Annotated in this window: 109 protein-coding genes, 1 tRNA gene, 1 pseudogene and 1 riboswitch; of the genes and pseudogenes, 43 read left to right on the top strand and 68 right to left on the bottom strand. The window is 66.1% G+C overall.

The annotated features are described in order from the left end of the window. Positions 1 to 288: 288 nt before the first annotated feature. The 6 genes from NOM55_RS13585 to NOM55_RS13560 form a co-directional block, all read right to left on the bottom strand. Complete coding sequence (locus tag NOM55_RS13585; RefSeq protein WP_255909037.1) at positions 289 to 903, bottom strand: hypothetical protein; 615 nt, start codon at positions 901 to 903, stop codon at positions 289 to 291. Between the two features lie 53 nt (positions 904 to 956). Next, complete coding sequence (locus NOM55_RS13580; RefSeq protein ID WP_120812923.1) at positions 957 to 1154, bottom strand: DUF1059 domain-containing protein; 198 nt, start codon at positions 1152 to 1154, stop codon at positions 957 to 959. A gap of 223 nt (positions 1155 to 1377) precedes the next feature. Beyond that, positions 1378 to 2604 carry an MFS transporter gene (locus NOM55_RS13575; RefSeq protein WP_255909034.1) on the bottom strand — a complete coding sequence of 409 codons (1227 nt, stop codon included), beginning with the start codon at positions 2602 to 2604 and terminating at the stop codon, positions 1378 to 1380. A 63-nt stretch (positions 2605 to 2667) separates the two neighbouring features. Next, entirely contained in the window at positions 2668 to 2898 is a 231-nt protein-coding gene (locus NOM55_RS13570; RefSeq protein ID WP_255909032.1) for a hypothetical protein, read from the bottom strand. Positions 2899 to 2912: 14 nt separating this feature from the next. Beyond that, on the bottom strand, positions 2913 to 6779 hold the full coding sequence (locus tag NOM55_RS13565; protein ID WP_255909030.1) for an amino acid adenylation domain-containing protein: 3867 nt from the start codon (positions 6777 to 6779) through the stop codon (positions 2913 to 2915). Positions 6780 to 6828: 49 nt separating this feature from the next. Continuing rightward, the gene (locus NOM55_RS13560; protein WP_255909028.1) at positions 6829 to 7587 is read right to left on the bottom strand and encodes a hypothetical protein; all 759 of its coding nucleotides are present in this window, start codon (positions 7585 to 7587) and stop codon (positions 6829 to 6831) included. A 172-nt stretch (positions 7588 to 7759) separates the two neighbouring features. On the opposite strand from NOM55_RS13560, the gene NOM55_RS13555 reads away from it, so the two are divergent. Continuing rightward, on the top strand, positions 7760 to 8635 hold the full coding sequence (locus NOM55_RS13555; RefSeq protein WP_255909026.1) for an NAD(P)-dependent oxidoreductase: 876 nt from the start codon (positions 7760 to 7762) through the stop codon (positions 8633 to 8635). A gap of 11 nt (positions 8636 to 8646) precedes the next feature. Here the strand turns inward: NOM55_RS13555 and NOM55_RS13550 are convergent, their stop codons facing one another. After that, a complete protein-coding gene (locus NOM55_RS13550) occupies positions 8647 to 9429 on the bottom strand; it encodes a 4'-phosphopantetheinyl transferase (protein WP_162199010.1) in 783 nt (260 codons plus the stop codon). Between the two features lie 103 nt (positions 9430 to 9532). On the opposite strand from NOM55_RS13550, the gene NOM55_RS13545 reads away from it, so the two are divergent. The 4 genes from NOM55_RS13545 (at position 9533) to NOM55_RS13530 (ending at position 12353) form a co-directional block, all read left to right on the top strand. Next, on the top strand, positions 9533 to 10114 hold the full coding sequence (locus NOM55_RS13545; protein ID WP_047967615.1) for a TetR/AcrR family transcriptional regulator: 582 nt from the start codon (positions 9533 to 9535) through the stop codon (positions 10112 to 10114). Between the two features lie 148 nt (positions 10115 to 10262). Beyond that, positions 10263 to 11063: an MOSC domain-containing protein gene (locus NOM55_RS13540; protein ID WP_255909024.1), complete on the top strand. Its 801-nt coding sequence runs from the start codon at positions 10263 to 10265 to the stop codon at positions 11061 to 11063. Beyond that, positions 11044 to 11814 (top strand): transporter substrate-binding domain-containing protein, encoded by a 771-nt coding sequence (locus NOM55_RS13535; protein WP_255909022.1) that lies wholly within the window; start codon positions 11044 to 11046, stop codon positions 11812 to 11814. Before NOM55_RS13540 ends, NOM55_RS13535 begins: the two co-directional genes overlap by 20 nt. Further along, a complete protein-coding gene (locus tag NOM55_RS13530) occupies positions 11811 to 12353 on the top strand; it encodes a hypothetical protein (RefSeq protein WP_255909019.1) in 543 nt (180 codons plus the stop codon). Before NOM55_RS13535 ends, NOM55_RS13530 begins: the two co-directional genes overlap by 4 nt. Before the next feature lie 165 nt (positions 12354 to 12518). Here NOM55_RS13530 and NOM55_RS13525 read toward each other — a convergent pair whose 3' ends face one another. Beyond that, a complete protein-coding gene (locus NOM55_RS13525; RefSeq protein WP_255909017.1) occupies positions 12519 to 13619 on the bottom strand; it encodes an NAD(P)/FAD-dependent oxidoreductase in 1101 nt (366 codons plus the stop codon). 202 nt (positions 13620 to 13821) lie between these two features. On the opposite strand from NOM55_RS13525, the gene NOM55_RS13520 reads away from it, so the two are divergent. Then, on the top strand, positions 13822 to 14562 hold the full coding sequence (locus NOM55_RS13520) for a sporulation protein (protein ID WP_255909016.1): 741 nt from the start codon (positions 13822 to 13824) through the stop codon (positions 14560 to 14562). A gap of 76 nt (positions 14563 to 14638) precedes the next feature. On the opposite strand, the gene NOM55_RS13515 is transcribed toward NOM55_RS13520, so the two are convergent. Both NOM55_RS13515 and NOM55_RS13510 read right to left on the bottom strand, forming a co-directional pair. Beyond that, positions 14639 to 14956, bottom strand: coding sequence for a hypothetical protein (locus NOM55_RS13515; protein ID WP_047967609.1), 318 nt, complete (start codon positions 14954 to 14956; stop codon positions 14639 to 14641). Positions 14957 to 15025: 69 nt separating this feature from the next. Next, positions 15026 to 16450 carry a PLP-dependent aminotransferase family protein gene (locus NOM55_RS13510; protein ID WP_255909014.1) on the bottom strand — a complete coding sequence of 475 codons (1425 nt, stop codon included), beginning with the start codon at positions 16448 to 16450 and terminating at the stop codon, positions 15026 to 15028. 474 nt (positions 16451 to 16924) lie between these two features. On the opposite strand from NOM55_RS13510, the gene NOM55_RS13505 reads away from it, so the two are divergent. Beyond that, a complete protein-coding gene (locus tag NOM55_RS13505; RefSeq protein WP_255909013.1) occupies positions 16925 to 18106 on the top strand; it encodes a benzoate/H(+) symporter BenE family transporter in 1182 nt (393 codons plus the stop codon). Between the two features lie 209 nt (positions 18107 to 18315). Here NOM55_RS13505 and NOM55_RS13500 read toward each other — a convergent pair whose 3' ends face one another. Next, entirely contained in the window at positions 18316 to 19464 is a 1149-nt protein-coding gene (locus tag NOM55_RS13500; RefSeq protein ID WP_047967606.1) for an HD-GYP domain-containing protein, read from the bottom strand. Between the two features lie 144 nt (positions 19465 to 19608). Here NOM55_RS13500 and NOM55_RS13495 point away from each other — a divergent pair, with 144 nt between their 5' ends. Continuing rightward, positions 19609 to 20208: a purine phosphorylase gene (locus NOM55_RS13495; RefSeq protein ID WP_255909012.1), complete on the top strand. Its 600-nt coding sequence runs from the start codon at positions 19609 to 19611 to the stop codon at positions 20206 to 20208. Positions 20209 to 20345: 137 nt separating this feature from the next. Here NOM55_RS13495 and NOM55_RS13490 read toward each other — a convergent pair whose 3' ends face one another. Continuing rightward, the gene (locus tag NOM55_RS13490; RefSeq protein ID WP_047967604.1) at positions 20346 to 20741 is read right to left on the bottom strand and encodes a hypothetical protein; all 396 of its coding nucleotides are present in this window, start codon (positions 20739 to 20741) and stop codon (positions 20346 to 20348) included. A 278-nt stretch (positions 20742 to 21019) separates the two neighbouring features. On the opposite strand from NOM55_RS13490, the gene NOM55_RS13485 reads away from it, so the two are divergent. After that, on the top strand, positions 21020 to 21622 hold the full coding sequence (locus NOM55_RS13485) for a CBS domain-containing protein (protein WP_120812827.1): 603 nt from the start codon (positions 21020 to 21022) through the stop codon (positions 21620 to 21622). A 332-nt stretch (positions 21623 to 21954) separates the two neighbouring features. Here the strand turns inward: NOM55_RS13485 and NOM55_RS13480 are convergent, their stop codons facing one another. Beyond that, positions 21955 to 22419, bottom strand: a complete 465-nt coding sequence (locus NOM55_RS13480; RefSeq protein ID WP_255909011.1) for an Lrp/AsnC family transcriptional regulator — start codon at positions 22417 to 22419, stop codon at positions 21955 to 21957. Positions 22420 to 22556: 137 nt separating this feature from the next. Here NOM55_RS13480 and NOM55_RS13475 point away from each other — a divergent pair, with 137 nt between their 5' ends. Further along, positions 22557 to 23462 carry a DMT family transporter gene (locus NOM55_RS13475; protein WP_255909010.1) on the top strand — a complete coding sequence of 302 codons (906 nt, stop codon included), beginning with the start codon at positions 22557 to 22559 and terminating at the stop codon, positions 23460 to 23462. An 80-nt stretch (positions 23463 to 23542) separates the two neighbouring features. On the opposite strand, the gene NOM55_RS13470 is transcribed toward NOM55_RS13475, so the two are convergent. From NOM55_RS13470 to adh, 5 genes and pseudogenes are all read right to left on the bottom strand, one after another. Continuing rightward, positions 23543 to 24196 carry an META and DUF4377 domain-containing protein gene (locus NOM55_RS13470; protein WP_255909008.1) on the bottom strand — a complete coding sequence of 218 codons (654 nt, stop codon included), beginning with the start codon at positions 24194 to 24196 and terminating at the stop codon, positions 23543 to 23545. A 209-nt stretch (positions 24197 to 24405) separates the two neighbouring features. After that, entirely contained in the window at positions 24406 to 24993 is a 588-nt protein-coding gene (locus NOM55_RS17455) for a methyl-accepting chemotaxis protein (protein ID WP_370687878.1), read from the bottom strand. 228 nt (positions 24994 to 25221) lie between these two features. Then, positions 25222 to 26394: pseudogene (locus NOM55_RS17450) on the bottom strand (FIST signal transduction protein); the annotation flags it as partial. 211 nt (positions 26395 to 26605) lie between these two features. Beyond that, entirely contained in the window at positions 26606 to 27757 is a 1152-nt protein-coding gene (yiaY, locus tag NOM55_RS13455) for an L-threonine dehydrogenase (protein ID WP_255909007.1), read from the bottom strand. Between the two features lie 180 nt (positions 27758 to 27937). Then, the gene (adh, locus tag NOM55_RS13450; RefSeq protein WP_255909005.1) at positions 27938 to 29452 is read right to left on the bottom strand and encodes an aldehyde dehydrogenase; all 1515 of its coding nucleotides are present in this window, start codon (positions 29450 to 29452) and stop codon (positions 27938 to 27940) included. Between the two features lie 272 nt (positions 29453 to 29724). Between adh and NOM55_RS13445 the strand changes: the two genes are divergently transcribed. From NOM55_RS13445 to NOM55_RS13395, 11 genes are all read left to right on the top strand, one after another. Next, positions 29725 to 31581 (top strand): sigma-54-dependent Fis family transcriptional regulator, encoded by a 1857-nt coding sequence (locus NOM55_RS13445; RefSeq protein ID WP_255909003.1) that lies wholly within the window; start codon positions 29725 to 29727, stop codon positions 31579 to 31581. 299 nt (positions 31582 to 31880) lie between these two features. Next, the gene (locus tag NOM55_RS13440) at positions 31881 to 32249 is read left to right on the top strand and encodes a VOC family protein (protein WP_255909002.1); all 369 of its coding nucleotides are present in this window, start codon (positions 31881 to 31883) and stop codon (positions 32247 to 32249) included. Beyond that, positions 32246 to 32728, top strand: coding sequence for an EVE domain-containing protein (locus NOM55_RS13435; protein WP_255909001.1), 483 nt, complete (start codon positions 32246 to 32248; stop codon positions 32726 to 32728). Before NOM55_RS13440 ends, NOM55_RS13435 begins: the two co-directional genes overlap by 4 nt. Continuing rightward, positions 32706 to 33038, top strand: coding sequence for an antibiotic biosynthesis monooxygenase (locus NOM55_RS13430; protein ID WP_255909000.1), 333 nt, complete (start codon positions 32706 to 32708; stop codon positions 33036 to 33038). The genes NOM55_RS13435 and NOM55_RS13430 overlap by 23 nt, the downstream gene beginning before the upstream one ends. Positions 33039 to 33104: 66 nt before the next feature. Continuing rightward, positions 33105 to 33347, top strand: a complete 243-nt coding sequence (locus NOM55_RS13425) for a recombinase RecA (protein WP_255908999.1) — start codon at positions 33105 to 33107, stop codon at positions 33345 to 33347. A gap of 1 nt (position 33348) precedes the next feature. Continuing rightward, the gene (locus NOM55_RS13420; RefSeq protein ID WP_120812793.1) at positions 33349 to 34083 is read left to right on the top strand and encodes a YafY family protein; all 735 of its coding nucleotides are present in this window, start codon (positions 33349 to 33351) and stop codon (positions 34081 to 34083) included. Further along, positions 34068 to 34475 (top strand): VOC family protein, encoded by a 408-nt coding sequence (locus NOM55_RS13415; protein WP_255908998.1) that lies wholly within the window; start codon positions 34068 to 34070, stop codon positions 34473 to 34475. Before NOM55_RS13420 ends, NOM55_RS13415 begins: the two co-directional genes overlap by 16 nt. A gap of 59 nt (positions 34476 to 34534) precedes the next feature. Further along, positions 34535 to 35011: an SRPBCC family protein gene (locus NOM55_RS13410; RefSeq protein WP_047968221.1), complete on the top strand. Its 477-nt coding sequence runs from the start codon at positions 34535 to 34537 to the stop codon at positions 35009 to 35011. A gap of 235 nt (positions 35012 to 35246) precedes the next feature. Continuing rightward, positions 35247 to 36038 (top strand): DinB family protein, encoded by a 792-nt coding sequence (locus tag NOM55_RS13405; RefSeq protein ID WP_255908996.1) that lies wholly within the window; start codon positions 35247 to 35249, stop codon positions 36036 to 36038. A gap of 500 nt (positions 36039 to 36538) precedes the next feature. After that, positions 36539 to 36943 (top strand): helix-turn-helix domain-containing protein, encoded by a 405-nt coding sequence (locus NOM55_RS13400; RefSeq protein ID WP_255908994.1) that lies wholly within the window; start codon positions 36539 to 36541, stop codon positions 36941 to 36943. Between the two features lie 321 nt (positions 36944 to 37264). Then, the gene (locus NOM55_RS13395; protein WP_255908992.1) at positions 37265 to 38587 is read left to right on the top strand and encodes an MFS transporter; all 1323 of its coding nucleotides are present in this window, start codon (positions 37265 to 37267) and stop codon (positions 38585 to 38587) included. 77 nt (positions 38588 to 38664) lie between these two features. Here NOM55_RS13395 and NOM55_RS13390 read toward each other — a convergent pair whose 3' ends face one another. Next, positions 38665 to 39006: an FKBP-type peptidyl-prolyl cis-trans isomerase gene (locus tag NOM55_RS13390; protein WP_120812915.1), complete on the bottom strand. Its 342-nt coding sequence runs from the start codon at positions 39004 to 39006 to the stop codon at positions 38665 to 38667. 62 nt (positions 39007 to 39068) lie between these two features. Beyond that, positions 39069 to 40277 (bottom strand): formate-dependent phosphoribosylglycinamide formyltransferase, encoded by a 1209-nt coding sequence (purT, locus tag NOM55_RS13385; RefSeq protein ID WP_370687877.1) that lies wholly within the window; start codon positions 40275 to 40277, stop codon positions 39069 to 39071. Between the two features lie 212 nt (positions 40278 to 40489). Here purT and NOM55_RS13380 point away from each other — a divergent pair, with 212 nt between their 5' ends. Continuing rightward, entirely contained in the window at positions 40490 to 41158 is a 669-nt protein-coding gene (locus tag NOM55_RS13380; RefSeq protein ID WP_170152184.1) for a flagellar basal body L-ring protein FlgH, read from the top strand. Between the two features lie 177 nt (positions 41159 to 41335). Here NOM55_RS13380 and NOM55_RS13375 read toward each other — a convergent pair whose 3' ends face one another. Continuing rightward, on the bottom strand, positions 41336 to 41875 hold the full coding sequence (locus NOM55_RS13375) for a hypothetical protein (RefSeq protein WP_053068205.1): 540 nt from the start codon (positions 41873 to 41875) through the stop codon (positions 41336 to 41338). Between the two features lie 221 nt (positions 41876 to 42096). On the opposite strand from NOM55_RS13375, the gene NOM55_RS13370 reads away from it, so the two are divergent. Next, the gene (locus tag NOM55_RS13370) at positions 42097 to 42819 is read left to right on the top strand and encodes a response regulator (protein ID WP_255908988.1); all 723 of its coding nucleotides are present in this window, start codon (positions 42097 to 42099) and stop codon (positions 42817 to 42819) included. Positions 42820 to 42978: 159 nt separating this feature from the next. On the opposite strand, the gene NOM55_RS13365 is transcribed toward NOM55_RS13370, so the two are convergent. The 3 genes from NOM55_RS13365 to NOM55_RS13355 all read right to left on the bottom strand — a co-directional run bounded on the left by NOM55_RS13365 (position 42979) and on the right by NOM55_RS13355 (position 44887). Further along, positions 42979 to 43692 (bottom strand): uracil-DNA glycosylase, encoded by a 714-nt coding sequence (locus NOM55_RS13365; protein ID WP_255908986.1) that lies wholly within the window; start codon positions 43690 to 43692, stop codon positions 42979 to 42981. A 209-nt stretch (positions 43693 to 43901) separates the two neighbouring features. Further along, the gene (locus tag NOM55_RS13360) at positions 43902 to 44228 is read right to left on the bottom strand and encodes a rhodanese-like domain-containing protein (protein WP_047968229.1); all 327 of its coding nucleotides are present in this window, start codon (positions 44226 to 44228) and stop codon (positions 43902 to 43904) included. After that, complete coding sequence (locus NOM55_RS13355) at positions 44228 to 44887, bottom strand: protein-L-isoaspartate O-methyltransferase (RefSeq protein WP_255908984.1); 660 nt, start codon at positions 44885 to 44887, stop codon at positions 44228 to 44230. Before NOM55_RS13355 ends, NOM55_RS13360 begins: the two co-directional genes overlap by 1 nt. 128 nt (positions 44888 to 45015) lie before the next feature. Continuing rightward, a riboswitch (TPP riboswitch) is annotated at positions 45016 to 45150 on the top strand. 147 nt (positions 45151 to 45297) lie between these two features. Between NOM55_RS13355 and thiC the strand changes: the two genes are divergently transcribed. Both thiC and NOM55_RS13345 read left to right on the top strand, forming a co-directional pair. After that, complete coding sequence (gene thiC, locus NOM55_RS13350) at positions 45298 to 47178, top strand: phosphomethylpyrimidine synthase ThiC (RefSeq protein ID WP_255909072.1); 1881 nt, start codon at positions 45298 to 45300, stop codon at positions 47176 to 47178. Between the two features lie 175 nt (positions 47179 to 47353). Continuing rightward, positions 47354 to 48373, top strand: a complete 1020-nt coding sequence (locus NOM55_RS13345; protein WP_170152183.1) for a tetratricopeptide repeat protein — start codon at positions 47354 to 47356, stop codon at positions 48371 to 48373. A 90-nt stretch (positions 48374 to 48463) separates the two neighbouring features. On the opposite strand, the gene NOM55_RS13340 is transcribed toward NOM55_RS13345, so the two are convergent. Beyond that, the gene (locus NOM55_RS13340) at positions 48464 to 48838 is read right to left on the bottom strand and encodes a hypothetical protein (protein ID WP_120812757.1); all 375 of its coding nucleotides are present in this window, start codon (positions 48836 to 48838) and stop codon (positions 48464 to 48466) included. Positions 48839 to 49326: 488 nt separating this feature from the next. Between NOM55_RS13340 and NOM55_RS13335 the strand changes: the two genes are divergently transcribed. Then, positions 49327 to 51234, top strand: coding sequence for a tetratricopeptide repeat protein (locus NOM55_RS13335; RefSeq protein WP_255908981.1), 1908 nt, complete (start codon positions 49327 to 49329; stop codon positions 51232 to 51234). 76 nt (positions 51235 to 51310) lie between these two features. Here the strand turns inward: NOM55_RS13335 and NOM55_RS13330 are convergent, their stop codons facing one another. From NOM55_RS13330 to NOM55_RS13315, 4 genes are all read right to left on the bottom strand, one after another. After that, on the bottom strand, positions 51311 to 51958 hold the full coding sequence (locus NOM55_RS13330; RefSeq protein ID WP_211329273.1) for a hypothetical protein: 648 nt from the start codon (positions 51956 to 51958) through the stop codon (positions 51311 to 51313). Between the two features lie 140 nt (positions 51959 to 52098). Next, entirely contained in the window at positions 52099 to 52566 is a 468-nt protein-coding gene (gene pyrI, locus NOM55_RS13325) for an aspartate carbamoyltransferase regulatory subunit (RefSeq protein WP_047968234.1), read from the bottom strand. A gap of 11 nt (positions 52567 to 52577) precedes the next feature. Beyond that, the gene (gene pyrB / locus NOM55_RS13320) at positions 52578 to 53498 is read right to left on the bottom strand and encodes an aspartate carbamoyltransferase (RefSeq protein WP_047968249.1); all 921 of its coding nucleotides are present in this window, start codon (positions 53496 to 53498) and stop codon (positions 52578 to 52580) included. A gap of 301 nt (positions 53499 to 53799) precedes the next feature. After that, positions 53800 to 55878: a methyl-accepting chemotaxis protein gene (locus NOM55_RS13315; RefSeq protein ID WP_255908978.1), complete on the bottom strand. Its 2079-nt coding sequence runs from the start codon at positions 55876 to 55878 to the stop codon at positions 53800 to 53802. A gap of 358 nt (positions 55879 to 56236) precedes the next feature. On the opposite strand from NOM55_RS13315, the gene NOM55_RS13310 reads away from it, so the two are divergent. After that, a complete protein-coding gene (locus NOM55_RS13310; RefSeq protein ID WP_120812746.1) occupies positions 56237 to 57451 on the top strand; it encodes an HD-GYP domain-containing protein in 1215 nt (404 codons plus the stop codon). Positions 57452 to 57647: 196 nt separating this feature from the next. Here NOM55_RS13310 and NOM55_RS13305 read toward each other — a convergent pair whose 3' ends face one another. The 6 genes from NOM55_RS13305 to NOM55_RS13280 form a co-directional block, all read right to left on the bottom strand. Continuing rightward, positions 57648 to 58580: a GGDEF domain-containing protein gene (locus NOM55_RS13305; protein ID WP_255908977.1), complete on the bottom strand. Its 933-nt coding sequence runs from the start codon at positions 58578 to 58580 to the stop codon at positions 57648 to 57650. Positions 58581 to 58741: 161 nt separating this feature from the next. Next, on the bottom strand, positions 58742 to 59086 hold the full coding sequence (locus NOM55_RS13300; RefSeq protein WP_047968237.1) for a nucleotide pyrophosphohydrolase: 345 nt from the start codon (positions 59084 to 59086) through the stop codon (positions 58742 to 58744). Positions 59087 to 59151: 65 nt separating this feature from the next. Beyond that, positions 59152 to 59484, bottom strand: a complete 333-nt coding sequence (locus NOM55_RS13295; RefSeq protein ID WP_120812741.1) for a VF530 family DNA-binding protein — start codon at positions 59482 to 59484, stop codon at positions 59152 to 59154. After that, positions 59481 to 59879 (bottom strand): YkgJ family cysteine cluster protein, encoded by a 399-nt coding sequence (locus tag NOM55_RS13290; RefSeq protein ID WP_047968239.1) that lies wholly within the window; start codon positions 59877 to 59879, stop codon positions 59481 to 59483. Before NOM55_RS13290 ends, NOM55_RS13295 begins: the two co-directional genes overlap by 4 nt. Before the next feature lie 151 nt (positions 59880 to 60030). Further along, positions 60031 to 60492, bottom strand: coding sequence for a DMT family transporter (locus tag NOM55_RS13285; RefSeq protein WP_255908976.1), 462 nt, complete (start codon positions 60490 to 60492; stop codon positions 60031 to 60033). 76 nt (positions 60493 to 60568) lie between these two features. Next, positions 60569 to 60748 (bottom strand): hypothetical protein, encoded by a 180-nt coding sequence (locus NOM55_RS13280; protein WP_255908975.1) that lies wholly within the window; start codon positions 60746 to 60748, stop codon positions 60569 to 60571. Positions 60749 to 61070: 322 nt separating this feature from the next. On the opposite strand from NOM55_RS13280, the gene NOM55_RS13275 reads away from it, so the two are divergent. Further along, the gene (locus NOM55_RS13275; RefSeq protein WP_255908974.1) at positions 61071 to 61709 is read left to right on the top strand and encodes a YitT family protein; all 639 of its coding nucleotides are present in this window, start codon (positions 61071 to 61073) and stop codon (positions 61707 to 61709) included. Between the two features lie 247 nt (positions 61710 to 61956). On the opposite strand, the gene NOM55_RS13270 is transcribed toward NOM55_RS13275, so the two are convergent. From NOM55_RS13270 to NOM55_RS13235, 8 genes are all read right to left on the bottom strand, one after another. Then, positions 61957 to 62364: a hypothetical protein gene (locus tag NOM55_RS13270; RefSeq protein ID WP_255908972.1), complete on the bottom strand. Its 408-nt coding sequence runs from the start codon at positions 62362 to 62364 to the stop codon at positions 61957 to 61959. An 86-nt stretch (positions 62365 to 62450) separates the two neighbouring features. Beyond that, positions 62451 to 62927 (bottom strand): DUF3806 domain-containing protein, encoded by a 477-nt coding sequence (locus NOM55_RS13265; protein WP_255908971.1) that lies wholly within the window; start codon positions 62925 to 62927, stop codon positions 62451 to 62453. A 35-nt stretch (positions 62928 to 62962) separates the two neighbouring features. Continuing rightward, entirely contained in the window at positions 62963 to 63385 is a 423-nt protein-coding gene (locus NOM55_RS13260) for a hypothetical protein (protein WP_255908970.1), read from the bottom strand. Positions 63386 to 63522: 137 nt separating this feature from the next. After that, the gene (locus NOM55_RS13255) at positions 63523 to 65511 is read right to left on the bottom strand and encodes a U32 family peptidase (protein WP_255908969.1); all 1989 of its coding nucleotides are present in this window, start codon (positions 65509 to 65511) and stop codon (positions 63523 to 63525) included. 167 nt (positions 65512 to 65678) lie between these two features. Further along, positions 65679 to 65993 carry a hypothetical protein gene (locus NOM55_RS13250; protein WP_120812724.1) on the bottom strand — a complete coding sequence of 105 codons (315 nt, stop codon included), beginning with the start codon at positions 65991 to 65993 and terminating at the stop codon, positions 65679 to 65681. A gap of 146 nt (positions 65994 to 66139) precedes the next feature. Further along, complete coding sequence (locus NOM55_RS13245) at positions 66140 to 66376, bottom strand: DUF2789 domain-containing protein (RefSeq protein WP_047967496.1); 237 nt, start codon at positions 66374 to 66376, stop codon at positions 66140 to 66142. Between the two features lie 701 nt (positions 66377 to 67077). Continuing rightward, positions 67078 to 68046, bottom strand: a complete 969-nt coding sequence (locus NOM55_RS13240) for an NAD-dependent epimerase (protein WP_255908967.1) — start codon at positions 68044 to 68046, stop codon at positions 67078 to 67080. Between the two features lie 2 nt (positions 68047 to 68048). Continuing rightward, positions 68049 to 68810: a glycosyltransferase family 2 protein gene (locus NOM55_RS13235; protein ID WP_255908965.1), complete on the bottom strand. Its 762-nt coding sequence runs from the start codon at positions 68808 to 68810 to the stop codon at positions 68049 to 68051. A 494-nt stretch (positions 68811 to 69304) separates the two neighbouring features. Here NOM55_RS13235 and waaC point away from each other — a divergent pair, with 494 nt between their 5' ends. The 3 genes from waaC to NOM55_RS13220 are packed head-to-tail and all read left to right on the top strand — an operon-like array spanning position 69305 to position 72071. Then, entirely contained in the window at positions 69305 to 70261 is a 957-nt protein-coding gene (gene waaC / locus NOM55_RS13230) for a lipopolysaccharide heptosyltransferase I (RefSeq protein WP_255908963.1), read from the top strand. Next, complete coding sequence (waaA, locus tag NOM55_RS13225) at positions 70258 to 71511, top strand: lipid IV(A) 3-deoxy-D-manno-octulosonic acid transferase (RefSeq protein ID WP_255908961.1); 1254 nt, start codon at positions 70258 to 70260, stop codon at positions 71509 to 71511. Before waaC ends, waaA begins: the two co-directional genes overlap by 4 nt. Positions 71512 to 71525: 14 nt before the next feature. After that, positions 71526 to 72071 (top strand): GNAT family N-acetyltransferase, encoded by a 546-nt coding sequence (locus tag NOM55_RS13220; protein WP_047967456.1) that lies wholly within the window; start codon positions 71526 to 71528, stop codon positions 72069 to 72071. 241 nt (positions 72072 to 72312) lie between these two features. On the opposite strand, the gene NOM55_RS13215 is transcribed toward NOM55_RS13220, so the two are convergent. The 3 genes from NOM55_RS13215 to NOM55_RS13205 are packed head-to-tail and all read right to left on the bottom strand — an operon-like array spanning position 72313 to position 75143. Continuing rightward, the gene (locus tag NOM55_RS13215) at positions 72313 to 73686 is read right to left on the bottom strand and encodes an NAD(P)(+) transhydrogenase (Re/Si-specific) subunit beta (RefSeq protein WP_255908959.1); all 1374 of its coding nucleotides are present in this window, start codon (positions 73684 to 73686) and stop codon (positions 72313 to 72315) included. 10 nt (positions 73687 to 73696) lie between these two features. Then, complete coding sequence (locus NOM55_RS13210; protein ID WP_047967458.1) at positions 73697 to 73993, bottom strand: proton-translocating transhydrogenase family protein; 297 nt, start codon at positions 73991 to 73993, stop codon at positions 73697 to 73699. Then, positions 73986 to 75143, bottom strand: coding sequence for a Re/Si-specific NAD(P)(+) transhydrogenase subunit alpha (locus NOM55_RS13205; RefSeq protein ID WP_255908958.1), 1158 nt, complete (start codon positions 75141 to 75143; stop codon positions 73986 to 73988). The genes NOM55_RS13210 and NOM55_RS13205 overlap by 8 nt, the downstream gene beginning before the upstream one ends. Before the next feature lie 614 nt (positions 75144 to 75757). Here NOM55_RS13205 and ugpQ point away from each other — a divergent pair. Beyond that, positions 75758 to 76495, top strand: coding sequence for a glycerophosphodiester phosphodiesterase (gene ugpQ / locus NOM55_RS13200; protein WP_255908956.1), 738 nt, complete (start codon positions 75758 to 75760; stop codon positions 76493 to 76495). Here the strand turns inward: ugpQ and NOM55_RS13195 are convergent. After that, the gene (locus NOM55_RS13195; RefSeq protein WP_255908955.1) at positions 76429 to 77247 is read right to left on the bottom strand and encodes an ABC transporter substrate-binding protein; all 819 of its coding nucleotides are present in this window, start codon (positions 77245 to 77247) and stop codon (positions 76429 to 76431) included. The genes ugpQ and NOM55_RS13195 overlap by 67 nt on opposite strands. Positions 77248 to 77445: 198 nt before the next feature. Beyond that, positions 77446 to 78249 (bottom strand): phytanoyl-CoA dioxygenase family protein, encoded by an 804-nt coding sequence (locus tag NOM55_RS13190; protein ID WP_255908954.1) that lies wholly within the window; start codon positions 78247 to 78249, stop codon positions 77446 to 77448. Positions 78250 to 78357: 108 nt separating this feature from the next. Between NOM55_RS13190 and NOM55_RS13185 the strand changes: the two genes are divergently transcribed. Beyond that, a complete protein-coding gene (locus tag NOM55_RS13185) occupies positions 78358 to 79245 on the top strand; it encodes a LysR family transcriptional regulator (RefSeq protein ID WP_255908952.1) in 888 nt (295 codons plus the stop codon). A gap of 87 nt (positions 79246 to 79332) precedes the next feature. On the opposite strand, the gene NOM55_RS13180 is transcribed toward NOM55_RS13185, so the two are convergent. The 6 genes from NOM55_RS13180 to rpmH form a co-directional block, all read right to left on the bottom strand. Then, positions 79333 to 79590, bottom strand: coding sequence for a hypothetical protein (locus NOM55_RS13180; protein WP_047967463.1), 258 nt, complete (start codon positions 79588 to 79590; stop codon positions 79333 to 79335). Positions 79591 to 79828: 238 nt separating this feature from the next. Beyond that, complete coding sequence (gene mnmE / locus NOM55_RS13175; RefSeq protein WP_255908951.1) at positions 79829 to 81181, bottom strand: tRNA uridine-5-carboxymethylaminomethyl(34) synthesis GTPase MnmE; 1353 nt, start codon at positions 81179 to 81181, stop codon at positions 79829 to 79831. Between the two features lie 154 nt (positions 81182 to 81335). Then, positions 81336 to 82994 (bottom strand): membrane protein insertase YidC, encoded by a 1659-nt coding sequence (yidC, locus tag NOM55_RS13170; protein WP_255908950.1) that lies wholly within the window; start codon positions 82992 to 82994, stop codon positions 81336 to 81338. A 17-nt stretch (positions 82995 to 83011) separates the two neighbouring features. Continuing rightward, complete coding sequence (gene yidD, locus NOM55_RS13165) at positions 83012 to 83221, bottom strand: membrane protein insertion efficiency factor YidD (protein WP_082133746.1); 210 nt, start codon at positions 83219 to 83221, stop codon at positions 83012 to 83014. Then, the gene (gene rnpA, locus NOM55_RS13160) at positions 83197 to 83559 is read right to left on the bottom strand and encodes a ribonuclease P protein component (protein ID WP_047967466.1); all 363 of its coding nucleotides are present in this window, start codon (positions 83557 to 83559) and stop codon (positions 83197 to 83199) included. Before rnpA ends, yidD begins: the two co-directional genes overlap by 25 nt. Before the next feature lie 3 nt (positions 83560 to 83562). Further along, positions 83563 to 83697, bottom strand: a complete 135-nt coding sequence (gene rpmH, locus NOM55_RS13155) for a 50S ribosomal protein L34 (RefSeq protein ID WP_008955801.1) — start codon at positions 83695 to 83697, stop codon at positions 83563 to 83565. 400 nt (positions 83698 to 84097) lie between these two features. Here rpmH and dnaA point away from each other — a divergent pair, with 400 nt between their 5' ends. From dnaA to gyrB, 3 genes are all read left to right on the top strand, one after another. Next, positions 84098 to 85543 (top strand): chromosomal replication initiator protein DnaA, encoded by a 1446-nt coding sequence (gene dnaA / locus NOM55_RS13150; RefSeq protein ID WP_047967467.1) that lies wholly within the window; start codon positions 84098 to 84100, stop codon positions 85541 to 85543. Positions 85544 to 85584: 41 nt separating this feature from the next. Then, complete coding sequence (dnaN, locus tag NOM55_RS13145; RefSeq protein WP_047967468.1) at positions 85585 to 86691, top strand: DNA polymerase III subunit beta; 1107 nt, start codon at positions 85585 to 85587, stop codon at positions 86689 to 86691. 157 nt (positions 86692 to 86848) lie between these two features. Next, positions 86849 to 89239: a DNA topoisomerase (ATP-hydrolyzing) subunit B gene (gyrB, locus tag NOM55_RS13140; RefSeq protein WP_255908949.1), complete on the top strand. Its 2391-nt coding sequence runs from the start codon at positions 86849 to 86851 to the stop codon at positions 89237 to 89239. Positions 89240 to 89321: 82 nt separating this feature from the next. Here gyrB and NOM55_RS13135 read toward each other — a convergent pair whose 3' ends face one another. Continuing rightward, entirely contained in the window at positions 89322 to 90095 is a 774-nt protein-coding gene (locus tag NOM55_RS13135) for an HNH endonuclease (protein WP_255908948.1), read from the bottom strand. A gap of 104 nt (positions 90096 to 90199) precedes the next feature. Continuing rightward, complete coding sequence (locus NOM55_RS13130; protein ID WP_255908947.1) at positions 90200 to 90808, bottom strand: LysE family translocator; 609 nt, start codon at positions 90806 to 90808, stop codon at positions 90200 to 90202. 163 nt (positions 90809 to 90971) lie between these two features. Here NOM55_RS13130 and NOM55_RS13125 point away from each other — a divergent pair, with 163 nt between their 5' ends. Beyond that, complete coding sequence (locus tag NOM55_RS13125) at positions 90972 to 91439, top strand: Lrp/AsnC family transcriptional regulator (protein WP_255908946.1); 468 nt, start codon at positions 90972 to 90974, stop codon at positions 91437 to 91439. Between the two features lie 270 nt (positions 91440 to 91709). Beyond that, positions 91710 to 93377 carry an ABC-F family ATP-binding cassette domain-containing protein gene (locus NOM55_RS13120; RefSeq protein WP_047967481.1) on the top strand — a complete coding sequence of 556 codons (1668 nt, stop codon included), beginning with the start codon at positions 91710 to 91712 and terminating at the stop codon, positions 93375 to 93377. A 71-nt stretch (positions 93378 to 93448) separates the two neighbouring features. Here NOM55_RS13120 and bluB read toward each other — a convergent pair whose 3' ends face one another. From bluB to NOM55_RS13090, 6 genes are all read right to left on the bottom strand, one after another. Then, positions 93449 to 94108, bottom strand: a complete 660-nt coding sequence (bluB, locus tag NOM55_RS13115; protein WP_255908945.1) for a 5,6-dimethylbenzimidazole synthase — start codon at positions 94106 to 94108, stop codon at positions 93449 to 93451. Between the two features lie 58 nt (positions 94109 to 94166). After that, positions 94167 to 94709: a hypothetical protein gene (locus NOM55_RS13110; RefSeq protein ID WP_255908944.1), complete on the bottom strand. Its 543-nt coding sequence runs from the start codon at positions 94707 to 94709 to the stop codon at positions 94167 to 94169. 76 nt (positions 94710 to 94785) lie between these two features. Continuing rightward, entirely contained in the window at positions 94786 to 94989 is a 204-nt protein-coding gene (locus NOM55_RS13105; protein ID WP_120812618.1) for a SlyX family protein, read from the bottom strand. A gap of 87 nt (positions 94990 to 95076) precedes the next feature. Beyond that, positions 95077 to 95152 (bottom strand) — tRNA-Thr (locus NOM55_RS13100). A 63-nt stretch (positions 95153 to 95215) separates the two neighbouring features. Continuing rightward, the gene (locus NOM55_RS13095) at positions 95216 to 96529 is read right to left on the bottom strand and encodes a Na+/H+ antiporter family protein (RefSeq protein ID WP_255908943.1); all 1314 of its coding nucleotides are present in this window, start codon (positions 96527 to 96529) and stop codon (positions 95216 to 95218) included. A 153-nt stretch (positions 96530 to 96682) separates the two neighbouring features. Continuing rightward, positions 96683 to 97384 carry a helix-turn-helix transcriptional regulator gene (locus tag NOM55_RS13090; protein WP_255908942.1) on the bottom strand — a complete coding sequence of 234 codons (702 nt, stop codon included), beginning with the start codon at positions 97382 to 97384 and terminating at the stop codon, positions 96683 to 96685. A 78-nt stretch (positions 97385 to 97462) separates the two neighbouring features. Here NOM55_RS13090 and NOM55_RS13085 point away from each other — a divergent pair, with 78 nt between their 5' ends. Together NOM55_RS13085 and NOM55_RS13080 are read left to right on the top strand one after the other, a co-directional pair. Beyond that, positions 97463 to 98614: a cytochrome P450 gene (locus NOM55_RS13085; protein ID WP_255908941.1), complete on the top strand. Its 1152-nt coding sequence runs from the start codon at positions 97463 to 97465 to the stop codon at positions 98612 to 98614. Further along, the gene (locus tag NOM55_RS13080; protein ID WP_255908940.1) at positions 98611 to 98955 is read left to right on the top strand and encodes an antibiotic biosynthesis monooxygenase; all 345 of its coding nucleotides are present in this window, start codon (positions 98611 to 98613) and stop codon (positions 98953 to 98955) included. The genes NOM55_RS13085 and NOM55_RS13080 overlap by 4 nt, the downstream gene beginning before the upstream one ends. 202 nt (positions 98956 to 99157) lie before the next feature. On the opposite strand, the gene NOM55_RS13075 is transcribed toward NOM55_RS13080, so the two are convergent. Together NOM55_RS13075 and NOM55_RS13070 are read right to left on the bottom strand one after the other, a co-directional pair. Then, on the bottom strand, positions 99158 to 99553 hold the full coding sequence (locus tag NOM55_RS13075) for a thioesterase family protein (RefSeq protein WP_255908939.1): 396 nt from the start codon (positions 99551 to 99553) through the stop codon (positions 99158 to 99160). Between the two features lie 176 nt (positions 99554 to 99729). Continuing rightward, the gene (locus tag NOM55_RS13070) at positions 99730 to 100533 is read right to left on the bottom strand and encodes a class I SAM-dependent methyltransferase (RefSeq protein ID WP_255908938.1); all 804 of its coding nucleotides are present in this window, start codon (positions 100531 to 100533) and stop codon (positions 99730 to 99732) included. A 93-nt stretch (positions 100534 to 100626) separates the two neighbouring features. Here NOM55_RS13070 and NOM55_RS13065 point away from each other — a divergent pair, with 93 nt between their 5' ends. Then, positions 100627 to 102852, top strand: a complete 2226-nt coding sequence (locus NOM55_RS13065; protein ID WP_255908937.1) for a DNA internalization-related competence protein ComEC/Rec2 — start codon at positions 100627 to 100629, stop codon at positions 102850 to 102852. A 291-nt stretch (positions 102853 to 103143) separates the two neighbouring features. Here NOM55_RS13065 and NOM55_RS13060 read toward each other — a convergent pair whose 3' ends face one another. Genes NOM55_RS13060 through NOM55_RS13045 form a run of 4 tightly spaced genes read right to left on the bottom strand, consistent with a single transcriptional unit; the run spans position 103144 to position 107910 of the window. Beyond that, entirely contained in the window at positions 103144 to 104031 is an 888-nt protein-coding gene (locus NOM55_RS13060) for a response regulator (protein ID WP_255908936.1), read from the bottom strand. Continuing rightward, positions 104031 to 106601 carry an ATP-binding protein gene (locus NOM55_RS13055; protein WP_255908935.1) on the bottom strand — a complete coding sequence of 857 codons (2571 nt, stop codon included), beginning with the start codon at positions 106599 to 106601 and terminating at the stop codon, positions 104031 to 104033. Before NOM55_RS13055 ends, NOM55_RS13060 begins: the two co-directional genes overlap by 1 nt. A 17-nt stretch (positions 106602 to 106618) precedes the next feature. Next, positions 106619 to 107386: a ParA family protein gene (locus NOM55_RS13050; RefSeq protein ID WP_120812593.1), complete on the bottom strand. Its 768-nt coding sequence runs from the start codon at positions 107384 to 107386 to the stop codon at positions 106619 to 106621. Positions 107387 to 107427: 41 nt separating this feature from the next. Beyond that, complete coding sequence (locus tag NOM55_RS13045; RefSeq protein ID WP_047967493.1) at positions 107428 to 107910, bottom strand: surface-adhesin E family protein; 483 nt, start codon at positions 107908 to 107910, stop codon at positions 107428 to 107430. Between the two features lie 122 nt (positions 107911 to 108032). Here NOM55_RS13045 and recQ point away from each other — a divergent pair, with 122 nt between their 5' ends. Continuing rightward, positions 108033 to 109829 carry a DNA helicase RecQ gene (gene recQ / locus NOM55_RS13040; protein ID WP_255908934.1) on the top strand — a complete coding sequence of 599 codons (1797 nt, stop codon included), beginning with the start codon at positions 108033 to 108035 and terminating at the stop codon, positions 109827 to 109829. 55 nt (positions 109830 to 109884) lie between these two features. After that, complete coding sequence (gene argJ / locus NOM55_RS13035; RefSeq protein WP_255908933.1) at positions 109885 to 111102, top strand: bifunctional glutamate N-acetyltransferase/amino-acid acetyltransferase ArgJ; 1218 nt, start codon at positions 109885 to 109887, stop codon at positions 111100 to 111102. Positions 111103 to 111575 lie beyond the last annotated feature (473 nt).

The following is a 111575-nucleotide window of genomic DNA, read 5'->3' as shown; positions in this document are numbered from 1 at the left end:
TATCTGGCGACTCCGCTGCGCGGATGTTTTATCTGCCGCTTTCCGCGCGGCGGCGGCTCCCTTTCTTTTGCTTCGCCAAAAAGAAAGGAAGCAAAGAAAAGGCGACCCGAAGGCGCCGGAATCCCCGCAAAAACAGCCACCGCCCCGGCGCCGCCCATACGCTGCGCTCAAAAGGGGGCGGCTTGTTTCCGGGCTGGCGACCGTTTTTACGGCCGGCCCCAACAGGAGCGGGGCGCGCCGGTTCGGTGCTGGCTGGCGATTGAAATGGCTTGCGGCCAACCTTGGTTTTCATTCCTTGTCGCGAGTTTCGCAGCCAAAGCCGCTTTTGCCTTTGTCCGTGTCTTCCCGTGTGCTTCCGTGGCACAAATCAGCCCGTAGGTTGGGTTGAGCGCAGCGAAGCCCAACGTTCACCGAGGATGAATGACAAAGGTTGGCCGCAAGCCACCACGGATTTGCGGCCAACCTTGTTTCTACTTGGGGTATCCGCTGCGCGGAGGTTTTTATCTGCCGCTTTCCGCGCGGTAGCGGCTCCCTTTCTTTTGCTTCGCCAAAAAGAAAGGAAGCAAAGAAAAGGCGACCCGAAGGCGCCGGAATTCCCGCAAAAACGGTCACCTGCCCGGCGCCGCCCATACGCTGCGCGGACAGAGGGCGGCTTGTTTCCGGGCCGGCGGCCGTTTTTACGGCCGGCACCAACGGGAGCGGGGCGCCTCGGCTCGGTGCTGGCTGACGGGTCTGTCGAGGTAAATCGGGTTTTACGTAGCCCGGATAAGCCGCAGGCGCATCCGGGGAGTCAGCCCACCCGGAGGCCCAACGTTCACTGCGGATGAACACAAAGGTTGGCCGCAAGCCATCGCCGGCTTGCGGCCAACCTTTTTGGGCCACCGAACAACCGTCGTCAGACATGACAACGGCTCCCGCGGGAGCCGTTGCTTGTGGTTTGCCGTGCCGGCGGGGTGTCAGTGCGCGGCGGGCTCGTCCTTGAACATCTGGCGCAATTGCTCGCGCATTTCCGGTGTGTCCGGATAGCCGTGTACCGTGACCGCATGCTGTACGGCGGCGGCGAGCAGTTCGTCTTCACTGTCGGCGGCAATCGAGACGGTGCATTGTGGTGGGCTGCCGCTGTGTTCGCGGCAGTCGATGAGTTTCCTGGCCATGATGGCTCCTTCGCCCCTCGGGACGTGTCCGCCAGCCACTGGCGACACCCCGGCTGCAGAGATGAATTTCTTCTTGTTGGTAACTGAGTTATAGCAGTTGCCCCTGCCCGCGCAGTTTGCCCGCGGCAAGCGGCCAACCTTGGGCGTCCGGGCAAAAACAACGCCAGCGTCGGAACGCTGGCGTTGTCGTTTGCGGCACTGGTCGTCAGGCGGCCGTGCGGGATCAGGCCGGTTTCAGCTCGCCCGCCTGCAGCTCGGCCAGGTCCTGCTGGAATTGCTGGTAGCTGGCCGGCGAGAAGCGTACCGCCAGCACCAGCATGCCCAGGCTGGCGATGCTCATCAGCAGCCAGATGTAGGACAGGTCGTTGAACACGTCGCGCAGGCTGCCGGCGGTCAGCGGCACCAGGCTGGCGATGATGAAGCCGCCGCCCTGGACGAAGGCGGTGAAGTTGCCGGCCAGCGTCGGATCTTTCAGGTGATCCATGGCCACGATGATGGACAGCGGGAACAGGATGCCGATGCCGACGCCCAGCAGCGACACGGCAAAGTAGGGCGCCAGCAGCGGCGCCACGATCAGCAGCAGGAAGCCGGCCGCGACCAGCAGCAGCGAGGTCAGCAGCAGGCCGCGGCGGTCGGGGAAGCGGCCGATGGCGAACGACAGCCACAGCGCGGTCAGCGCCTCGACCACGGTCAGCACCGACAGCAGCAGGCCGGCGGTCGCCTTGCCCAGGCCCAGGCCGATGTAGAACGGCGAGATCCACGCCATCGCCAGCATGAAGGCGCCGGTGCCGATGCCGAAGAACAGCAGCAGCGACCAGCAACGGCCGATGCGCCAGAACGGCACGCTGCGCGCCGCGGCCTGCACGTTGCTGCGGCCTTCGTGCTGACTGCCAAGCGAGGCCAGCAGCCAGAACACGGTTGCCAGCGCCGCCGGCAGCGACCAGCTGGCCAGGGTGGACAGCCAGCCCAGCTGGTCTTCCAGCCACGAGGCGGTGCCGGAGCCGATGGCGGCGCCGGCGACAATGCCGGTGGAGTAGAGCGCGATCACGCTGCTGGTGCGGGCGCCGAAGTTGCGCTTGATGAAGCCCGGCAGCAGCGCCTGGATCACGGCAATGCCCAGTCCCACCAGCGCGGCGCTGAGGAACAGGCCGTTGCGGTCGTCCGCCCACAGCCGCATCAGGCAGGCGACGGCGATGAGGGCACTGCCGGCGGTGATGCCGCCGCGCTCGCCCAGCGCCTGGCGGATGCGCGCGGCGTAGATGGCGCCCAGCCCCATCATCAGCACCGGGATGGTGGTCAGCAGGCTGATGCCGACCGATCTGACGCCGGCGTCGTGGCTGATGGACTGGATCAGCGGGCCGATGGCGGCGATAGCCGGCCGCAGGTTAAGCGACAGCAGCAGGATGGCCAGCAGCAGCAGGACGCCTGCCGGCTTGGTGTGTTGAGTCATGACAATTCCTGTTTGAACGGTGGGTGAGGCGCCCGGCGGCACGGGGCTGCCGGGCAGGGTGAATCAATAGCGGTAGTCCGGGCGGCGCAGCAGCTCGGCCATGCGCGGCACGATCAGCGGCTGGTAGACCTGCTGCGGCCACTGCGCCGGCGCGACCGGCTGCAGATCGATCGACACCGCCCCGGCGGGGCATGACAGCTCCTGCTGCAGTAGCTGCACCAGCGATTGCTGAACGCGCTCCAGCGCGGCGGCGGAGAGTTCGGCCTGGAAATAATGGATGACGACATGAGGCATGGGTACGCTCCCGTTCAAGCCAGTACGGCGGCTTGCATCGCGGCAATGCCTTCCGCTTTCAGCACCGCGTAGTGGCCGACGTCCAGGTCGTGCCAGCGGATGCGCAGCCCGGCCTGCTCGCCGTCGGCGATGAAGGACGGTCCGTCGCCGCGGGCCCGCCACACCGAGATCGGGCAACGCAAGGGCTTGTCGGCCAGTGCGATCTGGTAGTCCGGTGAGTAGGTCACGGCCACGACATTGGCAATGGCGTCGATCAGGGTGCGGTCGATCGCGGGGAATTTCTCCGCCGCAAAGCGGATGAAGGTCGCACGGCTGTCGACGCGCAGCAGGCAGTCTGCGTTCAGGGCCGGGTCGATGTCGTGGGCGAACACCGACAGCAGAATGGTCAGGAACGCCGGGTTGGCAAACAGCTCGCGCTCGTCGCGGCTGACCGGTTCGGCATGGGACAGCCGGGGCGAGCCCGGCGCCAGCAACACCAGCTGGCTGACGGTTTCACCTTGCTGTTCCAGCTGGTAGGCCACCTCGTACGCGACCCGGGCGCCAAAGGAGTAGCCCCACAGCGCATAGGGCCCCTGCGGCTGCAGGCTGCGCAGCAGCTGCACATCCTCGCGCGCCATCGCCTCGATACTGTCGAAGGCGGTTTCGCCGGCATTGATGCCGTGAGCCTGGATGCCATAGAAACGGCGCTCACCGGCCACGGCTTCGCCCAGCAGGCGCAGGTTCATCGGGTAGCCGCCCAGTCCCGGCCAGCAGAATGTCGCGAGGGAGCCATCGTGGCCGGCCAGCGCAATGGCGCGGCTGGCGGTTTGCATGTCACCGCCACTGACCGCCTGGGCCAGTTTCTCGATGGTCGGCGCGCTGAAGAGCAGCTGGATCGGCACCTTGGCCGCAAACTGGCGGTTGATGGCACGGGCAATGGCCACCGCCTGGATGGAGTTGCCGCCCAGGGCGAAGAAGTCGTCCATCACCGAGACCTCTTCCAGCTGCAGGATGTGGCACCAGATCTGGCTGATCGCCTGCTCTGTCGCGGTACGGGCGGCGACATGCGGCTGCTCCTGATCCGCCAGCTGGAAATCGGCACACTGTTTCAGCGCCTGCACATCCACCTTGCCCGAGGTGGTATGCGGCATCTGGTTGATGATGGCAATGCGTCCGGGAACCATGTAGTCCGGCAGGCTGTTGAGCAGGTCGGCACGAATCAGCTCGGCCGGACCTTTCATGTGCACCGCGTCTTCATCCATGCCCTGATGACTGAGCTGCGCCGCACTGACCTTGCCGAACAGGCAGAAGTAGCTTGGGCCGGACTCTCGGCCGGCATCGCCGACAATGTCGTTCAGGCGCAGGGCGGTGGCGAGGTTGTTGCCGCTCTTGGAGCTGTAGCCGGACGACATGGTACCCACGCCGAGGCGGTTCATCTGTACCCGCTGCAGGCTGCGCCCCAGGTCGAGGTATTGCCGCCACGGCTCCTGGCTCTGGCTGACGAAGGAGAGGCCGCCACTGGCGCGCTGGTAGACCTGCTGGTTGATGGCGATGACGTGGCGCTGCTCGATCAGGTGGCCGGAGACCTTGTCCAGCCGACCCTGACGGTACAGGTAGTTACCCTCGGCCAGATCGTGGATCCGGCCTTGCTGGGCCTGGACGTAGATGTCGACGGCCAGGTCATCAATACGTTCGGCCAGCGCGACGATATCGTAACTGCCGAGGTAGTCGTGCTCCTCCGGGCAATCCAGCTGGGCCAGCACCTCCGGCGTATGCCGGCCCTGACCCAGGCCGTAGCCGTAGCCCGGCAGCACATGATCCAGCATGCCCAGGATGTGGCCGCTTTCCATTTCCAGCACTTCCAGGATGTTGTTCTTGTAGACCTCGCGCACGGCGGGGATCTTGCCGACAAAGTGCAGCCGCAGGCGGGGTTCGGTAGCACTGCTGGCGGCCAGCAGGTACAGGCGATGCTGCAGCGGGTGGTAGTAGTAGTACCCGGCGGGCAGGCCGGCGACCTGGTTCAGCTCGATATACACCTGGGTGGCGTACAGCGCGCCGGGGGAGGCGTAGCCGAATTTCGGCAATAGCCGCTCTTCGCTGCTGAACTGCCCCAGATAGCGCAGCATTTCACCCAGCCTGCTCGCGTCCAGATCCGCCAGCCGGGCTGATGGCGCCGCTTCCGGCTGCGCCGCCAGCAGCTGCAGGATGTCGGTTGCGGCCACCGGGCCACCGTTGAAGAAACGGTACGTCTTGCGGGCGAACACGCGTTCGCGCTGGGCGGCGGTTTCCTGCTGCCCCGGCAGCGCGATCTGCTGTCTGCCTGCCAGGCTGGCCTCGCTGCGGAAGCCGCGCCCGGACAGCTGGGCCTTGATCTGGTGGCGGCTGGCCTTGGTCTGGTGATGCGATTCGGCCGCGCCCTGATCCATCAGCTTGGCCTCGTTCGGGTTCAGCTCCACCGCACCGATCAGCTGGGCATGACCGCTACGGGCGTTTTCCTTGATGAAGACGGCGGCCGATTTCACCCAGTCATGGTTCTCGATGGCGAGGCGGATTTCGTCCAGCTCGATACGGTAGCCACGGAACTTGACCTGATTGTCGGTGCGGCCGACAAAGTGCAGCACGCCGTCCGGATCGACCCGGACCAGGTCGCCGGTGCGGTACATCCTGACCTGCGGGGACGCCGCATCCAGCGGCAGCGAAAGGAATTTCTCCGCGGTCTGCTCGGCGCGGAACAGGTAGCCATTTGCCAGCTGGGCGCCGCCGATGAACAGCTCGCCGGTCTGTCCCGCGGCCACCGGTGCCAGCTGCGGATCCAGCACCTGGTAATGCAACCCGGCCACCGGCAGGCCGATCGGCGCGATCTCCCATTCCTGGCTCAGGCTGCGCTGGTCGATGCGATAGTGCGTGGCATTGATGGTGCATTCGGTCGGCCCGTACAGGTTGACCAGCCTGCAGTCCGGCAGGATTTGCAGCAGCTTGCTGGCCAGCTTGCGCGACAGCCCTTCGCCACCGCTGAACAGGCTGTGCAGGGTGTCGCAATCGGCAAAGGCGGGCAGCTCGCTCAAGGCTTGCAGCAGGGTCGGTACGCCTTGCAGCGTGGTAATGCCGTGTTGCTGGACCTGGCGGATCAGCGCTTCCGGGTCACGGTAGACGCCCGGCAGCCCCATGACCACGCGGGCACCGCAGCACATGCCCAGCAACTCCCACTGCGCGGCGTCGAAGCTGACCGGCGTTTTCTGCAGGATGCGGTGGCCCGGCAACAGATAGCCCTCGTGCGTGAGCCAGGCCAGTTGATTGGCAATGGCCTGCTGCGAGATGGCCACGCCTTTGGGCTTGCCGGTGGTGCCGGAGGTGTAGATCACGTACGCCAGGTCCTCGCCATCCTGCTCGAGCAGCTCGGTCAGCACCTGGTCGACCTCGGTAATGCTTGCCGGGGCGACATCGTCGATATTGAGCAGGCTGACGCCCGGCAACAGCACGCCAGCCAGGCGCTCGCGGCTGCGATTGTTGGTGAGCACCAGCTTGACCCTGGCATCGCTCACCATATAGCTCAGGCGGTCTTGCGGGTAGTCGGTCGCCAGCGGCAGATACGCCGCCCCGGCAAACAGGATGCCCCACGTTGCCAGCGCCAGGTCGGCCGAGGCATCGATAAACAGGCCAAGGCAGTCGTTATAGCTCACCCCTTTGGCGCGCAGCGCCGCCGCAATGCCGACCGCGTGCAGCAGGGTGGTCTCGTAGCTGTATTCGGTTTCCTGATCGGCAATGGCAATTTCGTTTTTCCGGCTGTGTACCTGGGCCAGCAGCATGGCGGGCAGGGTACGCAGATACGGACTGGTGTGGGTGTACGATGACTGGATATGTTGCTGCAGGAAGGCCTGCAAGGTATTCATCTGGGCTGACATATTGCTCTCTGTATGGATGTGGGTCGCTTAGTGCTGCCGACAGTTGCCGTTAGCAACAGCTGAACAAACGGCCAAAGCCATCGAACTGGTCATCGATGCCGCTCATGCGAAGCGCATGCCAGTACAACACCGTGTTGTTGGCGATCACGGGCTTGCCGGTCCACTGCTCGGCGGTATGGGCAAAGCTGGCCATCGGCACGTTGGTGCCCACCTGCACGATCGCCTCGACCCCCGGCGCATTGGCGTTGTCCACCGCATTGCGCAGATCCTGCAGGCTGACCTCGGCGATTCGGGATGGGCTTTGCCCGCCAAGATTGGCCAGCGCCACCACCTCGTAGCCCTTGTCGACAAAGAACTGCGCGACCGCCTCGTTGCCAATGGCGGTGTAGGGGGAAATCAGGCCGATGCGGCGCACACCGCCCAGCCGGGCCAGGGCTTCTTCAATGGCGTCAGCACTGCAGGTGATGCCGACCCCGCCGGCGGTGTCCTGCAACTGCGCCAGCATCTGCGCGTGCGCTTCTACGCCGCGCCAGTAGGCATCGGGAGACACCGCCACGATGATGCGGTCGAGCTGGCAGTCCTGCAGGCTCTTGATCGCCGGCTCCGTGGCACGGCGCATCGCCTGGATCACGCTGTTGAAGCCGGGCTCGGCCACCAGCGACTGGTCCACTATCACCATCCGGCCCACATGGTTGGTCACCCCGTACGGCCGCATGTCGTCCATTTCCGGCTGGGCGGAAGTATTGGTCGACGGAATGACCACGCCGACGCGCAAACGGTGACCGAGAATTTTGTTGGCATTACTCATTTTTGATCTGTTTTGTCCTTGGCAAGCGATGGAAATCGCGGACCACCCGGAAAAAAAATGTCATATGGGTTGACCGCAGCCGAGCGGCATCTTACATTAACTGGAACGATCATTCCAAATTTAATTACCCATTTTGAATTTTCCGGAATGCCCGGTCACCAAGGACAACACAATGAACACGACCACCCCCACCATTGCCGTATTGGGCAGCGGCCTGATTGGCGCACCGGTCGCACGCAACCTGGCCAGCAAGGGCTTCAAGGTAAAGGTCTGGAACCGTACGGCAGCCAAGGCGCAGGCGCTGGTGCAGGACAATTTGCAGGCTTGCGCCAGCGTGGCCGAAGCCGTCCGTGATGCCGACTGCATCGTGACGGTGCTGAAAGACGGCGACAGCGTGGCCTCCGCCATGGCCGCCGGCAGCGGGCACTTCCGGCCCGGGGCCAAATGGCTGCAGCTCAGCACGGTGGGGATAGACGCCGCCGCCAGCCTGGCACAGCTGGCCAGCCAGCAGCAGCTGGTGTATTTCGATACGCCGGTACAGGGCACGCGCCAGCCGGCAGAGCAGGGCCAGCTGATCATTCTGGCCTCCGGCCCCCAGGCCGGACGGGAGGAGGTACAAACCGTCTTCGACGCCATTGGCAAGCGTACCCTGTGGGTGGCAGACGAGGCCGGTCAGGCCAGCCGCCTGAAACTGGCCCTGAACAACTGGGCCTTCACCCTGACCCACGGGCTGGCAGAAAGCCTGGCGCTGGCCAAGGGACTAGGGGTCGACCCGGCGTTGGTGGTCGATGTCGTCAGCAACGGGCCGATGGACTGCGCCTACTTCCAGCTCAAGAGCGCGGCCATGCTGGCAGGCAACTACACGCCAAGTTTCAGCGTGGCCAATGCGGTAAAAGACAGCAGGCTGATCCTCGATGCGGCCCAGCAGGCCGGCCTGTACGCCGAAGTAGCCGGCGCGGGGCTGCACCGCTTCGAGCGCGCCCTTGCCGCCGGGCATGGCGACAAGGACATGGCGGCCAGCTTTCTGGCACCCGACCTGCCAGCCTGAGCGGCAGCGTGCTAGGGAATGCCGCGCAGGTCGGCCAGGGTGTAGACACTGTCGGCATCAAAGGTGAACTGCACGGCAAACGGCTGGATACGTCGGTGCCACTCGCTGCCGGGAACCGGCGCCAGCCACAGCTGGCCGGCATCCCGCGCCAACTGGCAGACTTCGAACTCGGTAAAGTCAACGATGCGGCCAAAACGATGCGACAAGGCTTTGTAACCGGCCTCTTTCGCCGAGAAGATCAGCGTCGCCATCGTGCCCGCCGCCCGGCTTGGCAGGCAGGCGCGATCCGCCGCGGTGCAACAAGCCGACACGATGTCGTCCAGCCGTTCTCCGGCCGCCAGCGGCTCGCAATCCACGCCCAGCCCGTCCGGCTGCGGACTCCATGCCGCGACCGCCGCCGCCAGGGTGGGGCTATGGGTAATGGATCCGGTAACACCAGCGGGCCACAGGGGCCGACCGCTCGCATCGCGCCCCAGCACCGCCGCCGTCAGCGGCAACGCGGCCAGCACCTGCTCGGCACACAAGCGCCCGGCCAGAAAAGACAACTGCCGGGAGCGCACGCAACGCGCGGGAATGGCCGGGTGCAGGCTGGCGGGCACGATATCGCCCAGCAGCGCATCCAGCGCCGGCAAGGACAAGGCCGCGACCGAGCCGCCCGCCACCGGCAGCGGCCACGGGCGCCAGAGCGCGGCGACACTGGCGCCAGCACCGTCCGGCGGAGACAGCACGTGCCGCAGCGCCGACAGCAAGCCTGCCGGTACAACAGCGCCTGACATGATGTGATAGCCTTTCACGCTTGCAAATGCGGCCCATAGTAACAGAGCCCCAGCCGGCCACAGCGGCTCGTCCCCGACCGGCGGGCCAGCGCCCGTACCACCCTTTCCTTCACCACCGACCATGCATACTGCCCACTTCCACCCCGATGACGCCGCCGACGCGGCGATGCACGTTTTCTGGCAAAAAGGCTATGCCGCCACCTCGATCCAGGATCTGGTGGACGGCACCGGCCTGTCGCGCAGCAGCCTGTACAACACCTTCGAAAGCAAGCACGGGCTGTTCCAGCACGCCTTGCGCCGTTATCACTGCCAGACTGCGGCCAACGTTGCGCTGCTGGCAGAAGATGGCCCCGCCGTCGCCCGCGTGCGGGCGCTGCTGCAGCAAATCGCCGACGACGAGCTGGCCGGCGCCGCCTGTTGCGGCTGTCTGGTGGCCAATACCGCGCTGGAGCTGGGCGGGCGCGACGGCACGGTGAACGGCCTGCTGCAGGAACACTTCGCCACGCTGGAGACCGCCCTCACCGCGCTGATGCAAAGAGGGCAGCAACAGGGCGAGATCGCGGCCGGCAAGTCGCCGGTCGCCCTGGCGCGTTTCATGGTCGCCACCATCCAGGGCCTGCGCGTGCTGGGCCGGGGTTACGAGGGCGAGGCGCAGGCGCAGCGGCTGCAGGACGTGATCGAGGTCGCGCTGGGCAGCCTGTGAGCCGCGCCGGCCGGCCGCCGCAGCGCAGCGGCACCCGCCATTGCTGCGCCATCACCACTCCCATACCACCCATTTCATGCGCCCGGCATTGTGATGGCGCGGCACAGCGGCTAAGCTTGCCGTTTCGATTCTGCGTCCGGAGCCGGCCATGGCCCTCACCCAACTGTTCGTCCATCCGCTGAAATCCTGCCGCGGCAATGCGCTGCAGCGCGCCGAGGTCACGCCGCAGGGGCTGCGCGACGACCGCGTGTGGCTGGCCAGCCGTGCCGACGGCCAGTTCATCAGCGCGCGCAGCCATCCGCGGCTGGTGCAGGTCGGCGTCACGCAGCAGGCCGACGGCCAGTGGTGCTTCACCGCGCCGGGGATGCCGCCGCTGCTGACCAGCCCGGCCGACTACCGGCAGCGGGTGCCGGCCACGGTGTGGAAGTCCGCGTTCAGCGCGCTGCACGGCGACGCGGCGGCCGACGCCTGGCTCAGCCACTACCTGGGCGAGCCGCTGCGGCTGCTGTGGCTGGGCGAGTCCACCCGCGTGCAGAAGACCACCGCCGACAGGCTGTCCTTCGCCGACGGCTATCCCTACCTGCTGCTGAGCGAAGCGTCGCTGCTTGACCTCAACAGCCGGCTGGCGCAGCCGGTGACCATGCGCCACTTCCGCCCCAACCTGGTGGTGGACGACACCTTCGCGTTTGAAGAAGACGAGTGGCGCCGCTTTCGCATCGGTGCCGTCGAGTTCGAGGTGGTCAGCCGCTGCACCCGCTGCGTGCTGACCACCGTCGATCCCGACAGCGCGCAGCCCGATCCGCAGCGGCAGCCGCTGGCGACGCTGCTGGGCTACCGCCGGCTGGCGGAGGGGGTGTGCTTCGGCGTCAATGTGATCGCGCGCAACAGCGGCACGCTGCAGCTGGGCGACGCGGTGGAGGTGCTGGACAGTGCGCTGGCCTTCGATTAAGGCCGGTGTGCTGTGGCTCGGCCTGCTGCTGGGCAGCGGCAGTGCCGGCGCCGTGCACACGGTACGCGTCGGCTTTCCGGAGGCCATCCCGCCGTGGGTGCAGCCAGGCGGTCGCACCGGCATCGCCATCGAGCTGTTGCGCAGCGTGCTGCAGGCCGAGGGGCTGCACCTGCACCCCGTGCAGCAACCCTACGCGCGGCGGCTGCAGGCCTACCGCCGCGGCCAGCTGGACGCGCTGTACGACATCGGCCCGCAACAGCAGCAGCACGAGCAGCTCAACGGCAGCATCAGCCAGCCGCTGCACAGCTTCGACAACGTCGCGGTCGCGCTCGGCCGCCGCCAGCTGGAAATCGAGCAGCTGGGCGATCTGGCACGCTGGCGGGTGATGGCGTGGGATGGTGCCGGCAATGCGCTGCCGGCCGGCTACGACCGCTTGCTGGCGCTGGCCGACGGCAATTATCTGGAAGCCGGCAACCAGGGCCACCAGCTGGTCAACCTGCTGGCCGGCCGCGTCGACGTCATCCTCAGCGACCGGCTGATCTTCGAGTGGCAGCGCCGCCAGCTGTTCCCGGCGAGCCTGGAGCACACCCCGTCGCTGCGCATCTACCCGCTGCTGCCGCCGAAGGAGGCCGGGCTGCTGTTCCGCGACAGCGGCCTGCGCGCACGGGTGGACGCCCGCATCCGCGCGCTGAAAGCCAGCCCGCAGTACCAGGCGATCTTCGCCCGCTACGGCAGCGAAGCGCAGCCATGAGCGTAGCGGCCACCCTACTGCCCGATTACCAGTTCCGCGAACGTCACCAGCGGCAATGCCGCGCGACGCCGGCCGCGCTGATTGCCGCCGTGCCGCGGGTGCAGCCGCAATCGCTGCCGCTGGTACGCGGCCTGCTGCAAGTGCGCGAGCTGCCGGCCCGCCTGTTGCGCGATCCGGCGCGACAGGGACGGCCGCTGTTCGGCCTGCACGAATTCACCCTGCTGCACCGTGACGAGCACTCGCTGGCGCTGGGGCTGGCCGGCCGCTTCTGGCGGCGCGACTTCGGCCTGGCCAGCATTGCCGACGCCGACGGCTTTCGTACCTTTGCCGAGCCGGGCGTGCCCCGGCTGCTGCTGACCTTCCAGGCGCAGGCCAATGCCGATGGCAGCCTGCTGTGCACCGAAACCCGCGTCCACTGCCCGGACCGCGCCAGCCGCCTGCGCTTCTGGCCGTACTGGCTGGCGATCCGCCTGGCCAGCGGCCTGATCCGGCGACAGATGCTGGCCGCCATCGAACAGGCTACCTGCAAGCCGGACTGATTGGCCACGGGCGACGTCTCCCGCCGCATCACGCGGCACCATGCGCGGCGCGCCACACAGCTTGCGGCCAACGTTGGCCGCAGCCGGCATGACAAACGCCACCTTGCGGCAAGGTGGCGTTTGGTTGGCGGCGATCAATCATCACCGGCGCGCGAGGCCGGCTGATCACCAGTACTGGCGGCAGCGGCGCAGCACCTCGTCGGCCAGCGACAGGCAGGCGGTGAGACCCGGCGATTCGATGCCGAACAGGTTGATCAGGCCGCGGATGCCGTGGCCCTCCTGGCCCTGGATCAGGAAATCGCCCTCCGGCTTGTCCTCGTTGATCACCTTGGGGCGAATGCCGCTGTAGGCCGGCGACAGCGCGCCCTGCGGCAGCTGCGGCCACCAGCGGCGGATGCTGTGGTAGAAGCCATCGACGCGCTCGGGATCGACGCGGTAGTCGATGTGGTTGATCCACTCCACGTCCGGGCCGAAGCGCGCCTGGCCGGCCAGATCCAGCGTCAGGTGGGTGCCGAGGCCACCCGGCTCCGGCAGCGGATAGATCAGGTGCGAGAACGGGTGCCGCCCCGACAGCGTGAAGTACACGCCGCGCGCGTAACGCACACGCGGGATGGTTTCATGTGGAACACCGCGCATCTTCGCTGCCAGCACGTGGGCGGTGAGGCCGGCGGCATTGACCACGGTACCGGCCAGCAGCTCGGTGCCGTCGACGAACAGCAGCATGCCGTCCTTGGTCTCCTGCCCGCCGGTGACGCGCGACTGCAGCGCCAGCACCGCACCGGCGGCCTCGGCGTCTGCCAGCAGCGACAGCATCAGCGCGTGGCTGTCGACGATGCCGGTGCTGGGCGAATATAGCGCCGCGTGCGCCTGCAGCGCCGGCTCGACCTCGGCCAGCACGCGGCGGTCCATCCAGGTCAGGTCGGTCACGCCGTTGACCAGCGCCTTTTCCTGCAGCGCCACCAGCCGCGGCATCTCGCTGTCGTCCACCGCCACGATCAGCTTGCCGGTCTGGCGATGGCCGATGTCGCGCTCGCGACAGTACTGGTACAGCAGCCGCTTGCCGCGCAGGCAGTGCAGCGCCTTCAGGCTGCCGGCCGGGTAGTGCATGCCGGCGTGGATCACCTCGCTGTTGCGGCTGGAGGTGTGCTGGCCGAAGGCGGACTCCGCCTCCAGCACGATCACCTCGCGGCCTTCCTGCGCCAGCGCGCGGGCAATCGCCAGGCCCACCACCCCGGCACCGATCACTACGCAATCGACTTTTTCCATCGCTGTCTCCGTTGTCGTGGCGCTGTTTTACCCTGATGCCGCGCGGGGGTAAAGCCGGGTTGACGCCGGCGGCCACGCCGCTGCCGCGGGCGGGGAATTTCCGCTAGTATGCCGCCATGCTGATGCCGGCAACCCGCCGGCGGAACCTGGCGGCGGCGGCATGGTCTGCCACGCTGCCTCTCTTTCATTTCACGGATCAACCATGTTCAAGAAACTGCTAGCTTCCATCGGCGTCGGCGGCGCCAAAATCGATACCCGCCTCGACAACCCGCGGCTGCGTCCCGGCGAGGTGCTGTCCGGCCACGTGCTGGTACAGGGCGGCAACGCCGACCAGGACATCGAGAAAATCGAACTGGTGCTGATGACCGAGGCGGAACAGGAAGCCGGCGACCACGAGGCGCGCGGCGCCATCGCGCTGGGCGTGATCCGCGTCGCCGAGCGCTTCATCATCCGCGCCGGCGAAACGCGCCAGCTGCCGTTCCAGCTGCAGCTGCCGGCAGAAACGCCGGTCAACGCGCTGCCGCACTACGGCCGCCCGCTGCCGGTGTGGATCCACACCGACCTCGCCATCGCCGCCGCCGTCGACGCCAACGACCGCGACCTGCTGGAGATCCACCCCACGGCCCAGATCGGCACCCTGCTGGCTGCCTTCGAGCAGCTGGGCTGGCCGCTGTACAGCACCGACGTCGAGGTCGGCACCGCCCGCGTCGGCAACGTGATGAGCACGCTGGGCTGCTACCAGGAATTCGAACTCAAGCCGCGCGGCGGCAATTTCCGCATCCAGGAGATCGAGCTCACCTTCATCCCTTACGGCCACGACACCCACGTGCTGGTCGAGGTCGACTCGCGCTTCGGCGGCGATGGCTACCTGGTGCTGGTGATGGGCGCCGATTTCGCCAGCCGCGACTGGGTCGCCGAGCTGCGCCAGCGCCTGGCGCTGTAAACGGCCGCCGCCACAACGACAAAAAGCCGCGTCGGTCCGACGCGGCTTTTTTTGCGGCCAACCCTGGCGCCACGGCTTACGGTTTCAGCGCCGAGGCCGCCTCTTTCACCGCGTCGACCTGCTGCCTGGCCTCGTCCAGCTGTTGCCCCAGCTCCGGATCCAGCACTGCCGCGGCCTTGCCCACCCGCGTGGCGACGCCCAGCGCCGCGCTGGCGTCCTGCGCCAGCTGGCCGGCCTGCTGCCGCAACGCGCCCAGTGGCGCACTGCTGTCTGCCACCACCTGATGCACGCCGCCGATGGCGGCGGAGGCGTCCTGCTGCAATTTCGCGGTTTGCTGCTCGCTGCACGCTGCCAGCCCCAGGCTGGCCAGTAACACGACGATGACTGCACGCATGCTGTTGATTCTCCAGTTAAAAGATGCCCGCGATAGAGCGGGCAAAACCGGGCAAGTTCCGCAGTGCGCTCAGTTTCCCAGCGCCAGCTGCCCCAGCCGCGCGATTGCTGCCGCCAGCGCCGGGGTGAAAGGTTGGCCGCAATTGATGCGCAGGCAGTGGCCGAAGCGCGGCGCCGCCGAGAACGCCACGCCGGGCGCAAAGCTGATGCCCTCCGCCAGCGCGCGCTGCAGCAGGCGCGTGCCGTCCACCGTCTCCGGACACTCCACCCACAGCACCACGCCGCCCTGCGGCCGCCGCACACGGGTGCCGCGCGGAAAGTGCCGCAGCACCGCGTCGGCGGTGGCCGTCATCTGCGCCGCCAGCTGCAGGCGCAGGCGCTGGCTGATGCGCGCGTAGTCGCCGCTGTCGAGCACGTCGGCCAGCACCACCTGCAACAGCGGCGACGACACCAGCGTGCTGCTGGCGCACAGCCTGGCGAGCGCGCCGTGGTGGCGGCCGGCCGCCAGCCAGCCGAGGCGGAACGATGGCGCGAAGCTCTTGGTGAACGACGCGCAGTAGATCACGTCGCCGTCGCGGTCCCACGCCTTCAGCGGCGTCGGCCGCCCGTTGCCGTAGTGCAGGTCGCCGAACACGTCGTCCTCGATGATGGTGACGCCGTGCTTGCGCGCCAGCGCCAGCAGCCGCTTCTTGTGCTCGTCCGGCATCAGCGCGCCGGTCGGGTTCTGGAAGTTGGGCACGCATACCAGGCATTTCACCGCCGGGCCGTGGTGCAGCGCGAATTCCAGCGCCTCCAGCGACAGGCCGGCCTCCGGCGTGCACGGGATTTCCAGCGCCTTCAGCCCCAGCCCCTCCAGCGTCTGCAACAGGCCGAAATAGACCGGTGTTTCCACCGCCACCGTGTCGCCGGGGCGGGTCAGGTGGCGCAGCGCCAGGCTGATGCCCTCGGTAATACCATGAGTGAGCAGGATGCTGCCCTCGTCCAGCACCAGGCCGCGCTCGTGGCCGAGGCGTACCAGCGCCGCCAGCAGCCGGCGCTGTTCGCCGGCCGGCAAATGGGCGCCGATCAGCTCCGGCTGCCGCGTCAGCGTCAGTTGCAGGCGCCGCGCCAGCTCGGCGGCCGGATACAGGCTGGCGTCGGCCTCGGCCATGTGCAGCTGGGTGTGGATGCGCTCGTCGCCCAGCTGCAGCAGGGTGGACATGCGGCTGCTGACATCGACCAGCGCCGCCGCGCTGGGCAGCGGCGCGGCACTACCGGGCAATGACGGCGCCGCCGGCAGCGCGGCAAAGTAGCCGGCGCGCGGCCGCGCCAGCACCCGCTGCTGCTGCTCCAGATAGCGGTAGGCGGCCAGCGCGGTGAGGGTGTTGACGCCGAATTCGGCGGCCAGCGCGCGCACCGCCGGCAGGCGGCTGCCGGGCGGGAATTCGCCGCTGTCCAGCCTGGCGGTCAGGGTATTGGCGATGTGGCGGTAAACGGGGAGGGCGCTCGGGTTCATTCCACTGTTATATAGAACAGCGGCGCGCGGCGCCAGCCTGTTGTAGCCGGCTGTGGCAGGTTGGCCGCAAGCAGGCGCCGTACAGTGGCGACACCACGGCAGTCCGGTCGCCACGCTACCCGCGCCGGCAGCGTCCACCGACGCCGGATGCCGCCCACCGCGCAACCCGTGCGCGGCCGGCGGCGGCCTCTGACCTAGGGTCTGTTGACGTTTCGTTTGCGGTCGCGCCGGAGCGGGTTTTTCGCCCCGGCAAGGCGTCGAGCGCGACGCGTAGTCGGCTACGCGAGCGCTCGGCAACGCCGCCGGGGCGGAAAAATCGCCCGGCCCTGCGGGTTTGGGCCAGAACCGGCCTGGCCCGGCGTTGCAGCCCGCTGGCGCAGAACAACTGCGCGGCGCGTGCTGCGCCTTGTTCCAGGCCGGTTTTGACCCAAACGCGACCCACAAACGAAACGTCAACAGACCCTGAGGACTACCATGTTCAAACACCTACCCCCATCGACCCTGATCACCGGTGTGCTGACCATCGCCGTCGGCTACACCGGCCCCTTTCTCATCATCGTGCACGCCGCGCAGCAGGCCGGCCTGACCCCGGCGCAGCTGGCCTCGTGGCTGTGGGCGGTGTCGCTCGGCTCCGGCGTCGCCGGGCTGTGGCTGTCATGGCGCTGGAAGATGCCGGTGATTACCGCGTGGTCGACGCCCGGCGCCGCGGTGCTGCTGGCGTCCCTGCCCGGCGTGCCGTACGCGGAGGCCATCGGCGGCTTCGTGCTGGCCGGCCTCGCGGTATGGCTGGTCGGCGTCAGCGGCGCCTTTGACGCGCTGATGAAACGCTTTCCGCCGGCGCTGGCCGCCGCGCTCTTGGCCGGCATCCTGTTCCGCTTCGTGGTGGAACTGGTGCCGGCGGCGCGCGATCATGCCGCGCTGGTGCTGCCGATGGCGCTGGCCTTCTTCGCCGGCCGCCGGCTGTGGCCGCGCTACGCGCTGATGGCGGCGCTGCTGCTGGGCTGCGCGCTGCTGGCGCTGCAGGGCGGTTTTGTCGCCACGCCAACCTTGACCGCCACCGCCAGCGGCCCGCTGTGGACCACGCCGCAGTTCAGCGTCGCCGGCCTGAGCAATATCGCGCTGCCGCTGGCGCTGGTGGCGCTGACCGGCCAGTTCCTGCCCGGCATGGCGGTGCTGAAAAACGACGGCTACGACCTGCCGGCACGGGTGCCGGTCAGCCTGCTGGGCGGCGTGTCGCTGCTCTTGGCGCCGTTCGGCGGCCACGGCGTGGTGCTGGCGGCGATTACCGCGGCGATGTGCACCGGCCCCGAATGCCATCCCGATCCGCAGCAACGCTGGAAAGCCGGCGTGGTGGCGGCGCTGAGCTACCTGCTGGTGGCGGCGGTGGGCGGCTCGCTGGTGGCGCTGCTGCTGGTGCTGCCCAAGGCGCTGGTGATGGCGGCGGCGGCGCTGGCGCTGTTCGGCACCCTGGCGTCGTCACTGACCGCGGCGCTGGGCAATGACAGCCAGCGCGAGGCGGCCTTGCTGACCTTCGTGGTGGCCGCCTCCGGCGTCAGCATCGCCGGCATCGGCGCGCCGCTGTGGGCGCTGCTGGCCGGCGTCGCCGCCAGTGCGGTGTTGCGCTGGCAGCCACGGCTGGTGGCGCGCGGCGCCTGAGCGGGCGGGAGCGGGGTGTTAGCCGGAAGGCAAGGAACCAGGCTTGCGGCCAACCTTGCTACCCGGCACGGGTTCACGAGCCAAAGTCAGCGCAGGCGACATGAGCCGAAGAAGCGCCGTTGCGGTGGCGATCAACACGCCAGCTGTGGCCATGTCCAACGCCGGATCACCCCATCAGCGACCGGGCGCCGCCGCGCGTGAAGCGGTGCTCAGCGCCGCTGCCACAGCCGGATCAGATAGGCCGGCTTGACGCCGGTGCTGCCGCGACCGACCGCCTTGTTGATGCGGAATGGCAGCTGGCGGGTATCGCGCAGCAGCGGCTCGGCGTAGGGCGGGCCGTCGCGACGGCGCAGCGCCGCCACCCGCGGCGTGTTGGCGCTGTCGCCGCGGTAGGTGACCACCGCGATCTCGCCGCTGGCCAGCTCGACAAAGCTGCCCGGCGGATACACGCCCAGTTCCTTCACCAGCGCCGCCAGCTGCGCCGGATCGTGGCCGCCGGCCGGATCGCGGAACAGCGTCGCCAGCGCCTGCGACGGCAACAGCCGCCCGCTTTCCACCTGCTCTCCCAGCTGGTCCAGCAGCGCCAGCAGGCGTGCCAGCGGCGGCACCTCGTCGCCGCGCAGCGCCTGCGGGTAGCCGCTGCCGTCCGGCTTTTCGTGGTGGCACTGCACCAGGCTGTGCCACAGCTCATCGTCGATGCCGGCCTCGCGCAGGATGGCGGAGCCGATCACCGGATGGGCGAGCAGTGCCGCGCTCTGCGCCTCGCTCAGCGGCTCGTCCTGCTGCCGCAGCTTGCCCAGCAGCCCAACGATGGCGATGTTCATCGTCAGCGCCGCACCACAGGCGCTGTGCAGCGTCGCCGCGTCCAGCCCCAGGCGGCGGCCGAGCACCGCCAGCGTGGTCGCCACCCGCAGCCCGTGTGCGGCAGCGGGCAGGCGGCTGTCCAGCAGCAGGCTGGCCGCCAGCATGCCGTCCGGCAGGCGCTGGCTCAGTTCCAGCAGGCTGGCGAGCACCTCGCGCAGCGCGCTGCCCAGGCCGCGCACCGCCAGGCCGTGACTGAGCAGGCCCTCGACACGGTGCAGCAGGAATTCGAACTCCACCAGCGGATTGCACGGCTGCGCCAGGCTGTCCTGCTGCCGCCGCGCCGCGCGTTCCTGCTGCTCGCGTTCCAGCCGCGCCGCCACCGCCTCGCTGTCGCCGTGACCGGCGGCGAGCAGGCGCTCGCGCTGCTCCGGGGTCAGCACGTAGTGGCCCTTCTTCAGCAGCAGGATGCCGCTCTCGTGGTAGACATCGACCGGCAGGGGCTGGCCGAGGCGGACGAAAGAGGACGGCAGTCGGGTCTTGGCGGAATCGGCCATGGCAAGGGCACCGGCGACGGGATTATTCAGTAATGGCTCAAATTCCTGAAAAGAACACCACTAAATGCAGGCCGCCGCCGCCCGGCCGCACCGGCCGCTGTGGCATAGTGGCGGCTGTCCCTTTTCACTAGCCCGCGAGCCGCCATGAGCATCTGCATCCTGTTTCCCACCGCCACCGAGGCGCGCCAGTTCCAGCACCCAGGGGTGCACACCGTGGTCAGCGGCGTCGGACTGACCGCCACCGCCTACGCCACGCTGAAGGTGATCCACGAGCAGCGGCCGTCGCTGCTGATCCTGGCCGGCATCGCCGGCATGTATCCGCAGGCCGGGCTGGCCATCGGCGAGGTGGTGCTGGTGAGCTCGGAGGTGGAGGGCGATCTCGGCTTTTTCACGCCGCAGGGCTTCACCCATCTGGCGCAGCTGCCGCTGGAGATGGCGTTTGAGCGCCGCCATACGCTGCACTGCCCGCACCTGCCGGCGGCCAGCCCCCTGCGCCGCGCGCGCAGCCTGTCGCTGAACGCGGCGCTGGCGCCGTTCGTGGACAGCAGCGAGGTGGAAATCGAGAACATGGAGGGCGCCGCCTTCTTCCATGTCTGCCAGCAGGAAGGGGTGCCGTTTATCGAGCTGCGCGCCATCTCCAACGTGGTGCAGCCGGGGCACGACGACTGGGACATGGACGGCGCGGTAACGGCGCTGCACGCGGCGCTGACCCAGCTGCTGGCGCAATTGCCGGCGGTGGGCTAACGCCGCTCACGCCGCGTCTTGCCGCCGTCGCCGGGGGTGTCCGGCTGCCGCACACGAAGCCGCACGCAACAACGGCCCGCCGCAGGGTGATCCCTGCCCGGGCCGTTTGACAAGCTGCTGCGCCGGCTAAGCCGTGGTCACAGGAACTGCAGCAGCGCGCCGTCGCGGTTGAACGCGAGGTAACGCGCCACGTCGCCGCCGGTCTGGATGGTCTGCACCATACGCTTCAGCGGGCCGTCGGCGTCGGCGCTGCTGCTGCTGTCGATGGCGGCAACGAACACCAGCTGCCAGCGCGCGTCCAGCGCGTCGGCGTCCTGCGCCAGCTGCGCGAAATCGCCCAGCTCGGCCGGGGTCTTGTCGACACACAGGATGGGCTGCAGGATGCCGCCTTCGCCGGCGGCGAAGCGTTCTGCTTCCTGCGCCGTGTGGTCGTCGTGCAGGCGGCGCTGGCAAAAGGCGAACAGCAGGCGTTGCGGGGTCGGCTGGGCGCGGGCGGCGGCCAGCAGGCTGGCGAAATCGGTAATGGCGGTCATGGCGGGCGGTCCTGATACACGGGGCGGGACTGCCAGTGTACGGGCGGCGGCAACTGTTGCCGATACGCCAAAAGACGGAGCCGGCTAGCTCCTGTGGTTGACGAAAATCAGCTGCCGGCCACGAAAAACGCGCCAGGCACCGGCAAAGCGTGCTTAGATAAAGACACCGGGGTGCCAATGGGGAAGCGTGATGGTGTTGCCCCCGGTATTGCGCACCGCCGTCGGGAGCTCGTGCCCGGCGCGCGGCAAAACCAGAAAACAGACGAGGAGCGCCCGCCATGGACACCCAGTACCAAGCCCTGACCACCCTTTCCCTGCCGCAGACCACCGACCTGATCCACGTCGACCAGCGCCCGCAGCGCACGCTGTCGCTGAAAAGCCCGGCGCTGGACGTGATGACCGACCTGAAGGTGATCGACCCGGTCAGCATCTGCGAGGACGCGCTGCTGCACGACGCCCACGAACGCATGGTCAGCCACGGCATCCGCCTGCTGTTCGTCACCGACCGCGAGGGCGCGCTGACCGGCCTGCTCACCGCCTCCGACGTGCTCGGCGAGCGGCCGATGAAATGCATCCAGGAACGCGGCAAGCGCCACGATGAACTGCTGGTGTCCGACGTGATGACCCCGCGCCGCGAGCTGGAGGCACTGGACATGGCCGAGGTGGCGAACGCCAGCATCGGCCAGCTGGTCGCCACCATGAAGCACACCGGCCGCCAGCACGCGCTGGTGGTGGAGCTGAACGGCAGCAGCAAGCACCTGGAAGTGTGCGGCCTGTTCTCCACCTCGCACATCGCGCGCCGGCTCGGCATCTCGCTGAACTTCATCCGCGTGCCGCAGGCGTTCTCCGAGATCGAACACGCGCTGCTGCACGAAGACTGAGCCGCGGCGCCTTAAGCTAAGCCGGGCAATATTGCGGCCAACCTTTGCCAAGGTTGGCCGCATTCTTTACGGGATCGCGTCCAGCGCCGCGAATAAAACCTCGCAGCGCAGCTGAGGCTAGGCGCGCCGACGCAGACCGTACCCGTCGTAAGGCAAGGCGGTGCAATGCAGGATCAGGGGTTTTACGTGTTCACGATCTCGCGCACTCACGCGAGACAAGGCGAAAACGGCTGAGGAAGCGGCGTTTATCCAGAGATAAACCAGCATGCCGAAGCGGTTTTCAACGTCGTATCGCCCCGTGAGATCAGTTGCAGCCGATCGTGAACAGGTGCTCAGTCCGGATCGGCCGGCACCGCGGTGCGGTACTTGCAGGTGTTGATCACCACCAGCGACTCGAACTCGCGCACGTGCGGGTTGTTCATCAGGTGGGCGCGGGCGAAGCGCTCGTAGTCGCCCATGTCGCGCACCAGCACCATCAGCACGAAATCCGGGCGCCCGGTGACGTTGTAGCACTCCATCACCTCCGGCGCCGCGTCCATCGCCGCCTTGAACGCGTCCACCAGCGGCGCCTGCGCGCGCTGCAGCATCACGTTCACCACCAGCCGCAGCGTGCGGCCGAACAGCGCCGGATCGACCAGCGCCACCTCGCGCTGGATGATGCCCTCGCTGCGCAGCCGCTTCAGGCGGCGGGTGACCGCGGTCGGCGACAGGTTGACCGCCTCGGCCAGCGCGTCGTGGGTCTGGCGCGCGTCTTCCTGCAGCAGCGCCAGCAGTTTGCGATCGTAAGCATCCAGCATGTCAGGAATCCTGCGTCAACAGCCATTCAAAAGCAGCCTCGCTGCACTGTCACGCATGATAACGCAGCAAGCGGCAGCGGCGGGCTTTCTACACTGTGAGCATCGCATCGGGCAAACGCCCGCCACCGGAGCCTCACATGAGCACCCTCAATCCCGCCCGCCGCCTCGCGGCCAACCTTGCCGCGCTGTCCGCCAGCCGCTGGCTGCCCTACGCGCTGTTTGCCGGGCTGGTAACGATGTGGGCGTACAACTACGTGGTGATGAAGGTGACGCTGCAGGCGGCGACGCCGATCACCCACCTGATCATCCGCACCACCATCGGCAGCCTGACGCTGTTCGGCGTGCTGCTGGCGCGCGGCCACGGCCTGCGGCCGCAACGGCTGAAGCAGACACTGCAGGTCGGGCTGACCACCACCTTCGCCTACGGCCTGACGGTGACGCTGGCGCTGGTGGCCGGCGCCGCCGGGCGCACCTCGGTACTGGTGTTCACCATGCCGTTCTGGGTGGCGCTGCTGTCGCGCTGGCTGCTGGCCGAGCCGTTCACCGCCAACGCGCGCCGGGCGCTCGTCGCCGGCTTTGCCGGGCTGATGCTGATCGTGGCGCCGTGGCAGCTGCACGGCGTGCTGCCGATGCTGCTGGCGGTGCTGGCCGGCTTCCTGTGGGCGCTGGGCTCGGTGCTGACCAAGAAGACCGCGCAGCAGGGCCAGCTCGACAGCCTGAACTTCTCCGGCTGGCAGGCGCTGATCGGCCTCGCGCCGCTGCCGCTGCTGCTGCCGTTCGCCGATTTCGCCGCCATCCACTGGTCGCCGGCCTTCGTGCTGGGCATGGTGTACTCGGGCGTGTTCTCCAGCGCGGTCGGCTGGCTGGCGTGGCTGTGGTTGCTGCGCCGCCTGCCGGCATCCACGCTCAGCTTCAACGCGCTGGTGATCCCGGTGCTGGCGGTGGCGATGGCCGCCACCAGCCTGGGCGAATGGCCGGGCAGCGGCGAGCTGCTGGGCATGCTGCTGATCGGGATGGGCATCGTGCTGATCGCGCGGCGCTGAGTTTTCTCCAACACAAAAGCAATGCGGCCAACCTTGTGCAAGGTTGGCCGCAGTCTTTTTTATGGGTTGCGCCGCGCGCTTTACGGCGCGACCCGCTGCTGTTCCAGTTTCTGTTCCAGCACCTGGTCCAGCACCCAGCGCACGGATGGCGCGTCGGCGGGCGGCCTGGCGACCTTCACTTCCTTGATGCGCAGGCGGTAGGCGATGCCCGGCTCGGGCTTGAAGCCCTCGATCTCGCCGTAGTGCAGCTGCCACGGCGCGTCCTTGCTGTCTCGCACCTGCAGGCACTGCATCGGCGCCACGCCGCTGCAGGGCTTGCGTTCGGCGGCGACGTAGACCAGCCGCGTCGGCGCCGCCGACAGATCCTCCTGCTGCCGCAATTCCAGCTGCTTGCCCGGCCCGGCCAGCAACAGGTGGCCGTCCTGCTGCCGCACCGTCGGCCGGCTATTGAGCAGCAGGCTGAGGTCACGGTCGCGCGCCATCGACACCGCGTCGCAGGCCATCATGGTGCTGGCCAGCTGGTCGACGATCAGCACGCCGTTCTCGACGCGGGCGGTGCCGAACAGGCGGTTGCAGCCGCCGGACACCGACAGGCGGCCGTTTTTCAGTTCCAGTTCGATCGGCGGCTCGTTGTCGCCGGCCGACTTCCAGCGGCCGTCGGGTTGCGGCGTGGTGGCGGCGCAGGCGGCCAGCAGCGCGGCGGAGATGAGGGCGGAATAGCGGGACAGGCTCATGCGGACTCCTTGGGGCAGGGCGCCGGCAACAACACGGCGCAGGGCGGCAGGGGAACACGCGCCCTGCCAGGATGGCCGCAAGGCTAAGGGCCGAGGGATGCCAGCGTCAATCGGCCTCTGGTTAAGCTTTGTGAAGCCGGTCACACACCGTCACACAAGCGCCTGCGGCCAACCTGTCAGGGTTGGCCGCAAGCGCAGTACGGGCAGGCTTACTGCTGTTCCAGCTTCAGGATCGCGTCCAGCTCCTTGTCCACGGCGCGCATCTTTTCGTACAGCGCCTCGGTCTGGCCCAGCATCTCGTCCACGCGCAGCTTGCTGTGCTGCGAGGTGGCGGCCAGCTGCTGCAGGGTACCGACCACCTTGCCCATCTCGCCGGCAAAGGCGCTGACCTGGCTGCCCATGTCGCGCACGTCGCCGCCGACATCGCGCACCCCGTTCATCACGTTGTCCACCGCACCGCCGGTGGCGTTCAGGTTCGACTGCGTGGTGTTGGCCAGCTTGCGCACCTCGTCGGCGACCACGGCAAAGCCGCGCCCGGCCTCACCGGCGCGCGCCGCCTCGATGGCGGCGTTCAGCGCCAGCAGATTGGTCTGTTCGGCGATCTTCTTGATCATCTGCATCACCTCGCCGATCTGCTGCGCATCCTTTTCCAGATGGCCGATGCGTTCGGTGACCGTACCGGCGGTCTGCGCGCCGCGATTGATCTCGCTGCCGAAGCGGTGGATGTCGTTCTCGATCACGCCCAGATGCGACACCAGCTCGGTGGTGGCATCGCGGAACAGCGGCAGGCTGTCCATCAGCTGCGCGGCAAAACTCTTGTAGCCGTTCAGCTCGGCGATGACGCGGCTCTTCATCTGCCCGGTCATCTGCGCGCGCGCCAGCTCGCGGCGGTAGAAGTAGTTCTTGAAGTTGGCGTAGTGCACCGGGAAGCGGTCGACGAAATCGTCGCTGAACGCCGCCGTCGCCGGGTAGAAGAAGATCGCGGTCAGCGTCTGGTTGATGTTGACGCCGAGCAGCTCGCCGAAGGTGGAAAAACCGGCGGCGGGGATGTCGCCGTAGACGTTGGCACGCGCCAGCGCGCCGGCGTTGTTCAGCCGCCGCAGGATGCAGTCGTTGAGGATAGCGCCGACCGCGGCCGGCTTGCCGGCGCTAAAGGCGGCAAAGTCGCGGCGGGTGTGCTCGGCGAGATCGGTGCTGCGCAGCAGGTGCAGCCGCTCGCCGAAGGCGAGGTCGCAGGCGAACTGCAGATAGCCGCCGGTCTCGTTCACCGCCAGCACCGAGCGCACGAACAGCTCACCATTGATCTTGATGCCGAAGCTGTGGCTTTGCAGCTTGGCCGCCAGCTGCTGGCGCGGACAGCGGAAGTGCGCGGCCAGCGCGTCGAGCACGTTGCGGATCTCGCCGCTGTGTTCATCGATCACCGAGTGCACGCGGCGCAGCTCGGTGCTGGCCTCGGCGATGGTGAAGTGGCTGCCGCTGTCCTCGAAGTTCTGGCTCTTGAACACGCCGTAGCGGTAGGCCGGCGCCAGCTTGATGAAGGCGAACACCGCGTGGCCGTCGCGCACTTGCTGGCCGTCGTACAGCCGCGTCATCGAGAAATCCAGCGGCCCGCCGGCGGAGCCGCCGACGAACAGGTAAGGCAGCTTGCCGGATTCGTACAGCGCTTCCAGCAGGTAGCTCTCGCTGTTGGACAGGCCGTCGACCAGGGTCAGCACGAAGCCCTCGTCGTGGCGCATCGCGAACGGCAGCCGGATGCGGCCAACGTGCTCCTGCAGCCGCGCGATGCGCGCGGCGTGACTCAGCACCGGGCTGCCGGCCTTGATGTCGTCGCAGGCCAGCGCCACCGCCTCGATGTGCACCCCCGCCAGCAGCGCCTCGTCGAACAGCTGGAACACCATGCTCTGCCACTGGCCGTCGGCCGGCAGATACAGCGCGTCGCCGGCCTGGCGGCTGCACAGCTCGCCGGCGGTGGTGGTCAGCAGCATCTTCGCCTGCGGGAAATGGCGCGCGATGCAGCGGCCGATCTGTTCCAGGTTGGCGGACGGGTTGACGTAGCCCAGCACCAGCCGCACCCGCGGACTGGCGCTGGCGGCCAGCGCCGCTTCATAGCTGTGGCTGTCGCTGCGCAAGACCTGCAGCGGCGGGATGGCGCTGGCGGCAGCGGGCGCACGGGTGGCTCGGTTACGGAAAAACGACATGCGGACTCCAGCGGTTGGGGGCGGGCAGACCACCGGAAGGTGGCGCCGGCGGCCGGCGGGCAGGGTGCCGCGCCAGCCATGACATCAAAATGATAGGCCCAAAAAAACCCGTCTGTGTTGCGACACATCAGACGGGCAAGGACAAGGCAGCAGCACTGCGGCGACAGCGGGAGGGAGACCTTCCGCCGCAGTACCGTGCCAGGAGGACGGCTTACAGCGCCTGGCGGAAGATGGCCTCGATCTCGGCCTGGCTGGCCGGGCGCGGGTTGGTCAGGCCGCAGGCGTCCTTCAGCGCGTTGGCGGCCAGCAGCGGAATGTCGGCTTCCTGCACCCCCAGCTCGCTGAGCCGGGCCGGGATGTCGATGTCGGCGGCGAGGCGGCGGATCGCCGCCAGGCAGCATTCGGCGGCGGCGGCGGCATCCAGCGCCGCCACGTCCTCGCCCATCGCGGCGGCGACATCGGCCAGCCGGCCGGCGGCGACGCTGGCGTTGAAGGCCTCGACGTGCGGCAGCAGCAGCGCGTTGCACACCCCGTGCGGCAGGTCGTAGAAGCCGCCGAGCTGGTGCGCCATCGCGTGCACGTAGCCGAGCGACGCGTTGTTGAAGGCCATGCCGGCGAGGAACTGGGCGTAGGCCATCTGTTCGCGCGCGTGCAGGTCCTGGCCGTTGCGCACCGCGGTGCGCAGGTTGGCCGCAATCAGCCGCACCGCCTGCAGCGCACAGGCGTCGGTGATCGGGGTGGCGGCGGTGGACACGTAGGCCTCGATGGCGTGGGTCAGCGCGTCCATGCCGGTGGCGGCGGTCAGCGCCGCCGGCTTGGCCAGCATCAGCGAGGCGTCGTTCACCGACAGGATGGGCGTCACGTTGCGGTCGACGATGGCCATTTTGATGTGGCGGGTCTGGTCGGTGATGATGCAGAAGCGCGTCATCTCGCTGGCGGTGCCGGCGGTGGTGTTGATGGCGATCAGCGGCAGCTGCGGCTTGGCCGACTTGTCGACGCCCTCGTAGTCGCCGATGTGGCCGCCGTTGGTGGCCACCAGCGCGATGCCCTTGGCGCAGTCGTGCGGCGAACCGCCGCCGAGCGAGATCACGCAGTCGCAGCGTTTCTCGCGCAGCAGTGCGAGGCCGGCCTCGACGTTGGCCACCGTCGGGTTCGGCTGCGCGCCGCTGAAGATGGTGGCCTCGATGTCCTGCGCCTGCAGCAGCGCGGCGACCTTGGCGGCGACGCCGGCACGCGCCAGCCCGGCGTCGGTGACGATCAGCGCGTGGCGGAAGCCGTAGCCGCGGATCGCCTGCAGCGCGTCATTGAGGCAGCCGTCGCCGATCAGGTTGACCGGCGGAATGAAGAAAGTGGTCGTTGTCATGGTAAGTAATCCCTATGTCTGGCTTTGCCCGCCGCCATGCTGCGGCCCGGCGATGGTTCATCTGCGACTGCTGGCAGGGGGTGCGTGCTGCGCCAGCGTTCGGGTATTGCGGTACGGCGCGGCGGCAGGCGGCCCGCCGCGCCGGTGATGCTGGCCGGCCAGCGCCGGCCGCGCTCAGCCTCAGAAGAAGCCGAGCTTGTCCTCGCTGTAGCTGACCAGCAGGTTCTTGGTCTGCTGGTAGTGGTCGAGCATCATCTTGTGCGTCTCGCGACCGATACCGGACTGCTTGTAGCCGCCGAACGCCGCGTGCGCCGGGTAGGCGTGATAGCAGTTGGTCCACACGCGGCCGGCCTCGATGCCGCGGCCCATGTGGAAGGCGGTGTTCATGTCGCGGGTCCACACCCCGGCGCCGAGGCCGAACAGGGTGTCATTGGCGATGTGCAGCGCCTCCTCGGTGTCCTTGAACTTGGTCACCGACAGCACCGGCCCGAAGATTTCCTCCTGGAAGATGCGCATCTTGTTGTGGCCCTGGAACACCGTCGGCTGGATGTAGTAGCCATCTTCCAGATCGCCGCCGAGGTGGGCGCGCTGGCCGCCGGCCAGTACCGCGGCACCTTCTTCCTTGCCGATGGCGAGGTAGCTCTGGATCTTGTCCATCTGCTCCTGCGACGACTGCGCGCCGATCATGGTGGACGGATCCAGCGGGTTGCCCTGCTTGATCTCGGCCACGCGCTTCAGCGCGCGTTCCATGAAGCGGTCGTAGATCGACTCGTGTACCAGCGAGCGGCTCGGGCAGGTGCACACCTCGCCCTGGTTGAGCGCGAACATCACGAAGCCCTCAATCGCCTTGTCGAAGAAGGCGTCGTCCTTGGCGGCAACGTCGGCAAAGAAGATGTTCGGCGACTTGCCGCCCAGTTCCAGCGTCACCGGAATCAGGTTCTGGCTGGCGTAGTTCATGATCAGGCGGCCGACCGGGGTGGAGCCGGTGAAGGCGATCTTGGCGATGCGCTTGCTGGTGGCCAGCGCCTTGCCGGCCTCGGTGCCGAAGCCGTTGACGATGTTGAGCACGCCCGGTGGCAGCAAATCACCCACCAGCTCGGCAAAAATCAGGATGGACAGCGGCGTCTGTTCCGCCGGTTTCAGCACCACGCAGTTGCCGGCGGCCAGTGCCGGCGCCAGTTTCCACGCCGCCATCAGGATCGGGAAGTTCCACGGGATGATCTGGCCGACCACGCCCAGCGGCTCGTGGAAGTGGTAGGCGACGGTGGTGGCGTCGATCTCGCCGAGGCTGCCTTCCTGCGCGCGGATGCAGCCGGCAAAGTAGCGGAAGTGGTCGATGGCCAGCGGGATGTCGGCGGCCAGCGTCTCGCGGATCGGCTTGCCGTTGTCGAAGGTCTCGACGGTGGCCAGGGTGTGCAGGTGCTGCTCCATGCGGTCGGCGATGCGCAGCAGGATCAGCGAGCGCTGGGTCACGCTGGTCTTGCCCCAGGCGGCCTTGGCGGCGTGGGCGGCGTCCAGCGCCAGCTCGATGTCGGCCTCGTCGGAGCGGGCGATCTCGCACAGCGCCTTGCCGGTGACCGGGGTCAGGTTTTCGAAGTAGCGGCCATTGACCGGCGGCAACCAGCGGCCACCGATGAAGTTGTCGTAGCGGGATTTCAGGTTCAGGCCGTACTGGGCCGGGGTAATGGTGCTCATCGTCTCTCTCCTGTTGTCTTGGCTCACCTCAAGCGGGTGTGGCTGCAACAGTGCACGGCGCGTGCCAGCGCTTTCTGATGCTGCACCGCAGCGTGCGGCCAACCTTGCAACGGCGGCCACCGCCGCGTGCCGATGCTGCAGCGCGCCAGCGTTGCTGTTTTTTTAGCGCTTGTTCGCCACGTCCGGGCGCGCATAATCGGCGGAGCGAGCCGAGCGCCGCTGTCGCAGCCTGACACACCTGTCGCGACACACTGACACAAGCCGGAGCCACCATGTCGTCCTTGCCGCTAGCCGAAATCCGCCGCCGCTTTTTCGAGGGCGAAACCCTGCCCGACAACAGCGTGCCCAGCCCGATCCTGCACTCGTGGCGGCGCTGCCTCGGCCTCGGCCTGTCCGCGGCGCGGCTGCGGCTGCCGGACAAGCTGGACACCGCCAGCCTCGGCAGCCGACAGCAGGAAAACGCCGACTGGCTGCAGCTGGCGCGCCCGGCGATCGACGCGCTGTTCGACAGCGTGGTCGACGACGGCCACGTGGTGATCGTCGCCGACCGCCACGGCGTGATCCTCGACCAGATGGGGCACCCGGCCTTTCTCGACCGTGCCGAGCGGGTGGCGCTGCTGCCGGGCATGGACTGGCGCGAGGACGTGCGCGGCACCAACGCCATCGGTACCGCGCTGGTGCTCGGTGGCCCGGTGCGGGTACGCGGCAGCGAGCACTACCTGGAGCGCAACCGCCAGCTGTCGTGCACCGCCGGCGCCATCGTCAGCCCGCAGGGCGAGCTGCTGGGGGTGGTCGACGTCTCCGGCCTGCCGCGCAAGCTGGGCGACGCGCAGCAGCAGCAGGTGCAGGCGGCGGTGCGCCACATCGAGCAGCGTCTGTTCGACGAGCAGGCAGGCGCACTGTTCGAGCTGCGCTTCGCGCCCGACGCCGCCACGCTGACCACGCCGCGCTGCGGGCGGTTGGGCTTCGACGACGACGGCGTGCTGCGTGCGGCCAACCGTGCCGCGCTGGCGACGCTGGGGCTGGACTGGCCGGCGCTGGGCCACAGCCGCTTTGCCGCGCTGGCCGGGCAGAGCCTGGAACACTGGCTCAGCCGCCACGGCATCGGCGCGGCCTCCTTGCGTCACGGCGGCCAGCTGTATTCGGCGCGGCTGCTGCCGCCCACACCACGGCAGGCGGCACCCGCAGCGGTGCCGGCCGATCACGCCGCCGCGCGTGCCGGCCGGGCGGCGGACAGCAAGGTTGGCCGCAACGACGCCGGTGCGCTGCCGGACGGCCTGCTGCAACGCGGGCAACGGCTGCTGGAGGCCGACATCCCGGTGCTGGTGCTGGGTGAAACCGGCGTCGGCAAGGAGCGCTTCGTGCAGGCGCTGCACGCCGCCAGCAGCCGCGCCGGCGCGCCGCTGGTGGCGGTCAACTGCGCGGCGATTCCGGAAGGGCTGATCGAGGCCGAGCTGTTCGGCTATGAAGAAGGCGCCTTTACCGGCGCGCGCAAGCAGGGTGCCAAGGGGCGCCTGCGCGAGGCCGACGGCGGCATCCTGTTCCTCGACGAGATCGGCGACATGCCGGCCAGCCTGCAGGCGCGGCTGCTGCGCGTGCTGCAGGAGCGGCTGGTGGTGCCGCTGGGCGGCGGCATCGGCCAGAAGGTGGACGTGCGCATCGTCGCCGCCACCCACCGCAACCTGGAGCACGAAGTCGCCGCCGGCCGCTTCCGCGCCGACCTCTACTACCGCCTCGGCCACTATCCGCTGCGGCTGCCGCCGCTGCGCGAGCGCGGCGACGTGGCACAGATTGCGGCCAACCTGCTGGCGCAGCACGGTGGCGCGCGGCGCGGGGTGACGCTGTCGGCGGCGCTGGCCGACTTCATCCGCCGCTACCCGTGGCCGGGCAACCTGCGCCAGCTCGACAACCTGCTGAAGACGCTGCTGGCGCTGGTCGACGACGGCACCGAGCTGGGGCTGACCCACCTGCCGGACACCCTGCGCGAACACCATCCGGCGGCGGTGGGCAGCGCCAGCGGCGGGCAGCTGGCGCAACTGCTGCAACAGCACGGCGGCAACGCCAGCGCCGCCGCCCGCGCGCTGGGCATCAGCCGCAGCACCTTCTACCGCCGCCTGCGCCAGGGCTGAGGCGCACCGACACTCACGCACCAGCGGGTACGGTGCAGGTGCCGCCAGCAAGCTGGCGGTGCAGCCGGCCTGCCGTTGCCGATCCCGCCGCCATGCTCACGGCTTGGCCATGGCGCCAGCAGCCGCGGCGGGGCCGGCCGCCGCGACGGACACGAGAGCCACGCTCACTCTCGCCGCCGCCACCGCCGGCGAAAATTATTTCGCCATGACAAAAGACTACTGACAGCAGGCTGTCAGCAGCCGGTCGCGATACTGGGCAACGGCAAACCCTGCCGCCAACCTGCTACCGGAGCCACACCATGTCCACCTTTGTTCACTGGTTTGAAATTCCCGCCACCGACTTCGAGCGCGCGGTCGCCTTCTACCGCCAGACGTTCCACGTGGAACTGCACGTCGAGCCATTCATGGGCGAGCAGATTGCCGTCTTCCGCACTGCCGGCGGCGAGCACCCCGGCTGCATCATGGCCAGCCCGCGCTTGCAGCCGGGCAGTGCCGGCAGCCGCGTCTATCTGGACGGCGGGCCGGACCTGGACGCGTTGCTGGCGCGCATCGCTGCCGCCGGCGGCGTGATCCTGCAGCCGCGCCTGACGCTGCCGGACGGCAACGGCGACATCGCGCTGTTCCAGGACAGCGAGGGCAACCACATCGGCCTGCACCACGCGCCATGAGCCGGCGCTACTGGATCGGCGTCGCCTGCCACGAACACGTTGCCCGCGGTGTGGCCGGCGGCTTTGCCCAGCTGTGCCACGGCAAGGCGGCACCGCTGGCGCGCATGGCGGCCGGCGACGGCCTGGTGTACTACTCGCCGGTCGAGGTCTTAGGCGGCAAAACACCGTGCCAGGCCTTCACCGCCATCGGCAGCGTCGGCGCCGGCGCGCCGTACCGCGTCAGCATGGACGCGTACTTCCGGCCGTGGCGCCGCGATGTCGCCTTTGTCGCCGCACAAGCGGCGCCGATCCGGCCTTTGCTCACGCAGCTGGCCTTCATCACCGACCCGGCACGCTGGGGCTATCCGCTGCGTTTCGGCCAGCTGCAGATCAGCGCCGCCGATTTTTACCTGATTGCCGCGGCGATGCAGGCCGCGCTGCCGGCCACGTTGCCACCAGCGCCGGCCTATCCCCTTTTTGACGAAAGCCCCGCACCATGACGACCACACTCCCCCCATCGGCGGACTCGAATTCGCCAGTTTCCGGCTGCGCCCCGGCGTCAGCGAAGCGACGCTGCGCCAGGCAGCACAGGCGGTGGAACAGCACTTGCTGCGCCACCAGCCCGGCTTTGTCAGCCACACGCTGTGGCGCGGCGACGACGACAGCTATGTCGACCTGGTGCTGGCCGACAGCCGCGAACGCGCCGTCGCGCTGTGCGAGCTGTGGCCGGACGATCCGCACGGCGCGCACTTCCTGTCGCTGCTCGCCCCCGGCAGCGCGCTGCTGGCGTTTTACCAGCGTGTGGCCTGACAAAACATCCCGCCGCCATGGCTCGCGGTTTATCCTTGTCATCCATTCAGCATTGAAGGAGTGCCCATGACCTTTCCCGAGCACGAACGACAGGCCATGCGCGCCCTGCACGGCGTCGGCGACAGCGTGATCGCGCGGCTGGAACAGCTGGGCTACCAGTCGCTGGCGCAGCTGCGCGACAGCGACGAGGCCGAACTGTGCCGCCAGATCGCCCTCATGCTGCGCAGCAGTTGCTGGGGCAATAGCCCGCAGGCGCGCGCCGCCATCCGTGCCGTGATCCGGCTGGCCCGGCAACAGGACGGCGGCTGACATGCGCCGTGCCGACCGCCTGATGCAGATCCTGCTGCTGCTGCGCGGCCGCCGCCGCACCACCGCACAACAGCTGGCGCAGTGGCTGGAGGTGTCACCGCGCACGGTGTACCGCGACATGGCCGACCTGATGGCCAGCGGCGCGCCGGTGAACGGCGAGGCCGGCGAGGGCTACTGGCTGGAAGCCGGCTTCACTCCGCCGCCGCTGAGCTTTTCCGCGGCCGAGCTGTCGGCACTGGAAGTCGGCGCCCGCATGCTGGCGGCGTGGGCGGATCATGCCACCGCCGACGCGGCCGCCAGCGCGCTGGCCAAGATCCACGCCGTGCTCGGCTCCGCCGGGCTGGCGCCGGCGCCGCTGTTTGCCGCGCGCCATCACGGCTATCCGCGCGAACGGCTGGGCGGCATCACCGCCGCCATCCACACACGGCGCTGCCTCGCCATCGACTACCGCGACGAGGCCGGCCAGGCCAGCTGTCGCACACTGGCGCCGCTGGGGCTGTTCTTCTGGGGCGACCGCTGGACGCTGGCGGCGTGGTGCCTGCTGCGCCACGACTATCGCCATTTTCGTGTTGACCGGATGCAGGCTATACAACAAAACGACACGCCGTGGCCGGACAACATTTCACTGGATGCCTTCCTGCACCACGCCGACGTCGGCGAGCCGGCGCGGCGGCACCTGCAACAACAAATGAGCCAACCCTGGCACCGGGAGTACCACGCATGGAAGCAAGACTGAGCTTTGTCACCCTGGGCGTCGCCGATCTGGCGCGCGCCACCGCCTTCTACCGCGACGTGCTGCAGCTGCCGCAGATCGCGATGCCGGAGGGCGCCGGGGTCGCCTTCTTCGAACTCGGCCATACCTGGCTGTCGCTGTATCCGCGCGCGGCACTGGCCGCCGACGCCGGCGTGGCGGACAGCCCGGCGGCGGCGTTTCCCGGCTTTACGCTGGCGCACAATGTGCGCAGCGCGGCCGAGGTGGACACGCTGCTGGCCGAAGTCGCCGCCCGCGGCGGCCGCATCGTCAAGCCGGCACAGGACGCGTTCTGGGGCGGGCGCAGCGGCTACTTCGCCGACGCCGACGGTTTCCTGTGGGAAGTGGCGTGGAACCCGGATTTCCCGCACGTCTGAACCCGCGCCTGCGGCCAACCCTGGCCGCCGCCGGCGCCTAGCCAAAGCAAGGAGCAACCATGACCCTGCCACCCTTCGACGAACACCTGGACCTGGAACTGGGCCGCGACATCGCGCTGCCGCCGGCGCTGCTGTGGCGGGTGTGGACCACGCCGGCGCTGCTGCAGCAGTGGTGGGCGCCGGCACCGCTGACCACCCCCGAGTGCGAAATGGAACTGCAGCCGGGCGGCGTGTTCCGCACCGTGATGCAGGCGCCGGACGGCGCCCGCTACCCGACCAGCGGCTGCTTCCTCGACATCGTGCCGCAGCGGCGGCTGGTGTTCAGCGACGCGCTGCAGCCGGGCTTCCGCCCCGCCGCCAAGCCCTTCTTCACCGCCGTCATCAGCTTTGACGCGCTGGCCGACGGCGGCACCCGCTACAACGCGCGCGTGCTACACAAGGACGCCATCGACCGCCAGACCCACGCCGACATGGGCTTTCACGACGGCTGGGGTCGCTGCATGGAACAGATGATCGCGCTGGCGCGCACGCTGTAGCCCGGTCCACGGCCGGGCGAGCACGATGCGGCGGGGTCGCGACCGGGCAGTGGCTCGCACCGCGTCCGCCACCAGGGTTGGCCGCAGGCCTGACGACATCGCCAGCCGCGCGCAGTCCAGCCGGGTTCGCAATGGTGCCGCGCGGCCCGGCCGGGTCAGTGCGCGGCGGAAACGGCTTGCCGTGGTAGCCGCCAGCCAGTAACGTAGCAATTTGCTACGTTACTAGGCAACCGCCATGCACAACCGCTTTGACCAGTTTCGCCGCAGCACCCTCGGCCAGCAGCTGGAACAGCTGATCGACACCCCGCAGCGCTACCTCGAATACGCGGCGCTGTCGCGCGCCGGCATCCCGGCGGTGACGGCCATCGTCCACGAACTACAGCACAAGTTCGCCGAAGTCGCCGCCGACCAGGGCGCGCGCCAGTTCTGCGGCGCCATGGTCGGCGACGTGATGCGTCGCCACGGCCACCAGCTGCTGCGCCCGCGCGGGCGGGTGCCGGGCGGTTACTTCAGCTACGGCGCGGTGTGGTCGCCACTGCCGCAGCCGCGCAGCTTCGCCGAGCTGCTGGCCAGCCTCGCCATGATGCCGCAGCGGGTGCTGCAGCGGCTGGCGACACTGCCGCCGGCGCGCCAGCGCGCCCGCCCGGCCGGCATCGGCTTCTCCGCGCTGGAGCACCTCTGCCACCTGCGCGACCTCGACGACGATGCCTTCCGCCCGCGCGTGCGCGCCATCCTCGAACAGCCGCAGCCGCTGCTGCACGGCGTCAACGGCAGCGAGTGGGCCATCGCCCGCGATTACCAGGCACAGGATTACGCGCAGGCGGCCAGCGGCATACTGCGCGCGCGCGGCGAGCTGCTGGCACTGCTGCAGGGCTGCGACGCCGACGCCCAGGCCCGCATCGGTGTCTGGGAAGGCCGGCAGCGGCTGACGCTGGCGGAGCTGGTCGCCGACATGGTGGCGCACGACGATACCCACCTGCAGGAAATCGACGAGCTGCTGCTGGCACTGGACGGCGGCGCGGTCTGAACCGCCGCTGGCATGCCGGCCAAGCCTGACGCGCCGGCAGCAGCCACCGTTTGAGGGTGAGCGCCCGTTGTCACCCGCTGGCAGCAGGCCATGACCGCCTGCCACCGCGCACCTGTCATCGATCGCACCAGCAGGGTGCTGGCCCCCGTCATCACCGGCAGCAACGTTGCGCCACTGCCAGCCGCTACCACTGTATGAATAGGGTACAGCACGACTTTCATACAATCATACACGCCATACTTTTTGGTGGACTTGCGCCCGGATTGCCTGTATTGCCATTGTGTGATTGTGTTTTTGCAGGCAATCACACAACAAACACAAGCCATTGATAGGAAACCGATTAACCGGCATCGTGTCGCTGCGGCTGTATGATTTATCTGCCAAATGTGGCAAACACCATACACACACCTGGGCGTGACACCGTTTGGTGTATGTTTTATTGTATTAATCGGCGCATCCTGTGTATGATCAACGCTTATTCCCGTCTGCTGGAGAGCGCGATGCCCGTACTGCCCGACTTTGAAAGTGCCGAATTTGCCCCGGCGCTGAAAGCCATTCGCAAGCAATTGCAGCTGTCGCGCACCGCGCTGGCGGCCCAGGTCGGACTGTCCACCGCCGCCATCCAGCGCTACGAGGCGCAGGACGGCAGCAACATCAAGCCCAGCCGCGAAGCCTACGAACGGCTGAGCAAGGTGCTGGCGACACTGCTCGCCGACAGCGCCAGCGCCGCGGTCAGCCCGCCACCCCCGGTGACGCCGCCCGTGGCCGTGGCCGTGGCAGCCGCCACCGCGGCGGAGCCGGCTGCGCCGCTGGCCGCCGGCATCCTGCTGGCCGACGCCACGCTGGAACAGCTGATCGCCCGCGCCAAGGCGATGGGGGCGAAGAAGGTGACCGTCGAGTTCTGAATGAAATGACAGGCACGACAGTGTGATTCGTGACACAGGTCGGTCACGAATCACACATCGCTCATACACAACACCGCCGTGCACCCGCCGGCGGTTTTTTTTGCGGCCAACGTTGGCCGCACCGCTTCCCGCGGATCCTTTCCGTGCTCTGGTCGTCTCGCTCGTTCCACTTGCCATCGTTCATGACGTCATAAAATGACAATTGCCAATCGTGAAACAGGCGTTTAGTCTGCCAAACTCGGTTGCCGCATTGCGACATTGCCGCCGCAGGCAGGCCGACCGTTAGCACCCACCACCAATAAGACCAAAGAGATTACCGTGATGAACCCACACCATAGCGTGGCCCATGCGGCACGCCCCCTCAACCGCCAGGATTACAAGACGCTGTCGCTCGCCGCCCTCGGCGGCGCGCTGGAGTTTTACGATTTCGTGATCTTCGTTTTTTTTGCCGTGGTGATCGGCAACCTGTTCTTCCCGCCGGAAATGCCGGACTGGCTGCGCCAGTTCCAGACTTTCGGCATCTTTGCCGCCGGTTATCTGGCACGACCGCTGGGCGGCATCATCATGGCGCATTTTGGCGACCTGCTTGGCCGCAAGCGCATGTTCACGCTCAGCATCGTGCTGATGGCCTTGCCCACCTTGCTGATGGGCCTGCTGCCGACCTATGCCAGCCTCGGCATTGCCGCGCCGCTGTTGCTGCTGGCGCTGCGCATTCTGCAGGGCGCCGCCATCGGCGGTGAGGTGCCGGGGGCGTGGGTATTCGTCTCCGAACACGTGCCACAGCGCCACATCGGCTATGCCTGCGGCACGCTGACCGCCGGCCTGACTGCCGGCATCCTGCTCGGTTCGCTGATCGCCACCACCATCAATACCAGCTACAGCGCGACGGAGATTGCCGACTGGGCATGGCGTATTCCGTTCATTCTCGGTGGCGGTTTCGGCCTGATGGCGATGTACCTGCGCCGCTGGCTGGAAGAGACGCCGGTGTTTGCCGAAATGCAGGCCAACAAGGCGCTGGCCGATGAAATGCCGCTGAAAACCGTGCTGCGCGATCACAAGCCGGCGGTGGTGGTGTCGATGCTGCTGACCTGGTTGCTGTCCGCCGCCATCGTGGTGGTGATCCTGATGACGCCAACCTACCTGCAGAAGCAGTTCGCCATCGACGCCGCCACCTCGCTGAAGGCCAACAGCCTCGCCATCGTGGCGCTGACCTTCGGCTGCGTGCTGGCCGGCGCCATCATCGACCGCATCGGCAGCGGCATCACCTTTATCGTCGGCAGCCTGCTGCTGGGACTGGCCAGCTACCACTTCTATCACCAACTCGATAGCAGCATCAGCAGCAGCGCGCTGTACGGCTGGTACGCACTGACCGGCCTCACAGTCGGCATCGTCGGCGCCGTGCCCTACGTGATGGTGCATGCCTTCCCGCCGGTGGTGCGCTTCAGCGGGCTGTCGTTCTCCTACAACCTGTCCTATGCCATCTTCGGCGGCCTGACCCCCATGGTGGTGACGCTGTGGATGAAGGCCGATCCGCTGGCACCGTCGCACTATGTCAGCAGCCTGTGCGCGCTCGGGGTACTGGTCGGCATCTACCTGCTGCTGGTCGAGCGTCGCCAGCCAGCACTGGCCACCAGCGCCGGCTGACGCCAGAGCAGGGCAGCACAGCAAAACGCCCGTTACCGGCTGCCGGTAACGGGCGTTTTTTCATGCCGCCAACGCGTTCAGTCGTCGCGGGTCAGTACTTCCAATAGCTCGATCTCGAAGATCAGGTTGGAGTGCGGCGTGATGTGGGCGCCGATCTGGCGCTCGCCGTAGGCGAGGTGGGCCGGCACCCACAGCTTGCGCTTGCCGCCGACGCGCATGCCCATCAGGCCCAGATCCCAGCCCTTGATCACGCGGCCACTACCAATCACGCACTGGAACGGCTTGCCGCGCTGGTAGGAGGAATCGAAGCAGGTGCCGTCCTCCAGCCAGCCGCGGTACTGGGTGGTAATCAGCGCGCCCTTGACCACCGCCTTGCCGTCGCCGGGCAGCAGGTCTTCAATCTGCAATTCGTCATTCATGCTGTCTGTCACTCCTTGTTTGATACGATGCCGCCGCGTGCGGCCAAGGTTGGCCGCAACGCCTAGTTGCCGCTGACCGGCTTGACTTTGCCCGCCGCCTGCCGTGCGCGCTCACGCGCGGTGGCGACATCTTCCGCCCGCGCCACCGCCACGCCCATGCGGCGGCGTTCGAAGCTTTCCGGCTTGCCGAACAGGCGCAGGTCGGCGCCCGGCACCGCCAGTGCTTCGGCGACGCCGTCGAAGGCGATGCCGGCTTCGTCCAGCCCGCCGTAGATCACCGCCGACGCCGCGGCATTGCGCAGCGTGACGTCGACCGGCAGGCCGAGGATGGCGCGCGCGTGCAGCTCGAATTCGCTGTAGATCTGGCTGGCCAGCGTCACCAGCCCGGTATCGTGCGGGCGCGGGCTGACCTCGGAGAACCACACCTGGTCGCCCTTGACGAACAGCTCGACGCCAAACAGGCCGCGCCCGCCGAGCGCGGCGGTGACCTTGGCCGCCATCTCCTGCGCGCGCTGCAGCGCCAGCGGCGACATCGGCTGCGGCTGCCAGCTTTCGATGTAGTCGCCGCGCTGCTGCAGGTGGCCGACCGGGGCGCAGAAGTGGGTGGCGATGCCGCCGGCACCGTCACTGGCGCGCACGGTGAGCAAAGTGATTTCGTAGTCGAAGTCGATGAAGCCCTCGACGATCACCAGCCCCTTGTCGACGCGGCCGGCGCTGACCGCGTACTGCCAGGCGGCGGCGACGTCGTCCGGCCCGCGCAGCAGCGACTGGCCCTTGCCGCTGGACGACATCACCGGTTTCACCAGGCAGGGGTAGCCGATGCCGGCGTCGATGGCGGCCTGCAGCTCGGCTTCGCTCGCGGCAAAGGCGTACGGCGAGGTCGGCAGCGCCAGCTCCTCGGCGGCCAGGCGGCGGATGCCTTCGCGGTTCATGGTCAGGTTGGCCGCACGCGCGGTGGGGATCACCTCGGCGAGGCCGTCGGCCTCGATGCGCAGCAATTCCTCGGTGGCGATAGCCTCGATCTCCGGCACGATCAGGTGTGGCCGCTCCGCCTCCACCAGCGCGCGCAGCGCGGCGGGGTCGGCCATGTTGATGACGTGGCTGCGGTGCGCCACCTGCATCGCCGGCGCGTCGGGGTAGCGGTCGACGGCGATGGTTTCCACGCCGAGGCGCTGCAGCGCGATGACCACTTCCTTACCCAGTTCGCCGCTGCCCAGCAGCATGACGCGTCGGGCCGACGCGGAAAGAGGGGTTCCGATACGCATGGGGATACTCGCGGGTGGCTGTTGATGGCGCATTTTAGCATGCGCGCCGGTCGCCACCGGACACGGCACTGGCCGGCCGCCACCAACGGCTTTAGCATGCAAATGTCGTCATTGTTGGCGATATGTAGCCAAAGCACGGTATTTTGAAACGAAAGCGCCGTAATGCGACAACAGCGGCATGCTTGAATGGTGGAGTCAAATTTGCCCGGATCCGAGCCATGCACCGTGTCGTCTCCCTGCTGTTGCCGCTGCTGCTGGCGGCCTGTACCACGCCGTCGGTGGTGCAGCTGCCGACCAGCAGCTACCCGCAGTTGCGGCCGCTGCTGACGCAGGACAGCGGCGGCGGCATCTTCAATCCGGTCACCGCGCGGCTGTTCTTCGAGACCCAGATCGCCAAGCACGTCGGCGACAGCATCGTGGTCACCATCGAGGAGGACGTCAGCAGCAGCAGCAGCCGGCAGCTGAACGACAAGGCCAGCGGCGCCACCAGCATCAACGGCCCCGGTGCGCTGCACACCATGCCGGGGCTGATCAAGCAGCTGTTCGAGGTCGATGTCGATTCCGACTACAGCATCAACGACAACGGCCAGAGCAGCGTCAAGAACAGCAACAAGGTCAACGGCAACATCATGGTGTCGGTGCTGGACGTGCTGCCCAACGGCTATCTGGTGGTCGGCGGCGACAAGGCGGTGCTGGTCAACGGCAAGCAGAGCGTGCTGCGCTTCTCCGGCATCGTCAACGGCAACCATATCCAGCCCGGCAACAGCATCTCGTCGAAGTACGTGATCAACGCGCGGCTGGACCAGGTCAACCAGAACATGCCGCTGGACGCCGGCGTGCTGGCGTGGGTGCAGTTGCTGTTCGGCGCCGCGGTCAGCCTGTACTGAGCGCGTGTTCACGATCGCGCGCGCTCACGCAAGACAGAGCGAACACGGCGGAGGAAGCGGTGTTGCGCCAGACAGGAACACGCATTCCGGCGCCGTTTTCAACGCCGTACCGCCCCATTTGCAGCCATTCGCTACAAATCATGCACAGGTTCTGCGCACAAGCTTGGCCGCAGGCAGCTAGCGCACGTCGCGCGGGCCGCCGCTGAACAGCAGCTGGTCGAGCAGGAAGATCAGCTTGGCCTCGGTGCTGGCCCACTTGTCAAAACCAAGGCGGCGCGGCTCGTACACCACCTTGGCCAGCACGTTGCCGTCCTTGCGCAGCGCCAGCGTGGCGTAGCTCATGTAGGCAAAATCCTGTTCCCAGGCACGGCTGGCGGCGTAGCTGAGCACCACGCAGCCGGCGGGCAGGGTGCCCGGCGCGTACACCTGGCTGGCCACACCGCGGCGGCGCAGGCCGTCCTCCACCACGCGCAGGAAATCCGGCACCGTCACCCGTTCGTTCCACTCGATGCACAGCTGCGGGTACGGCGCCAGCCGCCGCTCGCTGGCCTGGCGTTCCTTTTCCGCCATCGCCTGCATCTCGGTGGCGGTGGAAAAGCCGAAGGTGAACACCTCGCGCACCGGGTTGGGCAGCGCCTGGATGGTGATGCAGCCGCCGAGGCTGGCGCTGGCCAGCAGCAGGCCGAGGCGGACGGTTCGCGAGCAGGAGTGGGGCATGGGGACGGCCGCGCAGGGCGGTAACGGGGAGAGCCAGCCGGCAGTCTACGCGTGGCGATGTAGCGGACAGTTTGCCGCTTTGTATCCATTCCCGTACACAACGCACACACCGGCGTTGCAGCCGCTGTTTAAGCTGGCGCGATCGTGTTCCGGCGCAGGCCCTGATTCCCATGATTTCCAGCAGTCCCGCTCTCACCGTTGCCCCAAGCGCCGCACCAGCCATGCTGCACGTGCTGGTGGTGGACGACGACGAAGACATCCGCAGCCTGATCTGCCAGTACCTGCACGGCTACGCGATGAGCTGCGTCGGCGTCGGCAACGGCCGCGCCATGCGCGAGGCGATGGCCACCCGCCAGTTCGACGTCATCGTGCTCGACCTGATGCTGCCCGGCGAAAGCGGGCTGACGCTGTGCAAGGAGATCCGCAGCCAGTCCAGCGTGCCGATCCTGATGATCAGCGCCCACGGCGAGCCGATCGAACGCATCATCAGCCTGGAGGTGGGCGCCGACGACTTCGTCAGCAAGCCGTTCGACATCCGCGAGCTGGTGGCGCGCATCCACTCGGTGCTGCGCCGCACCCAGGCCGGGCGCCAGCCGGCCGCCGGCCACGGCAGCGACAAGCCGCCGCGCCAGATCCAGTTCGGCGACTGGCGCCTCAATGTCGGCCTGCGCCAGCTGCAGGACAAGCAGGGCGTGGTGATCCCGCTGTCCAACGCCGAATTCCGCCTGCTGTCGGTGCTGTTGCAGCGGCCGCGCACCATCCTCGACCGCGAGCTGCTGCTGGACCTGACCCGCGGCTGTACCGTCGACGCCTTCGACCGCAGCATCGACATCCTGATCTCGCGCCTGCGCCACAAGCTGCAGGACGACCCGCGCAACCCGCGCCTGATCCGCACCGTGCGCGGCGAGGGCTACATCCTGGATGCGGCGACCAGCTGCCTGTAGCGGGCGGCGCCAAGCCGCGCGCGGCGACACGACAACGGCGGCGAGACCGCGGTCCGCACGCCGGGCGCCGGTGCCGCTAACGCCGTATCAGCCGCTGGCCATCCCGGCCGGCCTTGAAGCGGCGCGTCGTTGCGGCCAACGTTGGCCGCAGCGTGTGCGCTAGAACAGCCCGCCCTGCGCCGCCACGCCACCCCAGGCGATCTCGCCGCGGCCGCGCTCGGCCAGCCACTGGTTGGCCTGCGAGAAATGGCGGCAGCCGAGAAAGCCGCGACTGGCCGATAGCGGCGACGGGTGCGCCGCCTTCAGCACGCAGTGGCGGGCGGCATCGATACGCTCGGCCTTGGTATGCGCCCAGTTGCCCCACAGCAGGAACACGCAGCCGGGGTTGGCCGCGTTCACCGCGTCGATCAGCGCGTCGGTCACCGGCTGCCAGCCGAGCTTGCCGTGGCTGCCGGCGCGGTCGGCCTCCACCGTCAGCGAGGCATTCAGCAGCAGCACGCCCTGCGCCGCCCAGTGCGTCAGGTTGCCGCTGGCCGGCGGCGGCAGGCCGAGGTCGCTGAGCTGTTCCTTGTAGATGTTGCGCAGGCTGGGCGGGATCTTCACCCCGTCCGGCACCGAAAAGCTCAGCCCCATCGCCTCGCCGGCGCCGTGGTACGGATCCTGGCCGATGATCACCACGCGGATGTCGGCCGGCGCCACGTGGCGCAGCGCGTTGAACACCAGCTCGCGCGGCGGGTAGATCACCGCACCGGCGGCGGCGCGGTCGGCCAGTTGCGCGTCGATCACCGCCAGTTGCGCACTGATGGCCGGCGTTGCCAGCACCTGTTGCCAGGCGGCGGGCAGGGCGGCGAGGGCGGGGGCGAGATAAGTCATGTTGTTAACCATCGAAATCACGAAAAATTCAGGGTCCGGCAGCGGGGGAGTCACCCCCCGTTGCTGCCACCGAACCCGCAGCAGCAAAGCGGCCGCCAAAACCGCACCAGACACGCAAAGACCAGCGCGCGCTGGTATGCCGTGCCGGCGGTGGTGCCAATAAAAAAGCCGCTCCACAGGGAACGGCTTTGCTTGCGGCCAACGTCGGCTCAGTAGCGCGCCATCGCCGGCTCGACCTCGTCCGCCCACGCCGCCACGCCGCCGCGCAGGCTCAGCACCTGCTCGAAACCGGCGTTTTCCAGGAACAGGCCGACCTGGTAGCTGCGCACGCCGTGGTGGCAGATGGTCACCACCGGGGTGTCATCCGGCAGCTCGTTGTGGCGCAGCGGGATCAGGTTCATCGGAATCTGGCGCGAACCGTCGATGCGGCACAGCGCGTACTCCCAGTCCTCGCGCACGTCGAGCAGCACCGGCTGCGGACGGGACGCATCGGCCAGCCAGTCGGCCAGCTCGCGGGCGTTGATTTCGCGGATCATCAGAAGCTGAAGCGCGACGGTTCGATCGCGTCCAGCTGCTGCAGGCGCGCGATGTTGGTATCGAAGCTGACGCTTTCCTGATACGCGGTTTCGGACACGCGGGTGATGATCTTGGCGACCATTACCGGCGCGTCGCCGACGATCACCGCCATGCGGCCGCCGACGGCCAGCTGCGCCTTCAGCGCTTCCGGCACTACCGGTACCGAACCGCCGACGCAGATCACGTCGAACGGCGCCTGTGCCGCCAGACCGTCAATGCCGTTGCCCTGGCTCAGCGTCACGTTCTTGATGCCGGCGGTTTTGAGGTTGGCCGCGGCGTGCTGCAGCTGCTGCGCGTCGATGTCGACGCTGTACACGTGCTGGCCGACGGCGGCCAACAGCGCGGTCAGGTAGCCGCTGCCGGTGCCGATTTCCAGCACCTTGTCGCTGGCTTTCACCTGCAGGTCCTGCACCAGACGGGCTTCGACCTTCGGCTCCAGCATGGTGCTGCCGTTGTCCAGCGGCAGCTGGGTGTCGACAAAGGCCAGCGCACGCTTGTCGGTACCGACAAAATCTTCGCGTTTCACGTGGAACAGCAGATCGAGAATGGAGGTGTCGAGCACGTCCCACGGACGGATCTGTTGCTCAACCATATTGAAGCGGGCTTGTTCGAAATTCATCGGAAACTCCGGCTTGGATTCTAGACAATATCAAGGACGACTCTGAAAAACAGGCTGCCTCAACCCGCATTTCACAACCGCCCGAGCAATTCGTAACTTGCGATTATCCCACATTTACCTTACCTTCACAGCATCGCTAGGGGTCCTGCTCCTGTTGTGTACCATTCGCACCAAAACGCGTATGGCATAAACAGGGCGGGTGAGAGTTACCCTTAGAACCTGACCCGGATAATACCGGCGTAGGGAAGCGTAATCTGCCAGACTCCGCCCGCCGCGCTGCGTTCCCGCCCGGCTTGCGGCCAACCTTGCAGCCGGACACCCGGGCCGCTCCTTGCGCCGTTTCATCGCCTTGGAGAACCTGCCCGATGAACGCGCCTGCCACACCCGATAGCCACAAGCCCAACCAACAGATGGTGGTCGATGCCGCCGCCATCGCGCCGCTGCCCAATTCGCGCAAGATTTATGTCGAGGGCAGCCGCCCCGACATCCGCGTGCCGATGCGCGAGATCAGCCAGGCCGACACCCCGACCCAGTTCGGCGGCGAGCGCAACCCGCCGATCTACGTCTACGACTGCAGCGGCCCGTACACCGACCCAGCCGTCAGCATCAACATCCAGAACGGCCTCGCCCCGCTGCGCGCGGCGTGGATCGCCGAGCGCGACGACACCGAACTGCTGGCCGGCCTGTCCAGCGACTACGGCCGCGCCCGCGAAGCCGACCCGAAACTGGCCGACCTGCGCTTCAACCTGCAGCGCAAGCCGCGTCGCGCCAAGCCTGGCCGCAACGTCAGCCAGATGCACTACGCGCGGCAGGGCATCATCACCCCGGAGATGGAATACGTCGCCATCCGCGAAAACCTCAACCGCCAGGCCTATGTCGAGAGCCTGAAAACGGCCGGCGGCAAGAACGACCGCCTGCTGGAGCTGATGACGCGCCAGCACCCCGGCCACAGCTTCGGCGCCAACCTGCCGGACACCATCACCGCCGAATTCGTGCGCCAGGAAATCGCCGCCGGTCGCGCCATCATCCCCAACAACATCAACCACCCGGAATCCGAGCCGATGATCATCGGCCGCAACTTCCTGGTCAAAATCAACGGCAATATCGGCAACAGCGCGGTAACGTCGTCGATTAGTGAAGAAGTGGACAAGATGACCTGGGGCATCCGCTGGGGCGCCGACACCATCATGGACCTGTCCACCGGCAAGAACATCCATGAAACCCGCGAGTGGATCCTGCGCAATTCGCCGGTACCGATCGGCACGGTGCCGATCTACCAGGCACTGGAAAAGGTCAACGGCAAGGCCGAAGACCTGACCTGGGAAATCTTCAAGGACACGCTGATCGAGCAGGCGGAGCAGGGCGTGGACTACTTCACCATCCACGCCGGCGTGCGCCTGCAGTACGTGCCACTGACTGCCGGCCGCATGACCGGCATCGTGTCGCGCGGTGGCTCGATCATGGCCAAGTGGTGTCTGGCGCACCATAAAGAGAACTTCCTGTACACCCACTTCGAAGACATCTGCGACATCATGAAGGCCTACGACGTGGCCTTCTCGCTGGGCGACGGCCTGCGCCCGGGTTCCGCCTGGGACGCCAACGACGCGGCGCAGCTGGGGGAGCTGAAGACGCTGGGCGAGCTGACGCAGATCGCGTGGCAGCACGACGTGCAGGTGATGATCGAAGGCCCCGGCCACGTACCGATGCAGCTGATCAAGGAGAACATGGACAAGGAGCTGGAGTGGTGCCACGAAGCGCCGTTCTACACCCTGGGGCCGCTCACCACCGACATCGCACCGGGCTACGACCACATTACCTCCGCCATCGGCGCGGCGCAGATCGGCTGGTACGGCACCGCCATGCTGTGCTACGTGACGCAGAAGGAGCACCTGGGCCTGCCGAACAAGAACGACGTGAAGGAAGGCATCATCACCTACAAGCTGGCCGCCCACGCCGCCGACCTCGCCAAGGGCCACCCCGGCGCGCAGATCCGTGACAACGCGCTGTCCAAGGCGCGCTTCGAGTTCCGCTGGGAAGACCAGTTCAACCTCGGCCTCGACCCGGACAAGGCACGCGAATTCCACGACGAAACGCTGCCGAAAGACAGCGCCAAGGTGGCACACTTCTGCTCGATGTGCGGCCCGCACTTCTGTTCGATGAAGATCACCCAGGATGTACGCGAATTCGCCGCCAAACAGGGCATCAGCGAGCAGGATGCGCTGCACAAGGGGATGGAGGTGAAGTCGATCGAGTTCGTGAAGGGCGGCGGCAAGCTGTACGACAAGGTGTAAGCCGGTTTTGCTTCACGTGAAACGATAAAGGTTGGCCGCAGCGATGCGGCCAACCTTTTTTGTTGTCGCACATAGAAACAACCACATGACCGGGCATGAACATCACAATTTTATTTGCATAAAATGATGTGCTGTAATGCAATGCTTACCTCGCCATCACGTCAGAAATCTCCCGATGAAACGCATAACCCTGCTCCTCATCACCGCACTCCAACTCCCGGCCATTGCCGGGGCAAGCGCCATCGACGCCATGATCATCAATGGGGAGTACTCGCAAGCGTACCAAACAGCGCATCAGGCACTGGCGACAGCAAGCGACAACACTGCTCGGCAACAGGCAAAACGGGATCTGGCCCGAGTATTGATCCAGCAGGACAAACTACAGCGGGCCGAATCCCTGCTGCATGAATTGCTGCACGGTGATGATGTCGTCGTACCCGACACGCTGCTCTATGCGGACATCCAGGATGCACAGGTCTCGGTACTAAGGAGAACACTCCGCAGCAAGGAAGCATTGCCCTACGCGGAACAGGCCTTGGCTTTGCGTCGCAAACTGCTTGGCGAGGAACACTTGCTGGTCGCCGAATCGCTGAACAATTTGGCACTGTTGTTGGTCGACATGAAAAAAACCGACACCGCAAAAGTTCTTTATCAACAAGCACTGACAATGCGGCAGAAAATAGCCGGCTCGGAGAGTTACGAAGCCGCCGAAACCTTGCATAACCTCGGCACCTTGTACGCGAGAGCAAAACAATATGACGATGCCGAGCAGCAGTTGCTGTCCGCCTTGCACATCAAGCAAAAAATACTCCGGCCAAACCACCCGCGCATACTCAATACGCTGTCACGACTGGGATCGGTGTACACGGACAAAAAGCATTATCCGGAAGCGATCACGACACTAAACGCGGTGATGGATGGCATGCAAGAAAACGGCATGGCAGAAAGTGTCATTGCCGGTATCACGCAACGCGAGCTTGCCGATGTTTACCATTACCAACGGCAAATCGAAGCAGCAGAACGCTACTACAAGGCATCCCTGGGTACTCTGGGAAAAGTGCTTGGCACGCAGCACTATGCCTATGGTGTGGCCTTAAACGGTCTTGGCTGGCTCTACTATAAAAATGGCCGAGCCGAAGATGGCAAAAAGATGATTGCAGAATCCGAAAGCATCATGGATAAGGCACCACGCTAAACCCGGCCACCATCTTGCGGCCAAGCTTGGTGCCAGACAGCAAAACGGCAGCCGTCAGTGGCTGCTCTTGCTTGTGGCGATGGCGCAGAATCAGGCTTTGCGCCGGTAGCTGACGCCGGGGAACACGCGGATGATGTCGTCGCCGCTCAGCGCCTGGCTGTCGGCTTCCAGCAGCTGCCAGTAGTGATCGCCGTCGAACAGGTCGCGATACACCGGGATACCGTCCTGGTAGAACATCAGGTGGTGGCCGATGAAATCGTCGAGCGAGCGCGGCGAGCTGTCGTCCTGCATCACGAACATCACCGCGGTGCTGGGGGAGAGCTCGCGGATCTGCTCGCGGTCGGCCTGCCACAGCCCGACAAAGATCAGCAGCACGGAGAACATCAGCAGCGTCCAGGCAGTGGCCAGGGTGGACAGCACCGCCAGGATCGTCGCCCCGGTGAAATAGAACCGACTGTCAAACATGATGCCCCCCCTGTGCTGTCACACAGTCATCCGGCAGCGGCGCAACAGGCGCCGAGATTTCATCATAGGTGAGGCTGGCACGCTTTTCCGCAGCAAATCGGCGGTGCCGTTTATGTCAAAGAAATCAAAGTTGGCCGCAGTGTCGTCATTGCCTGATCATGGACAAGGTTGCGCCCGGGCGGCATCCTTATCATCGCGCAGCCGTGGCCGCGCGCCCGCCGGCACCACTATTGCTGCGCCGGCGCACCGCTGGCGAGTGACTCATGCCACGATCAAGCGCAAAGTCATGACAAAACCGTGCCGGACACCACGGCTGCAACACTTTGCTATCAAATACCCGCGTCTTGGCAGGGACAATCCTTTAACAGCTTATGATTAGCCGTTAAACTAGCCGTTAATCATGCAGAATAAAATGTTACCCCGCGCGGATCAGGTTTCATTACCCGCACACGATCGGCACGGCCTCTCTACAAAATGAAGAAACGCACATGAACAGACATTTTGCTACTTCCGTCCTTCTGACCAGCATGCTGCTGGCTGCGCCCGCGATGGCAGGTCTGAAAGAAGGCCGTCTTGCCTATGGCAAAGGGGATTTTGCCACCGCCTTGCAAGAGCTGACCCCGGTCGGCGAGCAGGGCAATCCGCGCGTTCAGCTGCTGCTGGCCGAGATGTACCGCAAGGGTCAGGGCGTGGTGCCGGATCTGGCCGAAGCCGCCCGCTGGTACGACAAGGCCGCGGCGCAGGGGAATGTCGACGCCCAGTACAAGCTGGGTGGCCTGTATGAGAACGGCCTCGGCGTGCGCCAGGACTACACCACCGCCGTCAGCTGGTACCAGAAAGCCGCGGCACAGGGCAGTACCGCCGCACAGACCAGCCTCGGCCTGATGTACCAGTACGGCCGCGGCGTGCCGCAGGATCTGGCGCAGGCATCCAGCCTGTTCCAGCAGGCGGCACGGCAGGGCAACGCGCTGGCGCGGACCCAGCTGGCACAGATCTCGCAGAATGGCGTCGGCGTGACGCAAAACAGCAATCAGGCGGCGGTGCTGTACCGCCGCGCCGCCGAGCAGGGCAGCGCCGAGGCGCAGTACCACTACGCCAACCTGCTGCTCGCCGGCAAGGGTGTGCCGCGCAACCTGATCGATGCCGCGCAATGGCAGCACAAGGCCGCACAGCAGGGCTACGCCCCGGCGCAGCACGCACTGGGCCTGATGTACCAGAACGGCCAGGGCATGCCGCAGGATCTGGCGGCCGCCGCGATCTGGTTCGGCCGTGCCGCCGAGCAGGGCATCGCCGATGCCCAGTACGCACTGGCGGTGCTGCACCAGAACGGTCGCGGCACCCCGCGCAACCTGGCGCTGGCGGCCAACTGGTATCGCAAGGCCGCCGAGCAGGGCCACACCAACGCGCAGACGGCGCTGGCCAGCCTGTACCAGAGCGGTCGCGGCGTGCCGAAAGACCCGGCGCAGGCGCTGCAGTGGTACCAGAAGGGTGCCGAGCTGCAAGCCGCCAGCTGGTATCGCAAGGCCGCCGAGCAGGGCGATGCCGAGGCGCAGTACGGCCTGGGCGAACTGTACGAGAAGGGCAACGGCGTGAACCCGGATCTGGCGGAAGCCGCCAGCTGGTATCAGAAAGCCGCGGCGCAGGATCACCTGCAGGCACAGAACGCGCTCGGCCAGCTGTATGAGCAGGGCGTGGAAGTCACGCAGAGCCTCAGCGGCGCCACCCAGTGGTATCAGAAGGCCGCCGAGCAGGGCGACATGAACGCGCAGGCCAACCTCGGCCAGCTGTACGCACAGGGCAAGGGCGTGCCGCAGGACGCCAGCCAGGCCGCGCTGTGGTTGCGCAAGGCAGCCGAGCAGGGCCATGCCGGCGCCCAGGCCAGCCTCGGCAACCTGTTCCGTCAGGGCCAGGGCGTGGAGCAGGACTATTTCGACGCCGCACAGTGGTACACCAAGGCCGCCAAGCAGGGCAACGCCGAAGCGCAATTCCAGCTCGGCAGCCTGTACGAAAACGGCCAGGGCGTGTCGCGCGACCTGAAACTGGCACTGAGCTGGTATCGCAAGGCCGCCGCCAAGTACCAGGTCGACGCGCTGAACAGCCTCGGCCATGCCTACACCGCCTACAGCTACCAGGGCATCCCGCACAACGAGGTGCTGGCCTACGCGCTGCACAACCTGGCACGGGCGCAGGGCAATGCCCAGGCCGCCAGCAAGCTGAACCAGCTGCAGCACGAGATGAAGCCGGAGCAGATCGCCAGCGCGCAGGAGCTGTCGCGGCGCATGAACGTCGCCGGCCGCCTGTTGCCGGAACTGGATCGCCAGCTGAAGAGCAGCACCCGCCGCAAGGCGGCCGGCAAGACCTTCTACGCCAAGAAATCGTTGAAGCGCAAACGCTGAACCGCGCGCCGACAGCACAACGCCACGACCCCGGTCGTGGCGTTTTTCATTGCGGCCAACCTTGCGCCGGCGCCGCTTACTGCCGCTGCAGATTGCCGATGAAAGTGCGCACCTCGGCCGGCGGCTGCAACGGCGTGCCCTCGCTGGCGTAGACCTTGAGCAGGCCGTTCTCGATCAGACCCGCCTCCAGCTTGCGCTGCGACACGTCGATCAGCAGGTAGGCGGCACCATCCTGCGCCGCGTGGCGCTTGTTGCCGGTGACGAACAGCAGCCGGTCCTGCTGCAACGGCCCCTGGGTATCCATGAACAACTTGAACTTGGCCAGGTCCTTGCCCAGCAAGGCCTTCAGCGGTGCCGCCAGTGGCGGCTTGTCGAACAGGCCGCTGTCGCGCGGATACTGGCCGACCTGCTTTTCCAGCACCGTCCAGTCGCCCTTGCCCTGCCACGCGCTCACCACCTCGCGCACCACGCCAGCCTGCTGTTTCAGTTCTTCCACCTGCTGCTGCACCTTGGGCTGCAGCTCCCCGGCCAGCGTGCCGGCCTTGTCCAGCGCCGTGGCCGCCTGCTGCTTGATCTCGGCCAGCGGCGCACTGGCCTGCTGCAGTTTGTTACCGGCCACGCCGATGGCGGCGGACGCGTCTTGTTGCAGCTTGCCGACCTGTTCGTCACTACAGGCCAGCAACAGGGGCAGGCCGATCGCGGCCAACAGCAGGGGACGCCACATGATGTTCTCCACAGGGCAAATAAGCTCTTGGAAAGCCCGCCGCGGCGGCGAGTTCCCGCCACGGGCGCTCAAGGTTGGCCGCAGGCATGAAAAAGGCGGCCGCGGCTGCCCGCGACCGCCCGCTGCCGATATCGGCCGACTTAGCGCACGTCGACCACGATGTCCTTGCTGAACACCTTCTCACAGTACTTGCACTTCATCTTGGTGTCGTGCTCGGTGACGCGCACGCTGAAGTGGCTCTGCACCGGCTCCACGTGCGACACGCAGTTGGAGTTGGGGCAGGCGAAGATGCCTTCCACCGTGTCCGGGATCGCCAGCTTCTGCTTGCGTACCACGGCAAAATCCTCGATCACGCTGACGGTGCCGCGCGGCGCGAACAGTGCCAGCTCGTTGGCCTGTTCCTCGCTCAGCACCACGTTCTCGATCTTGATCAGGTCCTTGCTGCCCATGTGGCCGCTGGGCAGGTTGAGGCCGACGGTAACGCGCTCGCGGTATTCCGCCAGCTGGAACAGGCGCAGGATGCGCAGGCCCTGGCCAGCCGGAATGTGGTCGATCACGGTGCCGGATTTCAGTGCCTCGACATTGCGGGCATACACTTTTTCAGTCATGGTTTTTCCTTTCACACCGTTTCGTTGAGCACCAGCGACAGCAGCGCCTGGCGGGCGTAGACACCGTTCTTCGCCTGCTCGAAGTAGTAGGCGTGCGGGGTGGCGTCGACGTCGGTGGTGATCTCGTCCACCCGTGGCAGCGGGTGCAGGATCTTCATGTTCGGGCGGGCGCTGCGCAGCATGTCGGCGCGCAGCACGAACTGGCCCTGGATCTTCTTGTACTCGGCCTCATCGAAGCGCTCGCGCTGCACGCGGGTCATGTACAGGATGTCGATGTGCGGGATCACTTCCTCGATGGTGGCGGCGATGCTGTAGCTGATGCCGCGCTCGTCCAGCTCCTCGCACAGGTAGTCCGGCATCGCCAGCGCCTCGGGGCCGACGAAGTAGAACTTGGCGCCGAACAGCGACAGCGCCTGCGCCAGCGAGTGCACGGTGCGGCCGTATTTCAGGTCGCCGACAAAGGCCACCGTCAGGTTGTCGAGGCGGCCCTGGGTTTCCTGCAGCGTGAACAGATCGAGCAGGGTCTGCGACGGGTGCTGGTTGGCACCGTCGCCGCCGTTGATGATCGGCACGCTGGAGAACTCGCTGGCCACGCGCGCGGCGCCTTCCTTCGGATGGCGCATGATGATGGCGTCGGTGTAGGAGCTGATGATGCGCACGGTGTCGGCCAGCGTCTCGCCCTTCTTCGCCGAGGTGTTGGCACCGTCGGCAAAGCCGATCACGTTGCCGCCCAGGCGCTGCACCGCGGTCTCGAACGACAGCCGGGTACGGGTCGACGGTTCGAAGAAGCAGGTCGCCAGCAGGCGGTCCTTGAGCAGGTCACCACGCGGCGCGGCCTTCAGTTGTGCCGCCGTCTGCACGACCAGTTCCAGTTCCTCGCGCGTGAAATCCGGTATCGAAATGATGTGCTTGCGATAAAGCGGGTTGGGCATGGCGGTCACCTTTGGCAATAACAGAATCAATGGCTGAAAAAAAAGCCCCTGATGCCGGATCAGGAGCTTCTTTATATATCAATGCAGCGGCCCGGCGTCGTGTCGACCCCGTACCGGCAACGCCTGGCGACGCGCAGACAGCGCGGCGGGGCAAGGAAGCGGGCAGGGTAAGGGCGACATGGCGGGTCTCGCAAAGCAAACCGGCGGATTATACGAAAATCACCGCGCGCTGTCAGGCCAAAGCGGGCAATAAAACAACGCCGCCCATGACGGACGGCGTTGCGGGGACGCCAGGTGGTGCTCAGAGTCGGAAATTGCCGACCAGTGCTTCCAGGCTGGCGGACTGCTCGCGCAGCTGCTCCACCGCGGCGCGTACCTCGCGCGCCACTTCGCTGTTGGACTGCGCCATGGTGCTGATGCGCTCCACGTTCTGCGCGATTTCCGAGGTCGCGTTCGACTGTTCCCGCGTCGACGACGCGATATCGCCGATGTTGTCCACCAGATCGACGCTTTTATCGTACACGCCCTTCATCGCCACGTTGGCCTCCTCGGCGATGCCGACGCTGACCGACACCAGCTCGGTGCTGCGCTTCACCTCGTCCACCGCGTCGTTGGTCTCGCTGCTGATGGCGTTGACGATGCGGCTGATCTGCACCGTGGCCTCGGCGGTGCGGCCGGCGAGGTTGCGCACCTCGTCCGCCACCACCGCAAAGCCGCGCCCCTGCTCGCCGGCGCGTGCCGCCTCGATGGCCGCGTTCAGCGCCAGCAGGTTGGTCTGATCGGCAATGTCCTTGATCACGCCGACAATGGTACTGACCTCCGCCGAACGCGCGCCCAGCGCGCCCATGCGCCCGGCCAGCGCCTGCATATTGCTGGTCATGCGCTGGATCTCGCCGGTGACCTTGTCCACCGTTGCCACGCTGTGCTCGGTCAGCACGCCGGTTTCGCGCGCCATGCTCTCGGCCAGCATCGCGGTATCGGCGATGTGGTGCACGCTGACGGTGACCTGCTCCACGCCGGCGGCGGTGGCGCTGGCGGCGTCCGACTGTTGCGCCGACGACTGCTCCACCTGCACCGCGGAGTCGGCCAGCTGGCCGGCGGAACGACTCACCGCCAGGCTCTGCTCGCGTACCTCGATGAACATCTCGCGCAGGCTCTCGATGAAGCGGTTGAAGGCGGCGGCGGTGCGGCCGATTTCGTCACGGTTGCTGACGGTGAGGCGCAGCGTCAGATCGCCCTTGCCGCTGGCGAACTGCTCCATGGTTTCCGCCAGCGTGTTCAGCGGCCGCGTCAGGGTGCGGATCAGCAGCGTCAGTACCAGGATGATCAGCGCCAGCGCAATGACGCCGACCACGATGGCGGTATTGCGCTGGCTGTTGGCGGTCGCGGTAATCGCCGCGGTCGGCACGCTGACGCCGGCGGACCAGAACTGGCCGCTGTCCGCCACCTTGATCGGGTAGAAGAAGTGGGTAAAACCGCCGTCTTCGTAGACGAAGCGCTCGCCCTTCTTGATCTTGTCGAGGTTGGCCGCCAGCGGGTCGCCACTGGCCACCGCCTTGCCGACCAGTTCTGCCTGCGGGTTGACCACGAACAGGCCGCCCTCGGACACCATGCGCACATAGCCGGTGTCATAGAGGCGGATGGCGCCGAACTGCTTTTGCAGGTCGTCCAGCGCCAGATCGACGGCGGACACCCCCAGCAGCTTGCCGGACGCGTCCTTCATCACCACCGCCAGCGAGCTTTCCAGCACCTGCTTGCCCTGCACCTCGTAGAAGAACGGCTCGGTGATGGTGTCGCGGCCGCGCGATTTCGGCACGAAGTAGAAATCGCCCCAGCCCGATTTTTCATAGTCCGGCGCGTACTCGGTGAGCCTGTCCTGCCACTCCGGGAATTTCGCCACCCGGTCGCTCGACATCATCACGTCCAGCGCCGCCTTGCCGTCGCCACCGCGCGTCAGGTACGGCGTGTAGCGCCCGCTCGGGTCGTGCTTCGGCCAGTCGCGGCGGAATTCGTCGTCGCGGCCATCCAGCGCGTTCGGCTCCCAGATCATCCACGCGCCGATGATGCCCGGCGCGTTGTCCAGCGAGCTGAGCAGGATGTTGTCGACCACCTTGCGCTCCACCGCCTGCGCGCGCTGCAGCCCCTGCACGCTGGCGGCCATGCTGCGCGGAATGGCGAAGCCGTTGGCCAGCTTGGCCTCGACACTGTCCGCCACGCGGCCGGCCTGCTCCGAAGCCAGCTGGTTACCCTGCTCGACCGCAGCGTCATAACTTTGCTTGGCGATGATGGCGATCATCACCGCAAAACCAACCGCCACCGCCACCGCGGCAACGCCGATGATGCGGTTGCCCAGATGCCCCCAACGTGTACTCTGCGTCATGCCTTGCACTCCTGTAGCTCGCGAAATCCGGTTTTTTGTTCTAGGTATTTATACCTAGAATATCCGCTTGCATGAAAATTGACTATCACCAATACGTAATAATAAAAAAGCACTGATCATTGATTATCAATTGCCATAATTATTATCGATCACTATTTATTTGAATAAAATAATGATAACCAATATCAATACAAATAAAACCCTGTTTGCATCGCCGATTGGCGCGATAATCGTCGGATAAGGTTTCTGGCACAAACTGTCGTGGCACACCACACCACCGTCGCAGCGCTGCCACCAGCAGCCTGACCGCTGTTTTTACACCGTTTTTTGCCAGACCAGACTCCAAGAAAACAACGCCATGATCAAAAATATCGATATTGCCGACATCAAGATCGGCATGTATGTGCATGACCTGAACTGCGACTGGACCTCTCATCCGTTTTTCCGCAAGCGCTTCCTGATCAAGAACGATGCCGAAATCGCCAAGATCGTCGAAGCCGGTATTCACGAACTCTATATCGATACCGAAAAGGGGCTGGATGTCAGCCATGCGCGCAGCGTGGACGAGGTCAACGCCAGCTTGCAGCAGCAGATGATCGAGGCGGTCACCAGCAAGCCGGCGCCGATCATCGCGCTGTCGTTTGCCGAGGAGCTGGGCCGCGCCAACCGCATCAAGAGCCAGGCGCACGCGCTGGTCAAGACCGTGATGCAGGATGTGCGCCTGGGGCGGGCGGTGGAGCTGGAGCAGGTCGAGCCGATGATCGAATCGATCACCGAATCGGTGCTCAGCAACAGCGGCGCGCTGCTGACGCTGCTGCGCATCAAGAACAAGGACGACTACACCTTCCTGCATTCGGTCAGCGTCGGCACGCTGATGATCGCGTTCTGCCGCTCGGTGGGCATGGACATGGAAACCATCCACCTTGCCGGGCTGGGCGGCATCCTGCACGACACCGGCAAGGCGCTGGTGCCGGACGAGATCCTCAACAAGCCGGGGCGCCTGACCGAGGAGGAGTTCGACATCATCAAGCGCCACCCGCGCGACGGCTTCGACATCCTCAGCCGCACCGAGGGCATCAGCGAGATCCCGCTCGACATCACCCTGCATCACCACGAACGCGTCGACGGCAGCGGCTACCCGCACAATCTCAAGGGTGACACCATCAGCACACTGGCCAAGATGGCGGCCATCGTCGACGTCTACGACGCCATCACCGCCGATCGCTGCTATCACAAGGGCATGGCACCGACCGATGCGCTGCGCAAGATCTTCGAATGGTCGAAATACCACTTCGACCCCAAGCTGGTGCAGGCCTTCATGCGCTGTGTCGGCATCTACCCGGTCGGCACGCTGGTGTTGCTGGAATCCGGCAAGCTGGGGGTGGTGATCGAGCAGCACGACAGCAACCTGCTGACGCCGAAGATCAAGGTGATGTTCAGCAGCAAGAGCAATACCTACCTGCAGCCGGAAATCATCGACCTGTCGCGACCGCTCGGCTTTGGCGGCGGCGACAAGATCGTGCGCCACGAGGCGCCGGAAAAGTGGGGCATCAACCCCTTGCGTTTCATGTGAAACAACAACGGCCACCGGCAAATGCGGGTGGCCGTTTTGTCATGCGCGCATACTTAGAACGTGTTCACGATCTCGCGAGCTAGAGCGAGACAAGGCGAAAACGGCTGAGGAAGCGGAGTTTACAAGTGGTAAATGAGCATTCCGAAGGCGTTTTTAACGCGGTATCGCCGACGCGCAGCAGATCGTGAACAGGTTCTTACAGCTGCTGCAGCTCGAACTGCCCGCCGCCACGGCGCTTGGCGCGGTACATCGCCTGGTCGGCCTCGGCCAGCACCTCGGCCGGCATCGTCGCGCCGCTCTTGAACAGGCAGATGCCGACCGACAGGCCGAGCCGGTTCGGTGGCGACAGTTCGGCAAACGGCTCATCCAGAGCCTGGATGATCTTGCCGGCCACCGCGCGCGCGCCGCTCTCGGTGACGCCTTCCAGCAGGATGGCAAACTCGTCACCGCCGATGCGCGCCAGCAGGTCGGTGCCACGCAGCGCCTGCTTCAGCCGCGCGGCAATCGCCGACAGCACCGCGTCGCCGGTGTCGTGGCCGTGGGCGTCGTTGATCGGCTTGAAACGGTCGAGATCGATGAACAGCAGCGCGCACAGGCTGGACGCGCTGTCTGCGGCCAACCTTTCCAGTTTCAGTTCCAGATAGCGGCGGTTGGCGAGATTGGTCAGCGCGTCGCGGTGCGCCATCTCCAGCAGGTGGCCCTGCAGCAGCTGCAGCCGCTGCGCTTCCTGACGCTGGCGGGTGACGTCGTGGCGGGTCTGCAGCACACCGTCCACCTTGCCGCTGGCATCACACAGCGGCGTCAGCGTGATCTGGTAGTGTCCCGGCCTGCCATCGGCCTGCGGCAGGCTCAGCTCCATGCTCTGCGGCGCGGCCGTGGCCAGCACCTGGGCGAAGCTGTCGGCGCTCAGCCCCGGCAGCGTCACCGTCGCCAGCGTGGCGCCGGCGGCCAGCTGTTGCAGCGCCGGCTGCGCATCGGGACAGCACTGCGCGGCGTGATTGGCAAACTCCAGCTGCCCGTGCACGTCAAACAGCAGCACCGGGTAGGGCAGCGCCGCGTACAGCTGCTGCAGGCGGGCGGCAGGCGGCCGCGAGGCGGCGTGGAAAGACAGCGTGTCGGCTTGGTTCATCGGTCGGGATCTTGCGGCAAACACAATCGGCCAGCTTAGCACAGGCTAAGCCAACGGCATGTTTGCTTGCCGCCGCCGCGCCGGATAGAAAAGTATTGGATTATCAATTGAAGCCACTTTCTATAAATAACATCCGGGTACTGCGGCAAAACTGTGGCAATTTATTCCCGACCGCCGGCCGGATATTTCAGCGCATTCTTGTGCAGCTTGTCCTGCAGCGCGTGGTCGAGATCGACGCCGCAGACATCGGCCAGCCGCACCAGGTACATCATCACGTCGGCGATCTCCTCCTGCAGTCGCTCGAAGGCCTGCGGCTCGCTCGCCATCGCCGCCGCCTCGGCGTCCGTGCGCCACTGGAACAGCTCCGCCAGCTCGCCCACCTCGCCGGTCAGCGCCAGCATCAGGTTGCGCGGGGTGTGGAAACGCTGCCAGTCGCGCTCGGCGGCAAACTGGCGTTGTGCGGCGATCAGGCCGCGGGCATCGAGCAATACGGCGGGCGCGGTCATCGGCGGCTCCTTGCGTCAAAAAGCCGCGACGCGTGTCGCGGCCGGATGGTTTGCCGGCAACCGGCTCAGGCGTCGTCGGTCGGCGGGGTCTTGCGGGCAAACAGGATGGTCGGCGCCTTGGCCGCGCCGTGGCCGGCCGGCGCGCGCGCGGTGGCCGCCTTCGGCGCCAGGCTGCGCTTCGGCTTCTTCAGCTGCAGGTACAGCGCCTCCACCTTGTCGCGCGCCCACGGCGTGCGGCGCAGGAAGGCGAGGCTGGACTTGATGCTCGGCTCGTGACTGAAGCAGCGCACCGCAATGCGGCTGGCGAGGCCATCCCAGCCGTAGTGGCCGTGCAGCTCGGTCAGCATCGCTTCCAGCGTCACGCCGTGCAGCGGGTTGTTGCTTTGTTTGTCGCTCATGTACTCACCTTGCGGCCATGCTGCGGATTACGGGTGTAGGCGCAAAACCCCGGCCGCGGGCCGACCTGCGGGTGATTGCGGCAGGTATTCGGCCGCAGCGCGTAGATGCTGCACAGCCGGGTTTTCTGGTCCAGATACTGGCAATCACCGTTGGCGCGCTGCGTCAGCGTGAAAATGCCGTTCTTGAAGTTGAAATGCTGGATGATGCGCTGCTTTTCCAAGCGTTTGGCGATGTTCTTGATCGGCTCGTCCAGCTCGAACTCGTCCACCACGCCGATGCGCACCAGATCCGGCAGCTTCACTTCCACCGGCATGCTGCAACAGCTGCCCATGCAGTCACTGCACAGGCCGTTCTTGTACTTTACCCACGTATCGAGGCGCTCGATATCGGCCACACTGATTCCTTAAAACCCTGATTCGGCAGCAGTTCTGCCGCCGCAATGAAAAACAGCGGATTGTAACGCAATCCGCTGTTGCCATTGTGCTGTTTGTCGGTCGGTGGGGCCGGAGCGGCTGCGGTTTCACATGAAACGCCGCCCGCGCCCGCTACTTGCCGATGCGGTCGCCGAGGTTGACCAGCAGCACCCCGGCCACCACCAGCAGCGCGCCGCCCAGACGCCAGCTGTTGATCTCTTTCAGCGGCATGCCCAGCCAGCCGTAGCGGTCGAACAGCAATGACGCACACACCTGGCCGGCGATGATCAGCGACAGCATCACCGCCACCCCCAGCCGCGGCGCCAGCAGCGTGGTGCCGAACACGAACAGCGCCCCCAGCGCGCCACCGCTCAGCATCCACCACTCCGCGCGCGGCAAGGCGGCGAGGCCAACCCACTTCTGCCCGCTCAGCAGCGCGGCGATGGTCAGCGTCACCAGCCCCACCGCGAACGACACCAGCGCCGCCAGCACCGGGCTGCCGCCGATCAGCAGCTTCAGCTGGTGATTGATCGCCGCCTGCAGCGGCACCACCACCCCCATCACAAACGCCAGCGCCAGTAACAGCCCGTTCATCGCCTCATCCCCCGCAGTAAGCCACCGATGATCCTGCCATCAACCGTGGCTGGCAAGCCGCGCAAGAGCACCGCGACTACACCGGCACGCCGATGCCCGCCGGCGGCGGCAACGGCACCGGCTCGCGCGCCGGGGTATCGAGATCGAACAGCCACACCAGCAGCAGCAAGGCCAGCATCAACCCACACATCAGCAACGAAAAGCGGGTGTAGGGATCGCGGTAGTGACGCAGGAAAAAGCGGCGCAGGAAATCCATGGGCGGCACGGCAGCAGAAAGGGGCAGATGCTGCCGTTGTAGCACGAAATGCGGCGACATTCCGCGCCGGCCTCGCCAGCGACGGCAACACAGCCATGCCGCCAGCCAGGGTTGGCCGCAGCGACAGACAGCGCGGCCATGCACCAGCCTGGCGCGGCACGCCGGCCGGCACGGGCTTTTTGCCCCGCCACAAGGCACAGCAAACCCGCCAGCGCCACGCGTCGACCCCGCGGCGCTGGCAGGCTTCTTGCTGCGCCGGCTACCGGTGCGGCACCCTTACCCGGCGCGCCGTTTCTGACAATTCGCCCCCAACGGTATCCACATGACTACCGACACCACGCGCCTGACAGACGGACACAATCCGCTGGCACACAGCCGGGCAGAAGACCTGCTCGCCATCCTGATCGGCACTTCCTTCATCGGCTTCGGCATGGCCATGTTCGTGCAGGCCGGCCTGCTCACCGGCGGCACCGCCGGCATCGCCTTTTTGCTGCACTACCAAGGGCTCGCGCCGTTTGGCTGGCTGTTCTTCCTGATCAACCTGCCGTTCTACTGGCTGGCGCTGCGCCACATGGGCGCCGCCTTCACCGTGCGCACCTTTGTCTGCGTCGCGCTGGTGTCGCTGCTGTCCACCCAATGCCGCGAGCTGTTCCCGTTTGCCGGCACGCTGAACCCGTACTCCACCGGCCTGCTCGGCGGGCTGTTGCTGGGCATGGGCCTGATCGCGCTGTTCCGCCACAAGGCCAGCGTCGGCGGCATCAACATCCTGGCGTTGTACGTGCAGCAACGCTACGGCCTGCGCGCCGGCAAGCTGCAATTCGGCATCGACCTCCTGATCCTGCTGGCGTCGCTGCTGCTGTGCAGCCTGCCGCAGCTGATCGGCTCACTGATCGGCGCCGCCGCCATGAGCCTGGTGATCGGCTTCTACCACCGGCCGGATCGCTACATCGCGGCGTCGTAAGCAAGGTTGGCCGCAAAGCCATGGCGGCTTGCGGCCAACCTTGGCCCATCCCCGCATGCGCCAGCGGCTTGCCCAGAGACGGGCTGTGGATAAGTGATATCCACAGCACCGTAGCCCGGATAAGCGATAGCGCATCCGGGGAATTAGCCGGCCAATCGGCAGCAAAGCGTCCGTGAGCAGGGTGATTTGCCTTGGTATTTACATTACACATCCCGGATGCGCCTGCGGCTTATCCGGGCTACCCGTTTCACCTGCCCGAAAGAACGGTGCAACGCCCCGATAAAACCGGGGTGTTGCACCCTACGGTTGTGGATAAGTCACGCCCACAAGCCAAACCCGCCAGCCAACACCGAAGCAACGCGTCCATCCCCGTTGGCGCAAGCCGTGAAAAATGGCGCCATCCCGGGAACAAGCCGCCCCCTTTTGAGCGCAGCGGATGGGCGGCGCCGGGATGGCGGCAGTTTTCACGGGAATGCTTGCGCCGTCGGGTCGCCTTTTCTTTGGATACTTTCTTTTGGCGAAGCAAAAGAAAGTATCCCGCCGCCGCGCGGAAAGCGGCAGATAAAAAATATCCGCGCAGCGGATTCAACAAATAAAAAACAAGGTTGGCCGCAAAGCCATGACGGCTTGCGGCCAACCTTGTTTTGTCAATCACGGTAAACGTTAGGCTTCGCAAGCTCAGCCCAACCTACCATGCTTGGTTCCACACGCTGTATGTGCAGTTAATGAATGTGATCATGCTTATTCCAGCGCCCGGATACGCCGCCTAGCGATATCTGCGATGCCGTTGTACAGCGCGAATACATCGACGGCTTCGCCGCTTTCTATGCGTTTGGAGATCATCGTGAGCGGGAATAGCAGGATCGATGAATTCCGGTACTGCAGCGCCGGATCGCGGCCATATTCATCACTAACCATCACCCACTCGAAGCCCATGTCCTGCACAAACACGTCCCCAAGTACCACGCCCATGGCCTGCAGTTCGTATGTCTGTTCGGGTTGGAACTGCCTGACATCCAGCAAGGAGCGCAAGGTGCCGAGCTTGCCGGCCACCGTGGTGTATTTTTCCAGCAGATCACGCGTTGACTGGAAGTGCTGGATCAATTGGCGCTGGGCATTGAGAGCGGCGATATCCTGCGCGTTCAGAGGGGAGAGTTTTTGGGCTGCCAGTAAATGGTTACTGAATAAAAGCAGCACCAGCAGTAAGAATCGGAACATGTGAAATTCTCGTTGATTAAAGGGAGCTTATCGGTTCAATGGATGTTAATGGTATAAATATATACCTTGCCGGCAATACATTGGTTCTGTTCTCCGAGTCTGGGTAAAGCACCTAGCTTGATAATGGTTTTCTCCACGCGGGAATTCTTGTCCATTTCAAGTGTTTTGTGGCTTTGAATAACTGAATTCTCATCAATGAGCAGGGCTATCCGATACGTGCCAATATCCTGTCCGAACAGCAAGCCATGTTTCGCAAACTCGGATGAAAAAAAGAGTGGAACTTCTGTCAATAGATAATGCTGGGCATGTTGAATAGAACAGTCATAGCCAAGTTGATCTACCGCATTGACGGAGAAGGTAACCCTGCCCGAGTAGTTGGTAATTTCTGCCTCATCTGCCAGGATGCTTCCCGATAACAGCAAAAATAGCAAAATGCAGATTGATTTGCCTAGCTTCACAGCTCGTCCTTTGTCGGGGTGGTGGTTGATCGAATATGTGAATACTAATCGTATATGACAAAAGGGCAAGCCATCCGGCTTGCCCTTGTTCTATGTCATCCAACCTGCGGCCAACGTTGGCCGCAACCCCATTCAAATCACGACGCAGGCCGCTGCTTGAAGAAGGTAATCGGTGCCGTCGCCGGAATCTCGCTCGGTGGCGCCGACTTCAGGATGTGCTTCTTCATCTTGCCCATCACGTGCATCTCGCACGGGCGGCATTCGAATTTCAGGGTGTAGGTCTCGTCGCCGGATTTCAGCACCATCGGGTCGGCGCGCACCTGGCCCATCACGCCTTTCACGCCTTTGGCCTGCTTCGGACACAGGTTGTAGGAGAAGCGCAGGCAGTGCTTGGTGATCATCAGGCTGACTTCGCCTTCTTCCTGGTGCGCCTCGTAGGCCGGCTCGATCACTTCCACGCCGTGCCGCTTGTAGAAATCCCAGGCCTTGGCGTTGTAGACGTTGGCGAGGTAGCTGAGGTTTTTTTCCGGATACGGCACCGGCGGCTCGACCGGCGCCTTGCGCGGCTGGCGCGGCCAGGCGGCCAACCTGGCGGCTTCCAGTTTTTCCACCGCGTCGCGGCGCAGCGCGTTGATCACCGATGACGGCACGAACCACGGCTGCGCCAGGTTCAGCGCCACGTCGTTGGCCACGAACATGGTGTTGCCGAGCTTGGCGACCGCGTCGCGCAGGCTGGCTTCGGCGCGGGCGGCGTCCTTGGCCGGCTCCAGCGCCAGTGGCGCGTGGGCGGTGGCGCTACAGCCATCTTCGTCGGTGATGGTCAGCGCCAGGCCGTCGCCGGTTTCGTCCAGGTTCAGCCACACGCCGATGCGACGTTCTGCCGATTTTTTCAGCAGCGACAGCTCCCACGCGTGGTCGCGGTTGCGGCTGATGCGGGTGCCGGGCTTGAGGCCGCCCAGCACCGCCGGGTCGTTGGGCACGCAGCGCCACAGCAGCTCGCCGCCGGGCACGTGGCCGATCTGCTTCACGGTATTGAGCTGCATGCCGACGACTTCGCGCTTGCGCATGTAATTGATGCCGTCGCCGTTGGCCATGCTGTCGGCGGTGACGATCTCCAGCCAGCCGTCGCCGACCTGGTGCACATGGCCCAGCTCGACGCCGACGAATTTCGGCGAGTCGAAGGCGCCGATGTCGATCTTGCGGCCGGTGGCGAAATAATCCGTTGCCCCACGGTGGAAGGTCTTGTCCGGATCGGGCGCGAAGTAGATTTCGCTGCTGCCGCTGGAGGCGCGCGCCAGTTCCGGCCGGCGCTCGATGATTTCGTCCAGCAGCAGGCGGTAGTGGGCGGTGATGTTCTTGACGTAGCTGACGTCCTTGTAGCGGCCTTCGATCTTGAGCGAGCGCACGCCGGCGTCGAGCAGCGCCTCGAGGTTGCGGCTCTGGTTGTTGTCCTTCATCGACAGCAGGTGCTTGTCGAAGGCGACCACACCGCCTTTTTCGTCGGTGAGGGTGTAGGGCAGGCGACAGGCTTGCGAGCAGTCGCCACGATTGGCGCTGCGGCCGTTGTCGGCGTGGCTGATGTAGCACTGGCCGGAGAAGGCGACGCACAGCGCACCGTGGATGAAGTATTCGATGGCGGCCGGGTCATGCCCCTCGGCCACGGTCTGCGAGATCTTGGCGATCTGCGGGATGGTCAGCTCGCGCGCCAGCACCACCTGCGAGAAGCCGGCATCGGACAGGAAACGCGCCTTGGCGGCATCGCGGATGTCGCACTGGGTGGAGGCGTGTAGCTGGATCGGCGGCAGATCCAGCTGCAGGATGCCCATATCCTGCACGATCAGCGCGTCGACACCCGCGTCGTACAGTTGCCAGATCAGCTTGCGCGCGGCGTCCAGCTCGGCGTCGTGCAAGATGGTGTTGAGCGTGGTGAAGATGCGCGCGTGGTAGCGGTGGGCAAATTGCACCAGCTCGGCGATTTCCGCCACGCTGTTACAGGCGTTGTGCCGCGCGCCAAAGCTCGGCCCGCCGATATAGACCGCATCCGCACCGTGCAAAATCGCCTCGCGGCCGATGTCGATGTTCTTGGCGGGGGACAACAGCTCAACCTGGTGCGGCAACAGACTCATGAATACTTCCTGCGGTGGGTGGGGGCAAGGCGCGGAATGATAGCAGAATCAGGCACTTGGGTGGGATCGATGTTGCGGCCAACCTTGGCCGCAAGGCCGCGCTGCCAGACAGGCCAAGCCAGGGGATGACGCGCGGTCATCCCCGGGCGCGGCTGCGGTGTCGGCGGTTAGCCGATGACGCGGAAGATTTCCCAGCGCTGGGTGCCGGACACCACGTGCGGCTCCAGCGCCTTGCTCCACGCCGCGTGCTCGGGCAGGGTGCCCAGCTTGTGCCAGGCGGCGTCCAGCTCGGCCAGATCGGCGATCTCGATTTCGGACAGGATGGTGGATTCCTTGGCGCCGATCGAGCCGTTCAGCAGCCGCACGCGCTGCGGCGTCCAGCCAGCCTGCGAGCCGATGTCGCGCAGCCAGCGCTGCATCTCGGCGATGACTTCCGGTTTGTGGCCAAACTTGGCCTCGATACTCCAGCGGGCGATCAGCATGACGGGGCTCCTCAACGACTGTGATAACCCAGCATAGACCATGCCGCCGCGACACCAAACGTTGGCCGCAGCCATCGGCAAGCCGTTGATCTGGCTGTCATTTATCGCCGACGCGCCGCCAGTAGCCTCGGCGCCGGATGGCGGCCTCAGCCGCGTTGCTGCAGCAGTGTCGCCAGGGTATCGACCGCGTCCGACCATTCCGCGTCGCAGGCCAGCGACTGGCGCAGGAACGCGGCCTGGCTCGCGCTCCAGAACGGCGCCTCCGCCAGCACCACATGCTCCGGCAGCGGATGGCTCTGTACAAACTGGTTGATCGCCTTGGTGCTGTTGTCCAGCCCGAGCTGTGCAAACAGCTCGGTCAGTTCGTGATGCCCGGTATCCATGATTGCCGCCTCCCGCGCTGGAAAATTCATCAGTTCAGCTTAGACCGTGGCGGAAAAATTGCCGCACTGTGGCGTGCGCGATCACGGCCGGAAGCAGGCGATCAATGCCAGCCAAGGTTGGCCGCAATACGGCGACGAGCAGCGGTCGGCTGTGGATAAGTCAACACTGGCGGCGCGTGGCGGCAAACAGCAGTGCGAGCATTGCCACGCGGTAGCGGTAGCGGCAACGCGCTTGCGGCTGTCGCTTGGCCGGTGAGCCGCATTTTGCGGCCGCTCCGGTGGCCAATGCCGTTATCCGCCACAGTTGACACCAGCCCCGCGCGCTGGCGCCCGTCAGCGGCCTGGCTATTCACAGCATTAAAATACGCCATCAGTAGCCATAAGCCGTTAACGAGACAGCATCGTGCAACATAAACGGCGGCAACATTGCCATCCACCGTAATGTCCGCAGCCGTCCGCCGCACTGACCACGGCACGGGTGACGGCAACAATCCGCCACGCCACGCTGCGGCGAGCCACCGCAGCAACGGGTGGTAGCCCCCCTGCACGGCGCCACAATCGCCCGCCACACGCCTGGCAGCCGTTTCAGTCAGCACGAGGTGTCAGCGGCAGCGGCAGCCGCTGGCGCCCCGTTTACGTCCCCGCAGCCGCTATCACCACCGTTTGCCAGCGCGGTGTTGCGCTGGCGGGCTGTGGACAACTCAGCGCTGGTGGTAGTCGCGATACCAGTCGACAAACGCCTGCATGCCGTCGCGCAGCGGCGTATCCGGCGAGAAGCCGACCGCGGCGCGCAGCCGTGCGGTGTCGGCGTAGGTGACCGGCACGTCGCCGTCCTGCATCGGCAGGTACTGCTTGACCGCTTCGCGGCCGCAGGCGGCTTCGGTGGCCTCGATGAAGTCCATCAGCGGCACCGGGTTATGGTTGCCGATGTTGAACACCGCGAACGGCACGTCACCGCTGGCCGGATGTGCCATCACCCGCAGCACGCCCTCGACGATGTCGTCGATGAAGGTGAAATCGCGCTGCATCTGGCCGTGGTTGAACACCTTGATCGGGTCGCCGTTGAGGATGGCCTCGGTAAACAGCCACGGCGCCATGTCCGGGCGGCCCCACGGGCCGTAGACGGTGAAGAAGCGCAGGCCGGTGATCGGCAGCTGGTACAGGTGGGCGTAGCTGTGCGCCATCACCTCGTTGGCCTTCTTGGTGGCGGCGTAGAAGCTGACCGGCTCGTCGACGCGGTCGTCTTCGCTGAACGGCACCTTAGCGTTCTTGCCGTAGACGCTGGAGGAGCTGGCGAACACCAGGTGCTGCACCGGGTAGCGACGGCAGGCTTCCAGCATATTGGTGTGGCCGACCAGGTTGCTCTGCGCGTAGACGTGCGGGTTGTCGATGCTGTAGCGCACCCCGGCCTGGGCGGCGAGGTGGATCACGTAGTCCGGGCGCTCGGCGGCAAACAGCGCGTCGATGGCGGACCAGTCGGCGATGTCCAGCTTGTGGAAAACAAAACCGGCACGGCCCTGCAGCGTGGCCAGGCGCGCGTGTTTCAGCGCCACCGCGTAGTAGTCGTTGAGGTTATCCACAGCAATCACTTGCACATCGCCGCGATCCAGCAGTTTTTCACATACCGCGCGGCCAATGAAACCGGCGGCGCCGGTGACCAGTACTTTCATCGTCATTTTTCCTGTGGGCGAAGCCGGTGCAGTTCGATCAGCTTCGCGTATTTGAGATAACTGTTGAAGCAGCCAATGCTGATGTGGACAAGTCCGGGCAGGCCGTCGCGAAAACCCTGCCGCAGCAGGTAAAACTTCACGAAGCGCAGCAGCGGACTCAACACCAGCTTGGCAATCCCCGCCTTTTTCCCGCGCTGATACAGCGTTTCTGCCTGCAGGCTGGTGTAGCGGTTCTGTTTGGTGAGGTACAGCGCGATGTCCTCGCCGGATTCGTGCATCAGGTCGCCGGCCACGGTGCCGACTTCGCCATTGGCGATCACGTATTCGTGCACCACGTCGTCGGACCAGCGTGCCTGGCGGCGATCGAACAGCCGCAGGCTGTAATCGGGATAGCCTTCGCCAAACTTCAGGAAGCGGCCCATGAACTTGTTGCTACGTGCGAAACGGTAGGCACCCAGCACCGGGTTGTGCAGCAAGCTGCTGATTTCATTGCGTAATTTTTCCGACAACCACTCGTCGGCATCCAGACACAGCACCCAGTCGTGGCTGGCCTGCTGTACCGCGAATTGCTTCTGCGGACCGAATCCCAACCACGTTTGGTGGATAACTTTTGCCTTATAGGCAGAGGCTATTGCCAATGTCCTGTCGGTGCTACCCGAATCCACCACCACGATCTCGTCGGCAAAGGCACAGCTTTGCAGACATTTTTCCAGCAGCGCTTCGGCATTTTTGGTGATCAGAACCACGCTAAGTTGGCGCGACATTCTTTCTAGTACTTTCTAGTTATATAAAGGATAAGGATAGTAGAAGGCAGTGCCGGTCTGTGGATAACACACTAAAAACGTTTTTTTTCAATGACTTGAGATGTTGCCTAGCTTGTCGTTGCCGCAGCTGGAATGGGGTGCATCAGTTGTGGACAATTTTGCCATCTTGCCGTGCTGCCCGCTTATCCACAATCTCTTGCCAGCAATGACGCAAACAGTGTTTCCAGCCGTTTGGGTCTGCACCTCATCTTTTCATTGTTTGCCTATTTTAAATATGAAGATACTGATGTAGTGGACACTTTTCTGTGGATAACCCGCTATTGACCAATGTTTTCAACAGTTTGCCCTGTTTGGGAATGGGTCTTTGAAGGGCCTGCCAGCCACAGGACAGCTTGTGGACAGTTTTGGCGATATTTATCCACTGCCAGTTATCCACAAAGCGGTAGCCCTGATTTTACTTGGTTAACCACAGGGCTGCCCGTAAAATCCGGCGCATGAAAAACGTCCTGTTGCTGCGCACATCGTCGATGGGCGACCTTATCCACACCTGGCCGGCGCTGACCGATCTGGCACGTCACCGCCCGGAGCTGAGCGTCAGCTGGCTGGCGGAAGAAGGCTTTGCCGATATTCCCGGTCTGCATCCGCTGGTAAGCCGCACCATCCCTATTGCCTGGCGACGCTGGCGCAAGGCAATGTTCAAGGCCGCCACCTGGCGCGAGATCGCGGCGTTGCGGCACACCCTGGCTGCCACGCGCTGGGAGCTGGTGCTGGATGCGCAGGGGCTGCTGAAGAGTGCCATTCCCGGGCGCTGGGCCAACGGCCCGCTGGCCGGCTACGACCGCGCCAGCATCCGCGAGCCGCTGGCCAGCCGTTTTTACGAGCGTCGCTACGCGGTCAGCCGCCAGCTGTCGGCGATCGAGCGCAACCGCCAGCTGTTCGGCGCCGCCTTCGGCTACCGGCCCGAGGGCGCGCCGGTATTCGGCATCCGCTGCGGTGAACGACTGGCGTGGTTGCCGGCCGGCGACTACGCGGTGCTGCTGCACGCCACCAGCCGCGACAGCAAGCTGTGGCCGGAGGCGCACTGGATCGCGCTGGCGCAGGCGCTGCAGAATCAGGATCTGGCCATCGTCATTCCGTGGGGCAGTGCGGCGGAGCGGGAGCGTGCACAAAGGTTGGCCGCGGCCATCCCCGGCGCGCTGCTGGCACCGAAGATGAACCTGCGCGAGGCGGCGGCGCTGTTGGGCCACGCCGCGGCGGTGATCGGCGTCGATACCGGCCTCACCCACCTGGCCAACGCGCTGGATGTGCCGCTGGTGGCGATCTATACCGATACCGACCCGGCGCTGACCGGGGTGGTGGAAACCGCGCGTGCGGCCAACATCGGCCGCGCCGGCGAGATCCCGGCGGTGGACGCGGTGCTGGCGCTGCTGGCGCGGGTGCGCGGCGCATGATCGCCCGCGCGCTGTACAGCCTGCTGTGGCCGCTGGCGACGCCGCTAATCAAGCGCTACCTGCGAAAACGCGCGCGTCAGGCGCCGGCCTATCTCGAACACTGGGACGAGCGCTTCGGCGACGCGCTGCCGCAGGCCGGCGGCGAGGTGATCTGGCTGCACGCGGTGTCGGTGGGCGAGACGCGCGCCGCGCAGCCCTTGCTGCGGCAGCTGCAGCAGCGTTATCCACAGGCACGTTTCGTCATCACCCAGATGACGCCGACCGGGCGCGCCACCGCGCAGCAGCTGTACCCTGACGCCGAGGTGCGCTACCTGCCGTACGACAACGCGCGGGTGATGCGCCGTTTCGTCGCCGCGCTGCGGCCGCGCTGCCTGATCCTGATGGAAACCGAGATCTGGCCCAATTTGCTGCACGCCTGCGCGCAGGCCGGCGTGCCGGCCTTCCTGGTCAATGCACGGCTGTCGGAAAAATCGCTGCGTGGCTACCGGCGTATCGGCGCGCTGATCCGCCCGGCGCTGCGCCAGTTGCGCGCCATCGCCGCGCAGAGCGAGGCCGACGCCGCGCGGCTGGCGACGCTGGGGGCGGGCAATATCCGCGTGTGCGGCAATACCAAGTACGACTTCACGCCGCCATCGGCGCAGCTGGCGCTGGGGGCGCAGTTTCGCGAACGCATCGGCCAGCGGCCGGTGTGGCTGTGCGCCAGCACCCGCGACGGCGAGGAAGCGCTGATCCTGGCGGCGTGGCGTGCGGCCAACGTTGGCGACGCCCTGCTGTTGCTGGTGCCGCGCCATCCGGAGCGCTTCGCCGGCGTCGCCGCGCTGGCAGAGGAGCAGGGCTTTGCCGTGCAGCGGCGCAGCGACCAGTTGCCGGTTTCATGTGAAACACAGGTGTGGATCGGCGACAGCATGGGCGAGCTGTTCGGCTATTACGCCGCCGCCGATGTCGCCTTTGTCGGCGGCTCGCTGCTGGATTTCGGCGCGCAGAACCTGATCGAGCCGGCCAGCATCGGCGTGCCGGTGTTATTGGGGCCGTCGACCTATAATTTTGCCGAGGCCAGCCAGTTGGCGCTGGCCGCCGGCGCCGCGCGGCAGGTGAGCGATGCCGGCGAGCTGGTGGCGCTGGCCTTGCAACTGCTGGCCGATGCGCCGCAGCGCGCGGCGATGCGCGACGCTGGCCTCGCGTTTACCGCGCAGCATCGTGGCGCCAGCGCGCGCATCGTCGCGCTGCTGGCCAGCCAGCTCGATCCATAGCCAGGGAGGCCGTCATGGCAGTGATTACCCAGTCTGACCCGCTGCTGGATGGCATCCGCACGCCACGGCTGGTGCTGGTGGCGCCGCAGGCGGGCGACGGCGCGGCGCTGTTCCAGGCCATCGTCGCCTCGCAGCACGAGTTGCAGGGCTTTGCCGCCGATCTGCCGTGGTCGCAGCCGGTGCTGGACGTGGCGCTGGTGGAGCGCTACTGCTACGAGGTGCAGCGCAACTGGCAGCGCGGCGACAGCAAGGTGGCGCTGCTGTGGCTGGGCGACGAGGTGGTCGGCTGGCTGCGCCTGCAACACCAGCCGGACGAGTCGTGGCTGCTGCAGTTCTGGGGTCACAGCGACTGGCAGGGGCAGGGGCTGTTCACCGAGGCGGTGGAGCGGATGCTGGTGCTGGCCTTCGGCCACTACCAGGTGCGCGACATCCGCGTGCCGGTGGCCGACAGCCAGCAGGCGGCACACCGCCTGTGCGCGCGGCTGGGGATGCGGCTGCTGTCGGCTCCGCCGCCGGGCGAGGCGGGCGGGCCGTTCCTGTACGGTGTCGCGCTGCACTGAGCGCGCGGTGCCCGCACCGCCAGCACCATGAAAAAACCCCCGCCGCGTGCCACGCGACGGGGGTTTTGCTTGCGGCCAACCTTGGCCGCAGCGGGCGGCTTAGAACGTGTTCACAACCTCGCGAGCTAGAGCGAGACAAGGCGAAAACGGCTGAGGAAGTGGAGTTGACATGGGGTCAATGAGCACTCCGAAGGCGTTTTTAACGCCGTACGCCTGCGCACTGCAGATCGTGAACAGGTTCTTAGTGGCCGCCGCCTTTCACCAGCTCCTCGACCACTTTCTTGGCGTCGCCGAATACCATCATGGTCTTGTCCATGTAGAACAGCTCGTTGTCGAGGCCGGCGTAGCCGGCGTTCATCGAGCGCTTGACCACGATCACGGTGCGCGCCTTGTGCGCTTCCAGAATCGGCATGCCGTAGATCGGGCTGGCCTTGTCCTTCTGCGCCGCCGGGTTGACCACGTCGTTGGCACCGATCACCAGTACTACGTCGGTATTGGCGAAGTCGGAGTTGATCTCGTCCATCTCCTGCACCTGTTCGTACGGCACTTCAGCCTCGGCCAGCAGCACGTTCATGTGGCCCGGCATACGGCCGGCCACCGGGTGGATGGCGTAGCGCACATTGACGCCTTTCTCGTGCAGCAGCTCGGCGAATTCCTGCAGCGCGTGCTGGGCGCGCGATACCGCCAGGCCATAGCCCGGCACGATGATCACCGAGTCGGCGTTGCCCATCAGGAAGGCCGCATCCTCGGCAGAGCCGGACTTGTAGTGCTTCGGCCCGCCGGCATCGCTGCTGCCGCCGCTGGCCGTCTCGGCACCGAAACCGCCGAGCAGCACGCTGACGATGGAACGGTTCATCGCCTTGCACATGATGTAGGACAGGATGGCACCGGAGGCGCCGACGCAGGCGCCGGCGATGATCAGCACCGGGTTGTTCAGCGTGAAGCCGATACCCGCCGCCGCCCAGCCGGAGTAGCTGTTCAGCATCGACACCACCACCGGCATGTCGGCGCCGCCGATCGGGATGATCAGCGTCACGCCCAGCACCAGCGCGATGGCGACCATCGCCAGGAAGGCGGCGTGGCTGTCGCTGACGAAATACAGCACGCCGAAGCCGACCATCGCCAGTGCCAGCACCAGGTTCAGCAGATGCTGGCCGCTGAAGTTGATCGCCTTGGCGCCGAACTTGCCGGACAGCTTGCCGTAGGCGACCACCGAGGCGGTGAAGGTGATGGCGCCGATGAAGGCGCCGATGAACAGCTCCACCTTCTGCACCGCGGTGTGTTCGACGCCGCTGTGGAAGATGGCGGCCACCGCGATCAGCACCGCGGAGAGGCCCACCAGCGAGTGCATCGCCGCCACCAGTTCCGGCATGCCGGTCATCTGCACCGTCTTCGCCTTCCAGGCGCCGATGGCGCCGCCGGCGGCGATGGCACCGATGATCAGCGCCAGCACCGGCTTGTCCATCACCATGAAGGTGGTGGCCACCGCCAGCAGCATGCCGATCACGCCGTAGCGGTTGCCCTGGATGGCGGTAGTGGGCGAGGACAGCCCCTTCAGCGCCAGGATGAACAGCACCGCCGCGACCAGATAAAGTATTGCCGAGAGATTTTCCATCGTGTGTCCCTTATTTTTTCTTCTTCTTGAACATGTCGAGCATGCGCTGGGTGACCAGGAAGCCGCCGAAGATGTTGATGCTGGCGAGGAAGATGCCGATGGTGCCCAGCACCGAGGTGACGCTCAGCTCGCTGCCATTGATGTCCACCACCTGCAGCATGGCGCCGACGATGATGATGCCGGAGATGGCGTTGGTGACCGCCATCAGCGGCGTGTGCAGCGCCGGGGTGACGTTCCACACCACGTGGTAGCCGACGAACACGGCGAGGACAAAGATGGTGAAGCTGGTGATGAACGGATCAACCATGAGAGGTCTCCTTCTTGGCGGCCGGGGCCACGTTGGCCGCAGGGAAGTGCACTTCGCCGGCGTGGGTGACCAGGGTGGCCGCCAGCAGGTCGTCTTCCAGATTGAGGGTGTAGCCTTCCTTTGACAGCATCAGGCCGAGGAAGGTGAACAGGTTCTTGGCGTACAGGCTGGAGGCGTCCGCCGCCACCATGCCCGGCAGGTTGGTGAGGCCGACGACGGTGACGCCGTTGTCGGTGGTGATCACCTCGCCCGGCACCGTTTGCGCGCAGTTGCCGCCGGCTTCGGCGGCAAGGTCGATGATCACGCTGCCCGGCTTCATCGCCTGCACCACCTCGGCGCTGAGCAGCGTCGGCGCCTTCTTGCCCGGAATCAGCGCGGTGGTGATGATGATGTCGGCCTGGCGTGCGTGCTTGGCCACCAGCTCGGCCTGGCGCTGCTTGTAGTCGTCGGACATCTCCTTGGCGTAGACGCCGTCGTTGGCTTTTTTCTCTTCCTCGCTCATCGGCACTTCGATGAACTTGCCGCCCAGCGATTCCACCTGTTCCTTGGTCGAGGCGCGCACGTCGGTGGCTTCCACCACCGCGCCGAGGCGCTTGGCGGTGGCGATGGCCTGCAGGCCGGCGACGCCGACACCCATGATCAGCACCCGTGCCGGCTTCACGGTGCCGGCAGCGGTCATCAGCATCGGCATGAAACGCGGGTAGTAGTGGGTGGCCAGCAGCACCGCGCGGTAGCCGGCGATGTTGTTCTGGCTGGACAGCACGTCCATGCTCTGCGCGCGGGTGGTGCGCGGCAGCAGCTCCATGGCGAAGGCCGACACTTTCCTGGCTGCCAGCAGCGGGAAGGTGTCGTTGTGGTACGGCGCCAGCTGGCCGATTAGCACCGCGCCGTCCTTCAGCTCGGCGATGGCATCGGCGGGCAGCGGGCGCACGGTGAGCACAATGTCGCCCTGGCCCAGCGCCGCGGCGCGCGATGCGGCCAACGTTGCGCCGGCCTCGACATAGGCCGCATCCGGTGCCGCGGCATGACGCCCGGCCCCGGCCTCGATCACCACGGTGTGACCCATGGCGACGAGTTTCTTCACCGTTTCCGGTGTTGCGGCCACGCGGAGTTCACCTGCCAGCCGTTCGGTGGCAATAGCGATTTGCATGGTCTTCCTTTCTGCAAATGTTGAATGAAAAATGTAAAAACGACAGAGATAGCGAACGCCCGTGCGAGGCTTGATTTCGAACGAGCGTTTGAATTGGTAATTAATCACAAATTTGTGATTTGGCGCAATGCTTTTACATAAAAGCGACATCCGGTTGCCGGCGTTGGCCGCCGGGCACGTTGCAGTTGGCTATAGGAATACTGTCTGACAGTTTTTTAATCAAATGATTTGACGATGTATTTTCATCAATCACGGCTTGATAGCACACAACTGTTGCCATTTTTGTACGTTGCTGCGGGGCAACATCCGGACGCCGTGGCGATGCTTGCCGCCGGCCGGCAGCCAGGGTTGGCCGCATTTCTCATGTCAAAGCGATTTATTGCGCCGCAATAGCCGTTTCAGTAAACCGTTTTGCCTGCCATGCTGTAAACAAGGGCTTACGCTTAAGGGATAACGCTAAGCGCCACTGACCAACCCCCTGATCCTGCGTTGCGCCGCCTTGCCGTACGACGTGTACGGTCTGCGTCGGCGCGCCCTGGCTCAGGTGCGCTGCGAGGCTTTGTTAGCGGCGCCAAGTCGCCGACCGGCGACATTCTCACGACAAGGAGACGCTCATGCATTGGCCTTATCCGGTGGGGTTTGCCCACCGCCTCGGCGGCGCGCTGGCGCCGGAAAACACGCTCGCCGGCCTGCTGCTGGCACACCGGCTGGGGGTGACGGCGGTGGAGTGCGACGTGCAGCTCAGCGCTGACGGTGTGGCGGTGATCGCCCACGACGCCGAGCTGGAGCGCACCACCAGCGGCAACGGCGCACTGGCGGCGCACACCGCGGCAGAACTGCTGCAGCTGGATGCTGGCCGCCATCACCATCCGGCGTTTGCCGGCGAGGCGCTGCCCAGCCTGCAAAAACTGGCCGCCACGCTGCGGCGGCTGGGCATGGCGGTCAATCTGGAGCTGAAGCCGGCTGGCGATGCGCGGCAGATGGGGCAGCTGTGCGCAGCGCAGATCCGCCAGCACTGGCAGAGCGCGGCGCTGTTGCCGCTGGTGTCGTCATTCAGTGCCGAGGCGCTGGCCGGGGTGCGCCAGGCGGCGCCGGAGCTGCCGCTGGCGCTGCTGGTGGAAGAGCTGAACCCGGCGCTGGTGGCGCAGGCGCAGGCGCTGGGTTGCCGCGCGCTGCATGTCTGCCACCGTGCGCTGAGCGCGGAGTGGGTGGCGCAGCTGCACGGCCTCGGTCTGGCGGTGATGGCGTGGACGGTGAACCAGCCGCAGGAGATGCAGTGCCTGCGTCAGTGGGGGGTCGACATGCTGTGCAGCGACCGTCCCGACCGCTTCGATCCGGCGTGGGCGGCCTGAACGGTAGCGCCGTCCAGAATGCGCCGCACGCTGCCATCACGCAGCATCTGCTGCAATTGTGCCGCCAGTCGCGGCCTGGCGGCCTGTACCGCCGGCGACAGCCGTGACAGCGCGATGCGGCGCGGCAGCTCGCCGGGAAACTGCAATTCGGCACGGCGGTACTGCCTGGCGCCCAGCTCCCGGCTCAGCTGGCGGCCCTGTTGTGTATTGATCAGCAGCACGTCGAAACGCTTCGCCGCCAACTTGCGCAGCGCCAGCCTGGCGCTGGGCGCGGCATCGCGACGCATCAGCCTGTCGTCATCAAAACGCTGGAAATAGCTGGCGCCTTCCACCACCCCGACACGCAGCGCATACAGGTCGTCGTAGTGCCGGATCGGGCGCGGATCGTCGTGCCGTTGCAACACCATGGTGGCGGTAGGCGGCGCGAACGGCGGATCGAGGAAATCCAGATAGCGGTCGCGTTCGGCGTTGCCGCGGATGCCGATGCTGAGATCGGCCTGGCCGCGCTGCAGCAGCGCCAGGCAGCGTTGCAGCGGGCAGTGCACGATGTCGAGCTGCACGCCGCTGCGCCGTGCCAGCTCCTGCAGCAGCACGGTATAGGGGCCGCCCGGCTTGCCGTCGGCGTCCACGGTCTTGTACGGCTCGAAACGGCTGAAGGCGTACACCAGCGTCGGGGTGGGCGTGGTGGCGGCACTGGCCGGCGGGGCCAGCCACAGCAGGGGCAGGGCAAACAGCAGGGTGCGGACGATCATGGGCAGGGGCTGGGCAAGGGTTGGCAACGTGGCGTGTTGCCTCCCGCCGTGGCGGGAGGGTACGCCGTGGCACAGCGTAACACGCCGTACCGGCTTGCCGACGGCAAGGTATCTCTTTGACATGGTTGCGGCCAACCCCGGCGCGGATGCTGATATTGGCACTGACGTTGGCCGCGGGCGGCCACGACCGTTACCGCCTCAGCCGGCGGACCACACCACCGGGAACCAGTCCTCGCGCAGCCGTTCGCCGTGGCGCTGGTTGATGCCGGGGAAGGGCGGCGAGGTGCGCCCCGGGCGTTCGGCGTAGCACACGTCGTCGCCGAGGAAACGCGCCGAGAAGGCGCGGCGGCGGTTGCCGCCCTGGTTGCCGGCGGCGCCGTGCACGGTGCGGAAATCGAACAGCACCGCGTCGCCCGGTTCCAGCTCCGGCGCGAGGATGGTGTAGCTGCCGTCCTCCACGTCCGGCATCTCCATGTAGTCATCGTCGCCGGCGAAGAAATTCTCGTTGCTGGCCCAGCGCTTGGGGCGCACCAGCTTGGGCCAGCGGTGCGAGCCGAGCACCACGCGCAGCGTGTTGTCCTGCGTCACCGGATCCAGCGGTATCCAGTAGCTGGCGGTCTGCGCGCCGTCGACACAGTAGTAGGGGATGTCCTGGTGCCACGGCGTGGCCTTGGCGGTGCCCGGCTCCTTCACCAGGATGTGCTCGTGGAAGATCTGCACCCGGTGCGCGCCCATCAGCTGGCCGGCCAGCGCCGCCGCCGGCGACTGGTGGATGAAGCGGGAAAATGGTTCGATACGCTGCCAGTTGCAGTAATCCTCGAAAAAACGGCCGCGTTCATTGTTGCCGACATTCTCGATGGCGAAGGGGCCGGGGGCGGCCAGTACCTGTTCGAAACCGTCGCGCAGCGGTTCTATCCAGTCGCGGAACACGCCGCGCAACACGATGACGCCGTCGCGCTGGAACGCCGCGATCTGTTCATTACCGATAGTGACTGCCTGCATCTGCTGCTCCTTGCTTGCGGTGGGGAATGCCGGGTTGGCCGTCTCAGTATCGGATCTGGCACTATCATAATAAAAATATATATTTCCTATTTTTCATTATTGGAAAACATGATCAATTTCTCGCTGCGCCAGCTGCAGTACTTCGTCGCCACCGTCGAGCATGGCGGCGTCAGCGCCGCCGCGCGCGCCTGCCACGTGTCGCAACCGTCGGTGTCGCTGGCCATCGCGCAACTGGAGGCGGCGCTAGGCAGCGCGCTGTTCCGCCGCCAGGCCTGCCGTGGTGTGGAGCTGACCAGTGCCGGCCAGCGCGTGCTGCTGCAGGCGCGCGACATCCTCGGCCAGGCGGCGGCACTCGGCGCTGGCGGTGCGAGCGGCGAGCTGCGCGGCCAGCTGGCGCTGATCTGCTTCCAGGATCTCGGCCCCTACTTTGCGCCGCGGCTGCTGGCCGGTTTTCGCGCGCGCCATCCGCAGGTGGCGGTCACGCTGCTGGAAGGCGATCTGGCCACGGTGCAGCGCGCGCTGCGCAGCGGCAAGGCGGAACTGGCGCTGACCTACGAGCTGGCCATCGACGCGCAGATGGCGCGCTGCACGCTGGCGGAGCTGGCGCCGTACGCGCTGCTGCCGGCCGATCATCCGCTGGCGGCGCAGGACAAGGTGTCGCTGGCGCAGCTGGCCAGCCAGCCGCTGGTGCTGGAGGACATTCCGCACACCCGCGAGTACCTGCTGTCGCTGTTCTGGCAGCAGCAGCTGACGCCGCGTATCGCGCAGACGGTGCAGAGCTTCGAGATGCAGCGCGGGCTGGTGGCGCACGGCCAGGGTGTGGCGCTGTCGTGCACCCGCCCGGCCGGCGACTGCAGCTACGACGGCACGGCCATCGCCTGCCGTCCGCTGGCGGAGGCGCTGCCGGCGCAGCGGGTGGTGCTGGCGCAGGCGCCCGGCGCGGAGGCGTCACCGCTGGTGGCGGCCTTTGTCGCATCGGCGCTGGCGGTGGGCTGAGGCAGGGTAGGCAGCAACAATCCGCCACGCGGGCGGATTGTTGGTCAGGGAGGCGCCGCCGCGGGGGCGGCGCGGGATGGCGGTGGCTTAATGCAGTGCCGGCAGGCCGTGGTCGGCGTGCAGCATGTGCAACAGCTCGCTGGTGTGGCGGCTGGACAGCTGCGGCAGACGGTGCGACAGCAGGCCATTGCTGATTGCATGGAACAGCGCACGGCTGTCGCCGCTCAGGCTGCGCAGCTCGGCGAAGCCCAGCGTTTTCACGCCCTGCCGCGAGCCCATCATCAGCCAGAAGCCGGCCAGCACGGCACGGTCGCGCCCGCCGCGAATACTCTTCAGTTTTGCCATTATCTCGTTTTCTGTCATAGCCGGACCTCAGCGTGATGGCAGGCGTGGGTGCCTGCGGCTGCCGCATCATCATGATGCGGCAACGCCGGACCCGCAGCGGGCCCGACAGCCACACTGCGCCGCCCGCTGGCGGCGGTCGGTGCGCTAGCCCGCATAGCGGCGCCGCGCGCCGGCAGACAGCAAACACCCGCCATGGCGGCGGGTGCTTGCGAGGGGTGGTTGAGGCAGGGCGGGGCGCTTACTTGCCGATGCAGAAGCGGCTGAAGATGACGCCGAGCAGGTCGTCGGGGGTGAACTTGCCGGTGATCTCCGACAGCGCGTTCTGTGCCATGCGCAGCTCCTCGGCGAAGATCTCCACCTGCTGCCAGTCCTGCGCGGCGAGGTCAAGATGGCCGGCGGCGCGGGCGATGGCATCCAGGTGGCGTTCGCGGGCCAGGAACACGCCCTCGCTGTCGCCCTGGTAGCCGATCATCTCCAGCAGCAGTGCGCGCAGGTCGTCGACGCCGGCGTGGGTGCGTGCCGACAGCCGCACCACCGGGTGGCCGTCTTCCTCGCTGCGGCCAACCTGGTCGCCGGACAGGTCCACCTTGTTGAACACGTGCACCCGCGGCAGGCGCGGCGGCAGCTTGCCGAGGATGGCCTCGACCTCCGGCACGATGCCGTCGCGGCTGTCGACCAGCACCAGCGCCACGTCGGCGCGCTCCACCGCCTGCCAGGTGCGTTCGATGCCGATCTTTTCCACCACGTCGTCGGTGTCGCGCAGGCCGGCGGTGTCGATGATGTGCACCGGCACGCCGTCGATGACGATTTCCTCGCGCACGGTGTCGCGGGTGGTGCCGGCGATGTCGGTGACGATGGCGATGTCGTCGCCGGCCAGCGCGTTCATCAGGCTGGACTTGCCGACGTTGGGCTGGCCGACCAGCACCACGTGCATGCCCTCGCGCAGCAGCGCGCCCTGGCGGGCGGTGGCCTGCACCTTGCCCAGCTGGCCGCGCAGGCGTTGCAGCTTGCCGACGGCATCGGCTTTTTCGAGGAAGTCGATGTCCTCCTCGGGGAAGTCCAGCGTCGCCTCCACCAGCATGCGCAGCGTGATCAGCTCGTCGACCAGCACGTGGATCTCGCCGGAGAAGGCGCCCTTCAGCGATTTCAGCGCGCTGCGGGCGGCGCTTTCGCTGGCGGCGTCGATCAGGTCGGCGACGCTCTCCGCCTGCGCCAGGTCCAGCTTGTCGTTGAGGAAGGCGCGCTTGGTGAATTCGCCGGGTTCGGCGAGGCGCGCGCCCAGCTCGACGCAGCGCGACAGCAGCATCTTCAGCACCACCGGCCCGCCGTGGCCCTGCAGCTCGATCACGTCCTCGCCGGTAAAGCTGTTCGGGCCGGGGAAGTACAGCAGCAGGCCGTTGTCGATCGGCGTGCCGTCGGCGGCGACAAAATCGGTGTAGGTGGCGTAGCGCGGCTTGGGCGTCTTGCCGCCGCTGAGGGCCTGGGCCAGCGGCAGCAGCGCGCGGCCGGAGATGCGCACCACGCCGACGCCGCCGCGGCCGGGGGCGGTGGCAACGGCACAGATGGTGCTGGGAGTGTAGGCAAGGTTCATCGCGGGGTCCGTCGGGTCGGTTGCTTGCGGCCAACGTTGGCCGCAAGGCGAAGGTGTCGAGGCAAGCGGTGCGCGCTTGGCTGGAGACCCTCAACAAGGCAAAAAGCCCGGCCATGACGGCCGGGCTTTGATTTTACGCCAGCTTGGCGGCTGCTTACGATTGCAGTGCCAGTTTGCGGGCTTTTTCGATGCTCTGGTTCACATACCACTGCTGTGTGATCGACAGCAGGTTGTTGACGACCCAGTACAGCACCAGGCCGGCCGGGAAGAAGAAGAACATCACCGAGAACGCTACCGGCATGATCTTCATCATCTTCGCCTGCATCGGATCGGCCGGCGGCGGGTTGAGGAAGGTCTGCGCGAACATGGTGATCGCCATCAGCGCTGGCAGGATGTAGTACGGGTCCGGACGGGCCAGGTCGGCGATGTACAGCCAGTCGGCCTGGCGCAGCTCGACCGAGGCCAGCAGCGCCCAGTACAGGCCGATGAACACCGGGATCTGGATCAGCATCGGCAGGCAGCCGCCGAGCGGATTGACCTTCTCGGTCTTGTACATCTCCATCACCGCCTGCTGGAACTTCATGCGGTCGTCGCCGAACTGCTGCTTCAGGTTTTCCAGACGCGGTGCCAGCACCTTCATCTTCGCCATCGAGCGGTAGGAGGCGGCGGTCAGCGGGTAGAACACCGCCTTCACGATCAGCGTCAGCAGGATGATGGCCCAGCCCCAGTTCTGCACCATGGAGTGCAGCTTGGTCAGCAGCCAGAACAGCGGCGAGGCGAAGATGTGCACCATGCCGAAGTCCTTGGCGAACTCCATGCCGTCGGCCACCTTGGTGATGGTGTTGTACTCTTCCGGGCCGGCGTACAGCGGTACCGTGATGCTGGCGCTCTGGCCGGCCGCGATCGGTGCCACGTTGACCATGGCGGCGGCGGAGTAGGCACCGTTTTTCGGTTCCAGCTGGAACTGGCAGGCCTGCGCGTTGGCGCATACCGATTTGCCGTCCAGCGGTTTCAGGATCCAGGCGCTCATGAAGTAGTGCTGCAGCATCGCTACCCAGCCGTTGTCGGCGCTCTTCACGTACTCGGCCTTGCCCTTGTCCAGATCGGAGAAGGCGACCTTCTGGAAGGTGCCTTCGGTGGTGTACACCGCCGGGCCGGTGAAGGTCTGCGCGAAGCGGCTTTCGCCTTCCGGTGCCTTGCCGTCACGCAGCAGGCGGAAGTAGGCGGTGCTGGCCAGCGGCGTGGTGCCGGCGTTGACGATGTCGTAACGCACATCGATCAGGTAGCTGCCCTTGTGGAAGGTGTACACCTTGCTCACCTTGACGCCATTGGCTTCCGGCGCGGTCAGCTTGATCTCGACCTTGTCGCCTTGCAGCGTGTAGGCGGTCTTTTCGGCAGTGAACACGGTCTTGTGGGTCGGCAGCGCGGCATTGCCGGCGGCGATCAGGCCGGTCTGCGCCACGTACAGGTGGGCGCCCTTGTCGGTAAACAGCTCGAACGGCTTGCTGGCGTCTTCCGCCGCATTGTGTTTGAGCAGTTGCAGGCTGCGCAGATCGCCACCGGTGGTGTCGATTTCGGCCTTGACCAGGTCGGTGGTGACGGTGATGCGCTGGCCGCGGCTCAGGCTGCTGCTGTCGGCAGGCTGGGCGACGTTGCTGGCGTTGGCGGCAGGGGTATCGCTACTGCTCGCGGCTGTGCTGGCTTGCTGTGTCACGGCAGGCTTGGCGACGGGTTTCGGCGCAAAGTATTCTTGCCATAGCAACAGGATGCTGAATGACAGCGCGATAAAGATGATCAGTCGTTTGGAATCCATCTTACTTACCGGAAAAGTCAGGGAACCGGGTCATGGCCGCTGCCACCGAGCGGGTGGCAACGACTAATCCGTCGTATCGCTAGCCAGCTGCCCTTGATCACGCCGTGCTTTTGCAATGCCTCGATGGCATAGCCGGAGCAGGTTGGCTGATACCGGCAACGTGGCGGCAGCCAGGGGCTGATCGCCAGCTGGTAAAAGCGGATCAAGAGGACGAAGAGTCGCGACATCGGGCTAGTTTAGCAAAGAGCGCAGCCAATGCCTTTACCGCTTCGTGATATTCGCCGCGATAGTAGGCCTGGCGTGATCTGACGACAAAATCCATCGGCGGCAGATCATGACGGTGCAGCCGAAACCACTCGCGCACGGTGCGCTTGATATAGTTGCGGCGGTTGGCGCGTTTGGCCACCTTCTTGCCGACCACCAGACCGAGACGGGCGTGGGTCAGACCGTTCGGGCGGGCATACACCTGGAACAATTGGTTACTGCGCGCGTTGCGCAAATGAAAAACGGATGAGAACTCATCCGTTTTTAAAAGCCGGTGCGCACGGCGAAATGTGTTGTCCAAGCGTTATACAGCCAGACGCTTGCGACCTTTGGCGCGACGGGCGGCCAGAACGGCGCGACCACCACGGGTCTTGGAGCGAACGAGGAAGCCGTGGGTACGCTTGCGGCGGGTAGTGGAAGGCTGGTAAGTACGTTTCATGATGGTTTTCCTGTTTCGAAACGGAAATAAACGCGTGATTACATAGATAAATGCCGGAATTGTCAACCTAATTAACAGTTTGCGGCCCCGATTGTTGGCGGTGCTGTGGTGCGGGCGGCGATCCGGCCACTGCCGTTCGCCATCGTTGCGGACGGCGGCGATATTTTGCCGGTGCTGTGGATAACTTTTGGCAAAGCCAGTAGAATGTATCGCTTGTGACCCTGTCCGCCCGGACGGCATCGGCAGCGCCGGATCGCCGCCCGCCAGACACCAGAGACAGGGCGACTCCACACCAAACATCGTGACTGCCGCCCGGCACCCGCCGCGCGCGCAGCCTCCCCGCCGCCCCCGAACTACCCGTTAGTCTGCGGCGGCATTTCGTTTTTAACATGAAGCATTGATGACTGAACCGGAAAACTTCTGGCCTGCGTGCCTGACGCGTCTTGAGGAAGAACTGTCCTCACAGCAATTCAACACCTGGATCCGCCCGCTCTCTGCCGAGGCCGGCGACGAGGGTGTGGTGCTGTACGCGCCAAACCGCTTTATCCTGCAGTTCATTAAGGATCGTTTCCTGGCGCGCATCGAGGCGCTGGCGATCGAACTGCTGGGCGAAGTGTCGGTGGAGCTGCGCATTGGCGCCGCCGCCGGGGCACCGGTCGCGGTGGCGCGTCCGGCACCGGCCAGCAGTGCGCCGCGCAGCAACGGCACCCCTGCCGCCAGCGTCGATGTGGAAAGCGCGGTGGCCAAGGTCGCCGCCAACGCCCCGGCCGTAGCGCCGACGGCGAAGCAGACCGCGGTCAAGGCCATCGGCGGCGGCCACGAGAGCACCCGCCTCAATCCGAGCTTCACCTTCGACACGCTGGTCACCGGTAAGGGCAACCAGCTGGCGCGCGCCGCGGCGATGCAGATTGCCGAGAACCCGGGCGACCCGGCCTACAACCCGCTGTTCGTGTACGGCGGTGTCGGCCTCGGTAAGACGCACTTGATCCAGGCCATCGGCAACCACGTCTACCTGAAGAATCCGCAGGCCAAGATCCGCTACATCCACGCCGAGCGTTATGTAGCCGACATCATGCGCGCCTACCAGCACAAGGCCTTCGACGAGTTCAAGCGCTACTACCATAGCCTGGACCTGCTGCTGATCGACGACATCCAGTTTTTTGCCGGCAAAAACCGCACCCAGGAAGAGTTCTTCTATGCCTTCAACGCGCTGATCGAGGGCGGCAAGCAGGTGATCATGACCTGCGACAGCTACCCCAAGCAGATCGAGGGCATGGAAGAGCGCCTGATCTCGCGCTTCAGCTGGGGCCTGACCGTGGAAATCCAGCCGCCGGAGCTGGAAATGCGTGTCGCCATCCTGATGAAGAAGGCCGAGGCCGACAACACCAAGCTCGACCACAACGTCGCCTTCTTCATTGCCCAGAACGTGCGCAGCAACGTGCGCGAGCTGGAAGGCGCGCTCAAGCGCGTGGTGGCCTACGCCCGTTTCAGCAACCAGAGCATCACCATGGAGCTGGTCAAGGAAGCGCTGAAGGACATCCTCGCCGCCGGCAACCGCCAGGTCACCATCGAGACCATCCAGAAGACGGTGGCCGACTACTACAAGATCAAGCTGTCCGACATGCACAGCAAGAAGCGCTCGCGTGACATCGCGCGGCCGCGGCAGGTGGCGATGACGCTGGCCAAGGAGCTGACCTCGCTCAGCTTGCCGAACATCGGCGACGCCTTCGGCGGCCGCGACCACACCACCGTGCTGCACGCCTGCAAGACCATTGCCGAAATGCGCGGTAATGACAGCGAAATCGCGCACGATTACGATACGTTGCTCGCGATGTTGCGCAACTGATTCATTTGATAACGACACTGTAACCCTTCGGGAGTCCGCACATGCTGATTCTGCAAGCCGAACGCGATGCCCTGCTCAAGCCACTGCTGGCTGTTACCGGCATCGTCGAGCGCCGCCACACCCTGCCCATTCTGTCGAATGTGCTGATCGAAAAACAGGCAGGAGCCGTCAGCTTCCTGGCGACCGACCTGGAAATCCAGATCACCACCGCCAGCCCGGACGACATCGCCGGCGACGCGTTCCGCCTGACCACCTCGGCGAAAAAGCTGCAGGACATCCTGCGCGCCATTCCCGGCAACAGCATGGTCACGCTGGAACAGCAGGACGGCCGCCTGATGCTGAAAGCCGGCAAGAGCCGCTTCAACCTGCAGACGCTGCCGGCGGACGACTTCCCGCTGCTGTCGGCCGGCAGTGCCGCGCAAGCCAGCTTCAGCCTGAGCCAGCGCGACCTGAAGCGCCTGATCTCGCAGGTGCAGTACGCGATGGCGGTGCAGGACATCCGTTACTACCTCAACGGCCTGCTGCTGCAGACCGAGGGCAACCAGGTGCGGCTGATCTCCACCGACGGCCACCGCCTGGCGTTTGCCAGCGCCGACATCGAGGCCAGCCTCGACAAGGCCGAGGTGATCCTGCCGCGCAAGACCATCCTCGAGCTGTACAAGCTGCTGCAGGACAGCGACGAGACCATCAACATCGAGCTGCTGTCCAACCAGGTGCGCTTCAGCTTCGGCAACACCGTGATCATCAGCAAGGTGGTCGACGGCAAGTTCCCCGACTACAACCGCGTGGTGCCGCTGGATAACGACAAGATCTTCCTGATCGAGCGCGTGACCTTCCTGCACGCGCTGCAACGCGCCGCCATTCTCGCCAATGAGAAATTCCGCGGCGTGCGGCTGGTGCTGAAGCCGGGCGCGATGTCGATCCTGTGTACCAACAGCGAGCAGGAAGAAGCGCAGGAAGAACTGGAAATCGCCTACCAGGGCGGCGAGCTGGAGATCGGCTTCAACATCAACTACCTGCTGGACGTGCTGACCAACCTGTCAGCCGACACCCTGCAGATGGCGTTTGGCGACAGCGTGCGCTCCACGCTGGTCACCATCCCCGACAACAGCAACTTCAAGTATGTCGTGATGCCGATGCGCATCTGACGACAGGCCATCCGCCACCGGCAACGGTGGCGGGCGGCATCGCACTGCGGCCAACCTTTGTCCAGCGTTGGCCGCACGCCGGTTAGGCCGGCACGGCAACAGTTTTCAACAGTGGGGCAACCGCCCCGGACGCACTGGCTGACAAAAGAGTGGTTTTATGAGCGAACAGGAATACGGCGCGGACAGTATTAAAGTCCTGAAGGGTCTGGATGCAGTACGCAAGCGCCCCGGCATGTACATTGGCGATACCCAGGACGGCACCGGTCTGCACCACATGGTGTTCGAAGTGCTGGACAACGCCATTGACGAAGCGCTGGCTGGCCACGCAGACACCATCAAAGTCACCATCCACCCCGACAACTCGATCTCGGTGGAAGACAACGGTCGCGGCATCCCCACTGACATCCACCCGGAAGAAGGCCGCTCCGCCGCCGAGGTGATCATGACCGTGCTGCACGCCGGCGGCAAATTCGACAGCAACAGCTACAAGATCTCCGGCGGCCTGCACGGCGTCGGCGTGTCGGTGGTCAACGCGCTGTCCGACTGGCTGAAGCTGAAAATCTGGCGCAACGGCCAAGTGCACGAAATGGAATTCCGCCGCGGTGAAGCCGTGGCGCCGCTGACCATGACCGGCCACACCACCTACCGTGGCACCGAAGTCACCTTCCGCGCCAGCGAAGAAACCTTCGGCGTCATCGAATTCCACTTCGACATCCTCGCCAAGCGCATCCGCGAACTGTCCTTCCTCAACCAGGGCGTGGCGATCACCCTGCTCGACAAGCGCAGCGGCAAGGAAGAAAGCTTCGCCTTCTCCGGCGGCGTCGCCGGCTTCGTGCAGTACATGAACCGCAACAAGTCGGTACTGCACCCGAAGACCTTTTACGCCACCGGCGAAAAAGACGGCATGACCGTGGAAGTGGCGATGCAGTGGAACGATTCCTACCAGGAAAACGTGCAGTGCTTCACCAACAACATCCCGCAGCGTGACGGCGGCAGCCACCTCACCGCACTGCGCCAGGTGATGACGCGCACCCTCAACGGCTACATCGAGGAGTCCGATGCCGCCAAGAAGGCCAAGGTCGATACCAGCGGCGACGACATGCGCGAAGGCCTGACCTGCGTGCTGTCGGTGAAGCTGCCGGACCCGAAATTCTCCAGCCAGACCAAGGACAAGCTGGTCTCCAGCGAAATCGGCCCGGTGGTCAACGAAGTGATCAGCGAAGCGCTGAAGGACTTCCTGATGGAAAACCCGGGCGACGCCAAGATCATCATCGGCAAGATCGTCGACGCCGCCCGCGCCCGCGAAGCCGCGCGCAAGGCGCGCGAGATCACCCGCCGCAAGGGCGTGATGGACGGCCTCGGCCTGCCCGGCAAACTGGCCGACTGCCAGGAAAAAGACCCGGCGATGTCCGAACTGTACCTGGTCGAGGGTGACTCCGCCGGCGGCTCCGCCAAGCAGGGTCGCGACCGCAAGTTCCAGGCCATCCTGCCGCTGAAGGGCAAGATCCTCAACGTCGAGCGCGCGCGCTTCGACAAGATGCTGCAAAGCCAGGAAGTCGCCACCCTGATCACCGCACTGGGCTGCGGCATCGGCAAGGACGAGTACAACCCGGACAAGCTGCGCTACCACCGCATCATCATCATGACCGACGCCGACGTCGACGGCGCCCACATCCGCACCCTGCTGCTGACCTTCTTCTACCGCCAGACGCCGGAGCTGGTCGAGCGCGGCCACATCTACATCGCGCAACCGCCACTGTACAAGGCCAAGCACGGCAAGCAGGAACGCTACCTGAAGGACGACTACGAGCTGAACCAGTACCTGCTGCAACTGGCACTGGACAAGGCCGAACTGATCCCGGCCGCCGGCGAAGCCGCCCTGTCCGGCGACACGCTGGGCGAAGTGGCGCGCCAGTACCTGCTCGCTCGCGCCGCCATCGAGCGCGAAAGCCGCGTCGTCGACCCGCTGGTACTGCACGCCTTCCTCAAGGTTGGCCGCATCACCCTCGACAGCGAAGCCGCCGCCAACGCCGCCGTTGCCGCACTGGCCGCCGTGCTGCCACCGGAACTGATCCGCCTCAACGTGCTGCGCGACGACAAGAACGATGCCTGGATGCTGAAGATCACCCGCCAGCTGCACGGCAACGTGCTGGTCACCGCGCTGGACCAGGATTTCCTCGCCACCGCCGACTACGACATCCTGTACCAGACCCGCGACATGCTGCACGGCCTGCTGCGCGACGGCGCCAGCGTCAAGCGCGGCGAGACCGTGAAGCCGATCAGCGAATTCGGCGACGGCCTCGACTGGCTGCTGGGCGAAACCCGCAAGGGCCTGTCCATCCAGCGCTACAAGGGTCTGGGCGAGATGAACCCCGGGCAGCTGTGGGAAACCACCATGGATCCGACCGTACGCCGCCTGCTGAAAGTGCGCATCGAAGACGCCATGGCCGCCGACGACGTGTTCACCACGCTGATGGGCGACAACGTGGAACCAAGACGTGCTTTCATCGAAAGCCACGCCTTGATTGCTCGGAACATCGACGTGTGATGTAAGTGTTTGTTTTTAAAAGAAAAAGCGGCCTTGTGGCCGCTTTTTTTATGTGTTGGTGCTACCCCTGTGACGGGCACGCTTAGTTGAAGATATGGGCGGCGTGATAGGCCAAAAATTCAGGATTAGGAATGAATTTCTGGGGTAGGGTGATGGGCTTGCCGTGCAATTGCCAGAGATAGTCCTTGGCCAAGTCGCTCTGATCCGCAAACAAGCGTGGTGACACGCGAATGACGAAGTCTGGTGTCACGGTCAGCAGGCCCTGATCGTAGGCTTTATCGTGCAATACCGATAAGCACAGGCCGTTTGCCGGATTCAGCCGCTGCTGCGCGTTTTCACGCCATGGCACGATGTGGCTGGCGACGAGTAGTTTCGGCTCGGCCAAGCCGGTAATGCAGCAGCGTCCCTGATAGCTACTTAGTACGGCCTTACGGAAGAAGGCTTGTTTTACTCGCACTTTAGTCTGACTAAGGGTGTTTTCGGCGTAGTAATCGGTGGTGATCGCGGTGGTGGCCTCATCACTAGACAGCGGCGTCAGGGTTGCTTCTTGTTGGGCCAATTGATCAACCAACACTTGGCTGTCGTAGCCGACTTGATCCGGATTGGCGCTGAACTCCGCCCAAATCGCACGATCGAGCTGCGAGGCGCCGGCCAATCCCTTGCGCCCGCTGCCGGTGATGTCCGGGTCCAAACTCGCAAGGTTGCTCAGCTTCATCGCCAAGGCACTGGGTGTGCGTCCGATTTTGGCCGCGGTGGCAATGATCAAGGGATTACCTTGATGGAATTTTCCGAACGGTAGCTGGCAATACAGATTGATGGCGATCAGTAGCTGCTCGCGCGTCCAGTTATTCGACATGGTGGGATTGGGCCTTGATGTTGAAGATGCAGAGAGCAGGCTCTTGCAGAAAGCATAACAGCTTTGCCTACATGAGCGACTACGGCCAACCCTGGCCGCAGTCCTCAACTCGCCAGCTTTCCCGCCGCCAGCAGCAGCAATCCCCCCGCCGTCGCTTCGGCCAGCCGCCGTTTGCGGTCGCTGAAGCGTCCCTTGCCGGCCATGCCGGCGACGCTGTAGCCGATCACACTGTACACCACCGCGCAGGAGCCGATGAAGATGCCGGACAGCAGCAGCGCCTGTGTCGCCACGCTGGCGTCGGGGCGGATGAAGTTGGGCAGGATCGACAGGTAGATCAGCAGGCCTTTCGGATTCAGCAGGCTGGTGAGCAGGCCCTTGCGGAACAGGCCGTGCACCGGGCGGCTGTCCAGCTGCAGGCTGCCGGGGCGGCTGGCGGCGCGGAACATCTGCCACGCCAGATACAGCAGGTAGGCAAGGCCGGTCCAGCGGATGGCGTGCAGCAGCGGCGGCCAGGCGCTGAGCAGGGCGGCGATGCCGAAGGCGGCCAGCAGCGCGTGCACGCTGTAACCGGCGAGGATGCCGAGCGTGGCGCGGCGCACGGCGCTGCGGCCGCCGCTCAGCCCTTGCGAGGCGACGAACAGGATGTCGGGGCCGGGGCTGCACACCAGCGGGAAGACGGTGAGGGCAAACAGCAGCAGGGTATTGCTGGGCATGGGGCGCGCTTTCTCGGGCAGGTGATCGGGGCCGTTGCCGGGCGGGCAAGGGCGTGTTGCTGCCGAAAATTCTAGGGTTTTCGCGCTGAAATCGGGTTGTGTTGTGACGCGGAATCGGGGTTGTCGCTAGAATTGGCTGCGAATAATTCGGGAGATTGCCGCCGTGGATGCCGTAAAGCTGGACAGTATTGATCGCCGTATCCTGCACGCGCTGCAGCGTGACGGCCGTTTGCAGAACATCGAGCTGGCGCGCGCGGCCGGTTTGTCGCCGTCGTCGTGCCTGCGGCGGGTGAAGCTGCTGGAGGAGCGCGGCGTGATCAAGCGCTATGTGGCGGTGCTGGACGGCGCCAAGGTCGGCGCCGGGCTGTCGCTGTTCGCGCGGGTGTGGTTCAAGGCGCAGGACGCGGACACCACCAACCATTTCATCGCCAGCGTGCGCGACATGGCAGAGGTGGTGGAGTGCCACATCATGGCCGGCGAGTGCGACGCGCTGCTGCGCATCGTGACGCAGGATCTGGCGTCGTACCGCAAGTTTCACGCCGAGCAGCTGACGCGCATCGCCAGCGTGCAGAGCGTGAAAACCGAGGTGCCGATGGAGACGGTGAAGCTGACCCACGCGGTGCCGCTGTAGCCGGTACGCTGGCAGCGCTTGGCCACCGCGCGCTTTCATGTCGTCCCCGTCATAAGCGCCTGTTTTTTATGGACAGGCCGGCGCGCGGGCAGGGGGCGTGTTACCATCTGCGCCGCGTCGTTTTTATTGCTTTGCAGCATACGGCGGCGCCGCGCTGCCACGGCAGCATCCTTGCCCTGATGCGGCCACGTTGGCCGCATTTTCTGTCGTCTTCCCGCCTTGTCGCCGGTCGCGGCCTAACCTGTTTCCTGCCGCCGCACGGCGCTTCCCATGATCATTCTGAAAAACGTGGCCTTGCGCCGCGGTACCAAAGTCCTGCTCGACAACGCGTCGGTGACGCTCAATCCCGGCGAGAAAGTCGGCCTCGTCGGCCGCAACGGCGCCGGCAAATCCTCGCTGTTCGCGGTGCTGAACGGCTCGCTGCACGAAGACGGCGGCGATGTGTCGATCCCGTCGCAGTGGCGCATGTCGCAGGTGGCGCAGGACATGCCGGAAACGGCGCAGACGGCGACCGAGTTCGTGGTCGAGGGCGATACCACCCTGCTCGCCGCGCAGCAGGAGGTGACCGAGGCCGAGGCCGGCGAAGACTACATGCGCATGGCGCACGCCTATACCGCGCTCAACGATGCCGGCGCCCACGACGCGCCGGCCCGGGCGCAGGCGCTGATCCTGGGCCTGGGCTTCAGCGTCGCCGAGCTGCAGCAGCCGGTGAACAGCTTTTCCGGCGGCTGGCGCATGCGCCTGCAACTGGCGCGCGCGCTGATGTGTCCGTCGGACCTCTTGCTGCTGGACGAGCCGACCAACCACCTGGATCTGGACGCGCTGGTGTGGCTGGAGGCGTGGCTGAAGCAGTACGCCGGCACCATGGTGGTGATCAGCCATGACCGCGAATTCCTCGATGCCGTCACCACGGTGACGCTGCACGTCGACAACGCCAAGCTGGTGCGCTACGGCGGCAATTACAGCAAGTTCGAGGACATGCGTGCCGAACAGCTGATCCTGCAGCAGGCGGCGCAGGCCAAGCAGCAGGAAAAGATGGCGCACCTGCAGAAGTTCATCGACCGCTTCAAGGCCAAGGCCAGCAAGGCCAAGCAGGCGCAGAGCCGCGTCAAGGCGCTGGAGCGGATGGAGAAGATCGCGCCGGTGCTGGCCGATGCCGACTTCCAGTTCGAATTCAAGGAGCCGCAGAGCCTGCCCAACTCGATGCTGTCGATGACCGGCGCGGTGTTCGGCTATCCGGCACCGGAGGGCGCGCCGGCAGACACGCCGCCGACGGTGATCGTGCGTAACGTCAACCGCACCGTGCTGGCCGGCCAGCGCATCGGCATTCTCGGTGCCAACGGCCAGGGCAAGTCGACGCTGGTGAAAACGGTGGCCGAGGCGCTGCAGGCGGTCGGCGGCGAGATCATCCGCGGCAAGGGGCTGAACATCGGCTACTTCTCGCAGCAGGAGCTGGACGTGCTGCGGCCGGAGGACGATCCGCTGCAGCACATGTTCCGCCTGGCGCGCGACACCCCGGCGGCGATGCGGCCGTCGGCCAACGATTGCCGCGAGCAGGGGCTGCGCAATTTCCTCGGCACCTTCAATTTCAGCGGCGACATGGTGAAGCAGGCGGTGGGCAGCATGAGCGGTGGCGAGAAGGCGCGGCTGGTGCTGTGCATGATCGTGTGGCAGCGGCCGAACCTGCTGCTGCTGGATGAACCGACCAACCACCTGGACCTCGCCACCCGCGAGGCGCTGAGCGTGGCGCTGAACGAGTTCGAAGGCTCGGTGATGCTGGTCAGCCACGACCGCGCCTTGCTGCGTGCGGTGTGCGACGAGTTCTGGATGGTGTCGCGCGGCGGGGTCAGCGATTTCGAGGGCGATCTGGACGACTACCAGGTCTACCTGCTGGAAGAGGCCAAGCGCCGGCGCGAAGAGGCGGCCGGCAAGCGCTAAGCTTTTAGACTCCTGTCTTGAAACACTGCGGCCAACCTTGCACAAGGTTGGCCGCAGTGCTTTGGCGACGGCTACTCGCTGGCGGTGGCTGGCGCGTCGCCCCAGCCGTTCTCGCTGAGCAGCGCCGCCAGCGGCTGGCGCTGCGCCCAGTTTTCCTGCTCCAGCATCGGCTTGTCGTAGAAGGCGTCGACGTGGCCGATGCACAGGATGGCCACCGCGCGCGCGCCCGGCGGAAACCGCAGCAGCGCGGCCAGCGCGTCCGGATCAAAGATCGACACCCAGCCCAGGCCGATGCCCTCGGCGCGCGCCGCCAGCCACATGTTCTGGATGGCGCAGGCCACCGACGCCAGATCCATCTCCGGCAGCGTGCGGCGGCCGAACACGTGGCGTTCGCGGCCGTCCATCAACGCCACCACCAGCACCTCGGCGCACTCGCGCAGGCCCTCCACCTTCAGGCGCATGAATTCTTCCTGCCGCTGGCCGAGGGCGGCGGCGGTGCGCTGCCGTTCCTGTTCCACCAGCGCGTGCAGCTGCTGGCGCAGCGCGGCATCGCTGATGCGGATGAAGCGCCACGGCTGCATGTAGCCGACGCTGGGCGCGTGGTGCGCCGCCTGCAGCAGCCGTTGCAGCAGCGCCGGGTCCAGCGGATCGGGGCGGAAGTGGCGCATGTCGCGCCGTTCGCGGATCACGCGGTAGACGGTGGCAATCTCGGCGTCTTGGTAGCGGCTCATGCGGGTGCTCGTCGGAGGGGGAAAGACGGGGGACGGTTTCACGTGAAACGCAGGGGCTTCATTCTTCCCACGGCCACCAGTCCGGCGCCGGCTTCAGGTATTTCTCCGGGTAGCCGGCGAACAGGTTGGTGGCGATGCGCTGCGGGTGGGCGACGCCGTGCTCGTCCAGCCACTCGTCCAGCGCCTCGGTCTGCTCGGCGTAGCCCATCAGCCGGTACAGCAGCGCCCAGTCCTCGGCCATGCACCAGTTCAAGCTATCCGCCTGCCACACGGCGCTGGCGTCGAACGGCCAGCGGAACTGGCCCTTGTCCAGCCTGATCGCCAGCCCGGCGATCAGGTCGATCTCCAGTCCGTCGGCGGTCTGCAGGCGGGCGAAGTGACGGGTGGCGTACAGCGGGTGCGGCGGCGGGGTGATGTCGCTGGCGTGTTGCAGCAGCAGTGCCTTGACGGCGGCGAAGTCCTCGGCAGTGGTGATGAGGTCGAGGTCGCGCGGCTCGTCGACGAGGCCGAGCTGTTGCAGCAGGGTGCTGCCGCCGATGGCCCAAGTGAGGCCGGCCAGCTGCGGCGCGAGGGCGGTGATGAAGGCGCGGGGTGTGCTCATGCGGTGGTTCCGGCAAGCGCGGCGCCGTTGCGGCCAACCTTGGCCGCAAGCGGGGCGACGCAGTGAGTGTGGCGGTTCAGTAGTGCGGCGGAATGTCGTCGCGCAGCGAGCCGACGTTTTCATCCTGGCTGGCACCCTGCTGCAGCTGGTACAGGTGGCGCAGCTGTTCCTGCAGCAGGTCGATCTGCTGCTGCTGGCGGGTGACGGTGAGATTGAGCGCGTCGAGCAGGTCTTCCTGCAGCGCGACCTTGATTTCCAGTTCGATGAGGCGTGATTCCATGATTGGTACCCGCTGAGTGTGGTGGTGGTGCTTTTCTGATCATAGAACGGAAAACGGGGTTTCCATTTCTGGAAACCCCGTAAATCCTGGTGCCGGCGGCAGGAATCGAACTCGCGACCCCCTGATTACAAGTCAGGTGCTCTACCATCTGAGCTACACCGGCGAAGAGGCGTGCATTATTGCCGAAGATTGTTTATCTGGCAAGTCCCCGCGTCATTTTTTTGGCTTACAGCACCAGCGCCGCCACCCAGCCGGCGGCCAGCAGCGGCAGGTTGTAGTGCAGGAAGGTGGGGATCACCGTATCGCGCATGTGGTCGTGCTGGCCGTCGACGTTGAGGCCGGAAGTCGGCCCCAGCGTGGAGTCCGACGCCGGCGAACCGGCATCGCCCAGCGCGCCGGCGGTGCCGATGATGGACACCGTCGCCAGCGGCGAGAAGCCGAGCTGCAGGCACAGCGGCACGTAGATCGCGGTCAGGATCGGTACGGTGGAAAACGAGGAGCCGATGCCCATGGTCACCACCAGCCCGACAAACAGCATCGCGAACGCGGCCATGCCGCGGTTGTTGCCGAACAGGCTGGCGGAGGCGCTGACCAGCTCGCCGATCTGGCCGGTGGCGGTCAGCACCTCGGCAAAGCCCTGCGCGGTGATCATCACGAAGCCGATCATCGCCATCAGCTTCATGCCGTCGCTGAACGCGTCGTCGGCCTCGTGCCATTTCAGCGCGCCGGTGGCGATGAACAGCAAAAAGCCGGCCAGCGCGCCCAGAATCATCGAATCGCTGTACAGCTGCACCGCGAAGGCGCAGGCGATGGCCAGCAGCGCGGTGACGGTGCCCTTGCGGCTGATGCGGGTACCGGTGCGTTCGGCGTTCTCGATTTTGCCCAGCGAATACGAACGCGGCTTGCGGTAGCTGACGAACACCGCCAGCAGCAGGCCGACCAGCATGCCGGCGGCCGGGATCGCCATCGCGTGCATCACGTTGACGCCGGAGACGTCCATGCCGGCCTTGGCGATATTGCCCAGCAGGATCTGGTTCAGGAAGATGTCGCCGAACCCGACCGGGAACAGCATGTACGGCGTCACCAGGCCAAAGGTGATCACGCAGGCCACCAGCCGGCGATCCAGCTGCAGCCGCGCCATCACGTACAGCAGCGGCGGTACCAGCAGCGGGATGAAGGCGATGTGGATCGGCACCAGGTTCTGGCTCATCACGCTGACCACGGCCAGCATCAGGATCAGCAGCCATTTCAGCCGCGTCTTGCCGTCGCTGCGCGCCAGCCGCGCCACCGCGGCATCGGCCAGCGCGTGCGGCAGGCCGGACTTGGCGATCGCCACCGCGAAGGCGCCCAGCAGCGCATAGGACAGCGCCACCGCCGCGCCATTGGTGATGCCCTTGTTGAAGGCGGCCAGCGTTTGCGCCAGATCCAGCCCGCCGCTGAGGCCGCCGACGAGGGCGCCCAGCAGCAGGCTGATGACGACATGGGTGCGGGCGAGGGTCAGCGCCAGCATCAGGGTTACTGCGATCAGGATGGCATTCATTTGTATATACAAAGTACTGATTTGAAATGAAAAAAAGGGCGCAAGGGTAGCGCGTCCGGCGGCAGGTGTCGAGGTGGGAGGTGTTGAGGCGGGAAACGGCGGATGGCGGGAGAACGGGGCAAGGCGGCGGTCAAGGTTGGCCGCAGTGGTGGTTTACAGCACGAGGTCGAAGTGCTGCCGCAGAAAATGGTGTCCGGCCGCGGTCACGATCAGCGAGCGGTTGCCGCTGCGGCGCTGTACCAGGCCCTGCGTCACAAAGGCCGTGCATAGCGCCTCGCCCAGCACGCCGGCCAGATGGTCGCGCCGCTCGCTCCAGTCCAGGCAGGCGCGTGCCAGCTCGCGCCGTTTCAGCGGCAAGGCGGTGCTGTCGATGGCCAGCGTGGCCTGCAGCCACTGCTGGCCGCTGGCGGTCACGGCAAAGGCACGTGCCTCGGCGTCTGGCTGCAGATAGCCCTTGGCCACCATCGCCTCGCACAACAGGGTGCCCAGCCGGCCGGCCAGATGGCGGTAACAGGTGCGCGCCAGGCGGATCTCGCCATTGCCCTTGCGGCGCAAGGTTGGCCGCGACAGGTCGTGGCCGTGGGCGGCCACCGCCAGTGCCTCCAGCGCATGGGCGATCTGGACATTGGCCAGCGTGTAATAACGGTAGCGGCCACGGCTTTCCACCCGCAACACGCCGCCGTCGAGCAGGCGTGCCAGATGGTTGCTCGCCGCCTGTGGTGACAGGTTGGCCACCTGTGCCAGATCGCTTGCCGTGGCCATTTGCCCGCCCAGCAGCGCCAGCAGCATGCGCGAGCGGCCGGGGTCGGCCAGCAGGCTGGCCAGACGGCTGATGTCGGGCAGGTCGTCGCTCATGGTTCACTCCGGGCTGAAACGTGGACAGAGCCGCGAGCCTACCATAGCGCCACTCGTCATCAACCCCAAGGATGCCCCATGCGCGATTTCCCGTCCGACCCGCTGGCCGCGGTCACCCACCCCGATCCGGCGCCGTATTACCAGCAGTTGCAAGCCACGCGGCCACTGTATTTCGATCGCGCGCTGCAGCTGTGGGTGGCCAGCAGCGCAAGCGTGATCGAGGCCGTGCTGGCGCATCCGGCCTGTCGCGTGCGGCCAACCTTGCAGCCCTTGCCGGCGGCGTTGCGGGGCACCCCGCTGGCCGGGGTCTTCGGGCGGCTGATTCGCATGAATGATGGCGAGTATCACGCCCGGCTCAAGCCGGCGCTTGCGACTGCGCTGGTGCTGCCGCCGCCGAGTGTGGACGACTGCTGTGCGCAGGTGCTGGCCACCATGCCGGCACGGCTGGACGGGGCGGCGCTGGATGACTGGCTGTTTGCGGCACCGCTGCAGATCATGGCCCGCCTGCTGGGCCTGCCGCCCGACGCGAACCGGCTGGCGCGGATGCGCGATTTTGTCGCGGCACTGTCGCCGCTGGCCACCGCCGCCGACATCGCACGCGGCAGTGCGGCCGTCACGCCGCTGCTGGCGCAGTTTGCCGCGCTGCCTGCCGCGGTCTCGCCGCTCTATGCCGCGCTGGCCAGCCGCATCACGCCACCGGCCAGCCTGCACGCCAATGCACTGGGTCTGTTGTTGCAAACCTGGGATGCCAGTGCCGGACTGATCGGCAATGTGCTGTACCGGCTGGCCGTTGACGCCGGGCTGCGGGAAATCCTGCGGCAGCAGCCGGCATGGCTGGATGACTGCATCGCGGAAAGCCAGCGCCTGGATGCCGCCATCCACAACACGCGCCGCTATCTGGCGGCCGACGCCGACATCGCCGGTCATACCCTGCGGGCGGGGGATGGCGTGTTGCTGTTACTGGCTGCGGCCAACCTTGATCCGGCACGGCATCCGCAGCCGCTGCGCTTCGAATGGCAGCGCGAACGGCAGGAGCTGGGCTTTGGTGCCGCCACGCATCGTTGTCCCGGCAGCAGCCTTGCCTTGTCCATCGCACGGCAGTTCGTGCAACAGTGCTTGCACCGCGCGCCGGACTGGCCGGCACTGGCGCGCAGCCACCGCTTCCGGGCGTCGCTGAATGCCCGCATCCGCCTGTTTGCCGATGCCGCTGCCGCGGGGAGCACGCCATGATCGCCGTGATCTTCGAAGTCAGCCTCGCGGCCGGGCAGCAGCCGCGCTATCTGCAGCTCGCCGCCGAGCTGCGCCCGCTATTGCAGCAGATCGACGGTTTTGTCTCCATTGAACGCTTTGTCAGCCTGAGCGAGCCGGACAAACTGCTGTCGCTATCGTTCTGGCGCGACGAGGCGGCGCTGGCGCAATGGCGACAGCTGGAGGCGCACCGCATGGCGCAAGCCGCCGGGCGCGGCGGCGTGTTTGCCGACTACCGCCTGCGGGTGGCGGCGGTGGTGCGTGATTACGGCATGAGCGAGCGGGCATCGGCACCGGGTGACAGCCGCCAGCGGCACGGCTGAGCGCCTTGGGGGCCCCCCGGGGCGCCCCCCACAACCCCCCCCCCCGCGGGGGGGGGTGGGGGGTGGGGGTTTATTACGGGTTGTGCGTGGGGGAATGGGCAGCGGGTGACAGCGGCCAGCGGAACGGGTGCGGGCGTTGCGGCAAACGTTGGCCGCAAACGACAACGCCCCGCAGCGCGGGGCGTTTTGCCTGGCGGCGGCTTCAGCCGGCCAGCTGCGCGGCGAACGCTTCCGGGATTGCCGGGCGGCCGCGCTCGTTGACGGCGGTGCCGATGATCAGCCCCTCCAGCACCACCTTCTGGTCGGACAGGCGGATCACCTGCTGGCGGAAGCCGAAGCGCACGCGCGACACCGCCTCGAACGCCACGGTAACCACGAACTGGTCGCCGCTGGTCAGCGACGCCTTGTAGTCCAGCTCCGAGCGCACCACCACCAGATTCACCTTCTGCCGCGCCAGCTCGGCAAAGTCGATGCCCTTGTGCAGCAGGAATTCGTGGCGCGCGTGCTCCAGATAATTGAAATACACACCGTTATTGACGATGCCCTGCATATCGCACTCGTAATCACGCACCTTGAATTCAACGGCAAACACGGACATCGCTATGGCTCCAGATCGGGGTTGACGGCAGCGCGCGCCGCACCGCCTTGTGCTTCGCGGCGGGCAAGCGGCGGCGTGCCGCACGGGGAGGGCAGTGTAACGCAAGGGGTGCTCGGCGCGGAATGGCGAGCGGGCTGGCGCTGGGTTCAGGATTGCGGCCAACGTTGGCCGCACGCTCAGTCCGCGTCCGTGAAGTCCTGCGGCCGCAGTGCCTTGATGATGTAGAGGTCGAAGCGGGTGGACTTGCCGTCCAGCACCACCGACGGCTTGACGCCCGCTATCGCCACGCCGCGTTGCGGGCGTTTCACCACCACGCGCACGGTGGCGGCGGCGATGGCGGCTTCCAGCAGCTGGGCGCTGTCCAGGTCGTCGCCGATTACGTGCTGGAACGCCTGCATGCCTTTCTTGGCGGCGGCGGATTTCTTGTCGGTGTCGGGGAACATCGGATCGACGAATACCACTTCCGGGCGCGCTGTGCGCGGCAGCGCGGCCTGTTGCGCCAGCCAGTCGATGGCGTTGCCGTGTACCAGCGTCATGCGCGCGGCGATGTCCTGCGTCGACGGATCGCGCGCGGCCCGCTCCAGCGCGTCGGCCAGCAGCGCGGCGGCCACCGGCGAGCGCTCCAGCATGGTGACGTGGCAGCCCAGCGTGGCCAGCACGAAGCTGTCGCCGCCGAGGCCGGCGGTGGCGTCCACCACCCGCGGCAGGTCCTTGGCGCCTTTCAGCCCCACCGCCTTGGCTACCGGCTGGCCGCGGCCGCCGCCCTGTTCGCGGCGGTGGCGGGCGGCGCCCTCGACGAACTCCGCGTACACCGCGCCGTGCTTGGCGCTGGTGACCAGCTCCAGCCGCTCTGCACCCAGTTCCAGCCAGTAGCCGTCCGTCGGCCGCTGTCGTACCAGGGGCAGGGCAAAGCGGCTGGCCAGTTGCTCGGCGGTGTCGCGGCGCGCACTTTCGGCGCAGTACAGGGGGGTGGGGTGCATGCGGCTTCCTTCGTTGACGCGGCGAAGATACGGGATCGCTGTGGCGGCAGCAAGCGCTTTGCCTTTCTTGATGCAATGTGAATAAATGATGGCATGTTGCTGCTTGCCTGTTTCTGTGCCGGGGTGGTGCTGTGCGCGTTTTTGCCGGTGCTGCCGAGCTGGCCCTTATTGCTGACCGTGCTGCTGTTGTCGTGGCCGCTGTGGTGGCGCACGCGCCGTCTGTGGCTGCTGGCCTTGGTGGCGGCCACGCTGGGGCTGGCTTACGCCGCGTGGCGGGCGGAGCTGCGCCTGGCGCAGCGGCTGGATACGGCGCTGGCTGGCGAGGTGGTGCAGTTCAGCGGCGTGGTGCGCGGTCTGGCCAAGCCCGGTGAATTCGGCGTGCGGCTGCGCTTCGAGGTGGAGGACGCGGCACCGGGACTCCGCCTGCCGCCACTGCTGGAGCTGAGCGACTACCGGCAGCAGGCGTGGCCGGCCGGCAGCCGCTGGCGCCTCAGCGCGCGCCTGCGCCCGCCGCGTGGTGCGGCCAACGTTGCCGGTTTCGATGCCGAGGCGTGGTACTGGTCGGAAGGGGTGCTGGCCACCGGCAGTGTGCTCAAGGGGCGGCAGGCGCTGGGCATGGCGACGGACTGGCCGGCGCGCATCGACCGCCTGCGCGAGCGGGTGGCGCAGCGGCTGCTGGCCGGCAGCGACGAAGCGCGCGCGGCGGGGCTGGTGGCGGCACTGGCGGTGGGCGCGCAGCAGACGCTGACGCGCGACGACTGGCAGCAGCTGGCCGCTACCGGGTTGACCCATGTGGTCAGCGTCTCCGGGCTGCACATCACGATGATCGCCTTGCTGGTGGCGTGGCTGTTGCGGCGCGCGCTGCGCCATCTGCCGCCGCTGCGGCGGCCATTGTGGTGGGTGCTGGGCGGCGCGATGCTGGCAGCCAGCGCCTATGCCGCGCTGGCCGGTTTTTCGGTGCCGACGCAGCGCAGCCTGTGGATGCTGGTGGTGGCGGCCGTGGCGCTGGCTAGCCAGCGCGGGCTGTCGCCGTTGCAGATCTGGCTGGCGGCGCTGACGCTGGTGTTGCTGCTCGATCCGTTTGCGGTGCTGGCGCCGGGCTTCTGGCTGTCGTTCGGGCTGGTGGCGGCGCTGGTCGTGATGGTGGCCGGCCGCCGCGCGCCGGGCGGCAAGTGGCAGACCGCGCTGCAGGCGCAATTGCTGGTGACGCTGGCGTCGACGCTGCCGCTGGCGCTGTTCTTCGGCCAGCTGCCGCTGGTGTCGCCGCTGGCCAATGCCGTGGGCACGCCGCTGGTGTCCTTGTTGCTGACGCCGCTGGCCCTGCTGGCGGCGCTGCTGCCGTGGCCGTGGCTTCTTGATGCGGCGGTCTGGACGGCGCAGCTGTTCTGGTGGTGGGTCGATCTGCTGGCCGGCGCGCCGCTGTACCCGGTGCCGCAGTTGCCGTGGCCGCTGCTGCTGGCGGCGCTGGCCGGCACCTTGCTGGCCCTGCTGCCGTGGTCGTGGAGCGGGCGCGCGCTGGGCGGCTGCCTGTTGCTGCCGCTGCTGCTGTACCGGGTGCCGCCGCCGGCCAGCGGCACGCTGGCGGTGGAGCTGCTCGATGTCGGCCAGGGGCTGGCGGTGCTGTTGCGCACGCGGCAGCACGCCTTGCTGTACGACACCGGCGCCGGCGACGCGACGCGGGTGCTGCTGCCGGCGCTGCGCGCGCTGGACGTGCGGCAGCTGGACACCCTGCTGCTGTCGCACCACGACAGCGATCACGACGGCGCCGCCGTCAGCCTGCGCGACGGCATCAAGGTTGGCCGCATCCTCGCCGGCCAGCCGCGGTTCTATCCCGGCGCCGAGCCGTGTCGTGGCGGGCAGAGCTGGGTGTGGGACGGCGTGCGTTTCGACGTGCTGTGGCCGCCGCCGGCGTGGCAGGGCGAGGACAACGCGCACAGCTGCGTGCTGCGGGTCGCCACCGCCGGCCAGGCGCTGCTGCTGTCCGGCGACGCGCCGCTGGCGGTGGAGCAGGCATTGCTGGCGCGTTACGGTGCCGCGCTGCGCAGCCAGTGGCTGGTGCTCGGCCATCACGGTAGTCGTACCGCCAGCGGTGACGACTGGCTGCGCCAGGTGCAGCCGCAGATGGCGCTGCTCAGCGCCGGCTACCGCAACCGTTACCGCCATCCGCACCCGCAGGTGCTGTCACGGCTGGACGCGGCCGGCATCACCGTGTGGCGCAGCGATCACGACGGTGCGCTGGCGCTTAGGCTGGGGCCCAGACAGGGCGAACTGCAGGCGCGACGGGCGCAGGCGGCGCGCTACTGGCGGCCGTCGCCTTAGCACCTGTTCAAAGTCTCGTGCGCTCAGAACCTGTTCAAAGTCTCGCGAGCTAGAGCGAGACAAGGCGAAAACGACTGAGGAAGCGGAGTTTACATGGGGTAAATGAGCATCCGAAGTCGTTTTCAACGCCGTATCGCCGAAGCGCAGCAGACATTGAACAGGTTCTCACGCGGACAGGGCGAAAACGGCTGCGGAACCGGCATTTAGCTGGAGATAAGCCAGCAGGCCGAAGCCGTTTTCAACGCCGCATCGCCCCGTTGATAGCCGTCACAGCAGATCGTGAACCGGTGCTCAGCCGTGAACGATGGCCAGCACCTGGTTGCCGTTGCCCTGGTAGTGCAGCTGGTCGAAGGACAGCTTGCGCGCGATCAGGATGCCGCGGCCGTGACTGCTGATCAGCTGCGTGGGGTCGTCGACCAGGTAGCGCGCCCAGTCGAAGCCGCTGCCCTGGTCGCTGATGGTGAAGTGCAGGTCGCCGCCGTGGCGCTGCATGCTGACGCGAACCTCGCGCGCGCCCAGCACCGGATCGGCCAGCCGCTGCTGCAGCGTCTCCTGCCAGCGGTCCTCGCGCTGCAGCTGGGTTTTTTCCTGGTAGTCCAGCTCCAGGTTGCCGTGCTCGATGGCGTTGACGATCAGCTCGAACAGGCCGGTGGCGGTCTTTTCCGGGCTGTGGCTGGTGCGCGCCAGCAGCGCGGTGACGCTGCGCGCCTCGTGCAGCTGGCGGAAGCCGAAGCTGGCCTGCTCCAGGTGCTGCAGCGCGTCCAGCTGCTGGTTGGCCAGCTCGACGAAGTACTGGTGGCGGTCCCAGTGCTCGGTGGCGGCGGCGACCACCGCCAGCAGCATGTCGCGCGAGAACGGCTTGGTCAGGTAGTAGAAGGCGCCGCCGGCCAGGCTTTCCTGCACGCTGGCGGCGGCGCCGACCGCGGTCTGCATGATCACCGGCAGGAAGGCCAGCCGCTCGGTGGCCTTGATGCGCTTGAGCAGGTCGACGCCGCTGATGCCGGGCATCATCTTGTCGAGCAGGATGGCGGAAAACTGTTCTCCCTCGCGCTGCAGGATCTGCCACGCGTCCTCGCCGTTCAGCGCCTGCTGCGTATCGTAGCCGGCGTCTTCCAGCAGGTCGGTCATCAGTTCCAGGTTGAACGGTTCGTCGTCGACCAGTAACAGGCGTTTTTTCATCAGGCTGATTCCTCGCTGGCGCCAACGCTGCCTCGCGGCAGGGTGACGCGGAAATGGGCGCCGCGGCCGGCAACCGGCAGGATCTCGATGCGGCCGCGGTGGGCGTGCACGATTTCGCGGCAGATCGCCAGTCCAAGGCCGGTGCCGCCGGCGCCGGTCTTGGTCAGCGAACTTTGAATGAAGGTGTTGAAGATCTGTTCCTGCTCGGCGGCCGGCACCCCGGGGCCGAAATCGCGCACGCTGAGGCAAAGGTTGGCCGCAGTGTCGATGGCGAGGTCGATCTGTACCGGCGCACCGGCGGGGCTGAACTTGATGGCGTTGCTGAGCAGGTTGCGCAGCAGCTGGCCGATGCGGAAGGCGTCGATCTCGGCGTACAGCGGCGCGTTGCCGTGCACCACCAGCTGCAGGTAGACATCGTGGCGCTGCGCCATGCCGCGCAGCTCGTCCACCGCCTCGCGCGCCACCTGGCCGACGTCGCACGGCGCCAGGGTGTAGATCATCTTGCCGACCTCCATCTTCGACAGGTCGAGCAGGTCGTTGAGCAGGGTCAGCAGGCGGGTGCCGCTGCTGTGGATGCGCTCGAAGTAGTGGCGCAGCTTGTCGGCGGCGACGCGCTCGACACGGTTCTGCCCCATCTCGGCAAAGCCGAGAATGGCGTGCATCGGCGTGCGCAGCTCGTGCGACATGTTGGCGAGGAACTCGGTCTTGGCGCGGCTGTTTTCCTCGGCCAGCTCCTTGGCGTGGCGCAGGTTGTCTTCCGCCGTGCGCTGCGCCGAGATGTCCTGGTACAGCCAGATCGAGCCCAGTGCCGGCTTGTCGGCGCTGACCGCCTTGCCGTACATGTACACCCACTGCGCGGCACCGTCGCCGCGCTGCAGGCAGATCTCGCCCTGCGACACCTGGCCGCTGTGCAGCACCGGGTAGACCTGGCGCCCGGTGCGGGCGAAGTGCTCGTCGCTGTCGTACAGGATGCGCGTCGACTGGCCGATGATCTCGTCCTCGCGGCGGTGGAACAGTTCGAGGAAGGCGTGGTTGACCTGCTTGAACTCCAGCTCGACGATGTAGGCCATCGCCATCGGGCTGGCGTCGAGCAGCGCCGACAGCTGCCGGCTCTGCGTTTCCACCTGTTCCGCCAGCGAGTCCTTCAGCTGGATCAGCGCCGCCTCGCTCGCCTTGCGCGCCGAAATGTCGCGGCATACCGCGATGTACACCGCGTCCTGCTCGATCACCACGTGGGTCAGCGACACCTCCACCTGCAGCATCTGCGAGGCGCTGCAGATCATCAGCGCCTCGAACGGGCGGCCGATGCGCGGCGCGACGTGGTGCTCGAAGCCCAGTGCCGGCTCCGCCGGGTGCAGCTCGCTGAGCAGCGCGCCGGCCGGCAGCGCCAGCAGCACGTCGCGCGACTGGCCCAGCATCGCCTCGGCGGCGCGGTTGAGGTCGCGGATCAGGCCGTCGCGGCCGATCACCAGGATGGCGTCACCGCTGCCCTCGACGATGGCGCGCAGGCGCAGGATGGTCTGCTTGTAGCCGTCTTCCTGTTGTTGCTGCTGCTGCAGCTGCTGTTGCAGCAGCGCGTTCTGCGTGCCCTGTGCCTGCAGCCGCTGGCGCTGTGCCTGCTGGCTGTGCTGGCTGTGGCGCACGATCAGGCCGGACAGCGTGGCCATGATCACCAGCGCCAGCAGTATCGCCGCGTCCTGGCCGTAGTGGTGGCTGCTGTCGCTGTCGGCGGTCGGGTACAGCTCGAAGATCAGCGGCTGGCCGCCGATGGTGCGGGTGGACGACAGCGCCGGCTGCTCCGGCGGCGGCGGATGATCCAGCCCCACGCTGTCGAGGATCACCGTCTGCGCGCGATCCTTCAGCAGCACGCGCAGGCGGTAGGGCAGCGCCGGGCGGAACACGTCGCCGGCCATCGGCACCGTACTGATCAGGCCGCCGGGGTTGATGCCCATCACCAGCAGCTGGTCGCCGGGGCGGCCGCGGGCGCTGAAGAAGGCGGACAGGCGGCTGGCGTTGCCGGCCTGGATCAGCGCGATCGCCGGGCGGCCGGTCTTGCTCACCCGCTGCAGCGCGGCCTCGACATTGCCCTGCGAGGCGAGGTCGAGCTGCGCCGGTAGCGCCTTGCTGTTTTCCGGGTATTGCTGTTCCACCGGGAAGTGCAGCGGCCGCGGCTGCGCGGTGGTCAGCCGGTTGTCGCGGTATTCGCGCAGGATCACCGTCTGCTGCCGCTCGTACAGCAGCCGCTGTGGCGGGGTGATGCGACGCGCTGTGGCGACGAAATCGAACAGCGTGTTGTCGGAGAGGATGAACGGCGCAAAGCGCTGGAACGCGCTCTGGCCGTTGTGGCCGTTGTCGGACAGCAGTAGCTCGGTGGCGGCCTGGCCGGCCAGCAGCGCGTAGTTGAGCTGGTTGGCGGCGTTGTCGACCAGCAGTTCCGCTTCGCGCAGCTGCTGGTTGCGCAGCTGCTGCCGTTCGCTGTCCTGTTGCAGCCAGCTGGCGCTCAGCCACAGCAGCAGGCCGCTGCAGGTGCCCAGCAGCCACAGGATGCGCGGCGAGCGTGCGGTTATCACCGGGCGGCCCTATCCGGCTACTGGCGGCGCAGGGTCTGGTACAGCGCGGCGAATTCCTGCGACAGCTTGTGGCGCGCATCGAGGTACACCATCGGCAGGCTGCGCTCGTGCGATTCGCGGATCTTCACCGACGCCGACAGCGGCGGGTCCAGCACCGGCAGGCCGGCGTCACGCAGCTCCTGCACCAGCCGTTGCGGCAGGCTGGCGCGCGGCTGGAACTGGTTGACGACGATGCCTTCCACGCTGAGGCCGCTGTTGTGGTCGGCGCGGATCTCGCCGACGCTGTCGATCAGCCCCAGTAGCGCGTGGCGCGAGAAGCTGTCGCAGTCGAACGGGATCAGGCAGCGGTTGGCCGCAATCAGCGCCGAGCGGGTGTAGAAGTTCAGCGCCGGCGGGGTGTCGATCCAGATCTCGTCGAAGTCGCCGTCGAGCTGTTCCAGCGCGTCGCGCAGCTTGAACATCTTGTAGCGCGCTTCCAGCTTCACCATCAGCTCGGAAAGCTCCGGGTGCGAGGCCAGCAGGCTGAGGTTGGGGTGGGCGGTGGCGGTGACGAAGTCGGTCACCGGCTTTTCGAACATGCTGATGTTGAGCATCTGGTGGAACAGCCCGGCCACCGACACCGGCGGCGGCGTGGTGCTGCCGCTCAGGTAGTGGCTGCTGTTGCCCTGCGGGTCGAGATCGACCACCAGCACGCGGCGCCCGGCGGCAGCGGCGGCGGCGGCGAGGTTGACGGTAATGGTCGACTTGCCGACCCCGCCCTTCTGATTGAATACAACGCGACGCATGCTGGCTCCCCGGGGGTCAAATCACGAAATCGTTAGGCCGCTCAGCGGCTGCGCTGGCAGACGAATTCCACCTGCTGGAAGGCGGCGGACTGCTTCACCACCGGCATCGGCTTGATCTCCGCCTCGCTGAAGCTGCGGCTGAGCAGCTGGCGGCCGCCGTCGTCGAGCAGCGCCATGCTGCGCAGGCGGAAGGTCTTGGCGGTGCAGTTCACTTCCCACTGGTTCAGCGAATACTTGTGCTGCGGCGTGTTGAGGAAGTTTTCCTTGCGCGGATTGAAGATGGTCTTGCGGTCGCGGAACACCGTCAGCGCGCCTTCGCGGCGGATGCTCAGCACGTCGACCTCGTGCAGGATATTGCCATTGGGCGACACGCCGATGATCTGCCACTCGGCGTTGGGCACCGTGACCGGTGCCGGTAGCGGTTTGGCGGTGCCGGGCCGGACCGGCTTGGTGCTGCCCGGACGCGGCTGGGTGGCGCAGGCGGCCAGCAGCAGGCTGGCGGCGGCAAGGAAAATCAATCGCATATCACGGCTACTTTCTAAAGACATGGGAAAGTCTCGCACACTCTGCCGATAAAGCCAAAGTGGCGAGTCGCGGGCGGCGCGCCGCTTTGGCGTACAATGGACGCCCCCAATGGAAATCACCGATGCAGCACGCGCTCTCGATACTTCAGAACACTTTCGGCTACCCGGCGTTCCGCGGCATGCAGGGCGACATCATCGAGCATGTCGCCGACGGCGGCCACGCGCTGGTGCTGATGCCCACCGGCGGCGGCAAAAGCCTGTGCTACCAGATCCCGGCGCTGCTGCGCGACGGCGTGGCGCTGGTGGTGTCGCCGCTGATCGCGCTGATGCAGGACCAGGTGGCGGCGCTGCAGGAAGCCGGCGTCGCCGCCGCCTGCCTCAACTCCGCCACCGCGCCGGACGACGCCCGCGAGATCGCGCGCATGGCGCGCAGCGGCGAGCTGGACCTGCTGTACGTGGCGCCGGAGCGACTGCTCAGCCCGCGCTTTCTCGATTTCCTGGCCAGCCTGCCGCAGATTGCGCTGTTTGCCATCGACGAGGCGCACTGCGTCAGCCAGTGGGGCCATGATTTCCGCCCCGAATACCAGCAGCTGGGGCTGCTGTTCCAGCGTTGGCCGCAGGTGCCGCGCATCGCGCTGACCGCCACCGCCGACGCCGAGACCCGTGCCGACATGCTGCACTTCCTGCAATTGCAGGACGCACGCCAGTTCGTCACCAGCTTCGACCGCCCCAACCTGTTCTACCAGGTGGTGGAGAAGGACAGCGCCAAGAAGCAGCTGCTGGCCTTCATCGAACACGACTACCCCGGCGCCTCCGGCATCGTCTACTGCCTGTCGCGCAAGCGGGTGGACGACACCGCGCAGTGGTTGTGCGAAAACGGCCTGCGCGCGCTGCCTTACCACGCCGGCATGAGCCACGCCGAGCGCGACGCCAACCAGCGCGCCTTCTTGCGCGAGGACGGCATCGTGATGGTGGCGACCATTGCTTTTGGTATGGGCATCGACAAGCCGGACGTGCGCTTCGTCGCTCACATCGACCTGCCGAAAAGCCCGGAGAACTTCTACCAGGAATCCGGCCGTGCCGGCCGCGACGGCCTGCCGGCCACCAGCTGGCTGTGCTACGGCCTCAACGACATGGTGCAGCTGACGCAGATGATCGAGTCCGGCGAAAGCGCGGAGCAGCAGAAGCAGGTGGAGCTGACCAAGCTCGACGCCATGCTCGGCTACTGCGAAACCGCCAGCTGTCGCCGCCAGCAGATTCTCGCCTACTTCGGCGAGGCGTCGGCGCCGTGCGGCCAGTGCGACAACTGCCAGCGCCCGCCGGCCACCTTCGACGCCACCGTGCCGGTGCAGAAACTGCTGTCCTGCATCTATAGAGTGGAACAGCGCTTCGCGGCCAGTCATGTCATCGACGTGCTGCTCGGCCGCGCCAACCAGAGCGTCACCCACTTCGGTCACGACAAGCTGTCCACCTTCGGCATCGGCCGCGAGCTGAACCAGAAGGGCTGGCGTTCCATCATCCGCCAGCTGGTGGCGCGCAAGCTGCTGGTGGTCGACATCGTGCGTGGCCAGTCACTGCTGCTCACCGACGCCTGCCGGCCCTTGCTGAAGGGGCAGCAGCAGATCGCGCTGCGGCCGCTGGCCGACGACAAGAAGCGGCAGAGCGTGCACGCCGAGCGCTGGCTGCGCACCGAGCGTGAGGAGCGGCTGTGGCAGGCGCTGCGCCGCTGGCGCAAGGCCACCGCCGACGAGCACAACGTGCCGGCCTACGCGGTGTTCTCCGACAAGAGCCTGCAGGAGCTGGTGCTGCAACGGCCGCAAACGTTGGCCGCACTGAAGAAGATTTACGGCCTCGGCGAGCTGAAGGTCGCCCGTTACGGCAGTGCGCTGCTGGCGCTGGTGCGCGACGGCGAGGCGTGATCCGGGATCACGGATTCAGTTACAATGACGCGACACCAAATTACGGAGAAACGTCATGCCAGTGAATCTCAAGCCCATCGATAACGCGCAGCTCGCGCCCATCGCCGGTGTGGACCTGTCCTACGCCTGCGCCGGTATCAAGAAGCCGGGCCGCAAGGACGTACTGGTCATCCGCATCGACAAGGGCAATACCGTCGCTGGCGTGTTCACGCAAAACCGCTTCTGTGCCGCCCCGGTTCAGATCTGCAAACAGAATCTCGACGCCGGCGTGCAGATCCGCGCGCTGGTGATCAACACCGGCAACGCCAACGCCGGCACCGGCGAATCCGGCCGCCAGAACGCCCGTGCGGTGTGCGAGGCGCTGGCCCAAGAACTGGACTGCCTGCCGGAACAGATCCTGCCGTTCTCCACCGGCGTCATCCTTGAGCCGCTGCCGGTCGACAAGATCGTCGCCGCGCTGCCGACACGGCAGGCCGCCACTTGGGCTGACGCCGCCGAGGCGATCATGACCACCGACATCGCGCCGAAGGCGACCAGCCGTACCATCGACATCGACGGTCACGCCGTCAACATCACCGGCATCGCCAAGGGCGCCGGCATGATCCACCCGAACATGGCCACCATGCTCGGCTTCATCGCCACCGACGCCGCCATCACCCGTCCGGTGCTGAGCCAGCTGGTGAAGGACGTCGCCGATCTCAGCTTCAACAGCATCACCATCGACGGCGACACCTCCACCAACGACAGCTTCATGCTGATCTCCACCGCCCAGAGCGGCGCGCCGCGCATCGACTCCGTCACCCACCCGGCCTACGAGCAGCTGAAGGCGGCGTTGCTGGACGTCTCCGTCGAGCTGGCACAGGCCATCGTGCGCGACGGCGAAGGCGCCACCAAGTTCATCACCATCCAGGTCGAAGGCGGCCGCAGCGTCGCCGAGTGCAAGGCTGTCGGCTACGCCATCGGCCGTTCGCCGCTGGTGAAGACCGCCTTCTTTGCCTCCGACCCTAACCTCGGCCGCCTGCTCGCCGCCATCGGCTACGCCGGCATCAACGATCTGGATGTCGATCGGCTCGAGCTGTATCTGGACGACGTGCTGGTGGCCAAGGACGGCGGTCGCAACCCGGACTACCAGGAAGCGGACGGTCAGCGCGTGATGAAGCAGGATGAAATCACCGTCCGCGTGGTGCTGGGGCGCGGCCTGGCCAACGCCACGGTGTGGAGTTGCGACTTCTCCTATGAGTACGTGAAGATCAACGCCGACTACCGCAGCTAAGCGTTGCCCAGGGTTGGCCGCAGAGTGTGCGGCCAACGTTGTCCGCATCAGCGGCCGCCGTCAGGCGGCCGTTAACGTTTCAAAAGCGGGTAAATATAAAAATCGGGCGTAAAAAGGCGGTATTTGAATATTTGGCTGGCGGGGCAGGGCGCTGACGGGCGGGTAGGCGGCGGGTTTTGCGGTGGCCTGCAAAATAGTTTAATCGGGTAATTGTTTGCAAATCAGCGGCTTGTCTGTGTTTTTTGTCAAAACTCGCACTTTTCTGCAAAAAACCTGTTGACGCTGCTTCTGCGCTTAGCTATAGTTCGTCTCCTCAGCTGCAGACGCAAACGAAACAAGCGACGCAGCACTGCTCTTTAACAAAACGAATAACCGATAGGTGTAAGTGTCTGGCCAAGCCAAATACTTGCACTGTCAAGATTCTAGAAACGATGTTTCTTTGAACTTGCGTGCCAAAAAATTGCTATGAGATT

The sequence above is a fragment of the Vogesella sp. AC12 genome (genome assembly GCF_024437575.1).
Lineage (GTDB): Bacteria > Pseudomonadota > Gammaproteobacteria > Burkholderiales > Chromobacteriaceae > Vogesella > Vogesella indigofera.
Note: the sequence above shows the minus strand (reverse complement) of the source record. Positions and strands in the feature narration are given on the sequence as shown.

Coding starts and splice junctions, on each gene's coding strand:
- NOM55_RS13245 (WP_047967496.1), bottom strand. CDS start 66,376: ATGGATACCGGGCATCACGAACTGACCGAGCTGTTTGCACAGCTCGGG.
- dnaN (WP_047967468.1), top strand. CDS start 85,585: ATGCTGATTCTGCAAGCCGAACGCGATGCCCTGCTCAAGCCACTGCTG.
- argJ (WP_255908933.1), top strand. CDS start 109,885: ATGCCAGTGAATCTCAAGCCCATCGATAACGCGCAGCTCGCGCCCATC.
- NOM55_RS13560 (WP_255909028.1), bottom strand. CDS start 7,587: ATGAGTAATGCCAACAAAATTCTCGGTCACCGTTTGCGCGTCGGCGTG.
- NOM55_RS13570 (WP_255909032.1), bottom strand. CDS start 2,898: ATGCCTCATGTCGTCATCCATTATTTCCAGGCCGAACTCTCCGCCGCC.
- NOM55_RS13050 (WP_120812593.1), bottom strand. CDS start 107,386: ATGCGTCGCGTTGTATTCAATCAGAAGGGCGGGGTCGGCAAGTCGACC.
- recQ (WP_255908934.1), top strand. CDS start 108,033: ATGCAGCACGCGCTCTCGATACTTCAGAACACTTTCGGCTACCCGGCG.
- NOM55_RS13440 (WP_255909002.1), top strand. CDS start 31,881: ATGTCCACCTTTGTTCACTGGTTTGAAATTCCCGCCACCGACTTCGAG.
- thiC (WP_255909072.1), top strand. CDS start 45,298: ATGGTGGTCGATGCCGCCGCCATCGCGCCGCTGCCCAATTCGCGCAAG.
- NOM55_RS13545 (WP_047967615.1), top strand. CDS start 9,533: ATGCATACTGCCCACTTCCACCCCGATGACGCCGCCGACGCGGCGATG.
- NOM55_RS13330 (WP_211329273.1), bottom strand. CDS start 51,958: ATGTGGCGTCCCCTGCTGTTGGCCGCGATCGGCCTGCCCCTGTTGCTG.
- NOM55_RS13475 (WP_255909010.1), top strand. CDS start 22,557: ATGAGCACCCTCAATCCCGCCCGCCGCCTCGCGGCCAACCTTGCCGCG.
- NOM55_RS13265 (WP_255908971.1), bottom strand. CDS start 62,927: ATGTTCCGATTCTTACTGCTGGTGCTGCTTTTATTCAGTAACCATTTA.
- NOM55_RS13215 (WP_255908959.1), bottom strand. CDS start 73,686: ATGGAAAATCTCTCGGCAATACTTTATCTGGTCGCGGCGGTGCTGTTC.
- NOM55_RS13505 (WP_255909013.1), top strand. CDS start 16,925: ATGTTCAAACACCTACCCCCATCGACCCTGATCACCGGTGTGCTGACC.
- dnaA (WP_047967467.1), top strand. CDS start 84,098: ATGACTGAACCGGAAAACTTCTGGCCTGCGTGCCTGACGCGTCTTGAG.
- NOM55_RS13190 (WP_255908954.1), bottom strand. CDS start 78,249: ATGCAGGCAGTCACTATCGGTAATGAACAGATCGCGGCGTTCCAGCGC.
- NOM55_RS13585 (WP_255909037.1), bottom strand. CDS start 903: ATGTCTGACGACGGTTGTTCGGTGGCCCAAAAAGGTTGGCCGCAAGCC.
- NOM55_RS13375 (WP_053068205.1), bottom strand. CDS start 41,875: ATGCCCCACTCCTGCTCGCGAACCGTCCGCCTCGGCCTGCTGCTGGCC.
- NOM55_RS13070 (WP_255908938.1), bottom strand. CDS start 100,533: ATGCACCCCACCCCCCTGTACTGCGCCGAAAGTGCGCGCCGCGACACC.
- gyrB (WP_255908949.1), top strand. CDS start 86,849: ATGAGCGAACAGGAATACGGCGCGGACAGTATTAAAGTCCTGAAGGGT.
- NOM55_RS13445 (WP_255909003.1), top strand. CDS start 29,725: ATGTCGTCCTTGCCGCTAGCCGAAATCCGCCGCCGCTTTTTCGAGGGC.
- NOM55_RS13380 (WP_170152184.1), top strand. CDS start 40,490: ATGCACCGTGTCGTCTCCCTGCTGTTGCCGCTGCTGCTGGCGGCCTGT.
- NOM55_RS13540 (WP_255909024.1), top strand. CDS start 10,263: ATGGCCCTCACCCAACTGTTCGTCCATCCGCTGAAATCCTGCCGCGGC.
- pyrI (WP_047968234.1), bottom strand. CDS start 52,566: ATGACTGAAAAAGTGTATGCCCGCAATGTCGAGGCACTGAAATCCGGC.
- NOM55_RS13310 (WP_120812746.1), top strand. CDS start 56,237: ATGATCAAAAATATCGATATTGCCGACATCAAGATCGGCATGTATGTG.
- rpmH (WP_008955801.1), bottom strand. CDS start 83,697: ATGAAACGTACTTACCAGCCTTCCACTACCCGCCGCAAGCGTACCCAC.
- NOM55_RS13085 (WP_255908941.1), top strand. CDS start 97,463: ATGCGCGATTTCCCGTCCGACCCGCTGGCCGCGGTCACCCACCCCGAT.
- NOM55_RS17455 (WP_370687878.1), bottom strand. CDS start 24,993: ATGGACAGCCTGCCGCTGTTCCGCGATGCCACCACCGAGCTGGTGTCG.
- NOM55_RS13275 (WP_255908974.1), top strand. CDS start 61,071: ATGACTACCGACACCACGCGCCTGACAGACGGACACAATCCGCTGGCA.
- NOM55_RS13425 (WP_255908999.1), top strand. CDS start 33,105: ATGACCTTTCCCGAGCACGAACGACAGGCCATGCGCGCCCTGCACGGC.
- waaA (WP_255908961.1), top strand. CDS start 70,258: ATGATCGCCCGCGCGCTGTACAGCCTGCTGTGGCCGCTGGCGACGCCG.
- NOM55_RS13435 (WP_255909001.1), top strand. CDS start 32,246: ATGAGCCGGCGCTACTGGATCGGCGTCGCCTGCCACGAACACGTTGCC.
- NOM55_RS13410 (WP_047968221.1), top strand. CDS start 34,535: ATGACCCTGCCACCCTTCGACGAACACCTGGACCTGGAACTGGGCCGC.
- ugpQ (WP_255908956.1), top strand. CDS start 75,758: ATGCATTGGCCTTATCCGGTGGGGTTTGCCCACCGCCTCGGCGGCGCG.
- NOM55_RS13305 (WP_255908977.1), bottom strand. CDS start 58,580: ATGAACCAAGCCGACACGCTGTCTTTCCACGCCGCCTCGCGGCCGCCT.
- NOM55_RS13520 (WP_255909016.1), top strand. CDS start 13,822: ATGTTCAAGAAACTGCTAGCTTCCATCGGCGTCGGCGGCGCCAAAATC.
- NOM55_RS13210 (WP_047967458.1), bottom strand. CDS start 73,993: ATGGTTGATCCGTTCATCACCAGCTTCACCATCTTTGTCCTCGCCGTG.
- NOM55_RS13370 (WP_255908988.1), top strand. CDS start 42,097: ATGCTGCACGTGCTGGTGGTGGACGACGACGAAGACATCCGCAGCCTG.
- waaC (WP_255908963.1), top strand. CDS start 69,305: ATGAAAAACGTCCTGTTGCTGCGCACATCGTCGATGGGCGACCTTATC.
- NOM55_RS13080 (WP_255908940.1), top strand. CDS start 98,611: ATGATCGCCGTGATCTTCGAAGTCAGCCTCGCGGCCGGGCAGCAGCCG.
- NOM55_RS13280 (WP_255908975.1), bottom strand. CDS start 60,748: ATGGATTTCCTGCGCCGCTTTTTCCTGCGTCACTACCGCGATCCCTAC.
- NOM55_RS13575 (WP_255909034.1), bottom strand. CDS start 2,604: ATGACTCAACACACCAAGCCGGCAGGCGTCCTGCTGCTGCTGGCCATC.
- NOM55_RS13105 (WP_120812618.1), bottom strand. CDS start 94,989: ATGGAATCACGCCTCATCGAACTGGAAATCAAGGTCGCGCTGCAGGAA.
- NOM55_RS13365 (WP_255908986.1), bottom strand. CDS start 43,692: ATGACTTATCTCGCCCCCGCCCTCGCCGCCCTGCCCGCCGCCTGGCAA.
- NOM55_RS13255 (WP_255908969.1), bottom strand. CDS start 65,511: ATGAGTCTGTTGCCGCACCAGGTTGAGCTGTTGTCCCCCGCCAAGAAC.
- NOM55_RS13490 (WP_047967604.1), bottom strand. CDS start 20,741: ATGACCGCCATTACCGATTTCGCCAGCCTGCTGGCCGCCGCCCGCGCC.
- NOM55_RS13565 (WP_255909030.1), bottom strand. CDS start 6,779: ATGTCAGCCCAGATGAATACCTTGCAGGCCTTCCTGCAGCAACATATC.
- NOM55_RS13360 (WP_047968229.1), bottom strand. CDS start 44,228: ATGATCCGCGAAATCAACGCCCGCGAGCTGGCCGACTGGCTGGCCGAT.
- NOM55_RS13420 (WP_120812793.1), top strand. CDS start 33,349: ATGCGCCGTGCCGACCGCCTGATGCAGATCCTGCTGCTGCTGCGCGGC.
- NOM55_RS13485 (WP_120812827.1), top strand. CDS start 21,020: ATGGACACCCAGTACCAAGCCCTGACCACCCTTTCCCTGCCGCAGACC.
- NOM55_RS13240 (WP_255908967.1), bottom strand. CDS start 68,046: ATGAAAGTACTGGTCACCGGCGCCGCCGGTTTCATTGGCCGCGCGGTA.
- NOM55_RS13300 (WP_047968237.1), bottom strand. CDS start 59,086: ATGACCGCGCCCGCCGTATTGCTCGATGCCCGCGGCCTGATCGCCGCA.
- NOM55_RS13195 (WP_255908955.1), bottom strand. CDS start 77,247: ATGATCGTCCGCACCCTGCTGTTTGCCCTGCCCCTGCTGTGGCTGGCC.
- NOM55_RS13060 (WP_255908936.1), bottom strand. CDS start 104,031: ATGAAAAAACGCCTGTTACTGGTCGACGACGAACCGTTCAACCTGGAA.
- yiaY (WP_255909007.1), bottom strand. CDS start 27,757: ATGACAACGACCACTTTCTTCATTCCGCCGGTCAACCTGATCGGCGAC.
- NOM55_RS13355 (WP_255908984.1), bottom strand. CDS start 44,887: ATGAATTTCGAACAAGCCCGCTTCAATATGGTTGAGCAACAGATCCGT.
- NOM55_RS13500 (WP_047967606.1), bottom strand. CDS start 19,464: ATGGCCGATTCCGCCAAGACCCGACTGCCGTCCTCTTTCGTCCGCCTC.
- NOM55_RS13530 (WP_255909019.1), top strand. CDS start 11,811: ATGAGCGTAGCGGCCACCCTACTGCCCGATTACCAGTTCCGCGAACGT.
- adh (WP_255909005.1), bottom strand. CDS start 29,452: ATGAGCACCATTACCCCGGCCCAGTACGGCCTGAACCTGAAATCCCGC.
- mnmE (WP_255908951.1), bottom strand. CDS start 81,181: ATGAACCTTGCCTACACTCCCAGCACCATCTGTGCCGTTGCCACCGCC.
- pyrB (WP_047968249.1), bottom strand. CDS start 53,498: ATGCCCAACCCGCTTTATCGCAAGCACATCATTTCGATACCGGATTTC.
- bluB (WP_255908945.1), bottom strand. CDS start 94,108: ATGAGCCGCTACCAAGACGCCGAGATTGCCACCGTCTACCGCGTGATC.
- NOM55_RS13095 (WP_255908943.1), bottom strand. CDS start 96,529: ATGAATGCCATCCTGATCGCAGTAACCCTGATGCTGGCGCTGACCCTC.
- NOM55_RS13065 (WP_255908937.1), top strand. CDS start 100,627: ATGTTGCTGCTTGCCTGTTTCTGTGCCGGGGTGGTGCTGTGCGCGTTT.
- NOM55_RS13470 (WP_255909008.1), bottom strand. CDS start 24,196: ATGAGCCTGTCCCGCTATTCCGCCCTCATCTCCGCCGCGCTGCTGGCC.
- NOM55_RS13390 (WP_120812915.1), bottom strand. CDS start 39,006: ATGAATGACGAATTGCAGATTGAAGACCTGCTGCCCGGCGACGGCAAG.
- NOM55_RS13495 (WP_255909012.1), top strand. CDS start 19,609: ATGAGCATCTGCATCCTGTTTCCCACCGCCACCGAGGCGCGCCAGTTC.
- NOM55_RS13090 (WP_255908942.1), bottom strand. CDS start 97,384: ATGAGCGACGACCTGCCCGACATCAGCCGTCTGGCCAGCCTGCTGGCC.
- NOM55_RS13250 (WP_120812724.1), bottom strand. CDS start 65,993: ATGCTGATCGCCCGCTGGAGTATCGAGGCCAAGTTTGGCCACAAACCG.
- NOM55_RS13345 (WP_170152183.1), top strand. CDS start 47,354: ATGAAACGCATAACCCTGCTCCTCATCACCGCACTCCAACTCCCGGCC.
- NOM55_RS13515 (WP_047967609.1), bottom strand. CDS start 14,956: ATGCGTGCAGTCATCGTCGTGTTACTGGCCAGCCTGGGGCTGGCAGCG.
- NOM55_RS13340 (WP_120812757.1), bottom strand. CDS start 48,838: ATGTTTGACAGTCGGTTCTATTTCACCGGGGCGACGATCCTGGCGGTG.
- NOM55_RS13205 (WP_255908958.1), bottom strand. CDS start 75,143: ATGCAAATCGCTATTGCCACCGAACGGCTGGCAGGTGAACTCCGCGTG.
- NOM55_RS13075 (WP_255908939.1), bottom strand. CDS start 99,553: ATGTCCGTGTTTGCCGTTGAATTCAAGGTGCGTGATTACGAGTGCGAT.
- NOM55_RS13185 (WP_255908952.1), top strand. CDS start 78,358: ATGATCAATTTCTCGCTGCGCCAGCTGCAGTACTTCGTCGCCACCGTC.
- NOM55_RS13235 (WP_255908965.1), bottom strand. CDS start 68,810: ATGTCGCGCCAACTTAGCGTGGTTCTGATCACCAAAAATGCCGAAGCG.
- NOM55_RS13285 (WP_255908976.1), bottom strand. CDS start 60,492: ATGAACGGGCTGTTACTGGCGCTGGCGTTTGTGATGGGGGTGGTGGTG.
- NOM55_RS13335 (WP_255908981.1), top strand. CDS start 49,327: ATGAACAGACATTTTGCTACTTCCGTCCTTCTGACCAGCATGCTGCTG.
- NOM55_RS13580 (WP_120812923.1), bottom strand. CDS start 1,154: ATGGCCAGGAAACTCATCGACTGCCGCGAACACAGCGGCAGCCCACCA.
- NOM55_RS13220 (WP_047967456.1), top strand. CDS start 71,526: ATGGCAGTGATTACCCAGTCTGACCCGCTGCTGGATGGCATCCGCACG.
- NOM55_RS13510 (WP_255909014.1), bottom strand. CDS start 16,450: ATGAACCCGAGCGCCCTCCCCGTTTACCGCCACATCGCCAATACCCTG.
- NOM55_RS13315 (WP_255908978.1), bottom strand. CDS start 55,878: ATGACGCAGAGTACACGTTGGGGGCATCTGGGCAACCGCATCATCGGC.
- NOM55_RS13120 (WP_047967481.1), top strand. CDS start 91,710: ATGATCATTCTGAAAAACGTGGCCTTGCGCCGCGGTACCAAAGTCCTG.
- NOM55_RS13130 (WP_255908947.1), bottom strand. CDS start 90,808: ATGCCCAGCAATACCCTGCTGCTGTTTGCCCTCACCGTCTTCCCGCTG.
- NOM55_RS13110 (WP_255908944.1), bottom strand. CDS start 94,709: ATGAGCACACCCCGCGCCTTCATCACCGCCCTCGCGCCGCAGCTGGCC.
- NOM55_RS13395 (WP_255908992.1), top strand. CDS start 37,265: ATGAACCCACACCATAGCGTGGCCCATGCGGCACGCCCCCTCAACCGC.
- yidC (WP_255908950.1), bottom strand. CDS start 82,994: ATGGATTCCAAACGACTGATCATCTTTATCGCGCTGTCATTCAGCATC.
- yidD (WP_082133746.1), bottom strand. CDS start 83,221: ATGTCGCGACTCTTCGTCCTCTTGATCCGCTTTTACCAGCTGGCGATC.
- NOM55_RS13555 (WP_255909026.1), top strand. CDS start 7,760: ATGAACACGACCACCCCCACCATTGCCGTATTGGGCAGCGGCCTGATT.
- NOM55_RS13135 (WP_255908948.1), bottom strand. CDS start 90,095: ATGTCGAATAACTGGACGCGCGAGCAGCTACTGATCGCCATCAATCTG.
- NOM55_RS13405 (WP_255908996.1), top strand. CDS start 35,247: ATGCACAACCGCTTTGACCAGTTTCGCCGCAGCACCCTCGGCCAGCAG.
- NOM55_RS13525 (WP_255909017.1), bottom strand. CDS start 13,619: ATGGAAAAAGTCGATTGCGTAGTGATCGGTGCCGGGGTGGTGGGCCTG.
- NOM55_RS13415 (WP_255908998.1), top strand. CDS start 34,068: ATGGAAGCAAGACTGAGCTTTGTCACCCTGGGCGTCGCCGATCTGGCG.
- NOM55_RS13480 (WP_255909011.1), bottom strand. CDS start 22,419: ATGCTGGATGCTTACGATCGCAAACTGCTGGCGCTGCTGCAGGAAGAC.
- NOM55_RS13400 (WP_255908994.1), top strand. CDS start 36,539: ATGCCCGTACTGCCCGACTTTGAAAGTGCCGAATTTGCCCCGGCGCTG.
- NOM55_RS13180 (WP_047967463.1), bottom strand. CDS start 79,590: ATGGCAAAACTGAAGAGTATTCGCGGCGGGCGCGACCGTGCCGTGCTG.
- NOM55_RS13295 (WP_120812741.1), bottom strand. CDS start 59,484: ATGAGCGACAAACAAAGCAACAACCCGCTGCACGGCGTGACGCTGGAA.
- NOM55_RS13045 (WP_047967493.1), bottom strand. CDS start 107,910: ATGCGATTGATTTTCCTTGCCGCCGCCAGCCTGCTGCTGGCCGCCTGC.